Origin of the sequence: Devosia sp. RR2S18, from assembly GCF_030177755.1 — a bacterium.
Lineage (GTDB): Bacteria > Pseudomonadota > Alphaproteobacteria > Rhizobiales > Devosiaceae > Devosia > Devosia rhizosphaerae.
The window spans coordinates 391,316-503,125 of the sequence record NZ_CP126539.1; the positions used below are offsets into that span (position 1 = coordinate 391,316).

115 protein-coding genes, 2 tRNA genes and 1 pseudogene (2 of these 118 only partly in view) are annotated in these 111,810 nt (G+C 62.9%); 61 read left to right on the forward strand and 57 right to left on the reverse strand.

Annotation, left to right across the window (positions count from 1 at the left end):
• The 17 genes from QOV41_RS02000 to QOV41_RS02080 all read left to right on the forward strand — a co-directional run.
• Window positions 1-1,509, forward strand: partial view of a methyl-accepting chemotaxis protein gene (locus QOV41_RS02000; RefSeq protein WP_284579178.1) — the 3' portion only. Its footprint begins 6 nt before the window's first position; 1,509 of the gene's 1,515 nt are visible here — the last part of the coding sequence; the start codon falls outside the window, past its left edge; it ends in the stop codon at window positions 1,507-1,509.
• Between the two features lie 44 nt (window positions 1,510-1,553).
• On the forward strand, window positions 1,554-2,399 hold the full coding sequence (locus QOV41_RS02005; RefSeq protein WP_284579179.1) for a CheR family methyltransferase: 846 nt from the start codon (window positions 1,554-1,556) through the stop codon (window positions 2,397-2,399).
• Window positions 2,396-3,445: a protein-glutamate methylesterase/protein-glutamine glutaminase gene (locus tag QOV41_RS02010; protein WP_284579180.1), complete on the forward strand. Its 1,050-nt coding sequence runs from the start codon at window positions 2,396-2,398 to the stop codon at window positions 3,443-3,445. Before QOV41_RS02005 ends, QOV41_RS02010 begins: the two co-directional genes overlap by 4 nt.
• Window positions 3,446-3,560: 115 nt before the next feature.
• Entirely contained in the window at window positions 3,561-3,950 is a 390-nt protein-coding gene (locus tag QOV41_RS02015; RefSeq protein ID WP_284579181.1) for a response regulator, read from the forward strand.
• Window positions 3,951-4,192: 242 nt separating this feature from the next.
• Complete coding sequence (locus QOV41_RS02020) at window positions 4,193-6,721, forward strand: methyl-accepting chemotaxis protein (RefSeq protein WP_284579182.1); 2,529 nt, start codon at window positions 4,193-4,195, stop codon at window positions 6,719-6,721.
• A gap of 141 nt (window positions 6,722-6,862) precedes the next feature.
• Window positions 6,863-8,953, forward strand: a complete 2,091-nt coding sequence (locus QOV41_RS02025; RefSeq protein WP_284579184.1) for a methyl-accepting chemotaxis protein — start codon at window positions 6,863-6,865, stop codon at window positions 8,951-8,953.
• Window positions 8,954-9,108: 155 nt separating this feature from the next.
• The gene (locus tag QOV41_RS02030; RefSeq protein WP_284579185.1) at window positions 9,109-11,208 is read left to right on the forward strand and encodes a methyl-accepting chemotaxis protein; all 2,100 of its coding nucleotides are present in this window, start codon (window positions 9,109-9,111) and stop codon (window positions 11,206-11,208) included.
• 348 nt (window positions 11,209-11,556) lie between these two features.
• A complete protein-coding gene (locus tag QOV41_RS02035; protein ID WP_284579186.1) occupies window positions 11,557-13,599 on the forward strand; it encodes a methyl-accepting chemotaxis protein in 2,043 nt (680 codons plus the stop codon).
• A 148-nt stretch (window positions 13,600-13,747) separates the two neighbouring features.
• Window positions 13,748-16,201, forward strand: a complete 2,454-nt coding sequence (locus QOV41_RS02040; RefSeq protein WP_284579187.1) for a methyl-accepting chemotaxis protein — start codon at window positions 13,748-13,750, stop codon at window positions 16,199-16,201.
• Window positions 16,202-16,357: 156 nt separating this feature from the next.
• The gene (locus QOV41_RS02045) at window positions 16,358-18,007 is read left to right on the forward strand and encodes a globin-coupled sensor protein (RefSeq protein WP_284579188.1); all 1,650 of its coding nucleotides are present in this window, start codon (window positions 16,358-16,360) and stop codon (window positions 18,005-18,007) included.
• A gap of 91 nt (window positions 18,008-18,098) precedes the next feature.
• Window positions 18,099-18,392 (forward strand): hypothetical protein, encoded by a 294-nt coding sequence (locus QOV41_RS02050; protein WP_284579190.1) that lies wholly within the window; start codon window positions 18,099-18,101, stop codon window positions 18,390-18,392.
• Between the two features lies 1 nt (window position 18,393).
• Entirely contained in the window at window positions 18,394-18,753 is a 360-nt protein-coding gene (locus tag QOV41_RS02055) for a DUF1801 domain-containing protein (protein ID WP_284579191.1), read from the forward strand.
• Between the two features lie 40 nt (window positions 18,754-18,793).
• Window positions 18,794-19,156, forward strand: a complete 363-nt coding sequence (locus QOV41_RS02060; RefSeq protein ID WP_284579192.1) for a methylglyoxal synthase — start codon at window positions 18,794-18,796, stop codon at window positions 19,154-19,156.
• A 106-nt stretch (window positions 19,157-19,262) separates the two neighbouring features.
• A complete protein-coding gene (locus QOV41_RS02065; RefSeq protein WP_284579193.1) occupies window positions 19,263-20,045 on the forward strand; it encodes an ABC transporter ATP-binding protein in 783 nt (260 codons plus the stop codon).
• Window positions 20,045-20,749 carry an ABC transporter ATP-binding protein gene (locus QOV41_RS02070; protein WP_284579194.1) on the forward strand — a complete coding sequence of 235 codons (705 nt, stop codon included), beginning with the start codon at window positions 20,045-20,047 and terminating at the stop codon, window positions 20,747-20,749. Before QOV41_RS02065 ends, QOV41_RS02070 begins: the two co-directional genes overlap by 1 nt.
• Before the next feature lie 175 nt (window positions 20,750-20,924).
• A complete protein-coding gene (locus QOV41_RS02075) occupies window positions 20,925-21,929 on the forward strand; it encodes a branched-chain amino acid ABC transporter permease (RefSeq protein ID WP_284579195.1) in 1,005 nt (334 codons plus the stop codon).
• The gene (locus QOV41_RS02080) at window positions 21,926-23,254 is read left to right on the forward strand and encodes a branched-chain amino acid ABC transporter permease (RefSeq protein WP_284579196.1); all 1,329 of its coding nucleotides are present in this window, start codon (window positions 21,926-21,928) and stop codon (window positions 23,252-23,254) included. Before QOV41_RS02075 ends, QOV41_RS02080 begins: the two co-directional genes overlap by 4 nt.
• Window positions 23,255-23,271: 17 nt before the next feature.
• Here the strand turns inward: QOV41_RS02080 and QOV41_RS02085 are convergent, their stop codons facing one another.
• Both QOV41_RS02085 and QOV41_RS02090 read right to left on the reverse strand, forming a co-directional pair.
• Window positions 23,272-23,862, reverse strand: a complete 591-nt coding sequence (locus QOV41_RS02085; protein WP_284579197.1) for a class I SAM-dependent methyltransferase — start codon at window positions 23,860-23,862, stop codon at window positions 23,272-23,274.
• A 63-nt stretch (window positions 23,863-23,925) separates the two neighbouring features.
• Entirely contained in the window at window positions 23,926-25,137 is a 1,212-nt protein-coding gene (locus QOV41_RS02090) for an ABC transporter substrate-binding protein (protein ID WP_284579198.1), read from the reverse strand.
• A 224-nt stretch (window positions 25,138-25,361) separates the two neighbouring features.
• Here QOV41_RS02090 and QOV41_RS02095 point away from each other — a divergent pair, with 224 nt between their 5' ends.
• The 4 genes from QOV41_RS02095 to pyc all read left to right on the forward strand — a co-directional run bounded on the left by QOV41_RS02095 (window position 25,362) and on the right by pyc (window position 32,189).
• The gene (locus QOV41_RS02095) at window positions 25,362-26,408 is read left to right on the forward strand and encodes a glycine betaine ABC transporter substrate-binding protein (protein WP_284579199.1); all 1,047 of its coding nucleotides are present in this window, start codon (window positions 25,362-25,364) and stop codon (window positions 26,406-26,408) included.
• Between the two features lie 218 nt (window positions 26,409-26,626).
• Window positions 26,627-28,138 (forward strand): putative bifunctional diguanylate cyclase/phosphodiesterase, encoded by a 1,512-nt coding sequence (locus QOV41_RS02100; RefSeq protein WP_284579200.1) that lies wholly within the window; start codon window positions 26,627-26,629, stop codon window positions 28,136-28,138.
• 89 nt (window positions 28,139-28,227) lie between these two features.
• Window positions 28,228-28,644, forward strand: coding sequence for a protein tyrosine phosphatase family protein (locus tag QOV41_RS02105; RefSeq protein WP_284579201.1), 417 nt, complete (start codon window positions 28,228-28,230; stop codon window positions 28,642-28,644).
• A gap of 104 nt (window positions 28,645-28,748) precedes the next feature.
• A complete protein-coding gene (pyc, locus tag QOV41_RS02110) occupies window positions 28,749-32,189 on the forward strand; it encodes a pyruvate carboxylase (protein WP_284579202.1) in 3,441 nt (1,146 codons plus the stop codon).
• Window positions 32,190-32,242: 53 nt separating this feature from the next.
• Here the strand turns inward: pyc and QOV41_RS02115 are convergent, their stop codons facing one another.
• On the reverse strand, window positions 32,243-32,545 hold the full coding sequence (locus QOV41_RS02115) for a YkvA family protein (protein WP_284579203.1): 303 nt from the start codon (window positions 32,543-32,545) through the stop codon (window positions 32,243-32,245).
• A 131-nt stretch (window positions 32,546-32,676) separates the two neighbouring features.
• Here QOV41_RS02115 and ispG point away from each other — a divergent pair, with 131 nt between their 5' ends.
• Window positions 32,677-33,933 carry a flavodoxin-dependent (E)-4-hydroxy-3-methylbut-2-enyl-diphosphate synthase gene (ispG, locus tag QOV41_RS02120; protein ID WP_415926738.1) on the forward strand — a complete coding sequence of 419 codons (1,257 nt, stop codon included), beginning with the start codon at window positions 32,677-32,679 and terminating at the stop codon, window positions 33,931-33,933.
• A 117-nt stretch (window positions 33,934-34,050) separates the two neighbouring features.
• Here ispG and QOV41_RS02125 read toward each other — a convergent pair whose 3' ends face one another.
• A complete protein-coding gene (locus QOV41_RS02125; RefSeq protein ID WP_284579205.1) occupies window positions 34,051-34,536 on the reverse strand; it encodes a hypothetical protein in 486 nt (161 codons plus the stop codon).
• A gap of 53 nt (window positions 34,537-34,589) precedes the next feature.
• Here QOV41_RS02125 and QOV41_RS02130 point away from each other — a divergent pair, with 53 nt between their 5' ends.
• The gene (locus QOV41_RS02130) at window positions 34,590-35,405 is read left to right on the forward strand and encodes a DUF998 domain-containing protein (protein ID WP_284579206.1); all 816 of its coding nucleotides are present in this window, start codon (window positions 34,590-34,592) and stop codon (window positions 35,403-35,405) included.
• Between the two features lie 57 nt (window positions 35,406-35,462).
• On the opposite strand, the gene QOV41_RS02135 is transcribed toward QOV41_RS02130, so the two are convergent.
• The 4 genes from QOV41_RS02135 to QOV41_RS02150 all read right to left on the reverse strand — a co-directional run bounded on the left by QOV41_RS02135 (window position 35,463) and on the right by QOV41_RS02150 (window position 38,027).
• The gene (locus QOV41_RS02135; RefSeq protein WP_284579208.1) at window positions 35,463-35,906 is read right to left on the reverse strand and encodes a PACE efflux transporter; all 444 of its coding nucleotides are present in this window, start codon (window positions 35,904-35,906) and stop codon (window positions 35,463-35,465) included.
• Between the two features lie 84 nt (window positions 35,907-35,990).
• Complete coding sequence (locus QOV41_RS02140; RefSeq protein ID WP_284579209.1) at window positions 35,991-36,473, reverse strand: YbaK/EbsC family protein; 483 nt, start codon at window positions 36,471-36,473, stop codon at window positions 35,991-35,993.
• 8 nt (window positions 36,474-36,481) lie between these two features.
• Window positions 36,482-37,117 carry an MOSC domain-containing protein gene (locus QOV41_RS02145; protein WP_284579210.1) on the reverse strand — a complete coding sequence of 212 codons (636 nt, stop codon included), beginning with the start codon at window positions 37,115-37,117 and terminating at the stop codon, window positions 36,482-36,484.
• Between the two features lie 7 nt (window positions 37,118-37,124).
• Window positions 37,125-38,027 (reverse strand): polyprenyl synthetase family protein, encoded by a 903-nt coding sequence (locus QOV41_RS02150; protein WP_284579212.1) that lies wholly within the window; start codon window positions 38,025-38,027, stop codon window positions 37,125-37,127.
• 84 nt (window positions 38,028-38,111) lie between these two features.
• On the opposite strand from QOV41_RS02150, the gene QOV41_RS02155 reads away from it, so the two are divergent.
• The 3 genes from QOV41_RS02155 (at window position 38,112) to fumC (ending at window position 40,696) form a co-directional block, all read left to right on the forward strand.
• Entirely contained in the window at window positions 38,112-38,822 is a 711-nt protein-coding gene (locus tag QOV41_RS02155) for a biosynthetic peptidoglycan transglycosylase (protein WP_284579213.1), read from the forward strand.
• A gap of 176 nt (window positions 38,823-38,998) precedes the next feature.
• Window positions 38,999-39,178, forward strand: coding sequence for a 50S ribosomal protein L32 (gene rpmF / locus QOV41_RS02160; RefSeq protein WP_284579214.1), 180 nt, complete (start codon window positions 38,999-39,001; stop codon window positions 39,176-39,178).
• Between the two features lie 117 nt (window positions 39,179-39,295).
• Window positions 39,296-40,696, forward strand: a complete 1,401-nt coding sequence (gene fumC / locus QOV41_RS02165; protein WP_284579215.1) for a class II fumarate hydratase — start codon at window positions 39,296-39,298, stop codon at window positions 40,694-40,696.
• Window positions 40,697-40,740: 44 nt separating this feature from the next.
• Here the strand turns inward: fumC and QOV41_RS02170 are convergent, their stop codons facing one another.
• Together QOV41_RS02170 and gloB are read right to left on the reverse strand one after the other, a co-directional pair.
• Window positions 40,741-40,992: a hypothetical protein gene (locus tag QOV41_RS02170; protein ID WP_284579216.1), complete on the reverse strand. Its 252-nt coding sequence runs from the start codon at window positions 40,990-40,992 to the stop codon at window positions 40,741-40,743.
• A gap of 155 nt (window positions 40,993-41,147) precedes the next feature.
• Window positions 41,148-41,915: a hydroxyacylglutathione hydrolase gene (gloB, locus tag QOV41_RS02175; RefSeq protein ID WP_284579217.1), complete on the reverse strand. Its 768-nt coding sequence runs from the start codon at window positions 41,913-41,915 to the stop codon at window positions 41,148-41,150.
• Between the two features lie 106 nt (window positions 41,916-42,021).
• Here gloB and QOV41_RS02180 point away from each other — a divergent pair, with 106 nt between their 5' ends.
• From QOV41_RS02180 to QOV41_RS02190, 3 genes are all read left to right on the forward strand, one after another.
• Window positions 42,022-42,753, forward strand: coding sequence for a class I SAM-dependent methyltransferase (locus tag QOV41_RS02180; protein ID WP_284579219.1), 732 nt, complete (start codon window positions 42,022-42,024; stop codon window positions 42,751-42,753).
• Window positions 42,754-42,830: 77 nt separating this feature from the next.
• Complete coding sequence (gene hisC, locus QOV41_RS02185; RefSeq protein WP_284579220.1) at window positions 42,831-43,913, forward strand: histidinol-phosphate transaminase; 1,083 nt, start codon at window positions 42,831-42,833, stop codon at window positions 43,911-43,913.
• Complete coding sequence (locus tag QOV41_RS02190; protein WP_284579222.1) at window positions 43,910-44,866, forward strand: prephenate/arogenate dehydrogenase family protein; 957 nt, start codon at window positions 43,910-43,912, stop codon at window positions 44,864-44,866. The genes hisC and QOV41_RS02190 overlap by 4 nt, the downstream gene beginning before the upstream one ends.
• Here QOV41_RS02190 and QOV41_RS02195 read toward each other — a convergent pair.
• Entirely contained in the window at window positions 44,863-45,834 is a 972-nt protein-coding gene (locus tag QOV41_RS02195; RefSeq protein ID WP_284579223.1) for a DUF2125 domain-containing protein, read from the reverse strand. The two genes, QOV41_RS02190 and QOV41_RS02195, sit on opposite strands and share 4 nt — an antisense overlap.
• Before the next feature lie 140 nt (window positions 45,835-45,974).
• Between QOV41_RS02195 and QOV41_RS02200 the strand changes: the two genes are divergently transcribed.
• Window positions 45,975-46,529 carry a gamma-glutamylcyclotransferase gene (locus QOV41_RS02200; RefSeq protein WP_350150379.1) on the forward strand — a complete coding sequence of 185 codons (555 nt, stop codon included), beginning with the start codon at window positions 45,975-45,977 and terminating at the stop codon, window positions 46,527-46,529.
• Here the strand turns inward: QOV41_RS02200 and QOV41_RS02205 are convergent.
• The 4 genes from QOV41_RS02205 to ftsE form a co-directional block, all read right to left on the reverse strand.
• Complete coding sequence (locus QOV41_RS02205) at window positions 46,526-46,870, reverse strand: hypothetical protein (protein WP_284579226.1); 345 nt, start codon at window positions 46,868-46,870, stop codon at window positions 46,526-46,528. The genes QOV41_RS02200 and QOV41_RS02205 overlap by 4 nt on opposite strands.
• A 127-nt stretch (window positions 46,871-46,997) precedes the next feature.
• Entirely contained in the window at window positions 46,998-47,804 is an 807-nt protein-coding gene (locus QOV41_RS02210; RefSeq protein WP_284579227.1) for a lysophospholipid acyltransferase family protein, read from the reverse strand.
• Window positions 47,805-47,881: 77 nt separating this feature from the next.
• The gene (locus QOV41_RS02215; RefSeq protein ID WP_284579228.1) at window positions 47,882-48,811 is read right to left on the reverse strand and encodes a cell division protein FtsX; all 930 of its coding nucleotides are present in this window, start codon (window positions 48,809-48,811) and stop codon (window positions 47,882-47,884) included.
• A complete protein-coding gene (gene ftsE, locus QOV41_RS02220) occupies window positions 48,804-49,466 on the reverse strand; it encodes a cell division ATP-binding protein FtsE (RefSeq protein WP_284579229.1) in 663 nt (220 codons plus the stop codon). The genes QOV41_RS02215 and ftsE overlap by 8 nt, the downstream gene beginning before the upstream one ends.
• Window positions 49,467-49,667: 201 nt before the next feature.
• Between ftsE and QOV41_RS02225 the strand changes: the two genes are divergently transcribed.
• Together QOV41_RS02225 and QOV41_RS02230 are read left to right on the forward strand one after the other, a co-directional pair.
• Window positions 49,668-50,567 carry a zinc-ribbon domain-containing protein gene (locus QOV41_RS02225; RefSeq protein WP_284579231.1) on the forward strand — a complete coding sequence of 300 codons (900 nt, stop codon included), beginning with the start codon at window positions 49,668-49,670 and terminating at the stop codon, window positions 50,565-50,567.
• Entirely contained in the window at window positions 50,567-50,977 is a 411-nt protein-coding gene (locus QOV41_RS02230; protein ID WP_284579232.1) for a response regulator, read from the forward strand. The genes QOV41_RS02225 and QOV41_RS02230 overlap by 1 nt, the downstream gene beginning before the upstream one ends.
• Here QOV41_RS02230 and lysA read toward each other — a convergent pair.
• The 3 genes from lysA to argH form a co-directional block, all read right to left on the reverse strand.
• Window positions 50,974-52,233, reverse strand: a complete 1,260-nt coding sequence (lysA, locus tag QOV41_RS02235) for a diaminopimelate decarboxylase (protein WP_284579233.1) — start codon at window positions 52,231-52,233, stop codon at window positions 50,974-50,976. The genes QOV41_RS02230 and lysA overlap by 4 nt on opposite strands.
• A 94-nt stretch (window positions 52,234-52,327) precedes the next feature.
• Entirely contained in the window at window positions 52,328-53,047 is a 720-nt protein-coding gene (locus QOV41_RS02240; protein WP_284579234.1) for a gamma-glutamylcyclotransferase, read from the reverse strand.
• Window positions 53,048-53,093: 46 nt separating this feature from the next.
• Entirely contained in the window at window positions 53,094-54,542 is a 1,449-nt protein-coding gene (gene argH / locus QOV41_RS02245) for an argininosuccinate lyase (protein WP_284579235.1), read from the reverse strand.
• Window positions 54,543-54,563: 21 nt separating this feature from the next.
• Here argH and QOV41_RS02250 point away from each other — a divergent pair, with 21 nt between their 5' ends.
• Window positions 54,564-55,226, forward strand: coding sequence for a TlpA disulfide reductase family protein (locus QOV41_RS02250; RefSeq protein WP_284579236.1), 663 nt, complete (start codon window positions 54,564-54,566; stop codon window positions 55,224-55,226).
• On the opposite strand, the gene QOV41_RS02255 is transcribed toward QOV41_RS02250, so the two are convergent.
• The 5 genes from QOV41_RS02255 to QOV41_RS02275 all read right to left on the reverse strand — a co-directional run bounded on the left by QOV41_RS02255 (window position 55,223) and on the right by QOV41_RS02275 (window position 57,447).
• Complete coding sequence (locus QOV41_RS02255) at window positions 55,223-55,444, reverse strand: hypothetical protein (protein ID WP_284579237.1); 222 nt, start codon at window positions 55,442-55,444, stop codon at window positions 55,223-55,225. The genes QOV41_RS02250 and QOV41_RS02255 overlap by 4 nt on opposite strands.
• An 18-nt stretch (window positions 55,445-55,462) precedes the next feature.
• Window positions 55,463-55,645 (reverse strand): putative motility protein, encoded by a 183-nt coding sequence (locus QOV41_RS02260; RefSeq protein ID WP_284579238.1) that lies wholly within the window; start codon window positions 55,643-55,645, stop codon window positions 55,463-55,465.
• 77 nt (window positions 55,646-55,722) lie between these two features.
• Window positions 55,723-56,328 carry a cob(I)yrinic acid a,c-diamide adenosyltransferase gene (locus tag QOV41_RS02265; RefSeq protein ID WP_284579239.1) on the reverse strand — a complete coding sequence of 202 codons (606 nt, stop codon included), beginning with the start codon at window positions 56,326-56,328 and terminating at the stop codon, window positions 55,723-55,725.
• Window positions 56,329-56,331: 3 nt separating this feature from the next.
• Window positions 56,332-56,532, reverse strand: a complete 201-nt coding sequence (locus QOV41_RS02270) for a twin transmembrane helix small protein (protein WP_284579240.1) — start codon at window positions 56,530-56,532, stop codon at window positions 56,332-56,334.
• A gap of 15 nt (window positions 56,533-56,547) precedes the next feature.
• Window positions 56,548-57,447: a LysR family transcriptional regulator gene (locus QOV41_RS02275; protein ID WP_284579241.1), complete on the reverse strand. Its 900-nt coding sequence runs from the start codon at window positions 57,445-57,447 to the stop codon at window positions 56,548-56,550.
• An 87-nt stretch (window positions 57,448-57,534) separates the two neighbouring features.
• Here QOV41_RS02275 and QOV41_RS02280 point away from each other — a divergent pair, with 87 nt between their 5' ends.
• Complete coding sequence (locus QOV41_RS02280) at window positions 57,535-58,479, forward strand: NAD-dependent epimerase/dehydratase family protein (RefSeq protein ID WP_284579242.1); 945 nt, start codon at window positions 57,535-57,537, stop codon at window positions 58,477-58,479.
• Here QOV41_RS02280 and gluQRS read toward each other — a convergent pair.
• On the reverse strand, window positions 58,476-59,324 hold the full coding sequence (gluQRS, locus tag QOV41_RS02285; protein ID WP_284581424.1) for a tRNA glutamyl-Q(34) synthetase GluQRS: 849 nt from the start codon (window positions 59,322-59,324) through the stop codon (window positions 58,476-58,478). The genes QOV41_RS02280 and gluQRS overlap by 4 nt on opposite strands.
• On the opposite strand from gluQRS, the gene QOV41_RS02290 reads away from it, so the two are divergent.
• The 3 genes from QOV41_RS02290 to QOV41_RS02300 all read left to right on the forward strand — a co-directional run bounded on the left by QOV41_RS02290 (window position 59,314) and on the right by QOV41_RS02300 (window position 61,310).
• Entirely contained in the window at window positions 59,314-60,006 is a 693-nt protein-coding gene (locus QOV41_RS02290) for a DNA-3-methyladenine glycosylase family protein (RefSeq protein ID WP_284579243.1), read from the forward strand. The two genes, gluQRS and QOV41_RS02290, sit on opposite strands and share 11 nt — an antisense overlap.
• On the forward strand, window positions 60,003-60,662 hold the full coding sequence (locus tag QOV41_RS02295) for an alpha/beta hydrolase (protein ID WP_284579244.1): 660 nt from the start codon (window positions 60,003-60,005) through the stop codon (window positions 60,660-60,662). The genes QOV41_RS02290 and QOV41_RS02295 overlap by 4 nt, the downstream gene beginning before the upstream one ends.
• 90 nt (window positions 60,663-60,752) lie before the next feature.
• Window positions 60,753-61,310 (forward strand): HNH endonuclease, encoded by a 558-nt coding sequence (locus QOV41_RS02300; RefSeq protein ID WP_284579245.1) that lies wholly within the window; start codon window positions 60,753-60,755, stop codon window positions 61,308-61,310.
• A 9-nt stretch (window positions 61,311-61,319) separates the two neighbouring features.
• Here the strand turns inward: QOV41_RS02300 and QOV41_RS02305 are convergent, their stop codons facing one another.
• The 4 genes from QOV41_RS02305 to QOV41_RS02320 all read right to left on the reverse strand — a co-directional run bounded on the left by QOV41_RS02305 (window position 61,320) and on the right by QOV41_RS02320 (window position 63,979).
• A complete protein-coding gene (locus QOV41_RS02305) occupies window positions 61,320-61,832 on the reverse strand; it encodes a disulfide bond formation protein B (RefSeq protein WP_284579246.1) in 513 nt (170 codons plus the stop codon).
• Window positions 61,833-61,902: 70 nt separating this feature from the next.
• A complete protein-coding gene (locus QOV41_RS02310; RefSeq protein WP_284579247.1) occupies window positions 61,903-62,757 on the reverse strand; it encodes a DUF72 domain-containing protein in 855 nt (284 codons plus the stop codon).
• 12 nt (window positions 62,758-62,769) lie between these two features.
• Window positions 62,770-63,156 carry a hypothetical protein gene (locus tag QOV41_RS02315; RefSeq protein ID WP_284579248.1) on the reverse strand — a complete coding sequence of 129 codons (387 nt, stop codon included), beginning with the start codon at window positions 63,154-63,156 and terminating at the stop codon, window positions 62,770-62,772.
• 148 nt (window positions 63,157-63,304) lie between these two features.
• The gene (locus tag QOV41_RS02320) at window positions 63,305-63,979 is read right to left on the reverse strand and encodes an outer membrane protein (RefSeq protein WP_284579250.1); all 675 of its coding nucleotides are present in this window, start codon (window positions 63,977-63,979) and stop codon (window positions 63,305-63,307) included.
• Between the two features lie 263 nt (window positions 63,980-64,242).
• Between QOV41_RS02320 and QOV41_RS02325 the strand changes: the two genes are divergently transcribed.
• Complete coding sequence (locus QOV41_RS02325; RefSeq protein ID WP_284579251.1) at window positions 64,243-65,478, forward strand: PQQ-dependent sugar dehydrogenase; 1,236 nt, start codon at window positions 64,243-64,245, stop codon at window positions 65,476-65,478.
• A 56-nt stretch (window positions 65,479-65,534) separates the two neighbouring features.
• Here QOV41_RS02325 and QOV41_RS02330 read toward each other — a convergent pair.
• From QOV41_RS02330 to QOV41_RS02355, 5 genes and pseudogenes are all read right to left on the reverse strand, one after another.
• Window positions 65,535-65,618, reverse strand: a tRNA-Leu gene (locus QOV41_RS02330).
• Window positions 65,619-65,698: 80 nt separating this feature from the next.
• On the reverse strand, window positions 65,699-66,307 hold the full coding sequence (locus tag QOV41_RS02335) for a hypothetical protein (protein WP_284579253.1): 609 nt from the start codon (window positions 66,305-66,307) through the stop codon (window positions 65,699-65,701).
• A 63-nt stretch (window positions 66,308-66,370) separates the two neighbouring features.
• Window positions 66,371-67,161 (reverse strand): annotated as a pseudogene (gene aac(3), locus QOV41_RS19695) (aminoglycoside 3-N-acetyltransferase).
• Window positions 67,161-67,577 (reverse strand): winged helix-turn-helix transcriptional regulator, encoded by a 417-nt coding sequence (locus QOV41_RS02350; protein WP_284579255.1) that lies wholly within the window; start codon window positions 67,575-67,577, stop codon window positions 67,161-67,163. Before QOV41_RS02350 ends, aac(3) begins: the two are co-directional and overlap by 1 nt.
• Before the next feature lie 56 nt (window positions 67,578-67,633).
• Complete coding sequence (locus QOV41_RS02355; protein WP_284579256.1) at window positions 67,634-68,212, reverse strand: DJ-1/PfpI family protein; 579 nt, start codon at window positions 68,210-68,212, stop codon at window positions 67,634-67,636.
• A 157-nt stretch (window positions 68,213-68,369) separates the two neighbouring features.
• On the opposite strand from QOV41_RS02355, the gene QOV41_RS02360 reads away from it, so the two are divergent.
• Complete coding sequence (locus QOV41_RS02360) at window positions 68,370-69,518, forward strand: D-alanyl-D-alanine carboxypeptidase family protein (protein ID WP_284579257.1); 1,149 nt, start codon at window positions 68,370-68,372, stop codon at window positions 69,516-69,518.
• Here the strand turns inward: QOV41_RS02360 and QOV41_RS02365 are convergent.
• From QOV41_RS02365 to QOV41_RS02380, 4 genes are all read right to left on the reverse strand, one after another.
• On the reverse strand, window positions 69,515-69,748 hold the full coding sequence (locus QOV41_RS02365; protein WP_284579259.1) for a sulfurtransferase TusA family protein: 234 nt from the start codon (window positions 69,746-69,748) through the stop codon (window positions 69,515-69,517). The two genes, QOV41_RS02360 and QOV41_RS02365, sit on opposite strands and share 4 nt — an antisense overlap.
• The gene (locus QOV41_RS02370; protein ID WP_284579261.1) at window positions 69,738-70,217 is read right to left on the reverse strand and encodes a CAP domain-containing protein; all 480 of its coding nucleotides are present in this window, start codon (window positions 70,215-70,217) and stop codon (window positions 69,738-69,740) included. Before QOV41_RS02370 ends, QOV41_RS02365 begins: the two co-directional genes overlap by 11 nt.
• A 103-nt stretch (window positions 70,218-70,320) precedes the next feature.
• A tRNA-Arg gene (locus QOV41_RS02375) sits at window positions 70,321-70,397 on the reverse strand.
• A gap of 96 nt (window positions 70,398-70,493) precedes the next feature.
• Window positions 70,494-70,877, reverse strand: a complete 384-nt coding sequence (locus tag QOV41_RS02380; RefSeq protein ID WP_284579262.1) for a septal ring lytic transglycosylase RlpA family protein — start codon at window positions 70,875-70,877, stop codon at window positions 70,494-70,496.
• A 304-nt stretch (window positions 70,878-71,181) separates the two neighbouring features.
• On the opposite strand from QOV41_RS02380, the gene QOV41_RS02385 reads away from it, so the two are divergent.
• Window positions 71,182-71,991 (forward strand): thermonuclease family protein, encoded by an 810-nt coding sequence (locus QOV41_RS02385; protein WP_284579263.1) that lies wholly within the window; start codon window positions 71,182-71,184, stop codon window positions 71,989-71,991.
• Window positions 71,988-73,466 (forward strand): M48 family metalloprotease, encoded by a 1,479-nt coding sequence (locus QOV41_RS02390; RefSeq protein WP_284579264.1) that lies wholly within the window; start codon window positions 71,988-71,990, stop codon window positions 73,464-73,466. The genes QOV41_RS02385 and QOV41_RS02390 overlap by 4 nt, the downstream gene beginning before the upstream one ends.
• Here QOV41_RS02390 and QOV41_RS02395 read toward each other — a convergent pair whose 3' ends face one another.
• From QOV41_RS02395 to QOV41_RS02410, 4 genes are all read right to left on the reverse strand, one after another.
• Window positions 73,467-73,859, reverse strand: a complete 393-nt coding sequence (locus tag QOV41_RS02395) for a (deoxy)nucleoside triphosphate pyrophosphohydrolase (RefSeq protein ID WP_284581428.1) — start codon at window positions 73,857-73,859, stop codon at window positions 73,467-73,469.
• A gap of 11 nt (window positions 73,860-73,870) precedes the next feature.
• Entirely contained in the window at window positions 73,871-74,611 is a 741-nt protein-coding gene (locus QOV41_RS02400) for a GNAT family N-acetyltransferase (RefSeq protein ID WP_284579265.1), read from the reverse strand.
• Between the two features lies 1 nt (window position 74,612).
• Entirely contained in the window at window positions 74,613-75,848 is a 1,236-nt protein-coding gene (gene argJ, locus QOV41_RS02405) for a bifunctional glutamate N-acetyltransferase/amino-acid acetyltransferase ArgJ (RefSeq protein ID WP_284579266.1), read from the reverse strand.
• Between the two features lie 469 nt (window positions 75,849-76,317).
• Window positions 76,318-77,304 (reverse strand): peptidylprolyl isomerase, encoded by a 987-nt coding sequence (locus QOV41_RS02410; protein WP_284579267.1) that lies wholly within the window; start codon window positions 77,302-77,304, stop codon window positions 76,318-76,320.
• A 365-nt stretch (window positions 77,305-77,669) separates the two neighbouring features.
• On the opposite strand from QOV41_RS02410, the gene secA reads away from it, so the two are divergent.
• Window positions 77,670-80,426, forward strand: a complete 2,757-nt coding sequence (gene secA, locus QOV41_RS02415) for a preprotein translocase subunit SecA (RefSeq protein ID WP_284579268.1) — start codon at window positions 77,670-77,672, stop codon at window positions 80,424-80,426.
• Window positions 80,427-80,464: 38 nt separating this feature from the next.
• Here the strand turns inward: secA and QOV41_RS02420 are convergent, their stop codons facing one another.
• From QOV41_RS02420 to QOV41_RS19700, 5 genes are all read right to left on the reverse strand, one after another.
• Window positions 80,465-81,091 (reverse strand): hypothetical protein, encoded by a 627-nt coding sequence (locus QOV41_RS02420; RefSeq protein ID WP_284579269.1) that lies wholly within the window; start codon window positions 81,089-81,091, stop codon window positions 80,465-80,467.
• Window positions 81,092-81,142: 51 nt separating this feature from the next.
• Window positions 81,143-82,147 carry a L,D-transpeptidase family protein gene (locus QOV41_RS02425; RefSeq protein WP_284579271.1) on the reverse strand — a complete coding sequence of 335 codons (1,005 nt, stop codon included), beginning with the start codon at window positions 82,145-82,147 and terminating at the stop codon, window positions 81,143-81,145.
• A gap of 152 nt (window positions 82,148-82,299) precedes the next feature.
• The gene (locus tag QOV41_RS02430; RefSeq protein WP_284579272.1) at window positions 82,300-83,253 is read right to left on the reverse strand and encodes an acetyl-CoA carboxylase carboxyltransferase subunit alpha; all 954 of its coding nucleotides are present in this window, start codon (window positions 83,251-83,253) and stop codon (window positions 82,300-82,302) included.
• 174 nt (window positions 83,254-83,427) lie between these two features.
• The gene (locus QOV41_RS02435) at window positions 83,428-84,300 is read right to left on the reverse strand and encodes a site-specific tyrosine recombinase XerD (protein WP_284581430.1); all 873 of its coding nucleotides are present in this window, start codon (window positions 84,298-84,300) and stop codon (window positions 83,428-83,430) included.
• Window positions 84,301-84,326: 26 nt separating this feature from the next.
• On the reverse strand, window positions 84,327-84,593 hold the full coding sequence (locus tag QOV41_RS19700) for a hypothetical protein (RefSeq protein ID WP_350150393.1): 267 nt from the start codon (window positions 84,591-84,593) through the stop codon (window positions 84,327-84,329).
• A 136-nt stretch (window positions 84,594-84,729) separates the two neighbouring features.
• Here QOV41_RS19700 and QOV41_RS02445 point away from each other — a divergent pair, with 136 nt between their 5' ends.
• A complete protein-coding gene (locus QOV41_RS02445) occupies window positions 84,730-85,329 on the forward strand; it encodes a shikimate kinase (protein ID WP_284581431.1) in 600 nt (199 codons plus the stop codon).
• A 2-nt stretch (window positions 85,330-85,331) separates the two neighbouring features.
• Complete coding sequence (gene aroB, locus QOV41_RS02450; protein ID WP_284579274.1) at window positions 85,332-86,444, forward strand: 3-dehydroquinate synthase; 1,113 nt, start codon at window positions 85,332-85,334, stop codon at window positions 86,442-86,444.
• Window positions 86,445-86,507: 63 nt separating this feature from the next.
• On the opposite strand, the gene QOV41_RS02455 is transcribed toward aroB, so the two are convergent.
• Window positions 86,508-86,801 carry a BolA family protein gene (locus QOV41_RS02455; protein ID WP_284579276.1) on the reverse strand — a complete coding sequence of 98 codons (294 nt, stop codon included), beginning with the start codon at window positions 86,799-86,801 and terminating at the stop codon, window positions 86,508-86,510.
• Between the two features lie 43 nt (window positions 86,802-86,844).
• On the opposite strand from QOV41_RS02455, the gene QOV41_RS02460 reads away from it, so the two are divergent.
• From QOV41_RS02460 to QOV41_RS02475, 4 genes are all read left to right on the forward strand, one after another.
• Entirely contained in the window at window positions 86,845-87,474 is a 630-nt protein-coding gene (locus QOV41_RS02460; protein WP_284579277.1) for a J domain-containing protein, read from the forward strand.
• A 96-nt stretch (window positions 87,475-87,570) separates the two neighbouring features.
• Window positions 87,571-88,554, forward strand: coding sequence for a cobaltochelatase subunit CobS (gene cobS / locus QOV41_RS02465; RefSeq protein WP_284579278.1), 984 nt, complete (start codon window positions 87,571-87,573; stop codon window positions 88,552-88,554).
• A gap of 140 nt (window positions 88,555-88,694) precedes the next feature.
• The gene (cobT, locus tag QOV41_RS02470) at window positions 88,695-90,584 is read left to right on the forward strand and encodes a cobaltochelatase subunit CobT (protein WP_284579279.1); all 1,890 of its coding nucleotides are present in this window, start codon (window positions 88,695-88,697) and stop codon (window positions 90,582-90,584) included.
• Window positions 90,581-91,579 (forward strand): esterase-like activity of phytase family protein, encoded by a 999-nt coding sequence (locus QOV41_RS02475; RefSeq protein WP_284579280.1) that lies wholly within the window; start codon window positions 90,581-90,583, stop codon window positions 91,577-91,579. Before cobT ends, QOV41_RS02475 begins: the two co-directional genes overlap by 4 nt.
• Window positions 91,580-91,629: 50 nt before the next feature.
• Here the strand turns inward: QOV41_RS02475 and QOV41_RS02480 are convergent, their stop codons facing one another.
• Entirely contained in the window at window positions 91,630-92,265 is a 636-nt protein-coding gene (locus tag QOV41_RS02480; protein WP_284579281.1) for a queuosine precursor transporter, read from the reverse strand.
• Window positions 92,266-92,399: 134 nt separating this feature from the next.
• Entirely contained in the window at window positions 92,400-92,684 is a 285-nt protein-coding gene (gene rpmB / locus QOV41_RS02485; protein WP_284579282.1) for a 50S ribosomal protein L28, read from the reverse strand.
• A gap of 207 nt (window positions 92,685-92,891) precedes the next feature.
• On the opposite strand from rpmB, the gene QOV41_RS02490 reads away from it, so the two are divergent.
• Window positions 92,892-93,674 (forward strand): DUF3108 domain-containing protein, encoded by a 783-nt coding sequence (locus QOV41_RS02490; RefSeq protein WP_284579283.1) that lies wholly within the window; start codon window positions 92,892-92,894, stop codon window positions 93,672-93,674.
• Window positions 93,675-93,677: 3 nt separating this feature from the next.
• Here the strand turns inward: QOV41_RS02490 and QOV41_RS02495 are convergent, their stop codons facing one another.
• Both QOV41_RS02495 and QOV41_RS02500 read right to left on the reverse strand, forming a co-directional pair.
• Window positions 93,678-94,772, reverse strand: coding sequence for a flavodoxin family protein (locus tag QOV41_RS02495; protein WP_284579285.1), 1,095 nt, complete (start codon window positions 94,770-94,772; stop codon window positions 93,678-93,680).
• Between the two features lie 473 nt (window positions 94,773-95,245).
• Entirely contained in the window at window positions 95,246-95,524 is a 279-nt protein-coding gene (locus QOV41_RS02500) for a nuclear transport factor 2 family protein (RefSeq protein WP_284579287.1), read from the reverse strand.
• Window positions 95,525-96,012: 488 nt separating this feature from the next.
• Between QOV41_RS02500 and QOV41_RS02505 the strand changes: the two genes are divergently transcribed.
• From QOV41_RS02505 to QOV41_RS02520, 4 genes are all read left to right on the forward strand, one after another.
• On the forward strand, window positions 96,013-98,994 hold the full coding sequence (locus QOV41_RS02505) for a helicase-related protein (protein WP_284579288.1): 2,982 nt from the start codon (window positions 96,013-96,015) through the stop codon (window positions 98,992-98,994).
• Window positions 98,995-98,997: 3 nt separating this feature from the next.
• The gene (locus tag QOV41_RS02510) at window positions 98,998-99,414 is read left to right on the forward strand and encodes an RNA-binding S4 domain-containing protein (protein ID WP_284579289.1); all 417 of its coding nucleotides are present in this window, start codon (window positions 98,998-99,000) and stop codon (window positions 99,412-99,414) included.
• Between the two features lie 129 nt (window positions 99,415-99,543).
• Window positions 99,544-99,882 (forward strand): ferredoxin FdxA, encoded by a 339-nt coding sequence (gene fdxA / locus QOV41_RS02515; protein WP_284579290.1) that lies wholly within the window; start codon window positions 99,544-99,546, stop codon window positions 99,880-99,882.
• A 326-nt stretch (window positions 99,883-100,208) separates the two neighbouring features.
• Window positions 100,209-100,778, forward strand: a complete 570-nt coding sequence (locus QOV41_RS02520) for a CarD family transcriptional regulator (protein ID WP_284579291.1) — start codon at window positions 100,209-100,211, stop codon at window positions 100,776-100,778.
• Window positions 100,779-100,845: 67 nt separating this feature from the next.
• Here QOV41_RS02520 and QOV41_RS02525 read toward each other — a convergent pair whose 3' ends face one another.
• Both QOV41_RS02525 and QOV41_RS02530 read right to left on the reverse strand, forming a co-directional pair.
• Window positions 100,846-101,880: a MerR family transcriptional regulator gene (locus QOV41_RS02525; RefSeq protein WP_284579292.1), complete on the reverse strand. Its 1,035-nt coding sequence runs from the start codon at window positions 101,878-101,880 to the stop codon at window positions 100,846-100,848.
• 80 nt (window positions 101,881-101,960) lie between these two features.
• A complete protein-coding gene (locus QOV41_RS02530; RefSeq protein WP_284579294.1) occupies window positions 101,961-102,791 on the reverse strand; it encodes a class I SAM-dependent methyltransferase in 831 nt (276 codons plus the stop codon).
• 24 nt (window positions 102,792-102,815) lie between these two features.
• Here QOV41_RS02530 and QOV41_RS02535 point away from each other — a divergent pair, with 24 nt between their 5' ends.
• The 5 genes from QOV41_RS02535 (at window position 102,816) to QOV41_RS02555 (ending at window position 106,203) form a co-directional block, all read left to right on the forward strand.
• Complete coding sequence (locus QOV41_RS02535; protein WP_284579295.1) at window positions 102,816-103,631, forward strand: ComF family protein; 816 nt, start codon at window positions 102,816-102,818, stop codon at window positions 103,629-103,631.
• A gap of 35 nt (window positions 103,632-103,666) precedes the next feature.
• Window positions 103,667-103,921, forward strand: coding sequence for a glutaredoxin 3 (grxC, locus tag QOV41_RS02540; RefSeq protein WP_284579297.1), 255 nt, complete (start codon window positions 103,667-103,669; stop codon window positions 103,919-103,921).
• A gap of 26 nt (window positions 103,922-103,947) precedes the next feature.
• A complete protein-coding gene (locus tag QOV41_RS02545) occupies window positions 103,948-104,778 on the forward strand; it encodes a carbon-nitrogen hydrolase family protein (protein WP_284579299.1) in 831 nt (276 codons plus the stop codon).
• Between the two features lie 53 nt (window positions 104,779-104,831).
• Window positions 104,832-105,257 carry a DUF1178 family protein gene (locus QOV41_RS02550; RefSeq protein ID WP_284579300.1) on the forward strand — a complete coding sequence of 142 codons (426 nt, stop codon included), beginning with the start codon at window positions 104,832-104,834 and terminating at the stop codon, window positions 105,255-105,257.
• Window positions 105,258-105,333: 76 nt separating this feature from the next.
• A complete protein-coding gene (locus QOV41_RS02555; RefSeq protein ID WP_284579301.1) occupies window positions 105,334-106,203 on the forward strand; it encodes an aldo/keto reductase in 870 nt (289 codons plus the stop codon).
• A 176-nt stretch (window positions 106,204-106,379) separates the two neighbouring features.
• On the opposite strand, the gene QOV41_RS02560 is transcribed toward QOV41_RS02555, so the two are convergent.
• Window positions 106,380-107,174 (reverse strand): glycosyltransferase family 25 protein, encoded by a 795-nt coding sequence (locus QOV41_RS02560; protein ID WP_284579302.1) that lies wholly within the window; start codon window positions 107,172-107,174, stop codon window positions 106,380-106,382.
• A 3-nt stretch (window positions 107,175-107,177) separates the two neighbouring features.
• Window positions 107,178-109,022 (reverse strand): dihydroxy-acid dehydratase, encoded by a 1,845-nt coding sequence (gene ilvD, locus QOV41_RS02565; protein WP_284579303.1) that lies wholly within the window; start codon window positions 109,020-109,022, stop codon window positions 107,178-107,180.
• A 216-nt stretch (window positions 109,023-109,238) separates the two neighbouring features.
• Between ilvD and QOV41_RS02570 the strand changes: the two genes are divergently transcribed.
• Both QOV41_RS02570 and QOV41_RS02575 read left to right on the forward strand, forming a co-directional pair.
• Window positions 109,239-109,538, forward strand: coding sequence for a hypothetical protein (locus QOV41_RS02570; RefSeq protein ID WP_284579304.1), 300 nt, complete (start codon window positions 109,239-109,241; stop codon window positions 109,536-109,538).
• A 43-nt stretch (window positions 109,539-109,581) separates the two neighbouring features.
• Entirely contained in the window at window positions 109,582-109,953 is a 372-nt protein-coding gene (locus tag QOV41_RS02575) for a hypothetical protein (RefSeq protein ID WP_284579305.1), read from the forward strand.
• 6 nt (window positions 109,954-109,959) lie between these two features.
• Here the strand turns inward: QOV41_RS02575 and QOV41_RS02580 are convergent, their stop codons facing one another.
• Both QOV41_RS02580 and ubiG read right to left on the reverse strand, forming a co-directional pair.
• Window positions 109,960-110,403 carry a hypothetical protein gene (locus QOV41_RS02580; RefSeq protein ID WP_284579306.1) on the reverse strand — a complete coding sequence of 148 codons (444 nt, stop codon included), beginning with the start codon at window positions 110,401-110,403 and terminating at the stop codon, window positions 109,960-109,962.
• Between the two features lie 56 nt (window positions 110,404-110,459).
• Window positions 110,460-111,200, reverse strand: coding sequence for a bifunctional 2-polyprenyl-6-hydroxyphenol methylase/3-demethylubiquinol 3-O-methyltransferase UbiG (gene ubiG / locus QOV41_RS02585; protein WP_284579307.1), 741 nt, complete (start codon window positions 111,198-111,200; stop codon window positions 110,460-110,462).
• A gap of 222 nt (window positions 111,201-111,422) precedes the next feature.
• Between ubiG and QOV41_RS02590 the strand changes: the two genes are divergently transcribed.
• On the forward strand, window positions 111,423-111,810 hold the 5' portion of the coding sequence (locus QOV41_RS02590; protein ID WP_284579308.1) for an aspartate kinase. Its footprint extends 878 nt past the window's final position; only the first 388 of its 1,266 coding nucleotides appear in the window; its start codon is at window positions 111,423-111,425; the stop codon falls past the right edge of the window.

Sequence of the window (111,810 nt, forward strand, 5' to 3'; positions counted from 1 at the left end):
AATCTGCGATTCGCGTTGATCGCCTCTGCCTTTTGGCTCTGCGCCTGCGCACTGGTTGGGGGTTTGTTGCTCGTCCTAGGCGTGGGCCCGGCATGGTTGGCCGGAACAGGCAGTGCGCTAGCTCTGGCAGTGGCTGGCAGCATTGCGCTGGGTGGCCATTATGATCGCGAAGAGCACAAGACGCTCAGCGCTGTGGCGCAGGCGGCGGGCCTCAGCGATCATCCCGAGGACAGCCTCACGATAGCCGGTATCGTCGAGCGGCTCGGGCGCCGCCTGGAACGGGCACATCATTTCAAGGCTGCGATTGCCAACCTCAAGCAGCCCGTGGTGGTAGTGGCCGAAGACGGCACGCTGTTGGCGGTGAGCAAGGGCGTCAACCAGCTCGCCAAGGGTGCGGTCGAGGGGGAAACGCTCGATACGCTTATGGGCGACGGCTATCTCACAGGCGGTGGTGGTGCCGCCGAAGAAGGCATGGTCCTTGTCGGCCGCCGGCGATTTGAAGTGGTCAGGCGTTCGCTGCCGGGCGAGCGCTATGCTCTCGAACTGGTGCCCGCGGGCAGCTATATCGAGGATGATGAACTTGATGCGCTGGTGAGCGCCCTGGCTGCCGGGCAGACCGGCTTTCGGTTCGAGGACGCGGCCGCGGCGCAGAACGGTGCGCTGGCGGCGCTCAACAGCGGCCTTGAGCAACTCGATCGCGGCTTCCAGCAGCTCGAGCGGGTGATGCAGGGTGACGCCGAGATGCCCGACGCAATGGAAGGCCCGCTCGCCCATTTCGCCTTGCGCATGGAAGAATTCGCCCAGGATGTACAAGCGCAGATCGAGGACGAGCGCCAGTTGCGCGCCGAGGTCGAGCAGCGGCTGGCGCAAGTGGCGCAGCTGGTGAAAAGTCTCGAGAAGCGAGCATCGCAGGCGGGAACACTGTCGGACCAGCAGAATGGCGAGCTGACGGCCGCGCAGGAGGCCATAGCTGCTGGCCATAATGGCCTTGCTGCGGCGCGCCATCGAGGCCAGGAAGCGCAGAGGCTTGCCGGGGAGGCCGAACTCGCTGCGCGGCGTGCGAGCGCCGTGGCCGACGAGATCGACCACATGACAGTTGAAGTCGACAAGATGGTCGCGGCCATCGAAGATGTTTCGTTCCGCACCAATCTCTTGGCCCTCAATGCGGCAGTGGAAGCGGCGCGTGCGGGCGAAAAGGGCGCTGGCTTTGCTGTGGTCGCCGACGAAGTGCGCCAGCTCGCGCAGGTCACGAACCGTTCGGCCAAGGATATCCGCACGGTGGTAAGCCGCGGTCGCGCCCAGGCCGCTACCGGCGTCTCCGAAGCGCAGGCGCTGCAAAAAATGATCGCAGGGTTGGAAGAGCATTTACGCAATCTAAGCAATGAGACCGATACCATTGCCCTCAAGCTGGACGAAGGGGAGGAGGCGCTGCGCCGGCTCTCTGCCCATCCGGCGGCACAAAGTCAGTCGGCCAAGCTGCAAAGCATGCCGCGCCGGTTGAGTGCATAGGCGGCGGCCCAGAATGGGCCTGCCGAGGAACAGGGTAGGCCACAATGGACCAGGGAGAAATCTCCCTTAGCGAACGCGAGTTCTCAAGAATCAAGAACCGCGTTTATCGGGTTGCCGGAATATCGCTCAGCGATGCCAAGCGGACCCTCGTCATTTCGCGCTTGAGCAAGATTGTCCGGTCGCTGGGGCTTGCTAGCTTCGACGCCTATGTCGACTATCTCGAGCATGGCGGATCGGCAGCGGACGGGCAGGACTTCGTCAACGCGCTCACTACCAATCTCACGCGCTTTTACCGCGAAGACCACCATTTCGAGCATCTGCGTTCCTATGTGGGTGGGTTGATCGCCAGCAAGCCGCGCAGCACGCGGTTGCGCATCTGGTCAGCGGGTTGCTCGACGGGGCAGGAGCCATATACGATCGGGCTCGATCTGCTTGCGGCTTTTCCCGAGCTCAAGCGCTGGGACTTCAAGATCCTGGCGACCGACATCGACACCGCCGTGATCGCCAAGGCGGCGGGCGGGATCTACCCGGAAAACGAACTCAGCGGGCTCTCCGCCGAACGCGCCCGGCCATTCCAGCGGCTAGGTAACGGCACCATCAAGGTGCCCGAAGCGGTGCGTGAACTGGTCTCGTTCAAGCCCCTGAACCTGATCGGCCCCTGGCCCATGAAGGGGCCTTTCGACGCCATTTTCTGCCGCAACGTGGCGATCTATTTCGACAAGCCCACCCAGGGCGAGGTGTTCGGCCGCTTCAACGCGCTGCTGGCGCCCGAAGGGTTCCTCTATATCGGCCACTCCGAAAATCTCGGGTCTGGCGGGGACGGGTTCCGCCTCGTGGGCAAGACAATCTACCAATCCAAGCTCCAACTGAACAAACGAGAAGCCGCATGAGCATCAAGGTCCTGGTCGTCGACGATTCGGCGCTGATCCGCGAGGTGCTGACGCGCATGTTGAGCCGCGACGGCGACATTGAAGTGGTGGGCACGGCAACCGACCCGATCGACGCGCGCGAAAAGATCAAGGTGCTCAACCCCGACGTGGTGACCCTCGATATCGAAATGCCCAATATGAATGGGCTGCAGTTTCTCGAAAAGCTGATGCGGCTGCGGCCCACCCCGGTGGTAATGGTCTCGACCCTGACCACCAAGGGCGCCAGCGAAACGCTGCTGGCACTGGAACTGGGCGCAGTGGACTTTGTCGCCAAGCCCAGCGCTGAATTTGCCGGCGGCATCGAAGTCTTTGGTGCGGGGCTGCGCGACAAGATCCGTGCGGCGGCCCGCTCCGACGTGCGAGGGCGCGCCGCTGGCCGCGCGGAGCCGGCCAAGGTGCCCATCAAGACGGCTGCGGCACCTGAAGGATCGCTCATTGCGATTGGCGCCTCGACCGGTGGCGTTGAGGCGATCCGTGCCGTGCTCTCGCAATTGCCGGCGGATTGCCCGCCCGTGGTGATCGCCCAGCACATGCCGGCCGGCTTTACCGCCCGTTTCGCCGCCCGCCTCGATGAACTCTGTGCGCTCAAGGTAGTGGAGGCCGAGGACCGGCTGCCGCTCCTGCCCGGACATGCCTATGTGGCGCGCGGGGACTATCATTTGCGCGTCGAGCGTACCTCGGGGCAGCTCAAGGCGCGGCTAACCCAGGACGAGCTCGAATCAGGGCATCGGCCCAGCGTGGACGTGCTGTTCGGGTCGGTGGCACGCACGGTCGGCCCAATGGCGGTCGGTGCCATTCTCACCGGTATGGGCCGGGACGGTGCACGCGGCCTCAAGCAGATGCGCGACGCCGGCGCCTTTACCGTGGGGCAGAGCCAGGCCTCCGCCCTCGTCTATGGCATGCCCCGCGTGGCTTTCGAGGAGGGGGCCGTGGTGGAGCAGGCTCCGGTGGAAGCCATCGCCGGTCGCCTCGTCACCGCGCTGATGCGGCTCAGATCGGCCGCGTGAGGGCAGTCCCAGTGCAATGCCGAGCGGGCAATTGAGAGAATTGTAACGCTTGGGACCATACAATTTCAGGCACATACGGGGGAACTGACCCCGGCGCCAAGAAGGTAACTAGACCATGCCAAAAGCCAGCGCTGTCAGCGTCCTGATCGTCGACGACCAGCAGTCCATGCGGGGAATTTGTAAGTACATTCTCACGCAACTGGGCTTCAAGGACATCATCGAAGCCAAGAGCGGTCGCGATGCTCTGGGCAAGCTCGAAAAGAGCAATGTCGATCTCATCATCTCGGACTGGAACATGGAAGACATTGACGGGCTGACCCTGCTCAAGGTCATCCGAAAGCATCCGCGCACCCAGGCCATGCCGTTCATCATGGCGACCGGCCGCTCCGACAAGGAGCAGGTGAAGGAGGCGATCTCCTGCGGTGTCAACAACTACATCATCAAGCCGTTCGACGCCTCGACCATGAAGAAGCGCATCGAAGCGGTGATCGGCGCGCTGAGCTAGCTGCGCCTCGAAGAACTCGATGGAAAGGCCGCCCGCAGGGGCGGCCTTTTTCGTTTGGCGCCCAAAGATTGGGCAGCGCCGCGCCGTGCGTAAGGAGTGGTTAAGCGCCGCACGCTATCGTTTTGGCGGGACCGGCACTTGACCGGAGTGGAGGGATAGGCCGCCAACCCGCGCCTGGCGCTGGGTGGATCTTGCAGCGCAGGGCGCGCGAGCTGGCGGTCGCTAGAGGAGTTACGTGATCGATGGGGATCCTGCCGCAACTAAAGATTGCTCAAAAGCTGCCATTGGCGCTGGTGGGCTCGGCGCTGCTGGTCAGCGCGGGCGTGGGCATTGCGAGCTACATGATCGGGTCCGCTACGGTGGTCGACCTGTCGCAGCGGCAGATCGGCACCATTGCTTCGCACAGTGCCGAGACGCTTGAGGATTACTTCTCCGGCCTCTCCGATGCATTGCTCAATCTGGCCGCCGGCGATTTCGCGCAGACCGCCGTCCGCGACATGGCGCTCTCCTGGGACCAGTTCGGCGCCGAAGACCCGATCACCACTATTCGCACCGCCTATATCGACGAGAACCCCAATGAGGGTTGGTCGCGGATCGAACTGGTCGAGCCGACCGGGGCCAAGCGCAATTATTTTGACTTCACCCACATCAAGGTGCATCCGCAAATCCGCCAGCAGATGCAGACCGGTGGCTTCAGCGACCTCTACATCATCGATCTCAAAGGCAATGTCGTTTATTCGGCCGCCAAGCAGGACGACTTCGCCAGCAATGTCGCCGAAGGAGGCAACAACGCGGATTCAGCTCTCGGGGAATCCTATCGCACCGCCGCCGCAATGACCACGCGGGGCGAGATCGCCTTTACCGACTTCACCTCCTATGCGCCCTGGGGCGGGGCGGCGGCCAGTTTCATGGCCGTGCCGGTGTTCAATGCCCGCGACAAACTGCAAGGTGTGCTGGCGGTTTCCGTATCAAGCGACGCCATCAATGCGGTGCTCGCGAACAATGAGGGTCTGGGGGAAACCGGCGAAGCGTTTTTCGTTGGCTCGGATTATCTGATGCGCTCGGATTCGCCGTTCTCGGCCGAACCGGACCAGCTCGTAACCGAGTTCCGCAACCCGGTTGTCGAGGCCGCCTTGGCCGGGCAGGAGGCCTTTGGCACCACTTCGGACTATCGCGGCGTGGACATGCTCATAACCGCCGAGCCGGTATCGTTCGCCGGCACCAATTGGGCGGTGGTGACCGCGGTAGGCGCGGACGAGGCGTTCGCCCCGGTCGCCGAGATGCGCAACATGATGCTGGTCATAGGTGGCGCGCTGCTCGCGATTGCAGCGATCGCCGGCTATTTCTTCGCCCGCTCTGTCAGTCGCCCGATCAGCGGGCTTACCGGCACCATGCAGGCTCTGGCCGATGGTGATCTCGATGTCGATGTTGCCGGCCAGTCTCGGCAGGACGAGATCGGTGCCATGGCGCGCGCGGTCGAAGTCTTCCGCGAAAACGCTCTCAAGGTCACGGAGATGACCGAGGCGGAAGCCGCGCAGATCATCCGCACCCAGGCCGAACGCAGCGCCATGATGCAGGAACTGCAGCGCGCCTTCGGCCAAGTTGTCGATGCGGCGATCGCGGGTGACTTCCGGCAGCGCGTCGATGCCGAGTTCCCTGACGAAGAACTCAACGCTCTTGCCCGCTCGGTCAACAACCTCGTGGCGACCGTCGATCGGGGCGTCAGCGAAACCGGTACCGTCCTCGCCGCTCTGGCGGATACGGACCTGACCAAGCGCATGGAAGGCGAGTACGAGGGCGCTTTTGCCCGGCTCAAGGCCGACACCAATGCGGTGGCGGAAAAGCTCGCCGATATCGTCGGGCAGCTTAAGGACACCTCGCGGACCCTTAAGACCGCGACGGGAGAAATCCTCTCGGGCGCCAATGATCTCTCCGAGCGCACCACCAAGCAGGCGGCAACCATCGAGGAAACCTCGGCGGCGATGGAGCAACTGGCCTCGACCGTCCTGCAGAATGCCGAGCGGGCCCGCGAAGCCAGCGACGTTGCCTCGGGCGTGACCCGCACTGCCGAAGAAGGCGGGCAGGTGATGGATGAAGCTACCCAAGCCATGGAGCGGATCACCCAGTCGTCGGCCAAGATTTCCAACATCATCGGGCTGATTGACGACATCGCCTTCCAGACCAATCTCCTGGCGCTCAATGCCTCGGTCGAGGCAGCGCGCGCGGGTGATGCCGGCAAGGGCTTTGCCGTGGTGGCGGTGGAAGTCCGGCGCCTGGCCCAGTCGGCAGCGTCGGCCTCCTCGGACGTCAAGGCGCTGATCGAGCAATCGGCCAGCGAGGTCAAGGGCGGCTCCAAGCTGGTCTCGGATGCGGCCAGCAAGCTCAGCACCATGCTCGAGGCGGCGCGTACCTCCAATGAGCTGATGAAGGGTATTGCCCGCGACTCCAAGGAGCAGGCGTCCTCGATCGAGGAGGTCAACACCGCCGTTCGCACCATGGACGAGATGACCCAGCACAATGCGGCCCTGGTGGAAGAGATCAACGCCGCCATCGAGCAGACCGAGGCGCAAGCCACCGAACTCGACCGGATCGTCGATATCTTCGCCATCGACGAGGCAGCTCCTGTGCATGCGGCCGCACCACTGGCACCCAAGCCTGCCGCCCGCATCGCCACGGGCGCCAAGGCGCTGCAGGACAAGCTGCGCACCGCGACAAAGTCCTATCTCAGCCACGGCAATGCCGCGGTCGATACAGACTGGAGCGAGTTCTAGGACACTTTCTTCCTTTGACGACCGCAAGAGGCGCCCTAGTGGCGCCTCTTGCTTTTGAGCGGGAGAAACCAGCCATTAAGAGGTCATGCCTAAACTTCCATACAAGAGCGGCACAGGAGGGTGCTGCGGGGGAGTTTTTTCATGCGAAGAATTCGCAGCCTCTTTGGCAATTTCAGCATTACCGCGGCGATGAGCGCGCTGGTCTTTTCCAGCATCCTCATCACCATCCTCGCTTTTTCGGCGGGCGGGTATTTCAATTTGCGCCAACAGGCGCTCGGTCAAGCCGTTGCGCAGCAGCACGCGGACTTGCAGGTCGCCGGTACAATCCTCGAAAAACGGCTTAACGGGTCGGTGCTGACCTGGGCCGAGGACGGCTCCATCGGCGCCTTCCAAACCTATAACCTACCGTTCTTCCACGACACCAGTGCGGTCGACTCCGTATCGCGCATCACCGATGGTGCCGTCGCCATCTTCGGCTTCGACGCCGCCACATCCTCCTTTGCTGCCAAGTCGTCGAGCTTCGCGACGCCAGAGGGTGAGCGGGCCAAGGACTTCGTCCTCGATACCGCGTCACCCGAGCACCAGGCCCTTGCCGCAGGGCAACCCTATTTCGGTATCGTTGCGATGGAGGGCATGCGCCTGTTTGGGTCCTTCCAGCCTATTTTGAACCTGCAGAACGAGTTGATCGGCGCCTTCTTTGTCGGCAGCGATGCCGCAGCCGTCGATGCTGCAGCCAATGCGGCCATCCCTGGCATGGCGATGATGGGCGTGGTGCTGTTGGTGGTGATGGGCGCGCTTTGCGTCTTCGTAACACGACAGCTCACCAAGCCCATTCCGCGCATTGCGGCTGCCATGTCCTCTATCGCAGAGGGCCAGTACGATACCGAGGTGCCCTACACCGAGAACGGCAACGAGGTCGGCAACATGGCCCGCGCCGTCGAGGTGTTCCGCGAGAACGGGCTGCGCGTAAGCCAGATGACGGAAGCGGAAGCCGCGCGCATCGTGGCCGAGCAGGAAAGCCGGCAGCGCATGATGAGCGAACTCCAAAGCGCCTTTGGCCAGGTGGTCGACGCCGCGGCGGCGGGCGATTTTACCTCGCGGGTGGCGGTAGAGTTCCCCGATCCCGAGCTCAACAGCCTCGCTGGCGGCGTGAACAACCTCGTCGGGACCTTTGAACGCAGCATCACCGAGTTGGGTACCGTCCTCGCCGCTCTGGCGGATACGGACCTGACCAAGCGCATGGAAGGCGAGTACGAGGGCGCTTTTGCCCGGCTCAAGGCCGACACCAACGCAGTGGCGGAAAAGCTCACCGATATCGTCGGGCAGCTTAAGGACACCTCGCGGACCCTCAAGACGGCGACGGGCGAAATCCTCTCGGGCGCCAATGATCTCTCCGAGCGCACCACCAAGCAGGCGGCCACCATCGAAGAGACCTCGGCGGCGATGGAGCAGCTGGCCTCGACCGTCCTGCAGAATGCCGAGCGAGCCCGCGAAGCCAGCGATGTTGCCTCGGGCGTGACCCGCACTGCCGAAGAAGGCGGGCAGGTGATGGATGAAGCTACCCAAGCCATGGAGCGGATCACCCAGTCCTCGGCCAAGATCTCCAACATCATCGGGCTGATTGACGACATCGCCTTCCAGACCAACCTCCTGGCGCTCAATGCCTCGGTGGAAGCGGCGCGCGCGGGTGATGCCGGCAAGGGCTTTGCCGTGGTCGCGGTGGAAGTCCGGCGCCTGGCCCAGTCGGCAGCGTCGGCCTCCTCGGACGTCAAGGCGCTGATCGAGCAATCGGCCAGCGAGGTCAAGGGCGGCTCCAAGCTGGTCTCGGATGCGGCCAGCAAGCTCAGCACCATGCTCGAGGCGGCGCGTACCTCCAACGAGCTGATGAAGGGTATTGCCCGCGACTCCAAGGAGCAGGCGTCCTCGATCGAGGAGGTCAACACCGCCGTTCGCACAATGGACGAGATGACCCAGCACAATGCGGCCCTGGTGGAAGAGATCAACGCCGCCATCGAGCAGACCGAGGCGCAAGCCACCGAACTCGACCGGATCGTCGATATCTTCGCCATCGACGAGGCAGCTCCTGTGCATGCGGCCGCGCCACTGGCACCCAAGCCTGCCACCCGCATCGCCACGGGCGCCAAGGCGCTGCAGGACAAGCTGCGCACCGCGACTAAGTCCTATCTCAGCCACGGCAATGCCGCGGTCGATACAGATTGGAGCGAGTTCTAAGACGTACTTTCCAGGCGAGACGTGAGGCCCCTCGGCCGCTGTCGGGGGGCTTTCCCTTAGATACCCGAGCCCTGCAGCTTAAAGGTTCGCTAAGTCTAATCCGCTACTTCTTTGTGCAAGAGCGTGGTTGGGCACGCGCAGCAGAGGAATGGGGCATGTTCAAGCGAGTCGGCCAGGCGGCGGGCAACATCAAGATGACGACCAAGATCGCGGCTCTCGTGATTTCCGCTGTCATCTTGTCGGTGGCGGTGGTTGTGGCCACCATCTTCTTCACCTTCCTTGGGGCGACGCGCGATCAGGCCCTGGAGCAGCAGGCAGTCAACCTCAAGACCGCCGCCACAATCCTTCAGGGCTCCCTTGCCGCCGCCGAAGTGGCCTGGACCGAGGACGGCGACATTGACTCGATCAGCACCTGGGCGATGCCCCGCCGGTTCATCAACCATGACATGGTGGACTCCATCGCGCGCGTTACGGGACAAGCGGCAACCATTTTCGGCTGGGACGAGACGCTCCAGGACTTTGTGCGCATGTCGACCACCATTGTGGGCGAAGACGGCGAACGCATCCTGGATACAACCCTAGGGCAGGATAGCACCGCCTATGCGCCCCTTATGGCTGGCGAAACCTATCAGGGCGAGTCAGTGATCGTGGGCCGCCCGTACTACACTGCCTACGAGCCAATCCTCGACCAGGGCGGCAAGACGCTGGGCGTGCTTTTTGTGGGAACAGACAAGCAGCAGGCGGAAGCCGTTGTCTACCAGATCGTGCAATTGCTGCTGATGGTCGGTGCCGCCGTGGTCGCTGTCCTGGCGGTGCTCGGCTATTTTGCCTCGCGCCAGATGATGAAAGCTATTCCTAAGCTCGCGCAAACCATGCGTGTCGTGGCTGACGGCGACTACGAGGCCGAGGTGCCGTTCTCTGGCCGCGGCGACGAGATCGGGGACATGGCTCGGGCGGTCGAAGTGTTCCGCGCCAACGGCCTCAAGGTCAGCGAGATGACCGAGGAAGAACGCGCAGCCTCGATCCAGCGACGGGCCGAACGGACCGACATGATGGTGGCTCTGCAGGCCGCCTTCGGCGAGGTGGTGGATGCCGCGATTGCCGGGGACTTCTCCAAGCGCGTCCATGCCGAATTCCCCGACCAGGAGCTCAATGCCCTGGCCGGCAGCGTCAACTCGCTGGTGGAAACGGTGGATCGCGGCATCAACGAGACCGGCGAAGTGCTGGATGCGCTCGCCAATACCGACCTCACCAAGCGCATGCATGGCGACTATCAAGGAGCTTTCGCCAAGCTCAAGGAAGATACCAATCGGGTGGCCGACAAGCTGACCGACGTGGTGCGCCAGTTGCGCGATACGTCGCGGACGCTCAAGACGGCGACGGGGGAAATCCTCTCGGGGGCCAACGATCTATCCGAGCGGACCACCAAGCAGGCGGCGACCATCGAAGAGACCTCGGCCGCCATGGAACAGCTTGCCGGTACGGTGGCAGAAAACGCCCGCATGGCGGAATCGGCCAGCGGCAACGCGCAGACCGTCTCGCAGAAGGCGGCCCAGAGCGGGGAGACTATGAGCCAGGCCAATGTGGCCATGGAGCGGATCACCCAGTCCTCGGCCAAGATCTCCAACATCATCGGCATGATCGACGACATTGCCTTCCAGACCAATCTGCTGGCGCTCAACGCCTCGGTGGAAGCGGCGCGTGCCGGCGATGCTGGCAAAGGCTTTGCCGTGGTGGCGGTGGAAGTGCGCCGCCTGGCGCAGTCCGCCGCCTCGGCCTCCTCGGACGTCAAAGCACTGATCGAGCAGTCCGCCAACGAAGTGACCGGCGGCTCCAAGCTCGTGTCCAACGCTGCCGAGCAGCTTTCGGCGATGCTGAACGCCGTGGAAGAAAACGCTACGCTGATGGTGTCGATTGCCAAGGCGAGCCGCGAACAGGCCGCTGCCATCGACGAAGTAACGGTTGCGGTGCGCACGCTCGACGAGATGACCCAGCACAATGCGGCGCTGGTGGAAGAAACCAATGCTGCCATCGAGCAGACCGAAGGCCAGGCCAATGAACTCGACCGCGTAGTGGCCGTGTTCACCACCGGCGATGAGGCAGCGGCGGGTCGCACTTCAGCACCCGTCCGGGCTCAGCCCAATCGCGTTGCGGCCGGCGCCAAGGCACTGCAGGACAAGCTTGGTTCGCTGACCAAAAAAACCTACCTGAGCCATGGCAATGCCGCGGTGGATACCGACTGGAGCGAGTTCTAGCACGCGCTCGAAGCGGGGGTAATCGAGGGGCTTCCTCGCACTACATCAGGAACACGCATCAGGGGTGCCGTTGGGCACCCCTTTTTGTTTTGTGATCGCGCTGGATCGTCTCGGCGCGGAATTTTTACCGCAGATTAAGGACAAGCTGAGATCGTGCGGGCTGGAACAACGATACCAAGCTGAGCCCGAAACCCGCGCGGTGCAACCGCACCCGGGACCTGCCAATCCGTCATTCCAGACATAGTCTACCCAACGCAGTCGCTGACTGCGCGAGCCCTGCCGCTCGTGCGTTCGCCGCTGCCATCGCATCGTCTCGCCTCCCTGGAGAGGCTACCAAGGAGCCTTGCCGTGTTCAGCGCTTTCACTAGCAGTATCGCCCGTCGGCTTTACGCGCTGATTGTCATCTTCGCCATCGGGTTCGCCGGCGTGCTGGCCTACCAGCTCTATACGCTGCGCGAGAATCTGGATGCTTTCAAACGCACAGAATTGCAGAGCGTCGTACAGGGCGCAACCAGCATAGCCCAGACCTATTACGACCGTGCCCAGGCCGGCGAATTCAGCGAGGAAGAGGCCAAGACCCTGGCGCTCGAGACCCTGCGCGGCTTCCGCTATCAGGGCAGTGAATATGTGTTCGTCGACACGTTCGACATGGTCCTGCTGATGCATCCGACCAAGCCGGAGAAGCAGGGCAGCAACCGTGCCATCGAAGAGGATGGGCGGGGGAAACTCTTTATCAAAGAGATGGTGACCAACGCAAAGGCAAACGGATCGACCTTTGTCACCTACCTCTTCAAGTCACCCGACGGCGGCTCGTTCGACAAGATCAGCTATGCGCAGGCATTCGAGCCTTGGGGGTGGACCATCGCCTCGGGCGTTCTGATGACGCAGGTGGACGCGATTTTCACCGAAGCAGCCACCATCAGCGGCATCATTGCCTTCGGCGTGACGCTCCTGCTGCTGGTGATCGGAATATTCATCGCCCGCTCGATCAGCAAGCCACTGGCCAAGCTCAACAACGACATGGTGCGCATCGCCGGCTGCGATTTCGACGTCGTCCCCGCCGGCATGGATCGCCCCGATGAAATCGGGGACATGGCCCGGGCGGTCGAAGTGTTCCGCGCCAACGGCCTCAAGGTCAGTGAGATGACCGAGGAAGAACGCGCCGCCTCGATCCAGCGACGGGCCGAACGGACCGACATGATGGTGGCTCTGCAGGCCGCCTTCGGCGAGGTGGTGGATGCCGCGATTGCCGGGGACTTCTCCAAGCGCGTCCATGCCGAATTCCCCGACCAGGAGCTCAATGCCCTGGCCGGCAGCGTCAACTCGCTGGTGGAAACGGTGGATCGCGGCATCAACGAGACCGGCGAAGTGCTGGATGCGCTCGCCAATACCGACCTCACCAAGCGCATGCATGGCGACTATCAAGGAGCTTTCGCCAAGCTCAAGGAAGATACCAATCGGGTGGCCGACAAGCTGACCGACGTGGTGCGCCAGTTGCGCGATACGTCGCGGACGCTCAAGACGGCGACGGGGGAAATCCTCTCGGGGGCCAACGATCTATCCGAGCGGACCACCAAGCAGGCGGCGACCATCGAAGAGACCTCGGCCGCCATGGAACAGCTTGCCGGTACGGTGGCAGAAAACGCCCGCATGGCGGAATCGGCCAGCGGCAACGCGCAGACCGTCTCGCAGAAGGCGGCCCAGAGCGGGGAGACAATGAGCCAGGCCAATGTGGCTATGGAGCGGATCACTCAATCGTCGGCCAAGATCTCCAACATCATCGGCATGATCGACGACATTGCCTTCCAGACCAATCTGCTGGCGCTCAACGCCTCGGTGGAAGCGGCGCGCGCTGGCGATGCTGGCAAGGGCTTTGCCGTGGTGGCGGTGGAGGTGCGGCGCCTGGCGCAGTCAGCAGCGTCGGCCTCCTCGGACGTCAAAGCACTGATCGAGCAGTCCGCCAACGAAGTGACCGGCGGCTCCAAGCTCGTGTCCAACGCTGCCGAGCAGCTTTCGGCGATGCTGAACGCTGTGGAGGAAAACGCTACGCTGATGGTGTCGATTGCCAAGGCGAGCCGTGAACAGGCCGCTGCCATCGATGAAGTGACGGTCGCTGTGCGCACGCTCGACGAGATGACCCAGCACAATGCGGCGCTGGTGGAAGAAACCAATGCTGCCATCGAGCAGACCGAAGGCCAGGCCAATGAACTCGACCAAGTGGTGGCGATCTTCACCACCGGCGATGAATTGACAGGCATGCAGCAGGGCGTACGGTCCAGAATTGCTCCGGCCCAGCGAAAGCCTGCTGCAAAAGCACAAGTGAAGCAGGCCGCGAAAGCCTATCTCAGTGATGGCAATGCCGCTATCGCCGCAGACTGGGACGAGTTCTGAGCGCTGCTTCCGTGACATGCGCATGACAGAAGGGGAAGGGGTTCTTTAACTCCCTTCTCCTTACTGTCTTTGTAGATCATGACCGCGGAGGGAGGAGCTGCGGGCATGCCTTTTTTAGGCACAGGCCTCAACTCCGCGGATGTTCTCGATGCAAAAGCTGCGCCTCGCTTTCAAGCTCCCCGCTCTCATCACTGCCATCGCGCTGGCAACCGGCGTTAGCCTGGGACTTGCGGCCTTCGTCGCCGCGGACCGCATTGTGACCAGCCAGGCCGAGCAGCGGCTGGCCGCGGCGACACAAAATGCCCATACCGCGCTCGACGCGTACCTCAAGGAAGTGTCCGAAGATCTGACCGTCTTTGCTGGCAGGTCCGAGATTGCAGCGGCCATTGACCTCTTCTCGGGCGCCATGCGCTCGCTCAAGGATCGGGGCGACCCGACCGAGCAGTTGCAGGACGCTTATATCACGCAGAACCCCAATCCGCCGGGGGAGAAGCTGCTGCTGGATTCATCGGATAAGCTGCCGGTCTATGATCTGCATCACCGCGGTATTCACGCCGATTTCCGTGACCTGCTCGAGAAGCGCGGCTACTACGACATCTTCCTCTTCGATACCGACTTCAACAACGTGTACACCGTTTTCAAGGAGTCCGATTTCGCGACCAATTTCGCGGAGGGCGGCGGCCCCTGGGCCGACACGGATCTGGGTAAAGTGGTGCGGGCGGCAATGGAGGGGGAAGCCGGACAGTTCTTCCTGTCCGACTTTGCGCCCTATGGTCCCAGCAATGGTGCCCCCGCGAGCTTTATTGCTGCGCCGGTCATCGATCAGAATTTCCTGATCGGCGTCATTGCTTTCCAACTTCCGACCGGCCGCATTGGCGAGGTTCTTGACCGGACGCGGGGGCTTGGTGCCTCCGGCGAAGTTTATCTCGTTGGCCAGGACGGTCTTGTCCGGAACGATTCAGTCCTGACGGCAGAGAATGACGTCCTCAGCCTCTCCATTGCGGGCGATGCTGTGAGCTCTGCCTTGGCGGGAGCGCCTGCGCTGGGTGCCACCACGCACAAAGGGCAGGACTATGTGGTTGCCAGTGAGCCGCTGAGCTATGGCGGCGCGCAATGGGCTGTGGTGGCGCTCGAGAGTGCCGCCGAGATTGCCGCACCTGCTGCTGGCCTGCGCAACGCCATGCTGGTCATCGGTGGGGTCATGCTGGCGCTGGCCGCAGCTAGCAGCATTCTGATTGCTCGCACCATCACGCGCCCTGTGTCGCGCCTAACCCGCGCCATGGGTGTGATTGCTGGCGACGAACTCGACACCGAAGTGCCCGGCCTCGGCCGCGCTGACGAATTAGGCGAAATGGCCGACGCGGTGGAGGTATTCCGCCGCAATGGCCTCAAGATGCGAGACCTGCGTGCCGCCGAAGCCGATATGAGCGAAGAGCGTGCGGCTCACGTAGCGGTCATTCAGAACCTACAAGCCGATATCGGCCGAGTGGTTGCGGCAGCAATTGATGGCGATTTCCGCGACCGCGTCGGCACCGAGTTGGATGATCCGGAACTGCGGCGCCTAGCCGAGGACGTCAACGCGCTGCTGGCCAGCGTAGAAAAGGGGATCGGTGAAACGGGGACTGTGCTCGCAGCACTAGCCCGCTCCGATCTCAGTTTGCGCATGATCGGTGACTACAAGGGCGCCTTCGCCCGCCTGCAGCAGGATACAAATGGTGTTGCCGAGCAGCTCGGACAAGTCATTCGTCAGCTGCGCGAGACCTCGAGCGCGCTGAAGACGGCAACGGGTGAAATCCTCTCGGGCGCCAACGATCTTTCCGAGCGGACAACGCGACAGGCAGCGACGATCGAAGAAACCAGCGCCGCCATCGAGCAGCTCAACCAGACAGTGGTCGATAACGCCAAGCAGGCCGAGGAAGCCAGCCAGAAGGCCCGCACCGTTTCCACCGAAGCCGAGGCGAGCGGTGCGGTGATGCATGAAGCCACTGAGGCGATGGAGCGCATCACCCAGTCATCAGCCAAGATTTCCAACATCATCGGTCTCATCGACGACATTGCCTTCCAGACCAATCTCCTGGCTCTTAACGCCTCGGTTGAGGCGGCGCGGGCAGGCGATGCCGGCAAGGGCTTTGCCGTGGTAGCGGTCGAAGTGCGGCGCCTGGCGCAATCGGCCGCGTCGGCGTCTTCGGACGTCAAGGCGCTGATCGAGCAGTCCGCCAATGAGGTCAAGGGCGGCTCCAAGCTCGTTGCTGGTGCGGCAGAGCGGTTGGTGGCCGTGCAGGACGGCATTCGCGCCAACGCCGCCTTGCTGAACGCGATTGCCCAGGCCAGCCGCGAACAAGCTTCGGCCATCGACGAGGTGACGATCGCGGTACGCACCATGGACGAGATGACCCAACACAATGCGGCCCTCGTCGAAGAAACCAATGCGGCCATTGAGCAGACAGAGGCGCAGGCCAACGAGCTCGACCGGCTGATCGGCGGGTTCACCCTGGACACCAGCAGGATCACTGCAGCCGAACAGGGTAGCGAGACGGGGGCCCGCGGCATGCTCAACAGCCTCAAGGCTGCTGCCGGCCGGCATTTCGGCCGCGCGAGCTAAGCGCAAGGCTGAAGACAGGGACGGGGCGCCAGCAGGCTGTTGTCGGGCTGGCGCTTTACCGCGACTTAACCAAGCTTTGTCAGTATAAGTTCTGGACGCAGACTTAATCACTTAGCCCGGCCGGGATCCCTCCAGCCGCAGAGGTTCGTCGCATCCATGTCCTCCCAGCCTGCCCCTTCCGCTGCCCAAGACGCGCTGCAATCGCGCCTCGATTTCATCGGTCTAGACGAGGCTGCCCAGCGGCGCCTGTGTGCTGTAACCGGCCACATCCAACACTATATCGCGGCCGCGCTGGACAGTTTCTACGAGAAGGTCGCGGCGACGCCGGAGACCGCCCGCTTCTTCGATGGCAAGGGCCAGATGGACCGTGCCAAGTCCAAGCAAGTGGGCCATTGGACGGCCATTGCCAGTGGGCAGTTCAATAACCAGTACTTCGAGGCCAGCACGCGGGTCGGATTGCGCCACGCCCAGATCGGCTTGGAGCCGCGCTGGCATATCGGTGGCTATGGCCTCGTTGTAGAGACGCTTGTCCGTGGTCTCGTCCAGGAGATGATGGCAGAAGCGCTGGAGCCCCAGCACGGTCGGTTTGGGCGCAGCAAGAAGCCAAGCGCTGAGCATGTCTTGGCGCGTGCCGAGGTTATGGGCCAAACCCTGGCCGATGTTCTCAAATCGGTGCTGCTCGACGTCGATATCGCTGTCAGCGCCTACTTTGCCAAGCTGACCGAAGAGACCAGGGCGGCCGACGAGGCATCCCGCGCGCGCATCGACTATGCGGTGCGGCACACCGGAGAGGTGTTGACGCGGCTGGCGCAGGGGGATCTCACCGCGCGGGTGACGGCCGAGTTCTCACCTGAATTCGAGCAGATCAAGCAAGACACCAACGCGGTGGCCGACCGGCTGACCGATATCATTCAGCAACTGCAGCACACTTCGCACTCGCTCAAGACCGCCACGGGGGAAATTCTGGCGGGCGCCAATGATCTTTCGGAGCGAACCACACGTCAGGCGGCAACCATCGAACAGACCTCAGCTGCCGTCGAGCAGCTCAGCGGTGCCGTGCAGGAAAATGCCGGTCGAGCCGCGATCGCCAGCCGCAGGGCACAGGCGGTGTCGAGCAATGCCACCGAGGGCGGTGCGGTGATGGAACAAGCCAATGGCGCTATGGCAGCCATCGAGGCCAGCTCGGGCAAAATCTCCAACATCATCGGATTGATCGACGACATCGCCTTCCAAACAAATTTGCTGGCGCTCAATGCTTCGGTGGAGGCGGCTCGGGCTGGTGACGCTGGCAAGGGCTTCGCGGTGGTGGCGGTAGAGGTGCGACGTCTCGCTCAATCGGCGGCTGCTGCTTCCGCCGAGGTCAAGCAGTTGGTGGAAGCGAGCGCCGCCGAGGTCAAATCGGGCTCGCGTCTCGTCGGTCAAGCCTCGGGAAAACTACTCGACATCCTGAACGGTGCCCAGGAAAGCTCCGAGCTGATCGAATCCATTGCCATGGCCAATCAGGAGCAGTCCTCCTCCCTCGATGAACTCACCACGGCCATCAAGCAGATGGACGAGATGACCCAGCACAATGCGGCGCTGGTCGAAGAGACCAATGCCGCCATCGAGCAGACCGAAACGCAGGCTGCCGAACTCGATGGCATTATTGCGGTATTCCGCACCGGTGCGGAGCGGCAGCAGGGGAGGGGTCCGGTTCAATCCCGGGCCAAGGCGCCTCCTGCATTGCCAAAGTCTGCCCCTTCGCCCAAGCCCATTCTGCAAGCTGCGGGCAATGCCGCAATCGCGGCCGACTGGGACGAGTTCTAGGCGCCGAACGCAGCTACTGACAGCTCCTGTCAGCGCTGCGGAGGCAAGAGGTGGCGGCGCCAAGCGGGCGCTGACATCTTGAGGGACCATCATGCAGACCATTGAACTTGTTTCCTTTCGCCTCGTGGGCGCCCAGAGCCAGGACTTTGTCGCCGCCAATGCAGCGGTGAATAGCTGGCTCGCCGCGCAGCCGGGCTTTTTGCGCCGCGAGCTGGCTGAGGGCGAAGACGGGATTTGGCTGGACGTGGTGAGCTGGGAAACCGAGGCTACGGCCAAATCAGCGGCTGCCGCCATGGAACGCAAGATGGGCGACTTTGTCGCCATGGCGATGGTTGACCCGGCCAGCATCACCATGCGGCATGCCAGGCTCAAGCTGGCAGCCTGACATGGCGGGTTTCGAGGCGGATCTGGAGACGCTCCTTGCGCCGCTACCGGCGGAGATCGGCGGGCTAGCTCGCCGTCTCGTTTTCGCTGTTTCGGCCCATCCGGAGCTCAGCGGCAAGGTCAAGTTCGGCTGGCGTTCGGTTAATTTCCGCCATGCGGCGGCCGGGCATGTCTGTGCGGTTTTTCCCTATTCCGACCGCGTCTCGCTCTATTTCGAGCAGGGGCGCCTGCTTGAACAGGGGAGCGGTCTGCTTGAGGGTGATCTCAAAAAGGGTGCCTTCCTGCGCCTCCGGCCGGGCGACGCGATACCGGAGGATACCATTGGCATCCTCCTCGCCGAGGCCATTGCCCTTGGTTGCTGAAGCATGCTTCTAAGGCCCTCAAGGTTCTGGAGGAAAGGCAATGGCGCGCATCGGCTTGGTAGCCCATGACGAGAAAAAAGACGATCTTTGCCGCTGGGCGGCCGATCATCGCGACAAGCTCTCGACCCATGAACTGTGGGGCACCGGCACGACAGGCCGACGCATCACCGACGCGACAGGCCTGAGCGTGGGTCTGCTCAAGAGCGGGCCTTTGGGTGGAGATCAGCAGCTAGGCGCGATGATTGCCGAGGGGCGGCTGGACGTTCTCATCTTCTTTATCGACCCGATGTCGGCGCAGCCGCATGATGTCGATGTCAAGGCGCTGACCCGGCTGGCGACGCTCTATGATGTGCCGTTGGCCAACAACAAAGCTACCGCAGACGCCGTGCTCGCCTTTATTTGAGCGGCACCGCACGGTTGACCGCTCGGCCCTCTTATGTGCAGATGCCACAAAATGGCCCGGAATATGAACCGGGCCTGAAGGCTATTCAGGAACCGGGACGAAGTGGGTGCCCTCTGATCTGGTGATTGACGTTCGCAACGTCAGTAAACGCTTTGGCGGGCTAACGGCCGTCAACAATTGCTCGCTCTCGGTGCGGCGCGGTTCGGTGACCGGGCTGATCGGCCCCAATGGCGCCGGCAAGTCGACCCTGTTCAACATGGTGGCGGGCAATATCGTGCCCGACAGCGGTCAGGTCATCTTTGACGGCCAAGATGTCACGGGGATGAAGCCGTTCGAATTGTTCCGCATCGGCATGCTGCGCACCTTTCAGATTGCGCATGAGTTCTCGCAAATGACGGCGCTCGAAAACCTCATGATGGTGCCGGGCGACCAGCCGGGCGAATCGCTGAGCCACACCTGGTTCCGCCCAGGCCTTGTGCGCTCGCGCGAAACCGAGGTGCGCAAGAAGGCACTGGATGTCATCGACTTCCTCAAACTGGGTCATGTGCGCAACGAGCTCGCGGGCAACCTCTCGGGCGGCCAGAAGAAGCTGCTCGAGCTGGGCCGCACCATGATGGTGGATGCCAAGGTGGTGTTGCTCGATGAGGTCGCCGCCGGCGTCAACAAGACGCTGCTCAACGACCTTGCCGCCAATATTGAACGGATGAACCAGGAACTGGGCTACACCTTCTTCGTGATCGAACACGACATGGACCTGATCGGGCGCCTTTGCGACCCGGTTATCGTGATGGCGCAGGGCGAAAAGATCGCCGAAGGCCCCATGGCGCAGATCCGCGCCAACCCGCAAATCGTCGAAGCCTATTTCGGCACCCCGGTCGAGGTGGCGTAGTGGCCCTGATAGAACTGAAGCACGTCGTTGCCGGTTATGGCGGCGCGCCGATCCTCAATGGCGTCGATATGGCTATCGAGCAGTCCGACATCGGGGTGATCGTGGGGCCTAATGGCGCGGGTAAATCCACCACGCTCAAGGCGATCTTCGGACTCCTGACGGTGACCGGCGGCTCGATTGAGTTTGGTGGCGAGAACATCGCCAACTCCCTGCCGGACAAGCTCGTGCCCCGCGGGCTCTCTTTCGTACCGCAGGAAAAGAATGTCTTCACCTCGATGACCGTGGAAGAGAACCTCGAAATGGGGGCCTTCACCCGGACTGACGATTTCCGCAGCACCAGGGACTGGGTCTACCAGATGTTCCCCGTGCTTGCCGAGAAGCGCCGGCAGCCGGCAGGCGAGCTGTCGGGCGGGCAGCGGCAGATGGTCGCCATGGGTCGGGCACTGATGAGCCAGCCCAAGCTTTTGATGCTGGACGAGCCCTCGGCGGGCCTGTCGCCGCGCTATGTCATCGAGATTTTCGAGACCATCGTGCGCGTCAACAAGGAGGGTGTCGGCATCCTCATGGTGGAGCAGAATGCCCGGCAGGCGCTGGCGTTCGCTTCGAAGGGCTTCGTGCTCGCAGGCGGGCAAAACCGCTTCACCGGCACAGGACCTGAACTGATCGCCGATCCCGAAGTCGCCAAAAGTTTCCTGGGGGGGTGAGTATGTATTCAGCGCACTCCCCCTCATCCGCCCTTCAGGCACCTTCTCCCACGCGGGGAGAAGGCGATGTGGCGTCATCCCGTCCTTCTTTTTCTTCTCCCCTTGTGGGAAAAGTTGGCGCGCAGCGCCGGATGAGGGGCATCTCGCCACACCTGCACAATCTCCGGGTCGCCGCATGGACGAACTGATCTTCTTTATCAACCGCGTGCTGATATCGGGCACGGTGCTGGGTTCGATCTATGCCTTGGGCGCCATTGGCGTGACGCTGATCTTCGGCATTTTGCGCTTCGCCCATTTCGCCCATGGCGACATGATGACCATGGGCGCCTTTGTCGCCTTTGTGCTGTCAGCCATGCTGGCCGCCCTGGGTATTGTGACGCCTCTGCCGAGCGGCTTCGTCGTTCTGCCCGTCGCCATGGTGATTACGGCTATTCTCGCTCTGGGCATCGACCGGGGGTTTTATGCGCCACTGCGTCGTCGCGGTGCCAAGCCAGTGACACTGCTCATCGCCTCGATCGGCGTGACGCTGATGATCCAGGGCTTGCTGCGCCTGATCTTCGGATCGGGAACGCGCTCGTTCTTTGCCGCTGAGCCCAAGGACATTTTTCGCATCGATATGAGTTGGGTCGGTGGCTCACGGCCGATCTCGATCACCGAGCCGCAGCTGATCATGTTCGTGGTCACCGCCATGATCGTTGTGGCCCTGCATTTCTTCCTCACCCGCTCGCGGCTGGGCAAGGCCATGCGCGCAATGGCCGATAACGCCGATCTGGCCCAGGTGTCAGGCATCAATACGGCGCTGGTGGTACGGGTCACCTGGATCATCGCCGGTTCGCTCGCCTGCGTTGCGGGCACTATGCTGGCGCTCGACGTGGCATTGATGCCCGACCTCGCCTTCAACATCGTCCTGCCGATCTTTGCGGCGGCCATCGTGGGTGGCCTCGGCCATGCCTATGGCGCCATTGTTGGTGGTTTCTTGATCGCCTTTGCCGAGACCCTTGCGGTCTTTAACTGGACGGCGGTGCTGCGCCCGCTCAACAGCGTCCTGCCAGAAACCATGGCGCTGCCGGCCAACCTAGCGCTGGTGCCCACCGAATATAAGTTGACCGTGGCCTTTGTGATCCTGGTCATCACCCTGCTTGTCCGCCCCACCGGTATCTTCAAGGGAGCCTCGACATGACCGCCGCTGCCGTCAGCAATCGCCGGGGCTGGGACACGCCTTTGGCGCGGGGCCTCATGCTGTTTGCCGCCATGTTCGTCTTGGTCGTGATCACCGGTGTGGTGCAGGGCAGTGCCTCGATCCTGCTCATCCTCGTGCAGGCGACGGCGTTTGCCCTGGTCGCGCTGGGGCTTAATATACAGTGGGGTTATGGGGGGCTGTTCAACTTCGCCATCATGGGCTTCATGATGGTAGGCGGTGCTTCAACTGTGTTCCTGTCCTACCCCGTCAACATGGCGTTTTGGGAAAGCGACGGGCCGATGATGCTGGGGCGGGCGCTGGGTGCCTTCCTTATCGGTCTTGCTCTCGTCCTCCTGGCCCGCCGTGCCGATCGCATCGGGATCACTGGCAAGTGGAAGACCGCGCTTGTCGCTCTGGCGTGGTTCGTCGGCTACATCATCTACCGTACGCAAATCGATCCGGCTGCCGCCTATATCGAATCGACGGCCGGTTTCGTGGGCGGGCTGGGCCTCCATCCGGTTCTGGGTTGGGCCTTTGGTGGGCTGGTGGCGGCCGTGATCGCCTTTTTTGTCGGCAAGATCAGCCTGGGGCTGCGCACCGATTATCTAGCGATCGCCACCATCGGCATTTCTGAGATCATCCGTGCGCTGATCAAGAACATGGACTGGCTGACGCGCGGCACGATGACCGTCTCGCCCATGCCTTGGCCAACGCCGCTGCCGCAAGAGCTGCAGGCGATGGGTTTCTCGATCGCCGATAGTTTCGTCGGCGCTCGCATTTTCTTCCTTATCCTAGCGGTGGTGATCCTCGTGGTCGCCTTCTTCTTCGTGCAGCGTGCCTATGGCGGGCCATGGGGCCGCATGATGCGCGCCATTCGCGACAACCATGTTGCCGCCAGTTCGATGGGCAAGAACGTCACCGGCCGTCAGCTTGAACTCTTTATCTTCGGCTCGATTCTGATGGGTGTTGGTGGCGGGATCCTGGCGACCTTCACGCAGATTTTCGACCCATCGGGCTACCAGCCGATCAACCACACTTTCATGATCTGGGTGATGGTGATCGTGGGCGGCGCCGGTAACAATTGGGGCGTCGTGCTTGGCGCTTTCCTGATCTACATTGTCTGGGTCATCTCCGATCCGCTGGCGCAGCTGATCTTCCTCAATCTCTCGGTGCTGACCGAAAGCCTGGGCTGGGGTGCCATTCCCGAGATTGACTCGCGTGCCTTGCAGATGCGCGTCTTCGTGCTGGGCGTGGTGATTACCGTGGCGCTGCGCTATGCGCCCAAGGGGCTGATCCCCGAAGTGGTGAAGCGCGAGGGGCGATAAAGAAACGGCACCGCCCGTTAGTGTCGGGCGGTGACCCACAGCCACTGCGTAGGCTCACCGTCAAAGCCGCCACCAGCCACTTCCTCGAGCGTGAGCTCGGACCAGTCGGCGGCTGCCCGATAGTGAGCTAGCAGGCTCTCCCGGTCAGGATAGTTGTAGTACCGTCCAAAGCGGTCGCGACCCTCGCCATTTCCAGCCTTGAAGCTTGCGGTGAAGACACCGCCATGGCGCAGCGCACGGTGGATGCGGCGCAGATCGTCGGTGAGTTCGGCGGCGGGCGCGTGCAGCAGGCTGGCCGACGCCCAGACCCCGTCATACTCTTCCCGTGCAGAAAGCTCATCAAAACGCAGCAGGCGCACCGGTCGGCCGATGCGCCGTGTGGCCTCCGCTGCCAGTTCGGCGGAAGCATCGGTCGGGTCGACATCGATCCCGCGGGACAGCATAGCGGCGGCATCCCGCCCGCTGCCGGTGCCCAGTTCCAGCACCCGCGCTCTGGCGGGCAGACGATCCATGAAGGCGCGGAGGTGCGTGCCCGGCGTGTCGCTGCCGTGCTGGACATACTCGCCGGCTCGGGCTGCATAAAATGCGAGGGTTTCATCGTCAGCCATCAGCCGCTCCCAAGAAAAAGGCCCGGGATTGCTCCCGGGCCTTCATGCAATGCTATCGGACGATTACTGCCCGATCAGGCCCTTGTTGACCACTTCGCCGCCTTCGATGACGTAATAGTTGATGGCGCCGGCCACGTCGCCGACGTCATCGAACTCGATGGTGCCCGAAGCGCCTTCGTAGTCGATGTCAGTGCCAGCAGCGATCAGTTCCTTGGCCTTCTCCCATTCGCCGGGAAGAATAGTCTCGCCCGGAGCGTTGGCGACTTCACGCAGCGCAGCGGCAATGCCGTCGCGGTCGGCGGTGCCGGCCTTCTCGATGGCCAGGGCCAACAGGAACACAGCGTCGTAGGAGGTCGTGACATAGGTCCCGGTCGGGTCCTGGCCAGCGGCTTCGGTGATGGCCGCGAAAGCATCGAAGGCCGGACCTTCGGCAGGCGCTGCCTGGGTCAGGATCATGCCCTCGAGCGAACCGGCGTCGCGGTTGGCAACGAGTGCCTCGCCGGCCATGCCGTCACCGCCTACGAACTGGTCGAATGACCCTGCTTCGATAGCCTGGTTGAGGATGGCGCCACCGCCAGCGTTTTCGTAGCCATAGATGACCAGGGTGGTTGCACCCGAGGCTTCAATCTGGCCGATTTCGGGACGGTAGTCGGCCTTGCCGTCTTCATGGGCGACATTGGCGAGCACGGTGCCGCCGCCAGCGGTGAAGGCTTCCTCGAAGGCACCGGCGAGACCTGAACCATAGTCATTGTTGACATAGGTCATGCCGACTTCGGTGATGCCCTGGTCGAGCAGCAGGTTGGCTGCCTCAACGCCCTGGATCGAGTCCGGAACGACGTTGCGGTAGACGAGGTCGTTGTCCTCGAGCTCGGCCACGGCCGGAGCGGTCGAGGCCGGCGAGATCATCACCACATTGCCGGGGATAGCCGAGCTGTTGGCGCCGGCAATGGTTGCACCCGAGCAATAGGCGCCGAAGATTGCGGTGACCTGCTCGGAGTTGACCAGACGGTCAGCGGCCGGGCCAGCGGCGCCGCCGTCACAGGCGCTATCGGCGAGAACCGAGACCAGATCCTGCCCGTCGAGGACGCCGCCCTGCTCGTTGATGTTGGTGATGGCGAGGTTGCCAGCCTCCACCATGCCTGGTGCGAAACCAGCGATTGGGCCAGTTACGTCGGCCAGAAAGCCAATCTTGACTTCCTGAGCGATGGCAGGAGCTGCCACGGCAAGGGTCGAAGCGGCAACGGCCAGGGTAAGGGTCTTCTTGATATTGCGCATGCACATCCCTCTCTTGGGTTATCCCGTCGCGGCGGCGCCTTGCCTGGAGCCAGTCTCACGCGGAACAACGCGATAAAGCGGGCGCAACTCGCGCCCCGCTGAAAGGACTGTTGCACATTTCGGAGCGGGGAGTCACCGGGGTATAGCGGGCAAATCGGCGGCTCGCTCAGGTTGCTTAACGCGCAGGCATTTTGCATAGAACTAGCAAGCAAGGAGGGATGCCCATGGCAAGCGTGTCGGCATGGTTGCGGGGCCTGGCACTGGCGTGCCTGTTGGCCCAACCCGCACTGGCGCAGATCACCGTCCTCGACGAGGCGCAGGACGACGCTGCCGCCGAGGCCGCGGCTCCCCTGGCGGATGCGCCCGTTGCGACTGCCCCCTGCGGCACGCAGCCATTGACCATCGCGCGGATGGGCTGGCCTTCGGCGGAGCTTTTAGCCGAGATCCACACTCGTCTGGTGCTGCAGCAGTTCGGCTGCACGCTGCAGATCACGCCGGGCGATTTGACTGCGAGCGTCACCTCCATGGGTTCCACAGGTCAACCGGCGGTGATCCCTGAGATGTGGGCGACACGGGTGCCCGAGCTCTGGAATGCCGGCATCGAGGCGCAGATGCTGCGTCCGGCCGCGCCGACCTATGTCGAGCCCAGTTTCGAAGGCTGGTTCGTGCCCGATTTTGTGGCGGAAGCTCATCCTGAATTGACCACGGCCGCGGGGCTCTCCGAGATCCTGCCCACCCTCAACGAGGGGGAGCGGGTGCGCTTCATCTCGTGTCCCCCCGATTGGGCCTGCGCCATTATTAACCGCAACCTCATCGCCGCGCACGGTATCGCCGATCAGGTGGAGATCGTCGAGCCGGCGACCCGCTTTGAGATGGACACGCTGATCGCCCAAGCCATCAGCGGGCAGGATCCGGTGTTGTTCTACTATTGGCAGCCCAATGGGATCATCGCCCAGTTCGGTTTCGTGCCGCTGGACATGGGCCTTTATAGCGAAGAGGCGTTTGCGTGCCTGGCCGAGACCATCTGTGCGGGCCCCCAGCCAAGTGCCTTTCCCAGCGAAGTGGTGGTGGTCGCGGTTGCCGAATGGGTGTTCGCCGAACTGCCCAGCATTGCCGGCTATTTCGGACGAGCGGTACTGCCGCTCACCGAAATGAATGCGCTGTTGACGCAACTCACCGAACCCGGCGCCACGGCGGCTGCAGTCGCTGAACGCTTTGTAGCGGAACGGCAGGACCTATGGGGCGAGTGGGTCGGCCTGGTCGCGCCTTAGGGTCCTGTTAACCATGTGCGGCAAGATCGCTGGCGATCGGCGGAACTGTCATCTGGTCGTCACGGCGACTGGGTAGCCCTGACCGGATTGCCCGCGCTATCGCTCCTCTAAGTTGTTGCACTATAAGGCAATTTACTCAGCGTTCACGTTTGGAGTGCCACAAAGGTGCGACTGCGCGCCGATAATGGCGGGTCAGTCTGGCTTAACCTGGGTGCTCCATGCGTCGCGACCACATCCTTCGCCCCATTGTCCATGCCTATCGCGACGTCTCCTGGAGCGCGGCGGCTCTGGCCGTGCTAGGAGCTCTTGCACTGGCAGCACAGGCGCTTGGTCTGGCTCAGGAGCCTTCGGGCCAATTGGTGCCACTGCTTGGGATCGCCGCCTGCCTCTCCGCAGCGCTGCTGCTGGTGTTCGGACAGCGGCTGATGCGGGCGCGTATCGCTGGAGCTGCAAAGGCCTCGCGCGACGTGATGGCGCTGGCGCATCGGGACGCGTTAACCGGCGTGGCGACCCGCTCCTATTTCCTCGAAACGTTGCGGGCTGAAATCCATCACGGCTCGGACAAAGTAGCGGGCTATCTGCAGCTCGACCTCGACAATCTCAAGGTGCTCAATGATAGCGCCGGCCACGGAGCCGGGGACCGGGCGCTGGTGCAATTGGCCGATGCGATCCGCGAAGTCATGCCGGGGGCGCTGATCGGCAGGCTGGGGGGAGATGAATTCGGCATTGCCATTCTGGGCCTCGACAACCGGGCAGCGCTGATGCGCGTGGGCGAAGAATTGCTGCGCCGACTGGAGCGGCCCACGGGGATCGGCGGGCGCCGGGTGCGGCTCTCGGCCAGCATCGGCATCGCGCTCGCGCCTGTCGATGCCACCGACGTCGACGAACTTATCTCGCGCGCTGATCTGGCGCTCTACAAGGCCAAGAAGGCGGGCCGCAGGTGCGTGGTCTCGTTCGACCCCGATATGCTCGGGGATGAGCGGCACCGGCGCTTTGTCGAACGGGAACTGCGCGCGGCGCTGCTGCTCGACGAGATCGAGCTACACTACCAGCCGATCTTTGCCGCTGACATGACGATCAAGTCGCATGAAGCTCTGGTGCGTTGGCGCCATCAGGTGCGGGGCACCATATCGCCTGCTCATTTCATCGCCATTGCCGAAGAAAGCGATCTCATCGAGAAACTGGGGGAATGGGTGCTGCGACGCGCCTGCCTGGACCTGTCGCACCTGAGTGGCTCGGTCAGCGTCAATGTTTCTCCCGCGCAACTGCGTCATGCCGACTTTTCACAGCGGTTCGCTGCTATCATCCGGGAGACCGGCGCTGACCCGCACCGGATTATCATCGAGATCACCGAAACGGTGCCGCTCACGGCCCGCGGCGTGGAGCTCGTCAATCTCGACGCATTGCGGGCGTTTGGATTGCGCGTCGCCATTGACGACTTCGGGGCTGGCTATGCGAGCTTGCAATATCTGCGCGGCTTCTCTTTCGATATCATCAAGATCGACCGGACCTACGTGGCTAATCTGGGCACCAGCCGCATTGACGGCATGATCGTCGCTGCTATCTGCGACATCGCCCGTTCGCTGCCTGTAGAGGTGATCGCCGAAGGCATCGAAACGCAGGAACAGCTGGAGCTGCTGCGCAAGGCGGGATGCACTGGCTTCCAGGGTTTCCTTCTGGGCCGGCCGCAACCTCTGGAATCCAATCGCCTGTCCCAGACCGCCGCCTAAGGCCTTCTTTCGCTGTTACAGTTGCGCGCAAGGCAAGCGGGCCGCTATAACCCGTGCCGAAGGCCTCTGACGGCATGGGAGATAGGCAGTTGGAATTGAAGCGGATCAACGATCGCATCACCGTAGCTGGGCAGATCCAGCCTGAAGATGTTGCAGCGCTCAAAGCCGCCGGTTTCACCACCATCATCAACAACCGCCCCGAAGGGGAGTCCCCGGACCAGCCGACCGGCGCCGACATCGAAGCGGCAGCGCGAGCCGAGGGGATCGACTATCATGCCATTCCACTGGGCCGCGAGGGGGTGAACCCCGAAATGGTCGAGCAAACGCGCCAGGTGCTCGAAACCAGCCAAGGTCCGGTCTTCGCCTTTTGCCGCTCCGGCACGCGGTCAACCACGCTCTGGGCGCTGAGCCAGGCCGGTGAGCGCGATGCCGACGAGATCATCTCGGAAGCTGCCCAGGCCGGCTATGACATGCGCCATCTGGCGGCCCATCTCGGCCGCAACTGATCAAGTTTTTTGCGGACGGTGGGACACCCGTCCCGCCTGCTCCATAGCTCCGTGAGCCGGATCGCCTCGGCGGTCCCATGTCCCTCCTGCTCGGACCTGTATCGATGCCAATCAAGAAAATCCTTGTCGCCAACCGCAGCGAGATCGCCATCCGCGTGTTTCGCGCCGCCAATGAACTCAGTCTCAAGACCGTTGCGGCCTATGCCGAGGAAGACAAGCTGGCGCTTCATCGCTTCAAGGCGGACGAAGCCTATCTGATTGGCAAGGGCAAGGGGCCCGTCGAAGCCTATCTCCAGATCGACGAGTATATCCGCGTGGCGCGCATTGCGGGTGCCGACGCCATCCATCCCGGTTACGGCCTCCTGTCCGAGAGCCCCGAATTTGCCGACGCCTGCGAGGACGCAGGCATCATCTTCATCGGGCCGCGCGCACAGACCATGCGGGACCTGGGCAACAAGGTTGCTGCGCGCAACATGGCCATTGCCTCCAAGGTGCCAGTGGTGCCCGCCACCGATGCGCTGCCGGACGATATGGACCTGGTGCGCAAGATGGCCGCCGAGATCGGCTACCCCTTGATGCTCAAGGCGAGTTGGGGTGGCGGCGGGCGCGGCATGCGCCGCATCATGGACGAGAAGTCGCTGGTCCACGAGGTTTCCGAAGGCAAGCGCGAGGCCAAGGCCGCCTTTGGCAAGGACGAGATGTATCTCGAAAAGCTGATCGAGCGCGCCCGGCACGTCGAAGTGCAGTTGCTGGGCGACGATCACGGCAATCTCGTCCATCTCTTCGAGCGCGATTGCTCGGTGCAGCGGCGCAACCAGAAAGTGGTCGAGCGCGCCCCCGCGCCTTACCTGTCCGAAGACGTACGCAAGGAGCTGACCGATGCGGCCGTGCGCCTCGGCAAGGCCGCCAATTATCGTGGCGCCGGCACGGTCGAGTTCCTGCTCGATGCCGACACCAACAAATTCTACTTCATCGAGGTCAATCCGCGTATCCAGGTGGAGCACACCGTCACCGAGGAAGTGACCGGCATCGACATCGTCAAGGCGCAGATCCATGCGCTTGATGGCGCGGTGATCGGTACGCCCGAGTCTGGCGTGCCGCGCCAGGAAGATATCAAGCTCCACGGCGCGGCCATTCAGTGCCGCGTGACCACCGAAGATCCCGAGCAGAACTTCATTCCCGATTATGGTCGCATTACCGCCTATCGTGGCGCCACCGGCTTTGGCGTGCGGCTCGATGGCGGCACCGCCTATTCGGGTGCGGTCATCACCCGCTACTACGATCCGCTCCTTGAAAAGGTCACCTGCTGGGCGCCAACGGCCGAGGAGGCTATTGCGCGCATGCACCGCGCCTTGCGTGAATTCCGTATCCGCGGTGTCGCCACCAATCTGGCGTTTCTTGAAAACATCATCAATCATCCGGACTTCGTCGAGAACCGCTACACTACGCGGTTCATCGATACGACGCCCGAACTGTTCGACCTAAAGCCGCGCAAGGACCGCGCGACCAAGCTCCTCAGCTACATTGCCGACGTGACGGTGAACGGGCACCCCGAAGTCAGGGACCGGCCCCGGCCACCGGCCGATGCTGCCGCGCCGGTGGTGCCGGAATTTCCCCCTCTGGGCACCATTGAGGGCAGTCGGCAGACCCTGGAGCGCGAAGGCGCCGCCGGGCTCGCCAAGTGGATGAAGGCGCAAAAGCGCGTCCTTTTCACCGACACGACCATGCGTGATGCGCATCAGAGCCTGCTGGCCACCCGCATGCGCTCCTATGACATCACGCGCATTGCCAAGGCGTATTCGCGCGGCCTGCCGGATCTCTTCAGCCTTGAATGCTGGGGTGGCGCGACCTTCGACGTCGCCATGCGCTTTCTCAACGAGGACCCATGGGAGCGCCTCGCCCAGGTGCGGGAGGGCGCACCCAATATCCTGACGCAGATGCTGCTGCGGGGCTCCAATGGCGTAGGTTACACCAACTATCCCGACAACGTGGTCAAATTCTTCGTTCGCCAGGCAGCGCGGGGCGGCGTGGATATCTTCCGCGTGTTTGACTGCCTCAACTGGGTCGAGAACATGCGAGTCTCGCTCGATGCGGTAATCGAGGAAGGCAAGGTCGCCGAAGGCGTCATTTGCTATACCGGTGACCTGTTCGATGCCAGCCGCTCGAAATACGATTTGCGCTACTATGTCGGGCTAGCCAAGGAACTTGAGCGCGCCGGTGCGCATGTGCTGGGCATCAAGGATATGGCTGGTTTGTTGAAGCCGGCCGCCGCCCGCACGCTGATCTCCACGCTCAAGCAAGAGGTCGACCTGCCCATCCATCTCCACACCCATGACACCTCCGGCGCCTCGGCGGCGACGGTGCTCGCGGCAGTGGATGCCGGTGTCGATGGGGTGGATGCGGCCATGGATGCCCTTTCGGGCACGACGTCCCAGCCCACGTTGGGGTCGCTTGTGGCAGCTTTGGCCGATGGCGACCGCAATCCCGAGCTCGACCCCAATGCGATCCGGCAGATCTCGTTTTACTGGGAGGCCGTGCGCACGCAGTACCGGGCTTTCGAGAGCGATCTCAAAGGCGGTGCCTCGGAAGTCTACCTGCATGAAATGCCTGGCGGGCAGTTCACCAATCTCAAGGAACAGGCCCGATCGCTGGGGCTCGAAACGCGCTGGCACGAGGTCGCCCAGACCTATGCCGACGTCAACCAGATGTTCGGCGACATCGTCAAGGTGACGCCGAGCTCCAAGGTGGTGGGCGACATGGCGCTCGCCATGGTCTCGGCCGGGTTGACGCGCAAGGAGGTCGAAGACCCCAATCGCGACATCGCCTTCCCCGATTCCGTCGTTGGCTTCTTTGCCGGCGATCTGGGCCAGCCGCCCGGCGGCTTCCCCAAGGAACTGCAGAAGAAAGTGCTCAAGGGCAAGGAAGCGCTGACGGAGCGCCCCGGCTCCTATCTCAAGGATGTCGACCTCAAAGCCGAGCGCACCAAGGTGACCGAGGAAGTGGGGCACGAGGTGGACGATTATCGCCTCGCCTCCTACCTCATGTACCCCAAGGTCTATTCCGACTTCGAAAAGACCCAGGACCGCTACGGCCCGACCGAAGTGCTGCCCACGCCCGTTTACTTTTATGGCCTGAGCGAAGGCGAGGAACTGCTGGTCGATATCGAGAAAGGCAAGACGCTCGTCGTCAACTATCTCGGCCGCGCTGAAACCAATGAAAAAGGCGAGGTCCGTGTCTTTTTCGATCTTAATGGCCAGCCGCGTACCATCACCGTGCCCGATCGCCTCAAGGCTGGCGAAGTCAAAGCCCGCGCCAAGGCGGTGGCCGGCGACCCTAAGCAGGTGGGAGCCCCGATGCCGGGCGTCATCTCGACCCTCGCGGTCAAGGAAGGCCAGCAGGTGCAGGCGGGCGACGTGCTCTGCTCGATCGAGGCGATGAAGATGGAAACTGCCATCCATGCCGAGATCGACGGCGTTGTCGCTGAACTCCTTATCAAGCCGGGTGACCAGATCGACGCCAAGGACCTCCTGGTGCGGCTCGACTAACAAAAAGAAAGCCCGGCATCGCTGCCGGGCTTTCCGTTTCTGGTCAGATGCGCCTAGAGCCTGCGGGCGCGTCCGTCGATGGTCGAACCGCTCGGGCGTCTGGCACCCGCATAGGCGGGCACAGGCAGCCGGGAGACAATCCAGCTCACCATCAGGGGCACGAGGACAATATCATCGACCCAGCCGGCCAAGGGGATGAAATCCGGCACGATGTCGAATGGATTGACCAGGTAGAACGCAACGAACAGCGTCGCGGCCTTGAGATAAAGCGGGGTCTGGGGCGCCCAAAACGCCTTCCAGAGCTGAACGACTTCCTTGCGGAAAAGCACGAGGCGGGGGAGGAGCATCTTGATCATGCTTGATAAATGGTGCACCCGCGCGCCGGTTCAAGATGGCGCCATCACATAAGCGGCACCAGCCCTCCACGAGATCACGCAAGCGTCGCATTGCTCTTCTAGGCTTGGGAGCTTATCTCTCGACCAGAGCAATGCGAGGTGAATTCATGGCCGGTCCAGCCGCACGCAGGCAATCGGTGGGCGTTGATGTCGGTGGGGTGATGGTGGGCGGTGGCGCGCCCGTGGTCGTCCAGTCCATGACCAATACCGATACGGCCGATATCGATGCAACCGTCCGGCAGGTGATGCAGCTCTCCCGCGCTGGCTCGGAGATCGTGCGCATCACGGTCGACCGGGACGAGAGCGCCGCCGCCGTGCCGCACATTCGCGACCGCCTCCTTTCCATGGGCTATGACGTGCCGCTGGTGGGCGACTTCCACTATATCGGCCACAAGCTGCTCTCCGATCATCCGGCCTGCGCCGAAGCCTTGGCGAAATACCGGATCAATCCGGGCAATGTCGGTTTCAAGGCTAAGCGCGACACTCAATTCACCACGCTGATCGAACTCGCTCTACGCTACGACAAGCCGGTGCGTATCGGGGTCAATTGGGGCTCGCTCGACGAAGAGCTCCTTACCCGCCTCATGGACGAGAATGCCCGCTCCGCGGCGCCGATTTCGGCCGCTGCCGTGCAGCGCGAGGCGATCATCCAGTCCGCGCTGCTTTCCGCCCAGCGCGCCGAAGAAATTGGCCTGCCGCGCAACAAGATCCTGCTCTCCACCAAGGTGTCCGACGTCCAGCACCTGATCGCGGTTTACCAGGATCTGGCGGCCCGCTGCGACTATGCGCTCCATCTCGGCCTCACCGAGGCGGGCATGGGCTCCAAAGGCATCGTCGCGTCCTCGGCAGCCCTGGGCATCCTCCTCCAGCAGGGGATCGGCGACACCATCCGCATCTCGCTCACCCCCGAGCCGGGTGGTGATCGCACGCTCGAGGTCAAGGTCGCGCAGGAATTGCTGCAGACCATGGGCTTTCGCCAGTTCCTGCCGGTGGTTGCCGCATGTCCCGGCTGCGGTCGCACCACATCGACCACGTTTCAGACGCTAGCCAAGGACATCCAGGACCACCTCAGCTCCTCCATGCCCGAATGGCGCGAGCGCTATCCCGGCGTCGAGTCGCTGTCGGTGGCGGTGATGGGCTGCATCGTCAACGGCCCGGGCGAGAGCAAGCACGCCAATATCGGCATCTCGCTCCCCGGCACTGGCGAAACCCCGGCCGCCCCGGTCTTTGTCGATGGCGAGAAAGTCGCCACCCTGCGCGGCGCTGATGTCGCCGACCAGTTCAAGGTGATGGTCGCGGACTATATCGAGCGCAAGTTCGGCGCTGGTCGGCAAGACGCGGCGGAGTAAAGGCCGGCGCGCGGCCGCTCAGTCCAGCACAGTGCGGTAGTCAACCCCAGGTTCGGCCGGGATGAGCCTGGATGGTTGGATCGGCTGCCAGGCTGGAGCTGGCAGCCGGCGCAAGGGCTAAGCGCGGTCGTCTACATAGACCGTGACCGAGCCATCCTGTTTGGACCTGATCGCCACGACATCGTCATTGGCGAAGCCTTCGGCTTCCACTTTCGCGGCGATGGCGCTGTTGTCGGCCACCGCTGCGTGCACATCGGCCTTGGCCATGGCGTGAGCGGCAAGGGCGGTATCAAAGGCCGCCGCCTCATCTTCCGAACCGCCCTTGAGGGTGGAGAGCGGCACGATCGTTACCTGCGACTGCTCGGTGATGCCAGCGAGATCCACATCCTCCCAGCCGGTTACTGCGGCGATGGCGGCGCCATAGCTGTCATCCGCTGCGTCGGTCTCCGCACCGTCGTTGTCCTGGTTGACATCGAGTTCGGCGCGGGTGACGGCGCTGTCGTCAACGCCGCTTTCGGACACTTCTGTCGTCGTTTGTGCTAGCCCCGGGGCTGCTCCTGCGGCCATGGCCAATGCCGTGGAAATGGCAATAAGCTTTCGCATGATCGGTCTCCTCCGTTCTGTTGGAATGGCAGGGCAACGCGGGCTGGAAAGCGATGGTTGCCACGCCGCTATGCAGCGCTCGCATCGTGCTGTCCGTGACCGGCACGGGAGCTCGTTGGGACATGGCCTTTGCCGATTGCAACTGGACCATGGGCAGCTCGTTCTGCGTAGCCGGCATGAACTCACCGAAGCGCAAAAAAATGGCGAATCCCCATAGATATGACGAGGTCTCCTATGCCGGCTCCCTTTACGAGCAGGAACATCGGCGCTCGCGATTTCTCGAGGTGTGCGGCCTTGCTGGTGTCTTCGGTGTTGCCGCCGCGGTCATCACCGATCTGCTCGGTGCCTTGGTGGTCGATGGCTATAGCATGATCAGCCAAAGCATCAGTTCACTCGCTGTTGGAAGGTTCGCCTGGATTCAGGACAGTGGCCTCTATGCCATGGCTATTGGCACGATAGCCCTCGCAGTCGGCGTTGCCCGCTGGCGCTTGAAGGACAGCAAGGGACTCCTTGGCGCATTGGCCCTCCTGCTGATCGGTATCGACATCTTCGTGATTGGCTACTTCAATGAATATGCCGGGCAGCAGAACAGGGGCGCCGATATCCATATCAACGCCGTCTACGCGCTCGGCATTCTGTTTGCCCTCGCGACCTTTCTGCTTGGAGCGAGCCTGCGCCGGGTGAACCGGAGTTGGGCGGCTGCGAGCATGTTGCTGGGGGCACTCTGGATCGTGACGGTGCCGTTCTTCTTTTTTGTGCCTTCCAACTGGTTCGGCCTCTACGAGCGTGGTCTCGGGCTGATCCTGGTCTGTTGGATCGGAGCAATGGGGTGGCTGCTTTGGCGCGGGCGCCGGCGCGTGCCCATCTAGGTGGCCGGTCTGCGCCGGCACTCCACGACTGGAGGCACGTGGCCCCTCGTTACGCTCTCAGCCGCTCCCTCCCGCCCCATGCGCCTGCCACTCTGGCAGCGGGAACAGCCGGTCATAGGCCCAGTTGAAGACAAAGGCATAGACCACGTAGAACCCGGCCAGGGCGAGGTCGAGCAGCAGCGCGGCCCATAGGCTGATGCCGAGATACCAGGCGACCAGCGGCAGCATCAGCACCAGGAGCCCGCCTTCGAACAGAATAGCGTGGAGCACGCGCAGGGACGGCGTCTTGGCCGTGGTGCCACGCAGGCGCTGCATCAGCCGGTCGAAACCCCAGTTGTAGAGATAGTTCCACACCATCGCGACGCTGGCGCTGACGACAACAATGACGGCCGAGCTTTCCCCCGGCAGGTGGAAAAACAAGGCAGCCAGTGGCGTCGCGACGATGATGCCGGTGATCTCGAAGCTGATGGCGTGGCGCAGGCGGTCGGCTGGGGTTCGCACGGCAATTCCCACGGGCTCCGGGCCGCCCGCGCGCCTATCCCGGATAGGGGGCGGTCGTCCTCGCTTGCCGGCGATATAGGGCCCTTATTCCTGCTCGGCAAGCGCGGGCGGCTGGCAAGCATCGACCCATTTGTTGCCGCAGAGCTCAGCCAGCCGATCAAGCGTGAGGCGCACCGAGGAATGGGTATCCCCGCCCGCGGGAATGAGTTCGTCATAGATCTTGAGCGAGGTATCGAGATAGATCGGCAGGGGCGAGGGCAGGCCGAAGGGGCAGACCCCGCCCACCTTGTGGCTGGTCAATTGCTCGACCTCTTCGCCGCCCAGCATGCGCGGCCGACCACCCAGAGCCGCTTTGGACTTCTGGTTATCCAGCCGGGCATCGCCGCGCGTCACCAGGAGCAGCACCTCGCCATTGACCCGGATGCAGAGCGTCTTGGCGATCTGGCCGGGTTCCACGCCATGAACTTGCGCCGCCAACTGCACCGTGGCTGTGGAATCCTCGGTGATGATTACGGAGAGGTCGGGCGCACGGAGCGCCAGATCGGCTTGAACGGTCGAAAGGCTCATGGATGCTCTCAGGTCAGCTTAGCGAGGCGCTCCTCGTACTCGGTGCGCATCTTGTGGTGGATAGGCGCCTTGAGTGCGCGGCGGAGGAAATCGGCGTCGAGGTCCCGCACACCGTCCAGCGCCATCAGTTCGGCAACGGTGACATGCGCTCCGGCGAACGGGGTGTGCAGCACTGGTTCGCCGGCATGGATGGCGCCCGTCTCGATCACCCGGCAATAGGCGCCGGGGCGATTGGCCTGATGAAAGCGCTTGAGAAATTTGGGGTCGTCCATGCGTGCCGCGAAGGTGGCGCAGGGCGTGCGGTGGGAGGTAACCTCCAGCACGACTTCATCCATGGTGAACCGATCCCCCACAGAGACGATGCGGCCTTCAACGCCAGCAATGGTGAGGTTCTCGCCAAAGGTACCGGGCGCCAATTCCTGGTCCAGTTGCTCGCTCCACCAGCGGTAGTCGTCGGCGAAATAGAGGTAGATCGCCTGATCCTTGCCGCCATGATGCTTGCGATTGACGATGGCGTCGCCTTCGATCCCCAGTTTGGTGATGGTCACCTCGCCGTCGACGGGTTCCTTGTAGATGCCGGTGAGGGTGGACTTGCCGGGGATCGGGCGAGGTTCGCCCACATTGATGCTTTCGAGAATGGCCATGTTTATATCAGTTCTCGCGGGAGGCGAAGTAGCGGGCGGTGGCGCGCAGTCCATCGGCCTTGGGGCCAAAGGTGCGCAGGGCGGAAAGCGCCGCATTGACGGTTGCGGACAGCTCCGAACGCGCGCCCTCCAACCCCAGTTGCGCGACCAGGGTTTGTTTGCCCTGTGCTGCGTCCTTACCCGTTGCCTTGCCCATGGCCTCGGCGGTCGCCGTGACATCGAGAATATCGTCCGCCAGCTGAAAAGCACGGCCTGCAGCCTCAGCATAGGCTGTCAGTGCCGAGAGCGCCCGCGCGTCGGCCCCACCCAGCCGGGCGCCGATACGCACGCTGGCGCGGATCAGCGCCCCCGTCTTCATGGCCTGCATGGTGGCGATTTCTCCATTGGAAAAGCCGCCGCGCTCGCCTTCGATGTCGCGCATCTGCCCGCCGACCATGCCGCCCGCGCCCGAGCCGGCGACCAGCTCGGCGACCAGCGCAATGCGCACGGCGGGATCAGGATGGCATTGGGGATCGCTGAGGAGCCCGAAGGCATGGGTCAGCAGTCCATCCCCGGCGAGGATGGCAGTCGCGTCGTCGAACGCCTTGTGCACCGTTGGCCGACCCCGGCGCAGATCGTCATCGTCCATGGCCGGCAAATCGTCATGCACCAGGGAATAGCAATGCACCATTTCAACGGCGAGCCCGGCCGGCAATGCCGCTACCGCCGCCACGTTGAACACCGCTGCGGCCTGGCGCACCAGCAAGGGCCGCAAGCGCTTGCCACCCTCGAGGCTCCCGTGCCGCATGGCGGCGACCACCCGCTCGGCCGCGGGCCCGGGGCCAGAAAGCGCATCCGTGGTGAGCGCTCGGGCGAGGCCAGCTTCCACCTCTTTGGCGCAATCGGCGATGTCGGCGGCGAAATCGTACATGGGCGAAGTGCTAGCCGACCGCTGGCGCGGGAGCAAGCACCGCCCGGGGTGGATTTAGGCTCTCCCCGGCGCTAGAGCATCCCCATGGCACGACGAAAAAAGGGCATGTGGCGGATCCTGCGCCTGGGCGGCATGGCGCTGGCGCTCCTGGTTGCCATTCCATTGGTGCTGACGCCGGTTTACCTCATCATCGATCCGGTCTCGGTGCCCATGCTCCAGCGCTATGTCTCGGGCCAACCCGTCATACGCGCGTGGCGGGACATCGGCGACATCTCCGACCGGCTCAAGGCCTCGGTGATCCTCTCCGAAGACGGTCAGTTCTGCCAGCATCTGGGGGTGGACCTCGGCGCCCTGCGCGACGAGGTTGAAAAGGTGCTCGCGGGCGAGGACGCTCGCGGCGCGTCCACCATTACCATGCAGGTCGCCCGCAATCTCTTTCTCTGGAACGATCACAGCTACGTCCGCAAGGCACTCGAAATTCCGCTCGCCTTCTATATCGACCTGGTCATGCCCAAACAGCGGATCATGGAAATCTATCTCAACATCGCCGAGTGGGGGCCCGAAGGGCAGTTCGGGGTTGCTGCGGGTGCCGAACGAGCCTTCGGCATCGCGCCGCAGAATCTCGACTGGCGCACCGCGACCCTTCTTGTCACCGCTTTGCCCAATCCGCATCTGCGGCGACCGGGCGAGCCTTCTGCCGGCATGTTGCGCATCGCCGACATCGTCCAGAATCGCACCCAGCAATATGGAGAACGGGCCTCCTGCGTAGGGGAGGGTGGTCGGCTGTCGCTTTGACATGCCGCGTGCGGGTATCTCGGGCAATGTGCGCCTCAGGAGCGAGCGGCATGCCGTGCCGCAAAATGCACTAGCCAAGCGCCCCCACTTCCTCTATAGAGCCCTCCAATCCCAACAGAGATAAGTCTCTGGGCCGCTTTTGGCGGCGCAACGATATTGAATTCGGAGTACCGACCATGGCAGTGCCAAAACGAAAGACCTCGCCGATGAAGCGCGGCTTCCGCCGCTCGGCCGACGCGATTGCCGCACCGGCTTATGTCGAGGACAAGGACAGCGGCGAGCTTCGCCGTCCGCACCACGTCGACCTCAAGACCGGCATGTATCGCGGCCGGCAGATCCTCGACGTCAAGAAGTAATTCAGGCGAGCAGCGCTTATGCGCTCCTTGTGACATAGTGGCGGCCGATCCTTCCCAGGGTCGGCCGTTTTGCTTTTATTTGCCGCCAGCAAGAGCGGCCCAGATCGGAGACTTGCCATGACCACGCGCGTTGAATCGGACTCGATGGGCACCATCCAGGTGCCATCGGAGAAATATTACGGCGCGCAGACGGCCCGGAGTCTCGCCAATTTCGATATCGGCGGGGAGAAGATGCCCAAGGAGATCGTCAAGGCGTTCGGTATCCTGAAGAAGGCGGCGGCGATCACCAACACCCGGCTCGGCCTGCTCAACGAGGCCACGCGCGACCTTATTGTCGCTGCCGCCGACGAGGTCATCTCGGGCAAGCTCGACGACCACTTTCCGTTGGTTGTCTGGCAAACCGGCTCGGGCACCCAATCCAACATGAATGTCAACGAGGTGATCTCCAACCGCGGCATTGAAATGGCCGGCGGCACAATGGGCTCCAAGAAGCCCGTGCACCCCAATGACCACGTCAATATGAGCCAGTCGAGCAACGACACCTATCCGACGGCCATGCACATCGCCGCCGTCGAGGCGATTGAGAACTATCTCTTCCCGCGCGTGCAGGTGCTGCGCGACACGCTCGCTTCAAAATCGGAAGAGTTCATGGATGTGGTCAAGATCGGCCGCACGCACCTTCAAGACGCAACGCCGCTGACCTTGGGGCAGGAGATGAGCGGCTGGGTCGCCCAGATCGATCTTGCGGTCCGAGCAATCGAGGTCACGCTGCCGCAGTTGCAGGAACTGGCGTTGGGCGGCACGGCGGTCGGCACTGGGCTCAATGCCCACCCGGACTATGCCGCGACGGTTGCCGAGGAGATTTCCAAGCTTTCCGGCCACCAATTCGTCACCGCACCCAACAAATTCGCTGTGATGGCCGGGCATGATGCCTTCGTCGGTACCTCTGGCGCCCTCAAGCAACTCGCCGCCGCCTTCATGAAGATCGCCAATGACGTACGCTGGCTCTCTTCGGGCCCGCGCTCGGGCTTGGGTGAACTCACGATTCCCGAAAATGAGCCGGGCTCCTCCATCATGCCCGGCAAGGTCAACCCGACCCAGTCGGAAGCCATGACTATGGTTGCGGTGCAGGTGATGGGCAATGACGCTGCCATCGGCTTTGCTGCCAGCCAGGGCAATTTCGAGCTAAACGTCTTCAAGCCCGTTATCGCCTACAACTTCTTGCAGTCGGTGCGGCTCCTGGCGGACTCGGCGCGCTCGTTCAACGACAACTGCGCTATTGGCATCGAACCCGATCGCAAGCGCATTGGCGAGCATCTCAACAATTCGCTGATGCTGGTGACGGCGCTGAATCGCAAAATTGGCTATGACAACGCCGCCAAGATCGCCAAAACGGCGCACAAGAACGGCACAACCCTGCGCGAAGAAGCCATCAACCTCAAGCTTCTTTCGGGCGAGGAGTTCGACGCCGAGGTGAAGCCCGAGCAGATGGTCGGGCCGACTGCCGGCAAGAAATAGGGTGAGCACCTGGCGGTGAACTCATTCACCGCCGTTCGGCCTCTCTAGGTGACGATGCTGGTGCGGTAACCGGCCGGCATGCGACGAACAGCAATCCGAGATCCAGCGGAGTAGGCGCCGATAGCGCCTTCCGTGCTGCTGCGGCGTCGGGTGCGTTGCACCGGCATGTTGGCCCGCGAGGCCAAGAGCTGGCTGACGAAGGCGGACGTGGTCTCCGAGCGCTTGAGCGATGGCCTGGAGCGCGTCGCGTCCAGCGGCACAGGCAGTCGGGCAATCTTTGTGTCGTTTCCGGCCATGGTCAGCCTCACCTGTTTCACAGCGGGCCAACTGTCTCGGAATGAAACAAGCAAACTGGCCCGGTACCCCTTATGGGGCAAGCGTCGTGCCAGATGCTAACGTTCTGTTAACGAATTGGGATCCAACCCACAGCAGAATGCGGCTGAATGAGGGGCTAGAAGGCGTCTTTGGCCTTTCGCAAGGCGGCAAAAACTTCTGCTGGATCTGCTCCTTCCAGTCCCATACGGGCGGCTAGAACCGGGTCTTCGGCCCGCAAGAACGGATTGGCCGCCTTGTCTTCGTCGAGCACGAAGGGGATGGTTGGCTTGCCTGCCTCACGGAGGGCCGTAACGGTTGCCGCCCGCTTCTGCAGGATCGGATTGTTGGGGTCGATGCTAAGGGCGAAGCGGGCATTGCTCGCAGTATACTCATGGCCGCAATAGACCAAGGTGCTGTCGGGGAGGCCACGCAGGCGCTTGGCGCCTTCCCACATTGGTCCGGGCGTGCCTTCGAACATGCGCCCGATGCCGAGCGAGAACAGGGCGTCGCCACTGAATAGATGCCCATTTTCGCGGTCATGAAAGACAATATGCCCTAGCGTGTGACCGGGAGCGTCGATGATTTCCAAGCGAGTTTCGCCGAGCTCTACTGTGTCGCCGCCCCCCACCAGGACATCAAGGCCCTCGATCTTGGCGGCCTCGGCCCGCGGGCCAATCACGCGCGTTCCGAAGGCTTCCTTGAGTTCTGGGAGAGCCTCCACATGGTCCTGATGGTGGTGGGTAATAAAAATGTCGGTTAGTCGCCAACCCCGACGCTCAAGCGCAGCCAGAATGGGCGCGGCTTCTGGTGCATCGATGGCAGCCGTCCGGCCGGTGGCCTCGTCATGGGCGAGATAGCCGTAATTGTCGGTTCGGGCGGGAAAGATCTCGACGATCAGCGTCACGGGCGAATACCTCGGGGATGTTGGGGGTGGTCAGGCTAGGAGTTTGGCTCTGCTCGGGCAATCGAGCAAATGGACAACGTCGCATGAGTGCGGCAAGGTTGCAGCTATGGCCGTAGACGTGACCCGCCTCATCGCATTCTACAAATCGCCGCTGGGGCGGATTTCCCGTGCGTTGGTGCGCGAACAGGTTGTTGCCCTAGCGGGTGACCTAAAAGGCAAACGCGTGCTGGGGTTGGGGTTTGCGACTCCATTTCTTCGCTTTGCCCTTGAGCCGGCGGAGCGTGTCGTGGCGGCGATGCCAGCCCGCCAGGGAGCCTCGGCCTGGCCGCGCGAAGGTCCGTCGCACACCATCCTCTGCGATCCGCTCGAAATGCCGCTGCCGGATGCATCTATCGACCTCACCATTGCCGTGCATGCCCTTGAGCATATTGCGGACGCCGAGGAGTTGATGCGCGAGTTGTGGCGGATCACCTCGCCCAATTGCCATGTACTGCTGGTGGTCCCGCGCCGGCGAGGCATCTGGGCGCAGCGGGACAATACGCCCTTTGGCGCCGGAAACCCTTATTCGGGCGGGCAGCTCGAGAAATTGTTGCGGGACCACAGCTTTGTGCCCGAGGCTTGGCGTGATGCCCTGTTCTTTCCGCCCACCCACAGTCCGGTCGTGCTCAAGTCCACTCGCCTCTTCGAGCGAGCGGGGCGCGTGCTGGGACCGGCCATGAGCGGAGTAATTTGCGTGCGGGCGCGCAAGGAGGCTTTTCCCGCTGTACCCCGACGTAAACGCGAGGAACGATACGTCCGGGTACCGGACCTCCGACCCGCCGCTGCCCGTTCCGGGTAGGCGAGCCGCAAGCCCTTTGCCATCCATCGTCAGTTTGACTATGGTCCGCCCGGTTTCATCTCCCCTGTAAGCGTCCAATGGTCCTCCGCCCCACGCCGCAGCCCGGCATCCTCCATATCGCCCCTTACGTGCCCGGCAAGTCTGGCGCCACGGGAGCCATCAAGCTCTCGTCCAACGAGTCGCCGCTCGGAGCTAGTCCCAAGGCGATCGAAGCCTACCGCGCTGCTGCTGAGCATCTCGAGATTTATCCAGAGGGCTCCTCACGTATCCTGCGCGAGGCGCTGGGTGAGGTACACGGGGTAGACCCCGAGCGGATCGTCTGCGGCAACGGGTCGGACGACATTCTGCACCTCTTGGCGCAAACCTATCTGGGGGATGGCGATGATGCGGTGATGAGCCGCTATGGCTTTTCCATCTATCCAATAGTGACGCAGGCCGCCGGCGCCCGGATCCTCATGGCCGAGGAGACGGACTATACGGCTGATGTCGATGCCATCCTTGCCTCGGTGACCGAGCGCACCAAGATCATCTGGCTGGCCAACCCGAACAATCCCACCGGCACCTATCTCAGCATTGCTGAGGTGCGGCGCCTCCATGCCGGATTGCGCCCCGACATTCTCCTGGTAATCGACTGCGCCTATGCCGAATACGCCACGGCGGACGACTATTCGGTTGGGCTGGACCTCGTCGCGGAGGCCGAGAACGTCGTTATGGTGCGCACCTTCTCCAAGATGGGTTTGGCGGCCGTGCGCATCGGCTGGATGGTGGGTCCGGAGCACGTCGTGGACGCTCTCAACCGCATTCGCGGGCCGTTTAACGTCAACTTGCCGGCCCAATTGGCAGGGGCGGCGGCTACCCGCGACGTGGCGTTCACCGAAAAGCTCAAGACCTACAATGCCCAATGGCGGGATTGGCTAACGGCCGAGCTCAACTCCAACTACATGCAAGTGATGCCCAGCCAGGCCAATTTTGTGATGGTGCTGTTTCCCGATGCCCATCATGCCTCCGCCGCCTTCGCGGCGCTACTGGAGCGTGGCCTCGTCGTGCGCGAGATTGGCAATTCCTACGGGATCGCCAACGCGCTGCGCATCTCAATCGGACCTGAGCAGGCCATGCGTGGCGTCGGCGGTATTCTCAACGCACTGGCGGAAATCTCATGAGCGTCCGGTTTCGCAAGCTTGCCCTGATCGGCATCGGTCTTATCGGCTCGTCCATTGCCTTGGCCGCACGGCGGCAGGAACTGGCCGAAACAATCGCCATCTCCACGCGGAAGCCAGAGACCCTCGAAGAGGCGCGTGATCTCCATCTCGGCGACATCTACACACTCGACGCCGCTGAAGCGGTGCGCGGCGCAGACCTCGTCATTCTGTGCACACCAGTTGGCGCCTATGAGTCGATCGTCAAAGCCATCGCACCGGCGCTGGAGCCTGGGGCAATTCTCTCCGACGTTGGCTCGGTCAAGGCGCATGTTGTCGGGGTGGTCAGCCCTCACGTGCCACCGGGCGTGCATTTCATTGCCGGACACCCGATTGCCGGCACTGAGCATTCCGGGCCTTCGGCGGGCTTTCCTGAACTCTTTACCGGCCGCTGGTGCGTCTTGACGCCAGAGCCTGAGGTAGACCCTGACCAAACAGAGAGATTAGCCGCCTTTTGGCGGGCAATGGGGAGCATCGTCGAGGTGATGGATGCGACGCACCACGACATGGTGCTCGCCATTACCAGCCACATTCCGCACCTGATCGCCTACAACATCGTGGGGACCGTCGCCGATCTCGAGGCGGACACCAAGTCAGAGGTGATCAAGTTTTCGGCCTCCGGCTTCAGAGACTTTACGCGCATTGCGGCTTCCGATCCGGTAATGTGGCGCGACGTCTTTCTCACCAATCGCGATGCGGTGCTCGAGATGCTGGGCCGCTTCAATGAAGACCTGTCGGTGTTGCAGCGTGCCGTGCGCACGGGAGACGGTGCGGCGCTCGAAGCCATGTTTACCCGCACCCGCGCCATTCGCCGCTCGATCATCTCGGCTGGACAGGAAACGGCTGCGCCCGATTTCGGCCGGCCGCATGAAGCGCCGCTCGCCATTCCAGCAGCAGATCGCGGCGGGGAAGGCTAGAACAGGGGCGGAATGGTGGCTATCGGCACCAGACCCGACAATATCGTGCCGCTTTCAAAGTTGAGCTGGTTGGTGTAGCTGCCATCTGGTGCAGGAACGCCCAGCACCAAGGTACGCCAGGGCTCTTCAAGGAGTGGTCCGATGCGTTCGGCAACTCCGGTCGATTGGATGTCGATCTGCCCGTTTACCTGCCCGGCCTGGTCGAGGCGAAGGCCACCCGCGGCCGTGAGTTGTGCGTCGGCATCGCTGCCCCGCAGCGAGACGACACGCAATTCCCCGTCATTGGCCTGCCATGTGGGGAGAAGTGCGGGATCGCTCCAACTACGTACGTCATTGGGAACTGCCGTCAGTTCCAGCTCCAGTTCGGCATTGGTATCGGTCAGCGTCATGCCGGGGTAGCTAACGCCCTCGGTTCGGAGATAGCCGGCAAGCGCGGCCAGACCGCGCTCGGCATCGTGCTGTTCGGGAATGTCGAGCAGGTGCAGTTCGGCAAGCGGAGTCTGCGCTACGACGGTCTCGCCCACCAGCGTGTCAGACCAGACCAGATCGGTCGCTGCGACCGAAAGCCGGGCGATGCGCCAATCGGTTAGCCGGATACTGCCATCTAATGTGGTCCACGCCACCCGATTGCGCGTGCCGGTGAAGGCATCGGTGAAGTCCAGAGGTCCCTCGGCTGAGACCAGCATATGAGTTGGTGCATAAACGCGAACACTGGCGCGAATGAGCGGAAGGGCAACGGCGATGTCTCCACTCTGGATTAGCCCCTCTGTGCAATAGACATCGAAGCGAAATGGGAAACCGCGGATATCCAAATTGCCACAGGCAAGGCGTGGTGCTGTGACCCCGTCATTGCTCGCCTGAGCCTCGACATTGGAGCGGATCACTCCGGCTAAGACGAACCAAGCAGTCGTCCAAGCCAGAACGACGAAGAGGACGATGCCGCCCAAGATGATGATTCGCTTGCTCATAAGCCCCTTCTACCCCGGCCACGCTCGCTGACCCAAGCCCAGTTGTTTCCTTGTGGTCCAAGCAGTGCATGAGCCTTATCGCGGTGGCGCATTTGCATTGGCCGGCAAGCTCACCTAGGTTTTAGTTCTGGAACATGACGATGGTAGACCGCACCAGCACTGATACACATTGGGTCTTCGGTTACGGGTCGCTGATCTGGAACCCTGGCTTTCCCTATGTGTCCGCACAGCAGGGCTTGCTGCGTGGTGCGCATCGCAGCCTCTCAATTATCTCTCACCATCACCGGGGCACGCCGGAACGACCCGGCCTTGTCTTCGGGTTAACCCGCGGAGGCTCGTGCCGAGGCATGGTGTTTGAAGTGGCTGATGCGGATTGGCCCGAGGTGCGCCGCTACCTCGAAGCACGCGAGCAGGTGACGGCCCTCTATCGCGATGTCATGCGTCCTGTTCGGCTCGCCGACCGGCGACAGGTCTCCGCTTTAACCTTTCTAGTAGACGAGCGGCACGAGCAGTTTGCCGGGCGGCTCGAAGTTGGAGCGCAGTTGGAGATGGTGCGCCAAGGCGTGGGCATCTCTGGGCGCAATGTCGATTATGTGCTCAACACCGTCCGACATTTGGAGGAGTTGGGTATTCGCGACCATCAATTGATGGCTCTTGCCGAACTTCTCGCTCGAGGCGACACGGCCGCGGCCTAAGCGGCCTGCGCACCAGACACGGGTTCGGCACCTTCGAGATCCCAGATGGTGGAGAGCCGATCTGCCTCGGCCCCGCGGGAGGCGAGGCGAAACGCCCGGTCACCGCAGTCCAGAGCGAGCCGAAAGCGTGATCGGCTCATGGGATCGCTCACTAACTCGGCGGTAGAACCAACCCAGAGAACGTGGTTACCCTTGGTAATAAGGTAAAGGTCGGCGTCTTCCATGCCGAAGGCGTCGAGTTTCTCGGCCACCAGATCGTAGGACCTGCCCGACCGGCCGAGCCAGTGGGTTCCCCGGCCGAAGGCCTGCACAACCGCCTTGATGTTTTCCTTGCCGACCATTCACGCCATCCCAAAGCGTCGATCAAACTAGAACAAAGATAGAACGAATGAGCCGATGGGTCAAGCCCGAGATCAACTCGCTACAACATCTATGTTGGCTTTTGTCTTTCCAGTCAATATCTAGTACCTATGCCGCAGTGCTCCGGCTCCGGAGTTCCTCCAGTCGGCCCTGCAGTTCCGGTCCAACAGGTCGGGACAAACCCGACTCAGCCGCATCCAGAATCAGAGCATCGGATTCGGTCTCAATGGCTTTTTTGAGTCGCTCCATGAACATTTCGGCCGACAGTCCCGGCTCGATGGCCGGCAGGAACTTGGCCTCGGCGGTACCCGGCCAGATAATGGCGCTGTTACGACCCCAAAAAAGACCGGCATTTACCGCGACCGGGACCACGGGAACGCCCAGTTCGAGGTACATGCGGACGACCCCTTGCCGATAGGTCGGGGGCGCGAGCGGGGCTTTGCGCGTTCCTTCTGGGAAGATGACAATGCGGCAGCCGCGCTCGATCGCGGCCTTGGCCCGGCTCATCATCTCGGGGATGGCGTTAGCGCCGCGCCGACGGTCGATCTCGATGCAATCGAGGGAACGAGCCGCCGGACCGAAAAAGGGAAGGCGCATCAACTCCCTCTTGACGATATAGGCGGGCCTGCCGGTAAAGGGAAAAATGGCAAACACTTCCCAGTCGCTCTGGTGCTTGCTGGCAATGATGCAGCCGCCGGGCGGAATGTGTTCCTGGCCGGTGACCTTGGTGCGGAGGCCCGTCAGCCAGCGCAGATAGATGAGGTTGGAGCGGCACCAATAGACCGCCAAGGCCCAACTGAGCCGCGTGCGGCCGCTAATCATGGCGATGATCCCGATCAGGATGGCAACCACGGCAGTCTGGCCGATGAAGACCAGATAAAACAAAGCGGTGCGGACTGCCTGCAGTGCTGCCATCTATCTCTCCGTCGGCTGGACGCCGTTGAGGACCTCTTAGCGAGCAAAACCTGCCTTGGCGAGGCCGTTCCTGCCGCCTAGGAGGTCTGGCTGAGGAATTGACGCACAGCCATGCGGGAGGTGATCGCCGTGAGTGCGGCGATCACCGGAACAACCGCAGCAATGCCGATCATGCCGTCGATGCCGAGGGCAAAGCGGCCGAACAGAACGCCAACCTGGGCCCCGGCTTCATTGGACAGCATGTTGCCGGCAGCCGTTCCGATAAGGGCAAAGAACAGGAGTGCTGCCACGACGCCCAATAGTCCCCCTTGCAGGCCGATGGACAGAAAGCGCCCCTGGAATTCGCCGGCGATGAACTTGTTGGACGCCCCGATATAATGGAGGACGTCCACGATCTCACGGTTGGTGGCCATGGCGCCGCGCGTTGCGAAGATGATCGCCAAAACGGTGGCTGCGCCGATCAAGATCAACACCAGAAGACCCGATATCACGATCGTGCCTGCCATGGTGTTGAGCTGCTGCCGCCAAGCGGCATGGGTATCGAGACTGGCGCCGTTGACTGACTGGAGGTTGCGGGCGAGCCCCTCCACATCGGCCTCGGTGGGGTCCGCCAACTGCACCACGACCAGGCGGGGAATCTCGATGGCGGTAAGGTCAAGCCCCGATCCAAGCCATGGCTCGAGCAAGGCCTGGCTTTCCTCGATGGTGAGGGCGCGCGCCGAGGTGACACCCGGCGTCGACTGCGCCAGCGAAACAGCGGTGCGGAGATTGGTTTCCATCACCTCTCCATCAACCGGGCGGATCTGGATGGTGACTTCACGGCCAACATCGGCCGACCAGGCAATTGCCGATTTTTGCACCAGCACCACGCCGCCAAGCGTCACTGCCGAGAGGAAGCTCATGATGGTAATCATCAGCAGCAGCGTGCGGCCCGCGACACTTCTTTCCGGCACGATTGGAGCGGTACCACCACGGCGGGGCAGGTAGGCGAGGAGGCGTTCAATCATGGATCGTCAACTCGCCCTTGGTGAGCAGCATGCGCGGATAGTCGAACTTGTCGAGCAGCGGCAATTCGTGGGTCGCCAAGATGATCGTGGTCCCGAGCGTCCGGTTCAGTTCGGCGAACAGATGCACGAGGCGGCTGGAAAGTTCGGGGTCGACATTTCCGGTGGGCTCGTCGGCCAGAAGGACCTTGGGACGCGCGATCACCGCCCGCGCAATGGCCGCCCGCTGCTTTTCGCCGCCCGAAAGGAGCGAGGGGGGAGCGTCCATCCGCTCACCCAGACCTACCCATTCAAGCAGTTCGGTGACGTTGGGGCGGTATTCGCTCTCAGGCTGGCCAAGCACCCGCAGAGGCAGCGCGACGTTCTCGTAGGTGGTGAGATGGTCAAGGAGCCGGAATTCCTGGAAAACAATGCCGATATGCCGGCGCATCTGCAGGAGTCGGTCCTGGGTGAGGTCGCTCACGTCCTCACCGAACATGGTGACAGTGCCGCGGGAGGGCTTCAGGGCGAGGAGCAGCAGGCGCAAGAGGCTCGTCTTGCCGGCACCAGATGGGCCCGTCAGGAAGTGGAACGAGCCAGGTTCGATGGAAAAGGTCAGGTCCCGCAGGATTTCGGGTCCGTTGCCATAACGGAGGCCCACATCGGAAAACTCGATCAAGAAACGCTGGCTCCCTCTGGTCGGTTTTCAAACGAATCAGGCGCTGGTTCATCATAACAGCCCAAGCGGCAAGCCCCGGCATAGCGTGCAGGAAAGCGGCACAAATGTGGTGGAAAGCTCGCGCGCCGGATCGGTTTGAGGAGTTTTAACCCCTGTGGGCATAGGGTCTGGTCAGCAAAGCGTCCTTTACCCGTCTGGCCGATGATCATCACTTGTCCGCATTGCCAGACGAAATACCAGGTTGCCTACGAGGCAATCGGGGCGAAGGGGCGCAAGGTGCAATGCGCCAACTGCAACGAGGCATGGCGGCAGGCGCCTGTCGACGAGTTTGAAGAGCCTCCTGTGGCCGAGGTCACCGAGGATGCGCTCGACGAGGTGCTCGAAGCTGTGGCGGCGGCAGAAGCTCCCAAGCGCCAGCCAACGGCGCCGGAGAGTACGCCCAAGATCGATCCCGCACTGGAAAAAAAACAGCAAAGCGCATTTTTGCGCCGCCAACTTGCCCGTGCCGCGCGTCAACCCCTGGCCCGGACCCGGCGCGTGGCGCGGATAGGCGGGGCGCTGCTGCTCTCGGGCATGGTTGGGGTGTTCTTCTTCGGGCGCGTCGAGATGGTCGAGCGCTACCCCGACATGGCCGGCGTCTATGAAGCCATTGGCTTGAGCGTCAATGTGGTTGGTCTGGAATTCTCCGATGTCGCGAGCCTTCGCACGCTGCGTGACGGCAAGGATGTGCTGATGGTTTCGGCGCAAATTGTCGGCGTGGAGCGTCAGCCCTCACAGGTGCCGCCCGTCGTCGTCACGCTCTTGGATGACCAGGGGCACGGGGTTTATGAATGGAGTGTAACGCCGCAGGTGCGCGATCTCATGGCCGGAGAGCGGGCGACCTTCGACACCCAATTGACGCAGCCGCCTCCCCAGGCAGCGCATGTGCGCCTGAGCTTCACCAGCAGCATGGGGCAACCGGAAACGCCCAGCCTTGCACCGGCGCTGGGAAGCGCCGACGCGGTACACGAAGCAGCGCTGGCAGAACCTGACCTAATAGTTGAAACCACAGAGGAAGTGACCTCTGGAGACACCAACCATTCCAATTCGGAGCATCATTGATGGCCCGCATCCTCGTCGCTGAAGACGATCCATCCGTTCGCGCCTTCGTCGTCAGCGCCCTCACCATGAAGGGCCACGAGGTGCTCGCCGCCGAAGATGGTGGCCTGGCGGCGGAACTTGCAGAGGAAGAGCAGGGGCGCTTTGACCTCCTCCTGTCAGACATCAAGATGCCGATCATGGACGGGATCGCGCTGGCGCTGGAAGTGGCGTCCAAGTTCCCGCACATGACCATTCTGTTGATGACCGGCTTTGCCGATCAGCGGGAGCGGGCACATGGCCTCGACGCCCTGATCTATGACGTGATCACCAAGCCCTTCACCCTGGCCGATCTTTTGGCCAAGGTGGAGGATGCGCTGGCGGGTAAGCCAGTCGAAGTGGTCTCCCTCGCGCGCCGGGCGATGCAGGCCTAGAGCCAGTCGGGCACGCTGTCGAGTTCGATCAATTCGTCCAGCGATTTGCGCGCGCGAATGACGTGGTAGCGGTCCCCGTCCACCAGCACCTCAGGGATGAGCGCGCGGGAATTGTAGGTCGAGGCCATCACCGCCCCATATGCGCCGGCGCTCATGACAGCGAGGAGATCGCCTTCCTTGACGCCAGGTATGGTGCGGGCCTTAGCGAGATAGTCGCCCGTTTCGCAGACGGGGCCAACAATATCGGCCGTGATTGGCGCAAGATTGGAGTGGTTCACCGGCTGGATGTCGTGATGGGCCTCATAGAGAGTGGGCCGGATCAGATCGTTCATGGCGGCGTCCACGATAACGAAGTTGGTCGCGCCCTCCTTCACATATTCCACCTTCGTGACGAGGATGCCAGCATTGCCGACGAGCAGGCGGCCGGGTTCGATGACCAGCGAGCACCCAAGCTGCCCGACCTTGTCGCGCACCACCGCGGCATAGGCCTCCGGATGGGGCGGCGCTTCTTCGTCGAGGCTGTAGGGAATACCGAGCCCACCACCGACATCGACGTGCTCGATCGGATGTCCATCGGCCCGCAGGGTCGTGACCAACTCGGCCATAAGGCCGAAGGCATTGCCGAAGGGCTCAAGATCGGTGATCTGGCTGCCGATATGCATGTCGACGCCAACCGCCTCGACATTGGGGAGTTCGGCAATGCGGGCATAGACTTCGCGCGCCCGGGCATAGGGAATGCCGAACTTGTTCTCGGCCTTGCCCGTTGAAATCTTGGCATGGGTGCGCGCGTCGACGTCCGGGTTGATGCGGACCGACACGCGCGCGGTTAGGCCCATGTCGGCTGCGATCATGGAGAGGCGCTCGAGCTCTGGTTCGCTCTCGACGTTGAAGCACTTGATGCCGGCCCGAAGGCCCTCGCGCATTTCGGCGATAGTCTTGGCAACGCCCGAAAAGACGATCATCTCAGGCTTGAAACCCGCGGCCAAGGCGCGCTTCAGCTCGCCGCCCGACACCACATCAGCGCCGCAGCCTTCCCTCGCCATCAGGGTCAGCACTGCCTGGTTGGAGTTGGCCTTCATTGCGTAGGCCACGAGTGTGGGGATGCCCTCGAAGGCTTCTTTCACTACGCGAACGTGGCGGCGCAGAGTGGCGCTCGAGTAGACGTAGAACGGGGTTCCCACCACATCGGCCAGGTGATTGAGGTCGACGCCCTCGGCAAACAGAGTGGCGTCGCGGTGCTGAAAATGGTGGACCATATGTGCCCCAATTGTACCGCAGAACGGGGTAATCCTGTTGCGGAAACGTGGTGGCATTCCTCTACGGCAGGTGGTGCGAAAACGGAAGGCCCGGCTAGAGGCCGGTCTCGTATTCCGCCTCGATCCGCTGGGCGACCAGATCCTGCAAGCGCCAGAGGTGCGGGTCGTGGATCCCCGAGCCTTCGAGGTGCTGGACGGTGGCAAAGAGGTACTCGGCCATGGACCCGCGGGAGCCGACAGCGGTCGCCAGCACATCGGCGACCCGCTCCACCGGCAGGCCCGAAACATAGCGGCCGGAATTGCGGTCGATGCAGAAGGTTAGCGCCTTGATAGTGTGGTCGCCGCTCGTTGCATTGACCCAGCGCGGGGGGAAGGCGGAAGGGAGCCAGGCCATTTCGCGCTCCAGGAGCTTGACGAGGTTTTCCTGTTCCTGCCCGGGCGGGAGGCGGTAGAGAATGCCCTTGCAGGCGCCGCCGCGATCGAGGGCCAGCATTAAGCCGGGCTTTTCATCGCTGCCGCGAAAGCGGTTGTTCCAACCGAGGCAAAACTTGCGGTGCCAGCCGCGCACCAGCCCAGTGCGCATTTCAACAATGTCGCAGCAGGGCTTCCAGATCAGCGAACCATAGGCGAAGAACCAGATTTCGCCAGGCTCATCCAGTGCGCCGAGGAGCCGATCGATGGTGGCGAGATGGTCCTCGGGCGTTGCCTCCACCATCCCCTCTGGCGGCGGTGGTAGCGTTTCGGAGATGGTGGGCGGTTGCACATAGCCGACATGGCGCTCGGTGAGCCGCATCTGTCGGGTGGTTCTGCGCAAGTTTGGCTCCGCCTGATTGCTGTTGGCCAACGGTGTCGCGCGAGGCTTATTCTACCCCGCCGTCGCCATGGCCGCCGCGCTTCCTCTTGGTAAGCGAGCGAGGCTCGTGGGGTTCCCCGGTCAACTCGGATTTCCAGCGGGCCGCCTGCGCCAGCACATTGGCCGGCGCGGTGCCGCCATAGCTTTGCCGGGACGCGACCGAAGCCTCCACGGTCAGCACCTTGTGGATGCGGCTGTCGATCCGATCGTCGATCGATTTGAAGTCCTCGATAGTGAGGCCTTCGAGCCCGCAATTCTTTTGCTCGGCAAGAGCGACTATCTGCCCAGTGATGTGATGGGCATCGCGGAATGGGATGTTGATCTCGCGCACCAGCCAATCGGCAATGTCCGTTGCCGTCGAAAAGCCAGCCGCAGCGGAAGCCCGCATGCGCTCGCGATGCGGGACCATGTCGCCAACCATGCCAGTCATTGCCGCAAGGGAAAGAGAGAGGGCATCGAGGGCGTCGAAAGCAACTTCCTTGTCCTCCTGCATATCCTTGGAATAGGCGAGGGGCAGGCCCTTCATCACGACAAGGAGGCTGGTGAGCGCGCCCAGGATGCGACCAATTTTAGCGCGAACCAGTTCGGCGGCGTCGGGATTGCGCTTCTGCGGCATGATGGACGAGCCGGTAGTGAACTTGTCGCTCAGCCGGACAAAGCCGAACTGGGCAGATGACCAGATCACCATTTCTTCGGCGAAGCGGGACAGGTGCATGGCGCAGATCGAGGCCGCGGCGAGGGTCTCGAGAATGAAGTCCCGGTCCGATACGGCATCGAGCGAATTGGCAGTGGGACGGTCAAATCCAAGCTGTTCGGCCGTCATCTGCCGGTCGATCGGATAGGGCGTCCCAGCCAGGGCGGCAGAACCGAGCGGGCTTTCGTTGAGGCGCTTTCTGCCATCGAGCAGGCGACCGGCGTCGCGGCCCAGCATCTCCACGTAGGCCAGCAGATGATGACCAAACGTCACCGGTTGGGCGTTCTGCAGGTGGGTGAAGCCCGGCATGATGGTCTCGGCTTCTTGCTCGGCCCTGTTGACGAGCGAGAGCTGCAGGGTGCGGATCTGTGCGACCAGCGTGTCGATGCTGTCGCGCACGTAGAGCTTAAAATCGGTGGCGACCTGATCGTTACGCGACCGCGCCGTATGGAGGCGGCCGGCCGCGTCGCCGATCTTCTCGCGCAGCCGTGACTCCACGTTCATATGGATGTCCTCGAGCGCGCGCGAGAAGGTGAAGCTGCCGCCCTCGATTTCCTCCAGCACCTCGGCTAGACCAGCGATGATGCTGTCCCGATCCTGCTGCGTCAGAATGCCCGTCTCGGCGAGCATTGTCGCATGGGCGATCGATCCGGCAATATCCTGGCGGAAGAGGCGCTGGTCGAAGCCGATCGAGGCGTTGATTTCTTCCATGATGGCGTCCGGGCCGCTTGCGAACCGTCCGCCCCACATTTTGTTGCTCATCGACTTTCCCCGGAGACTTCTATGACCGACACGCATGCGCCCCGCCCCGGAGCCTCGCGCCAGTTCCGGCTGCTGATTGTCCTGGGGCTTATTGGAGTGGCGGTAGCTATAACGGCGTGGTTCTGGCTGGGCAATGCCGGGCAGGCCAATGAATGTCCGGTGCAGGCCGAGGACGGACAGGCGATCGATGCGGCGGCGACGGGCGAGCTGGCGGCGCTGATGGGCACGGGCGAGGGGCGGGGGTACTCGACGCTCGCCTTCAAGGACGTCGGTGGTACCGACATGACCATTGCCGATTTCAAGGGCAAGGCGCTGCTGGTCAATTTCTGGGCCAGCTGGTGTGTTCCCTGTCGCGAGGAGATGCCAGCGCTCGATGCGGTGGCTGCCAAGTACAACTCCGATCGCTTCATGGTGCTGCCCATCAATCTCGACATCGGCGAGAGTGGCCTCGAAAAGGCGCAGGACTTTCTCGACGAAGGACAGTTCGCTCATCTGCCGCTCTACGCTGACAACAGCTTTGCCGCGTTCGAACGCTTAAAGCAGCAGGCGGTGGCGGTCGGGCTGCCGGTCACCCTGGTCCTCGACGAAGACGGCTGCGAACTTGGGGTGCTGCAGGGGCCAGCCGAATGGCATACGCCCGATGGTGAGGCCGTGGTGGAGAAGCTGCTGGAACTCGGTGCCTAGATCAGGCGGTCGACCGCGGCGCCGCTATCCACCAAAGGCGGTTCCGCCTCCCCATTGGGGCTGAGCAGCGCCGCGTGGTGCTGCTGGTCGTTGGCTTCGGTCTGCAATCGCAGGCGTAGTTCTGCGACCTTGGCGAGGTGCGCCCCTGCAGGCGTACCACTTTCGTGGGCGATGCGGTTGATCATGACGGCTGGGGAGATGGCGACCGGGTTTCCCATGCGCTCCTTTCCGCCGCTCTAGGCCAGCTTGTCGAACTTGGTGCCCTGACCCGGAGGCGGCGCAGCAAGCGCCGTTTGCATCAGGGTTTCCAGAAGGTCGGTCTGCATCTCGTGAGCCTTCTTGAACACGGCAATGTTCACGGCGTTCTGCGTCGCCGTGTTCTTGGTCGCGACGATCTGCGTGGCGAGATCGGTGTTCACTGGGCGTCCAGACCTGTTGTTCTGTTGGTAAGGTTATGCCTTCGGAGTAAACAAAGTCTTGGTGCAGCCGTAGCAGTTTAGCTGGTGCTGCCATCCTTTTTGAGGTCACCGTAATTGCCCGGAACCCAGGTGACGTCCCCCTGCCCATTGCCGTTGGCAACGCGGGAGAGCACGAAGAGGAGGTCCGAGAGGCGATTGAGGTAGCGGATCGCCTCGGGGCTGGTGTCCGGCTCGGCGCTGGAGAGTTCAACCACCAGCCGCTCGGCGCGGCGGGTTACGGTGCGCGCCAAATGCAGCGCTGCCGAAAGCGGATTGCCCCCTGGCAGCACGAAGCTTTTGAGCGGCTCGAGTTCGGCATTGAAGCGGTCGATCTGCGCTTCAAGGAAAGCGGTCTGGACCGGTCGCACCCGCAGCGTGGGGAATTGTGCGTCGGTATCGTCTTCACCCGGTGTGGCCAGGTCGGAGCCGACATCGAAAAGATCGTTCTGTACGCGACCCAAGAGGGCTTCGATCTCGGGCAATTCAGCAGCCTGCAGGCGGGCCAGTCCGACGGTGGCATTGGCCTCGTCCACAGTGCCATAGGCTTCGATCCGCAGATTGTATTTGGGCCGACGCGGTCCCCGCACGAGGCCTGTCGTGCCGTCGTCGCCGGTCTTGGTATAAATGCGGTTGAGCTTGACCATCGCTTAGGCTCCTGCGCCACCAAAGAAGAAGAGGGCCGCCAAGAGCAGCGCCAGCGCCACGGCCTGCCCGATCACCCGCAGACGCATCAAGCGCTGGCTGGTGTTGCCAGGCCCGCCCTTGATCATGTTCCACAGGCCCAGGCCGAGCACAACGACAACAAAAAGCAGAACGGCGGCAATGGCGAGATTGAGAAGGGTTTCCATGAGATCCTGTCGCAGCTAGCGGTGTTCACCGCCTATATACGCGGCCAGCCCCTCGGCCAGTGCATCATAGATCGCACGAATTCTGTGGGAGGTGAACAGTTCCCGGTGTGTCGTAAGCCACACGGGCAGTGGCGGGATGGAGAGATCGAGGGGCAGGACCACCATGCCAAACGTCCCGTGCACCAATGCTTCTTGGGCAAAGCCGATGCCCAAGCTTGCCTTAAGCAACTCCCAGAGGTGCGGCTGATCGTCCGAGCGGAGGACGAAATTGTCGCGGGTGAGCGGAAAGCCGATGGCGCGTGAATGCTGCACGATGAGGTCGGATCGATCAAAGCCAATGAGATCGTGCTGGTAGAGATCCTCGATCTTTTGAGGCGCGCCGCGTCGGTCGAGATAATGTTGGTGGGCGCAGGCGATGATGGCCAGCTCGCCGAGCTTGCGCGTCACCAATTCCAGTTGCGTGGGCCGGAACATGCGAATGGCGATGTCGGCTTCCCGCAGCAGCAGGTTCTCGGCGGAGTCGGAGGGTACCAGTTCCAGCGCGATAGCGGGGTAGCGCTCGCGAATGGGTCCGAGCAGGCCCGGCAGCACATAGTTGGAAATGATGGCGCTGGCAGTGATCCGGACCGTGCCGCCATATTCGGCTTGAGCGCCTTCGGCCAGGATTGCGGCTTCTGCCAGCGCAGCCTGCGCTGTGCTCACCGGCTCGAACAAGCGCAGGGCGGCGCCGTTCGGCTTGAGGCCCGATAACGTGCGCTCAAAGAGCGTCAGCCCCAGATCGGCTTCGAGGGCTTCTATATGCCGGCCGACCGTTGGCTGGCTGATGCCCAGCTCGCGGGCGGCCGCTGACAGGGAGCCATAAGCGACGACCGCCGCGAAGCTGCGCCACAACGCCCAGTCCGGCTCTCTATTCATTTTTGAATGACCGCTCTATCGAGTTGGTAGATGTTGCCACGCAACTGAATACCGCATGCTGCCCATCATCAGCAATGGAGCACAGCAATGGGCAAAGGCAAGGTCACGGTTCTCGGCATCAATGGGCATATCGGCCATCATGCGGCATCTGCCTTTCATGCCGCAGGTTTTGCCGTCACTGGATTTGGCCGCAGCAATCGACAGCCGGTTCCCGCCATTGCCTTTCGGCAAGGCGATGCCGGCAGCCTCGATGATCTGCGGACAGCTGTTGACGATGCCGACATCGTCGTCAATGCACTCAATCTGCCTTATGACCAATGGGACAAGGGGCGGGCGGAGGCGCAACTGGCGCGTGTGATCGCCGCCATGGGGACGAGCGGCAAGACGCTGATCTTTCCCGGCAACATCTACAACTATGCGGCGACAGACCGCCGGATCTCGCCCGCGACCCCGCAGCGGCCCCAAACCCCACGCGGCGCGATCCGGGTGCGGCAGGAGGACATGCTGGAGAAAGCGGCGCGAGAATGTCGCTTCCAGATCATCGTCATTCGTGCGGGTGATTTCTTTGGGCCCGAGAGCACGGGTGACTGGTTCGACCAAGCCATCTTGCTCGAGGCGCGCAAGGGCAAGGTCAACTGCATGGGCGACCCCGATGTGGGCCATGCCTGGGCCTATCTGCCCGATCTCGCGCGATCCTTTGTTGCCGTGGCGGAGCAGCGGAGCGAATTGGGGTCCTTCGAGCGCTTCCACTTCGGCGGCCATTACGTAACGCATGGACAGCTGACTGCCGCCATCCAGGCTGCCGCGCCGGGCCCCCTCAAGGAAGCGGCGTTGCCCTGGATCATCCTTCACGCCATGGGCATCACCAATGGCGTGATGCGGGAGGTGGTCAAGATGCGCTACCTCTGGAACAATCCCATGCAATTGGTTGATCCGCGGCTCGATGCGTTGCTGGGTTTTGACTTCGGCACTTCGTTCGAAGAGGCAATCGCAGCGACAGTGCGGCCCTTCTTCGACAAGGCAGCGGCCTAGAAACCGAGCTCCCGCCGCACATCGTCGGGCGTCCACCCGGAGGCCCGCAAATCGGCGAGGCTCGGAGAGCCTTTGGACTTACTGAGCTTGCGACCTTCTCCATCGAGGATCAAGCGATGGAAGTGATAGCGGGGAGAGGGCAGGCCGAGCAGCATCTGGAGCAGCACGTGGATGTCGGTGGCGGCCTCCATGTCGCGGCCGCGCGTCACATGGGTGATGGCTTGGTCGGCATCGTCGACAACCACGCTCAGATGATAGCTCGTGGGCGTGCCTTTGCGCTGCAGCACCACATCGCCCCAGCGCTCGGGCCGGGCATAGCGGATCTGCGGGCGGTCGGTGATAAGCGGGCCCACGACGGTGAAGGTCAGCATGCCGGTGCGGGCGAGGGCCTCTTCTGTATTGAGCCGGAACTGCACCGGATCGCCCCGCCCGAGGCGGTCGATCTGCTCGGTTGTACTCAAATGCTTACAAGTGCCGGGGTAGAGGGGTGCCCCATCGGGGTCGGTCTGGGTCGCCTGGGCTGCGATCTCCGCCCGCGAGCAGAAGCAGGGATAAAGCAGATCCCGATTGCGCAGCCGGTCGCCGGCTTCAACATAGAGATCGAACCGCTTCGATTGCACCAGCACCGGCTCGGGCCAGTCGAGCCCCAGCCAGTGGAGGTCCTCCATGATGGCAGCGGTAAATTCGGGTTTACAGCGCTCGACATCGACGTCTTCGATCCGCAAAAGCGCGGTGCCGCCGAGTTGGCTGGCACAGCGCCAGGTGTGGAGCGCCGAATAGGCGTGGCCCAGATGGAGCCGGCCATTGGGACTGGGTGCAAAGCGGAGCAGCGGGTTGGGCGAGATCTTGGACACGGGCGAAGTCTATCGCAGACAAGCGGCGGCGTCACCACGGCTCGACAGCGCCGAACTGGTCCAGGCCCATATCGAATGCCTCGTCCTGCTGGATCCGCGTCTTGCCCGGGTGCGCGACATTGCCGGCGCGGTGCCGCCGCGGCTGACGCCGCCGGGCTTTCCCGGCATCGTCAAGGTGATCTGCGGGCAGCAGGTGTCGGTGGCGAGCGCCGCCGCCATTTGGGGGCGCTTCGAGCAATTACCAGGCGCCCTCGACCCGGGGACCTTCCTGAGCCTCAGCGAAGAGCAGGTGCGCGGCGCTGGCTTCTCCTCAGGCAAGTTCCGGACGGCACGGGCGCTTGCTGAAGCGATGGTGGACGGGCTCCTTGATTTCGAGCACGTCGAGAGCCTGCCGGCCGAGGAGGCCATCCGCGCGCTGACCGCGCACAAGGGGATTGGCCCCTGGACCGCCGAGGTCTACCTCATGTTCTGCGCCCAGCACCCTGATGTCTTCCCGGCGGGAGACCTGGCGCTCCTCAAGGCTGTGCAGCATGGGCTCGGCCTTGACGCTCGGCCCTCGATCAAAGACATGATCGGGATCGCCAGCGCCTGGGCGCCGCATCGATCGGCTGCGGCCCTCCTGTTCTGGCGCTATTTCGCCGTGCTCCGCGACCGGGAAGGAATATTGTTGTGACCAAGCTCTCTGGGCCGATGCTGCCGCCGAAAAATGGCGGTGAGCCCCAATATGTCGTGGTGCTGCTGCATGGCTACGGCTCGGACGGCTCGGACCTGATCGCGCTGGCGCCGCATCTGCAGACCGTCCTACCCGAAGCGCTGGTGGTGTCTCCTAATGCGCCCGAGCGGTGCCGCATGCTCGCTTCGGGATACCAGTGGTTCGACATCAGCTTCGAAGGGGATCGGCTCGCCAAGCGGCAGACGGGTGTCGTGAGCACGCGGCCGGTGCTGGTGGAGTTTCTCCAGGATCTCTGGGAACAGACGGGGCTCGCCCCCGGGCAGACCATTCTAGGCGGGTTCAGCCAGGGCGCCATGATGGCATTGCATGTGGGGCTGTCGCTCGAACAGCGCCTGATGGGCATCGTCGCCATTGCGGGCGCGTTCCTGCCACCGGAGAATTTCGGCACCGCTCCCTATGCCAAGCCGCCGGTGTGCCTCGTTCATGGCGACCGGGACGATGTGGTGGATCCCGAGCATTCGGCCGATGCCGAGGTGGCGCTGCGGCTCGCCGGCTGTGATGTGAGCTATCACGTCAGCCCTGGAGTGGCGCACGGCATCGCGCCCGATGGGCTGGAGTTCGCCACCGACTTCATCCGCCGGGTGGCAGGTAAATAAAGCTTTAAATGCCCGCTTCACAGGCCTGACACAAAGGGCCTAGTATAAGAGGGCTATGGACTTACTCGATTCCCGAACCGGGAGACTCAAGTGACGATCCACGTGTCGCCTGAGGCCTGTCCCGCACTGGTGCTGAACGCCGACTTTCGGCCGCTCAGTTACTACCCACTGTCGCTCTGGTCTTGGCAGGATGCCATCAAGGCGGTGTGCCTGGAGCGCGTGAACATTGTCTCGCTCTACGACACGGTCATTCACTCTCCCAGCTTCGAGATGCGGCTGCCCAGCGTGGTGTCGCTCAAGGACTATGTGAAGCCGGCCCGGCACCCCGCCTTCACCCGCTTCAACGTCTTCCTGCGCGACCGCTTTCAGTGCCAATATTGTGGCTCTCGGGAAGATCTCACCTTTGATCACGTGATCCCGCGCTCCAAAGGCGGCCTTACCACCTGGGAAAACGTTGTCGCAGCCTGCGCACCCTGCAACCTCAAAAAGGCGAACCGGCTGCCCAGCGAGATCAAGATGTTCCCGCATCAGGCGCCGTATCACCCGACAGTTCACGATCTGCACAACAATGGCCGGGCGTTCCCGCCCAACCATCTGCACCAGAGTTGGCTCGACTATCTCTACTGGGATATCGAACTCGAACCTTGATGGTGGTCCCTAGGCGCGCCGGTGGCGCGCCTGAGCCGAGATGGAAACGGCGAGAAGGGCAGTGATCCCCAGCGAGATCAGGGCGTTGTAGCCGGCGAGCGAAATACCCAAAAAGCGGAACTGCACGACGTCGCAGCCCACCACATGGGCGTCGTTGAGATTGCCCAAGGCACTGAAGTCGAGCCCTTCGCCGACGCCCGAGCAGGCAGTCGGTCCAGGCCACCAGCCCCATTCGACGCCTGAGTGATAGACGCCCATGTAGGTGCTCCACACAAATAGCGCCGTGACGATCGCCATGGCGATATACCAAACCGCAATTGGCAGGCGGTTCCAGAGCAACAGCACGCCCGCCAGAATGGGCAGACCCCAGTAATAGGGCTGCCGTTGCTCAAGGCACAGCTCGCAGGGCGTGAGCCCGCCCAGATGCTGGGAGCCGAGTGCACCAAGAATCGTCAGGAGCCCCAGGAGGAAGGCTGCCCCTGCAGCGATCTTGTCGAGCGGCCGGGAGGTGTAACGAGCCATGAAAAAGACTTTCGCTTGACGCTGTTATTAGTGGGATGAATATCGCGCCGCTTTGGCGATTTCGAGCCTGCTACAGGGAAGTGATGGTGGGTTCATCCGCAGGCAGGGTGACGCCCGCTGCCTGGCGCAGGGCGATGGCATTGGCGGGGGCGTGCAGCTTGTCTTCGTGCACGAAATAGGCAAACACATCGCGCCCTGCCGCGGCCCAGTCGGTGACGGTCTTGCCCCAATCGGTAATGTCTTCCGGTGTGTAGCCAGTGGCGTCGGGTCGCGGCGGCCCCTGCAACCGGCAATAGGCGAAATCGGCCGTCAGTTCCCGCCCCGGCTGCTCCAGGGTGTCGGATATCACCAGGGCAATGTTTCGTGCCGCCAATTGCGCCCGCAGCTCAGGGATGGCGAAGCTGGGATGTCGCATTTCGATGGCGTGCCGGATCTCCGCCACGCCAGAGAGATCAAGAAACGGCGCCGACTTCAGCCTTTCGTCACTTTGGCGGGCCAGCGCCAGGTAGGCGTCTGGATTTGTGGGCAGCAGGTCGACAAAGGCGGAGAAGGAAGCGGGGTCGTAGGCAAGATTTGGTGGCAGCTGCCAGATGAACGGCCCGAGCTTGGGCCCCATGGCGAGTGGCCCCGAAGCGAAGAAATTTGCCAGCTCAACAGTGCAGTTCTTGAGCCGCTTGATATGGGTGACCAGTTGCGGTCCCTTAACCGAGAAGACGAACCCATCCGGCGCCTCGCCTGCCCATTTAGCGAAGCTCTCCGGTTTCTGGTTGGCCCGGAAGGTGGCATTGATCTCAATGGTGCTCAGGTGGGAGCTCGCATAGGCGAGTTCCTTTTTCTGCACGAGCCCAGTGGGGAAGAACGTGCCGCGCCAGGGCTCATAGACCCAGCCCGCCGTGCCGGTGCGGATAGTTCCTTTGGTCGCCATCAGCTTGCCCGCTCAGAAGCCATAAAGGCCAGTCAGGCTGCGCATCTGCTCAGGCATGGCCTGTTGCAGCTGGCATTGATCCTCACCTTCGATCACCTGCACAACCTGGCCCATCAGCACGAGCATGAAGTCGTTCTCGGTCTTGCCCTCGGCAAAGTCCTGCTCGAACGCATCCATGGTCATTGTGCAGCGGCCTTCCGCCTCCTGATAGGTGCGGCCATCGCCGGTCGGTTCGAAGACGAGGCAAGAGCCGCCGTCGTCGCAGATTTCGATGTCTTCGGTCTGGGGCCATGCGGTGACGGTGAAGCCCAGATCGTCATTGCGGTACATCACGCTCATGGCGTTGGCACTGGCGGTGAGTGCGAGAACTGGGGCTAGGGCAAGTAGCGTCGGCTTCACGGAAGGGCTCCCTATTGCGGAACACGTGTATGGGAGCACGCCGCGTATTGTTTGGCTAGCGGAGCCATGAGAGCGCTTCGAAAAAAGAAAAAGGCGCCGGGCTTGGCCCCGCGCCTCCGATCATTTTCGCCAATCTTTTGCGGAACGATCAGAACTTGTAGTTCAGACCAGCGCGCACGACGCCGAAGCGCTGCGACGCATTGAGGTTGCCGCCGGGCAGACCCGAATAGGTCTGGGTGCCGAGGTCGACATAGAGATATTCGGCCTTGATGCTGACATTGTCGGTTGCCTGGGCTTCAAGGCCCGCGCCGACCGTCCAGCCGGTGTGGGTGTTTGACTGCGAGGTGACGACGTTCTGGTTGTCGGTGGTGCTGACCGAGCCACGGCCGGCGGCAAAGCCACCGGTTACATAAGGCATCACCTTGCCCAGGCCCACGCCAGCGCGACCGCGAATGGTGCCGAACACATCGGTGCCGGCCTTAAGGGTGGTGCCGCCACCCAGGTCATCGGAATAGCCGATGCCGCTCCATTGCAGATCCGCCTCGGCGCCGACCACGAATCCGCCCAGATCCATGTTGTAGCCCGCCTGGGCGCCGAACACGCCGCCGCCGGTGTTGTTGTCGATGCTAGCACCGGCCGTGGTTTCGCGGTTCACGTTGCCCCAACCATAGCCTGCATTGACGCCGGCATAGAAGCCGGACCAACCGGTGACAGGGGTGGGGGAATACATGGGGCTGGTGCCGCTGTTCCAGCCCAAATCCGCTGCAAGCGCGGAGCTGGTCAGCAGCAGGGAAGCAGAAAGCCAGATGCCAAGACGCTTCATGATGATCCTCGTCGAAGTCGGGGGAGCGATTGGTCCGCAAAATGCGACGGAAAAAATTAAGAGCTCGGAAAGGAATAGGGTTAACGCCATGCAATGCGGCATGGCTGGTGTTCACAATGTCGCGGTGGCGAGAACGGCTGGAGAGTTCCTCGCTGTTTGTTGAGGTGCGGCCCGCGGAACGCGCAGGGGCGGCGGGACTTCCTTTTCGAGCGGCCCGAAAAGGGTCGATGCTCGCTATCACCTAACATTACCGGAGTTGCCCCATGAGACGCGTTTCCGCCCTGCTTGCCGGCACCATGATCACCACGGCCCTGATTTCCGCACCCGCTCTTGCTCAAGACGGCGCAGGTCAGCCCGTGCAGACTGCCGAGCCCAACGTACCCAGCCAGGAGCCAGCGTTCGAAGCGCAGACGCGCGCGCCCCAGCCGGAAGAACTGGTCGAGGTTGACAAGGAGGTGGTCGCCGATAGCCTGCCGCAGCTCTGGGCCATGGAATTCCTGCCCGATGGCCGCATGCTGGTGACCGCCAAAGAGGGCGCGCTGCACATCATCGGCGAAGACGGTGAAGCTAGTGCCCCGATCGAGAATGTTCCGGAGGTCGCAAGCTCCGGCCAGGGTGGGCTGCTCGACGTGGCGCTGGCGCCCGACTTCGAGGAGTCGAACCGCATCTTCTTCTCCTTTGCCGAGCCACGCGAGGGCGGCACTGGCACCAGCGTAGCGCGTGCCGAGTTGGTGATGAACGAATCCGGCGGCGGCAGCCTCGAAAATGTCGAGGTCATCTTCCAGCAGATGCCGACCTACGATAACGACATGCACTATGGTTCGCGGCTGGCCTTTGGTCCCGAGGGTGCGCTCTACGTGACAGTGGGCGAGCGGTTCGACGAGGAGACCCGCGTCCAGGCGCAGGAGCTCTCCAGCGGCCTGGGCAAGGTCTTCCGCATCACCGAAGACGGGGAGCCGGTCGAGGGCAATCCCTTTATCGACCAGGAGGATGCCGTTCCCGAAATCTGGAGCTATGGCCATCGCAACGTGCAATCGGCGGCCATCGGTCCGGACGGCAATCTCTGGACAGTCGAGCACGGTCCACAAGGCGGGGATGAACTCAACCAGCCGCAAGCGGGCGAGAACTATGGCTGGCCCGTGATCAGCTATGGTCAGCAATATAGTGGCCAGCCGGTCGGCTCGGGCGAAACCGCGCAGGAAGGCATGGAGCAGCCGGTTTATTACTGGGATCCGGTGATCGCCCCATCCGGCATGGCATATTATGAGGGTGATGAATTCCCCACGCTCGACAATGCCTTCCTCATCGGCGGCCTCGTCGCCCAAGCCGTAGTGGTGGTCCACATGGAGGACGGTCGCGTGGCCTTTGAGGAATGGATCCCGATGGAAGCCCGGGTGCGCGATGTCGAGGTTGGTTCGGATGGCGCGATCTATGCGGTGACCGAGAACCGCGATGCCGGCACCTCCGAAATCGTGCGTCTCACCAACGCGGCGCAATAAACAAGCGAGGGCGGAGCCAACCGGCTTCGCCCTTGTCTGTTCTTCTCGGCAGGATTTGGTGCCCCCCGCCGGACTCGAACCGGCACGCCTCGCGGCGGAGGATTTTGAGTCCTCTGCGTCTACCATTCCGCCAGAGGGGCACGGCCATGGTCTCTAGCGCAGGTCGCGATGCGCCGCAACAAGAGAGCTTGTCGCCGGTTCATGTTTGGTTGTTTTTCGTTCAGAATGGGCCCGAAGCGCTGTTGCCGTAGCGGCCTGATCCTGGCCTGCCCGGATCGGATATGGACCATCCCTCCTGCTCGTAAAGCCTTCTGCGCTCGATCAGATCGGCCTGTCCCATGCGCCCGAAGATCGCCTCGACATCCTCGACCCGATCTTCTTCGGCACGCACCGAAACCACACTGCCGCCGCGCCGCACACCTTCGGCAAAAACGTGGGCATCCTCCTCACCAACGCCTGAACCGGTTAGCGAACCGATGAGGCCGCCAGTGGCACCGCCTAGTGCCGCCCCGGCTACTGCCCCGGCAGCAGTGGAAACCAGCCAGCCAGCTGCGATCACTGGTCCTAGCCCGGGAATGGCGAGGGCTCCAAGTCCTGCCAGCAAGCCACCGGTGCCACCCAAGACGGCTCCGATCCCCGCTCCGGCGCCAGCGCCTTCGGTCGCTGCATCCTCCACATCAGGTTGGGCGACGCTTGCGTCCCCGAGTTCATCATCCAAGGTGGACACAACCAAGGAGACGCTGCCGGACGGGAAGCCCGCCGCCTCCAGTTCGCGGACGGCGCTCGCGGCCTGCTCGTAGCTATCGAAGAGGGCTGTGATCGTTCTCATGAGAAGTCTCCAGTTGGAGTTGTCATGAGGGCAAACGGGAGATAGGGCCCACCGTTCCGAGCGTCAGTCCCGACGACGCAGGTGCTGCTCCATCCAGGACACCGCAAACTCCAGCATGGCTCGGGCGTCGACCAGCACCGTGGGGGCCGAGCCGACGATGCCCATGCGTCCCTGGCCACTATCGAGGAAGGTACTCACGATTGTCGCGAAATAATCGTCAGGAACTCCGACGGGCACCTCGGAGGTGTCGAACTCTTCGAACCACCGCCAACTGACTTCCCCGTCGACCAAAATCGGGCTTTCGTAGCGGCGGATGCGCTTGTGGGGAAAGTCTGCGACATGCTCGGCATGGTGGAGCAGTGTCATGGTTTCGCGCGGCGCCCCCACCAGCATCGTCTTGCCGCCGGCCGCCACGAGCTTGCCGAAGGGGGACTGCGGACCGTAGCCGTAGTCATAGGCGTGCTCAGCGGTGAACCAGTCGGCTTGCCGCCAAGCGCAGCACAGGAGGCCCCGGGATTGCCGCTACGGCGGGCACCGGGCGTGGTGCGTACCAGTTCGGGGAAGGCGCCGTTGTCGCGGATCGATCGGGAACGGAGGGGATCGAAAGGAGGGATGTGCTCGCGCAAGCGGGGGTTCAGCAGCACTTCGTCCTCGAACTGCCAGTCGCAATAGGCGAGCAGCGTGCCTTGCTGACCGACAACATCAAGGATGGCAGCGATCAAGCTGTCGGGTCCACCGAGGATTGGGCCGACTTTGCGCAAGGCCGTGTGCGTCAGCACGGCGTCGCCGCTCGAAAGCCCCAGATCTTGCAGGTGCTCTCGGAGTTCGGCGCGGGTCCAGAGGTCAGATGGCATCAGCCACCCACATAGGCAACCTTGCGCGGCTGCGCTGCCGCGGTTGCGTTCTCGCGGGCATCGTAGATTTCCCTTGCTTCCACGATGGCCGTGTGGTTTTCGGCCGACCAGTTCCACAGGCCCTGGATGGGACGTTGTAGTGTCTTGCCCAGCTCGGTAAGGCTATATTCCACACGGGGCGGTACTTCTGGATAGATCGTGCGGGTGACAAGGCCATCGCGCTCAAGGTTGCGCAGGGTCAAGGTCAGCATCCGTTGCGAGACCCCATTGATCATACGCTTGAGCTCATTGAAGCGGAGCGTGCCATTACGGCCGAGCATCCCGACAACCATCACGCTCCATTTGTCGCCGATCCGGTTGAGCACGTCGCTCATGGCATTGCAGTTGTCCGATCGCGATGTGTCCTGAAGTGACATCCTTGGTCCTTTGGAGATAACTCAGGCACAAACATAGTCTGAGTTCTCTTCTGTGCCTAGGCGGGTGATCTGACTTGATGCTCGGCGGCATGGAGCGCGAGATAGAAATCCAGCTCATCATTGCGCAGAGCCAAGCTCTCCATCACGGCGCCCATGAAGCTAACCGGGGCGGTGCCGGGTGCCGTGATAATCTTGCCCGAGGCGACCGCCAGAGGTTGGTCCTGGTAATGGGCAGCACCCAAATAGCCCGTCGGCTTGAGAGTGTCCGGGCTATTCGAGGTGTGCGGAATGGCATCGAGCAAGCCGGCCTTTGCCAGTGCCAGTGTCGCATCGCAAATGGCGGCAATCGTGACCCCAGCATCGCTTGCAGCATGGAGCAAAGCCGTGAGGTCGGGTGCTTCCGGGCTCGCCCAGATGGTGCCGCCATTGAGTATAAGTGCATTGATCTCTGCAGGCTCGATCGCCTCGACAGGAAGATCCGGAGTGACGAGAAGCCCGCCTGCCGAGCGTACAGGTTTGCCCTCCGGCGAGGCGAAGAGCGTGGTGATTCCATAGTACTGGCGCGCCGCTGCATTCAGCAAAGCGGTTTCCCAGTCCGCATAGCCTTCGGTCAGAATGGTGATGATGGTGGTCATTCGTTGCTCCTATGTAGGAGCAAGACGGTGCAACAAGCGGGCGACGAACGGTGTCAGGAGCTTCACATGGGCGTCAGCTGGGGGAGCCTTCCTTGAGGTCGGGGGAAGCGGCTGGTAAGAGGCCCCAGATCGCTTTGCTCCGGAGTTCTAACGTCTCGTGCTGTTTGCCCAACGTCTTGTGTCCGCTCTTGTCTGCGTGCTGCTGGTCATCGCTCCGGTTCGGGCCAATCCGACGCTGCTGGTGGATGCACAAACGCTGGACGTGCTCTATGCCGAGGATGCCGGCCAGCCCTGGCATCCAGCGTCCCTCACCAAGATGATGACGGCCTATGTGGCCTTCGAGGCAATTGCCAAGGGGACAGTCACGCTCGACACACCCGTGGTTTTGTCGCGCAACGCGATCAATCAGGCACCGTCCAAGTCGGGACTGCCGGTCGGCAGTGCCCTGACGCTCAAGGATGCGCTTTATCTGCTGTTAGTGAAGTCGGCGAACGACATTGCGGTTGGCATTGCCGAAACAATTGGAGGTAGCGAGGACGCCTTCGTTGCCGAGATGAACGAGGTGGCGCAGCGCATTGGGCTGACCGCTACTCACTTTGCCAATCCCCACGGTTTGCATGACCCCGCACAGGTGACCTCGGCGCGCGACCTCGCCATCCTGACCCTCTATATCCAGCAGAACTACCCGCAATACCTGCCCATCTTTGGCACCGATGCCGTTCGCCTCGACGATGTCCGCTTGGAATCGCAGAACGAGTTGCTGACCAAGTTTGCCGGCACCACCGGTATGAAGACCGGCTATGTCTGTGCTTCCGGGCTCAACATGGTTGCCACAGTGCAGCGGAACGGTCGCAATCTCATTGCGGTCGTCTTGGGAGGATCGTCGTCACGCGAGCGCAATGAGCGCGCTGCTGAGCTATTGTTGAAAGGTTTATCCGGGGCAGCCTCCCCCACGGGGCAGAATGTGCAGATGCTTGCGAACGCCCCGGGAGCAGCTCCGGTTGATATGCGCCCCAAGGTGTGTGGGGCGGAAGCAGCCGCTTACAAGGAAGCGCGAGAAGCCGCATTCCCAATGGGCCTGGAGGGGCAACCGAGCTATCTTAACGATGTGGTGGAGGGTTCGAGCTATGTCGCCACGAACCTGGGTCGCCTCGCCTTTGGCGTGTCCCTTCCTAGGCCGCGTCCGCCGCACATGCCCATCTATGCGCCACCGGAGGTGGAGATAGCTTTGGAAGGCGAGCTGCGAGGCGGAGTGGCTGGTGGGCCGGTCATCCCCTATCCACGCCCCAGGCCGGACAACCGCTAGGCTGATCCTGCAACGATGGTAAAGCGGAGACCAGCTTCGGTCTCCGCGAGTTCGCAGCCATGCGCGTGCTGCCGGCAATAGAGGGGAATGTCGATCCTCGCCATGGGATCGGTGGCGAGCACCGTAAGTACGCTACCGGCTGGCAGTTTCTGAATGCGCTTTTCGAGCTTGAGGACGGGCAGGGGACATTTGAGCCCCCTTGCGTCGATGACCTCAGGACTAATTGTCAAGCACGAGCACCCAATAGACGCCATAGCTGGAGGCCGGGTTGTAGGCGACGGCTATGCCCGCCTTGGTGGCGTTCGCACGCAGTCCCGCAGCATCGGCGGGGTTGTTCCGCCACCCAGAGAAGGTGTCGGCAAAATTGTCGTAGCCTGCCGAGAGCTTCATGCCCACCAACTCCTGCGGAGTTTTGGGAGGAATATCGGTCTGCGCGTATTGACTGGCCAGGGCCTGTGCAGTGCCATCGAGACCAGCATCGGCGGCAAGCGCCGGAAGTCCATTGGTGGCTCGGTAGGCGTTGATGATGCCGAGAGCCTGGGCGCGATCGAGGGTTGCGCCGGGCTGGTCCATACGCGCGGTCAGACCCGGGGCAAGCCCCATGACAGGAGCGGGGCCGCCCATGCTGCAGGCCGAAACAGCAGCCGCGGCCAGTAAAGCGGCGAGCGGTAGGAATGGACGAGCGAAGGTAAGGGGCATGGCTTTAAGTCCTGACAGATGAGTTGCCGTCGCGCCTAAGGGGCGCCCGTGGCTAAATCGTGATTTGAGGAAAACCTGTCAGAACATCCCTAACAGAGCGTGATGGTGATCCCGGCGGGATTCGAACCCACGACCCCAAGATTAGGAATCTTGTGCTCTATCCTGCTGAGCTACGGGACCACGGCGTTGGTGATAGCAAATGGAGGGGGGCAGGAAAACCCCAAAGAGCGGGAGGCAGCGCTGCGCAGCCACGGAGCGACTGCGCCAGCTACCAAGTTAGGCCAGGACCTCGACGGACACCGAGGCCGTACCGCTTGCAATCATGCCTATGGCGTTGGCCGCACCCTTAGAGAGGTCGATGATACGCTTGCCGGCGTAAGGACCGCGATCATTGATGCGAACCACGACGGACTTGCCGTTGTTCTTATTGGTGACGCGCACCTTGGTGCCAAACTTGAGCGTCTTGTGCGCTGCCGTCATGCCGTTCATGTCGTAGCGCTCGCCATTGGCAGTAAGCCGGCCATGGAAGCCGGGACCATACCAGGAGGCAACGCCAGCCAGCGCGGAGGTAGCCTTCACCTCATGTGCTGAAACGAGAGTGGGAGCAGAGAAGGACAGCGAAAGGGCGGCGGCGACGAGGAGCTTGGAGAAAGTCTGCATCTGTGGGGAACCAGAACCGTATTTGAGTGTTGATGTCGGTTGCGGTTTATAGCTGCGGATGTGGCAGCCATCCGGAGCGGAGACGGCGCTCAGGAGGTAATGTGCGGGCAGGCTGCCGCATTTGCCGGGTTTTTGGCCGTTCATAAGACAAGACTTTGACCGTCTAGTGCATTGCAGCAACAACCCGCGAGACAATCGCCAGTCCGTCCCGTTGGCATAGCTCCCCCGTTCAGAATTCATGCGCAGGTAATCCTTTCTTGCTGTATTCGGCGTTACGGTGAACGAAAGCTTGCCGAGGTCAGCCTTGCTCAGAACCAGCCTTGTCCAACTCGCGGCACTTGCTGCCTTGTCGAGCGTTGCCGCAGCGGCTGCGGCCTGTGAGCAGTTGCGCATGGAGCCGGGCGGAATTGTCGTTGAGGTCACCGATGGCGACACGGTGGTTCTGAACAACGGACGAGTGGTCCGCATGATTGGCACTCAAGCGCCCAAACTGCCGCTTGGACGAGATGGCTTCGACACCTGGCCGCTGGCGCCGGAAGCCAAACAGGCGCTGGAGGCGATGGTGCTCAACAAGTCGGTGCGGCTGGGCTATGGCGGCGAGAAGATCGATCGTTATGAGCGCCACCTTGCCCATGTCTTTGTTGACGGGGTGGATGGCGAGGTCTGGGCGCAGCAAGCGATGGTGGCGCAGGGTCTGGCGCGGGTTTATTCCTTTCCGGACAATCGCGCCTGTCTCGATCTCTTATTCGCAGCCGAGGGACGGGCGCGCCTAAGTAGGCTTGGCATCTGGAGCGATCCCTATTACAGCGTCCGTCAAGCGGGCGAGCCGCGTAAGCTGCTCGACAGGGCCGGACATTACGAGCTGGTCGAAGGGCGCATCTTGCTGGCCGACCGGAATAGCGGGCGGGTCTACCTCAATTTCGGCCGGTTCTGGAAAGAAGACTTCACTGCGGTGATCGAATCGCCGGCGCTTCGGATCTTCGAAGCCTCGGGTGTTGATCCAGTGGCCCTCGAAGGGGCGCTCGTGCGGATACGAGGGTGGGTGGACGACCGGGATGGTCCACGCATCGAGGTGACACATCCCGAGCAGATCGAGGTTCTCGCTACACCATGACGGTTCGTGGACGCATCGCCAAGGGGTTGCGCAATGGCATGCTGGCAGTGTCGCTGCTGGCACTCTCCGCCTGCACGACATTCACCAGCTCCAACATTGCAGTGAGCCGAACCGGCGACAATCCGGCCCCGACCGTGGTGCCGGAAGGTACCGATCCCGAAGATGTGGTGATCGGCCGGCGGGAGCATCCGCGCATTATTGCGGCTTATGGGGGGGTCTATTCCGACCGGCAGGCCGAGATCATGGTTGCCCGCATTGTGGGCCGCCTGCTCGCGGCGGCCAACCAGCCCAATGCGCAGTTCCAGGTGACAATTCTCGACAGCTCTGAAGTGAACGCCTTCGCGCTGCCCGGTGGGTATATCTATGTGACGCGCGGCATTCTTGCCCTGGCATCGGACACCAGCGAATTGGCGGCGGTGTTGGCGCACGAGATCGCCCACGTAACCCTGCGCCATGCCCGCGCCCGGACCGATCGCACGCGCACCACCGCGATTGTCGACCGGGTGATTACGGGCGTCTTTGGCGGTGACATCTCGACCGACGCCAGCGCTGACCGGACGCGCCAATCCATGGCGGCGTTCGGTCAGGCGCAGGAACTCGAGGCCGACCAGGAGGGGATCAAATTCGCCGGAAAAGCTGGCTACGACGCGCAGGCTGCTGCCCGGTTCCTTGGAGTGATGAGCCGGTTCGCCAGCTTCTCGGCCGGGACCGAGAGCGGCGATGAGGGGTTCCTGTCCTCGCATCCCTCCACACCAGCGCGTATTCAAAAGGCACTCGACACCGCCCGCACCATGTTCGGCCAGGCTGCCGGCGAAAGCGATCGTGACGGCTATCTCGAGGCGATTGCCGGACTGACCTTCGGGGACAGCCCCGCGCAAGGCACCATCGTCGGGCGGCAGTTCCTCCATCCGGGCTCCAAGTTCACCTTTACCGTGCCCCAGGGCTACGAGCTGCAAAATTCGCAGACTGCGGTGGTAGGGGTCGCCGGGGATGGCGAAGCGGTGCGTTTCGACAGCGCCGAAGTGCAGGTCAATGTTCCGTTGGCGGACTATCTGAAGTCCGGCTGGATTGCGGGCCTCAAGGCTGACAGCGTCACCTCCGGCATGATCAACGGGATGGAAGTGGCGAGCGGCCTTGCCCAGACCGACCAATGGTTCTTCCGCGTCTCGGTAGTGCGGCTCGATGGGCAGGTCTATCGCTTCATCTTTGCAGCCAAGTCCGACAGTCCTCGATTTGCACAAGGGGCGCAGGAGACACTGACGAGTTTCCGCCGCACCACGCCCAATGACCTCGCCGGTATCCGCCGGGCCGTCATTCGCATCGTCACGGCCAAGCCGGGGGATACTGCGGACGGTCTGGCGCGGCAGATGAGCGGCCTCAGCCGCGGCTCCGAGCTCTTCTACATCATCAATGACCTTTATCCCGGTGACCCGATCAGGCCAGGCGCCACATACAAGGTCGTGGTGCTGCAATAGCTAGAGCAGGTCGCACAAGGCGGCGATCAGCGGCTCGTCTGCCGGAGGCATCGGGTAGTCGCGTAGTTTCTGCGGCCGCACCCATTTGAGCGCCGAGTGCTCCCGGGCAACGGGGGTGCCCTGCCACTTGCGGCAGACATAGAGCGGCATCAGCAGGTGAAAGCCCTCATAGGCATGGCTGGCAAAGGTGAGCGGAGCCAGGCAAGCCGATTTCGTCGAGACGCCGAGCTCTTCCTCAAGTTCGCGGATCAGGGCGGCTTCGGGCGATTCATTGGGTTCAACCTTGCCGCCCGGAAACTCCCACAGTCCCGCCAGCGACTTGCCTTCAGGACGTTGTGCGATCAGCACGCGCCGGTCTGCATCGACCAGCGCACAGGCCACGACAAACAGCATCTTGAGTTCGGTCACCGACGTACCCTGTAGTGATAATCATAGCAGCGTTGGTAGCCCAGGCTATGGTAGAGCGCCTGCCCTGCCGCGTTGTCGGCCTGGACGTTGAGGGCCGCCATCACGGCGCCCTGCGCTTTGGCCCAGGTGAGACCGGTCCGCATCATGGCGGCACCAAGCCCCTGGCGGCGGCGCGTCGGGTCGGTGATAACATTGCCGGTGATGACGATGCCATCGGCGATGGCCATCAGACCCGACGCAACCGCAACGCCATCGCGTTCGATGACGATGCCTGCGGCCGGAACGGCCATCACAGCAAGTAGCGCTCGCATCTGCGCCATGACTTGGTCGGAGTGGCCTTGCAGCGCCTGCTGCGCCGCGAGGAAGGCTGGATCCGTCGTGGTGAAAGTCCGCCCTTCTGGATCAGGCTCCTGGGTGGCAAGGGGCATGGCGAAGAGGCAGCTGGGGTCGATCGTCGCCCAGCCGGTGCCGTCGAGTGCCGTGTTGAGTGCGGCGCTCGCGAGGGGTGTGGTCCGCACGACGGGAGGAAGCCCCCTGCGCTCGAACCACGCAGCAGCTGCGCTCAGGCGGGTTACCGCGTCCGCCTCGTCGGCGGGGTCGAAGCATTGGAGCGAGTTGGCGCGCTTGGTGTAGCCACCGGCGGCCCGCCGCACCCAGGAGCCATCCCACTCGACTTCGATTCCGGGCCAGCACAGGAGCCCCGCGCGCTCGATGCGCTCGACTTGCGACAGGTCCACGTCAGCTCCGGTAATCGCCATTGATGGTGATGTAGCCGTGGGTGAGATCGCAGGTATAGACGGTGGCTTTGCCGTCGCCGAGACCAAGTTGAACGGTCAGCTCCAGTTCCTGGCCTTTCATATAGGCGCTGGTGGCCGCTTCATCGTAGCTGGGAGCGCGTTCGCCGTCCTTGGCCAGCAGGAGATCGCCGAAGCGGATAGAGAGCTTGTCGCGGTCGGCAGGTTCGCCCGCCTTGCCCACGGCCATGACGACGCGGCCCCAATTGGCATCCTCGCCGGCAATGGCGGTCTTGACCAGCGGGGAATCCGCAATGGCCTTGGCGATGCGGAAGGCGCTTTCATCAGACACGGCGCCCTCGACGTGGACGGACACCTGCTTGGTGGCGCCTTCGCCGTCGCGCACGACCTGGATGGCAAGATCAAAAAGCACGTCGCGGAGCGCTTCGCCAAAGATCTCGGCGCGCGGGTCGTCTAGGCTATCCAGAGGCTCGACTTCCGCCTTGCCGGTGGCAAAGGCGAGAAGGGTATCGGAGGTCGAGGTGTCACTGTCGACACTGACGGCATTGAAGGTGGTCTGCACGTGGCGGGCGAGCAGCGCCTGCAGCACGGGCGCGGCGACTGGCATGTCGGTGACAACAAAGCTCAGCATGGTCGCCATGTCCGGCGCGATCATGCCGCTGCCCTTGGCGATGCCATTGATCCGCACCTCGGTGCCGTCGATGTCGAGCACGGCGCCGGCGAGCTTGGGGAAGGTATCGGTGGTCATGATCGCCTTGGCGGGCTCCGTCCAGGGCGTGTCGCTGAGGCGCGCCGCCATGGTATCGAGCACACCGGCGAACTTGCTGGCGTCGAGCGGTTCACCGATGACGCCGGTGGAGGCGAGGAAGATTTCCTCGGTGGCGCAGCCCAGCGCCTTGGCGGCGTAGTCAGCCGTCATCTGCACGCTCTGGCGCCCTTTGGTGCCGGTGAACGCGTTGGCATTGCCCGAATTGACGACGAGCCCCCGCGCCTTGCCGCCGGGCAAATTGGTGCGGCACCAGTCGACAGCGGCGGACGAGCATTTGGAGCGCGTCAACACGCCCGAAGCGGTGGTGCCCTCGTCGAAGGCCATCAGCAGGACGTCGGTGCGGTTCTTGTATTTGATGCCCGCTTCGGCCGTCGCGAAGCGCACGCCTGCAATTGGAGGAAGGTCCGGATAGAATTTGGGAGCAAGGGGCGAAACGGGGTGGGCAGCCATAACGAAAACCTCTTGGGCAAGTCGTGCTTGGGTGTGCCCGAAAGCTGGGAAGCGTGCAAGGCATGCCGAGGCGCCCGCGCGAGCGGTTTGCGGTGAGCGGCAATGGCGAGACCTCGGTCTCGAATGATTTGTAAGTAGTGAAACCAAGGTCTCGCCACTGCGCCAGGGCTTTTCGCAGGTCCATCACGCTGTGTCCCAAACACAGCTGCTGACAAGCCTGCGCAATGAAGGCGACCCTTCATTCCCGGCTGTCCCCGCGCTCATCACTCGTCATGATCGCGCTCTGGCGCAGGGATGGGTGAAGTATGGCAGAGCTTTAGGTCGCGGGGAGAAGATGGATAAGCGGGATTAGTGGTGCGGAGACCCCCCACCTGGCCTCCCCCTCGGTGGAGAAGGGACGGGCTCCACTCAGCTCGATGAGTGCGGAAAAGTGCTCTGGGGGCTTGCCGCCCCCGGAGCTGATTAGGTTTTATTGAGCTATGTCCGGTGCGGCGCCGGTGGCGTCGGCGGGCGCGGCTTCGGCGGCGGGCTCGGTCTGAGCGTCTACAGCTGCGGCCAGTTCGGGGTCAGGGATTTCGACCTGGGCCTCGGACATCAGGCGCTCGACGGTGTCGTCGAAGGTCTCCATCAGCAATTGCTGCTGCAACTGGGGGGCCACCTGTTCGAAAGCCGGGGCGCTGGACTGGCGGGTCTCTTCCAGGCGAATGATGTGCCAACCGAACTGTGACTGCACCGGATCGGAGACCTGGCCGGTTTCGCTCAATGCAAAAGCGGCTTCCTCGAAGGGTGCCACCATCATGCCGCGGCTGAAGAAGCCAAGATCGCCGCCATTGGCCGCACCGGGATCGATCGAATGCTCCTGGGCCAGGGCTGCGAAGTCGGCGCCGCCTTCGAGTTCGGCCTTGAGAGTCTGAGCCTGTTCTTCGGTCTCGACCAGAATGTGGCTGGCGCGGACTTCCTGCTCGGGCTCGAAGGCTGTGACGAACTCGTCATAGCGGGCGCGCACGGCTTCTTCGGTGATGTTGTTGGCAATCGCCTCGGCAAAATAGGCGCGCCGTAGGGCCCGTTCTTCAAGATATTGCAGGCGCTGCTGAAACAGCGGGGTATCGGCCATGCCGGCGGTGCGGCCTGCTTCGGCCATCACCTTCATGTCGATCAGTACGCGCAGGAGAAAGGGACGGCGCTGGTCTGGCGGCATCTGCTGGAGTTCGGCCGCGAGATCTTCGGCGGCAAAGGAAAGATCGGCTTCGGTGATCGGCTGACCATCGACGGTGGCCACCACTGTCTCAGGGGAGACCTGCTCGGCAGGAGCGGCGGGAGCAGCAGTCTCAGCCGTAGCGGGTGCATCAGCGGCGGGCGCTGCATCCTGCGCCAGGGCGGGCGCAACGGCGTTGGCAGCCATGATAAGGGCCAGCACACTCGCGGTTTGCGCCAGGCGCAGCGGGGAAAATGTCATGGATCAAACTCTCCTTGGCCGGTTTGGCTTGGCCGCCGGCATGTTGTTGACCGGCAGGTTGATGCCGCCTTGTGGTTCGACGCCTCCCCTCCCACGGCAACGGGGCCAAAATGTGCCACGCCAGCTTTCGTGAGCTGGCAGGCGGCCGAAATACCCGCTTTGTAGCGGCTTTCAGGCGAGGCCCAGTTGGTGTCGCCCATTTCGGCGACGTTGACAAGACAAGGGGGCGCTCTTACATCAGAACCGCCTTTCCGCGACCTGCGGAAATACCGAAATCCAAGGCTTTACGGCTTTCTCATCGCACCGAGCCGCCCCGTCTCCCTGACTGAGGGCCCGCCCCGATGAGCAGAAAAAGGATCTGACATATGGCACTTGCTGCGCTCGCCCGGCGGATCTTCGGTTCCCCGTCCGATCGGCACGTCAAGCGGTTCCAGGGCAAGGTCGACGAGATCAATGCGCTCGAGCCGCAATACGAAAAGCTGAGCGACGAGGAACTGCGCGGCAAGACCGCCGAGCTCAAGCAGCAGCTCGCCAATGGCGCAACGCTGGACGATCTCATCGTGCCAGCCTTTGCGACAGTCCGCGAAGCCTCCAAGCGCGTCTTGGGCATGCGCCATTTCGACGTGCAGCTGATCGGCGGCATGGTGCTCAACAACCGCTCCATTGCCGAGATGCGCACGGGTGAAGGCAAGACGCTGGTGGCAACGCTGGCGGTCTATCTCAATGCGCTGACCGGCGACGGCGTGCATGTGGTGACGGTGAACGACTATCTCGCCCGCCGCGACGCCGGCTGGATGGGCCAGATCTACAATTTCCTGGGCATGAGCTATGGCATCATCGTTCATGGCCTCAGCGATGCCGAGCGCAAGGCAGCCTACGCCGCCGACATCACCTATGGCACCAATAACGAGTTCGGCTTCGACTATCTCCGCGACAACATGAAGTACTCGCGCGCCCAAATGGCGCAGCGCGGCCATGCCTATGCGATCGTCGACGAGGTGGACTCGATCCTGGTGGACGAGGCCCGCACGCCGCTTATTATTTCGGGGCCGTCGGAAGACCGCAGTGAACTCTACGTCAAGATCGACACCTTGATGCCGATCATCGAAGAGGGCGACTTCGAAGTCGACGAGAAGCATCGGTCGGCGACCTTCACCGATCAGGGTATCGAAAAGCTCGAGGAGCGGCTGCGTGAAGAGGGGCTGCTCAAGGGCGAGTCACTCTATGACCTCGAAAACGTCGCGCTGGTGCACCATGCCAACTCGGCGCTGCGAGCGCACAAGCTCTTCCGCAAGGACAAGGACTACATCGTCCGCAACGACGAAGTGGTGATCATCGACGAGTTCTCCGGCCGCATGATGCCGGGCCGCCGCTATTCGGAAGGCCTACACCAGGCGCTCGAAGCCAAGGAACACGTCAAGATCCAGCCCGAAAACCAGACGCTGGCCTCGATCACCTTCCAGAACTATTTCCGCCTCTACAAGAAACTGGCCGGCATGACCGGTACGGCAGCGACCGAGGCCGAGGAGTTCGCGGACATCTACAAGCTCGATGTGGTCACTATTCCGACCAATCTGCCGATCCAGCGTATCGACGACGAGGACGCGATCTATCGCACGGCGGCCGAGAAGTTCGACGCCATCGCCGATATGATCAAGGCCTGCCAGGAGCGCGGGCAACCCGTGCTGGTGGGTACGACTTCGATCGAGAAGTCGGAAATGCTGGCCGAGCTGCTGCGTCAGAAGAATGTGGGGCAGATGAACGTGCTCAATGCCCGTCATCACGAGCAGGAAGCGTTCATCGTCGCCGATGCGGGCCTGCCCGGCGCCATCACTATCGCCACCAACATGGCGGGTCGCGGCACGGATATTCAGCTGGGCGGCAATCTCGAGATGCGCATCCAGAAAGAGGCCGAAGGTCTCGAAGGGGAAGCGCGCGACGCCAAGATCGCTGAGATCAAGGAACAGATCGCAGCCGACAAGGCCAAGGCGTTGGCTGCCGGCGGCCTTATGGTGATCGGCACCGAACGGCACGAATCCCGCCGTATCGACAACCAGCTGCGTGGCCGTTCCGGCCGCCAGGGTGACCCCGGCCACTCGGCATTCTTCCTCAGCCTTCAGGACGATTTGATGCGCATCTTCCCGGTGGACAGCATGGATTCCATGCTGGGCAAGCTGGGGCTGGAGCAGGGGGAGTCCATAACCCATCCTTGGGTGACCAAGGCCATCGAGCGGGCGCAGACCAAGGTCGAGGCGCGCAATTTCGACATCCGCAAGAACATCCTCAAATACGACGACGTGATGAACGATCAGCGCAAGGTGATCTTCGAGCAGCGTCTGGAGATGATGGATGCCGAGGACGTCAGCGACACGGTCCGTGACATGCGCCACGACGTGGTGGATGCCCTGGTCGCCAAGGCCATCCCGCCGCGCGCCTATCCGGAGCAGTGGGACACTGAATTCCTCGCGAGCGAAGCCAAGGCGAAGCTCAACATCGACATTCCTGCCAAGCAGTGGGCGGAAGAAGAAGGCATCGACGCCGAGATCGTCACCGAGCGGATGATCGCGGCGACAGACGAAAAATTCGACGCCAAGATCGAGAAGTATTCGCCCGAGGTGATGCGGCAGGTAGAAAAATCGGTGCTGCTCCAGTCAATCGACCAGCTCTGGCGCGAGCACCTAGTGACGCTCGATCATCTGTCCAAGGTCGTGGGCTGGCGCGGTATCGCCCAGCGCGATCCGCTCAACGAATATAAGCAGGAAGCCTATGAGCTCTTCCAAAGCTTGCTGACCAATCTACGCGAGGTGGTGACGCGGCAGCTCATGCATATCGAGTTGCGGGTGCAGCAGCCCGAGCCGGCGCCTCAGCCTAACCCTGCCCAGTTGCAGGAGACGCATATTGACCCAACGACCGGCCAGAACGACGCACAAAGCGATGTTTCGGGTACGGTCCCGACCGGCAATTTCGCAGCAGGCCCGTTTGCGGACGGCGATGACGATGCGGCCGACGCGGACACCACACTTCGCCCGATTGATCCCAAATTGCTTGAAGGGGTGTCGCGCAACGCGCCTTGCCCCTGCGGTTCAGGCAAGAAATTCAAGCACTGCCACGGTGCATTCTAGTTGAGGGAGGCCCGGTTCGTTCCGGGCCTTTTTTCTGGCTAGCAGGTGACGCGAAGTTCGGCGTAGTCGCTCATGCCCTCGGTTCCCGCCGAGAACAGGCCCACCATGCAGCCGGTGCCCGGTAGAGCGATGCTGGCGCCGGCCGCGATAACCGCGCCATTGCCCAAGGTGATGAACCCATTATCTACAGCGGCAACTTCGATCGTGGCTGGACTGCCGCAGATTGGGTAGGCGTCTCCTGCCGCAACAAGGAAGCGCGTGCCGGTGGGCATGCAGTCGCCAGTAGTTTCTACAGGGGTGGCGGCAGTCGGAGTGGGCGCAGTGATCGCGGCTGCGGGTGCATTGCGCCATTCCTCTTCAAGGATGGCGAGGCGATTGGCGAGATCGGATAATTCGGTGCTCGCCGTGCTGTTGCCGGCCTGCTGGTTGAAGAGTTCGAGACTGAGCTTGATCTGCGCGATGTCGGTCGACAGACGGCTGAGCTCGCGCTGCGTGTCAGCGTAGCTCCAGGCGGTGGCAGCCAAAGCAGCGACGCCCACCAGGCCGACGGTGATGCTGGCGATCTCGCTCCATGGGAGTGCCCGCCGCGCCAACGGCTGAACCGGAGGGGAGCTCGGCTGCCGCTCATCGCGGGAGACGCTTTTTACAGTCCACTGGTCTTCCAAAGCGATCGTCTCCGGTTGAGCCCACCGCCTCGCAGCCCATTGGGGCGGAACTTAGGACCGCGGGGGCGGAAGCTGCGGGGTGGGCGCTGGTTGTCCGGTATTTGCGGGGGCAATCTCGCTGTTCTGGCTGCCGCCGAAGAAATTGCCGATGCCGCCGAAGAAGCCGGACACAGCCTCGCCCCTGGCCTTGATGGCGGCGGCTTCATTGACGGCGCGTTGCTCGGCTGCGATGGCGGTCGAGAATTTCGTCTCGTCCGCCTGCTGCTTGGCGACAAGCGCTGCGTTCTGCACGGTTGGGGGGCACGGTCCCATGGCATCGAGCGGCCCGGTCGCGGCAGCGTTGAAGATGTAGCGGCGCTCGCACACATCCCAGATCGGCGGCGTCTTGGTGACCTCGAAATAGTCGTGGCCGTCCTTGATGTTCTTCCAGAACGCCAGATGCGTGTTGTTAGCCTGCGCGGCCAAATTGGGTCCGGTCATGCGGAACGGGAAGATCTGCAGCTGAAAACTAGGATTGCCGCCCTTGAAGGTTTCGCGCGCCAGGGCAAAGATCTCGGCGATGCCGGCATCGGTCATGGCGTAGCACCCGACGGAGCGACAATCGCCATGCACCATGAGATTGGAGCCGGTGCGACCATGGGCCCGGTCGAACTTGTTGGGAAAGCCGGTGTTGAACGCGAGATAGAAGTTGGACCGCGGGTTCATCAGGCCGGGCGTGATGGTGTAGAAGCCCTCGGGGCTCTGCCGGTCGCCTTCCTTGAACTTGGGGCCGAGATCGCCCGAATAGGCGCAAATCTCATAGGTCTTGAAGAGCCGGAATTCACCCGAACTGGTGCGCTTCCAGATCTCGAGCACTTCTTCCTGCTTGAAGATGCGCACCACCATGGCTTCTCCGGGGGAGGAGCCCATGGCTTTCAGCGCAGCGACAGTGCCGCTCGAGAGCGGCTGATTGTGCCGGTTGTCGCCTTTGATGAAGCCGCCACAAGCGGCGAGCCCGAAGGCAACCCAGACCAGGATCAGGGCCGAGCAGATTTTGCGAAGCAGGGTGGCGGTCACGTTCGGGCGGCCCAGGATGCAACAAGGAGGCGATGACCCGTGAGGGTCATCTGGTTACCGCAGCATGATAAATGCTGGTGAAGGATCCCTTACCACGCCGCCAAAAGGCGCGGAAGCGCCTCCCGTGTCACGCAGATGTGTGCCTATTGCGCCTAGAGGCTTGTGCCGATTGCCAGGAATTTTTCCCGACGATGCTCGCGCACTTCAAGGCGGCTACGGCCAGAGAAGTCACTTAGGAAGGTTTCGATGGCGCTCCGGGTGGAGGCGATCACGGTTTCGGCGTGGCGGTGGGCACCACCAGCAGGCTCGGGGATGATGCCGTCGATCACGCCAAAGCCAAGCAGGTCCTGGGCAGTGATCTTTTGAGCAGTTGCCATGTCCTGCGCCTTGGCGGCGTCGCGGAAGAGAATGGAAGCGCCCGCTTCAGGCGAGATGACGCTATAAACGGCGTTTTCGAGCATCAGCACGCGGTTGGCCGTGGCGATGGCGATAGCGCCGCCCGAACCGCCCTCGCCGATGATGATGGCAAGGTTGGGAACGCCAAGTTCAAGTGACTTTTCTGTGGAGCGGGCAATGGCTTCGGCCTGGCCGCGCTCTTCAGCGCCGATGCCAGGATAGGCGCCGGCGGTGTCGACAAAGGAAATGACCGGGAGATTGAACCGATCGGCCATTTCCATGATGCGGACGGCCTTGCGGTAGCCCTCCGGCTTGGCCATGCCGAAATTGTACTTGAGCCGTGTCTCAGTGGAATTGCCCTTTTCCTGGCCGAGAATAGCGACGGGTTGACCGTTGAAGCGGCCGAAGCCGGCCTGGACCGCGGGGTCCTCGGCAAATTTGCGATCGCCGGCAAGGGGCGCCCACTCGGTGATCAATGAGCGCACATAGTCAATGAAGTGCGGTCGCTGCGGATGGCGCGCGACCTGGGTTTTCTGCCATGGAGTCAAGCGCTTATAGATTTCGGACAGTGCCTCGTCGGCCCGGCTGGATAGTCGATTGACCTCCTCGTCGATGCTGACGGCCTGGTCGGTGGAGGCCAGGGACTTCAGTTCGACGATCTTGCCTTCGAGATCGGCTACCGGCTTTTCAAAATCGAGATAAGACTGCATGGACCTGCCCGTTATGGGTCTCGTTTAGGCGACCCGCAAACCGGCCGCTGCTCTTGCGCTTTAAGTTGGCCGGAAAGTGGCGGTGGTGCGACGCCGAGTCAAGGCTCCACCCGAACCGCGTCCTTGTTGGCCGATAATCCACAACGGACTGCGCAACCGAATGGCTGCATTGCGCTACACTTCGCTTAAAGGGTGATGCGTTTCGACGAGAGTGCGCAGCTTCTCGTCGAGCACGTGGGTGTAGATCTGCGTGGTAGAAATATCGGCGTGACCCAAGAGCATCTGCACCACGCGCAGGTCGGCGCCGCCGCCCAGCAGATGGCTGGCAAAGGCATGGCGCAGCACGTGCGGCGCAACGCGAGCCGAACTGATGCCGGCGCGTCCCGCGAGCCCCTTCAGATCGCGGGCGAAGACCTGACGGGAAAGATACCCCTCGGCGCCGCTGGCGGGGAAAAGAAAGGGGCCGGGTTCGAGCGTCGCCAGATAGGTGCGCACGGCATCGCGCGCCCGGTCATTGACCGGCACGACACGTTCCTTGTTCCCCTTGCCGGTCACGGTGATGTAGCTGGCGTCGCGCATGACGGCGGCGCGCTTGAGGCTTACCAGTTCGGATACGCGCATGCCGGTGGCGTAGAGCAATTCGAGCAGGACGTAGAGCCGCAGGGCGGCTGCCTGCTTGGCCGGGGTGTCGGCCGCATTGGCTTCCGCTTCGGCGGTCGCCAGCAGCCGGTCGACCTCGGCGATGGAGAGGACCTTGGGGAGGGCGCGGCGCGCCTTGGGACTGGCAATGATGCGCGTGGGATCGTCGCCCCGCAGATTATCGGCGCATAAAAAGCGGTGGAACTGGCGGATGGCGGAAAGCCGGCGGGCGCTCGAAGCGGCCGAGAGGCCGTCGCGCTTCAGCCGGTCAATATAGGCGTTGATGGTTTCGCGCTGCACATCGAGCAGGGTCTGCCCCTGACCGGCGACGAAACCGGCATAATCGGCAAGGTCGCGGCGATAGGCGGCAATGGTGTTTGCCGCCGCGCCGCGCTCGGCACTCATCATTTCAAGGAAAGTGCCGACCAGGTGGCTCACTCGGCGACGGGCTCCGGGACGGGCTCGACGAGGGGTTCTTCCACAGGTTCTTCGACCGGCTCGGCTGCGGGGGCGGCCTGCCCCGGGAGCGGGGTCGCGCCGGGCAGCGTGGGGGCGCCGCCGCCCAGCAATTCACGAGCAGGAATGCGAATCCGCGTCTCTTCGGGCGTCGGGTCGACAAAGCTGACGAGCGCAAGCATGCCCACATAGACAAGGCCGGCGAGGAAAAGCAGGGTGATCAACAGGCGGATTAATGTGGGCATGACAGTCGGTCACATCTCTTGGTTTTGGGCCAACATGGCCGGAAAAGGTTTCGATCTGGTAGGCATAGTGGTTTTCACAACGCCTGACTGCAAGTTCTTGACACGATTGTCCCGGGCCGCTTGATAGCCTTAGCACCTGGGAGCTCCTTTTTTGACTCGATCCAACGCCGCATCACGCCAGGCGCGCGCCGAAGCCCTTGCCGAGCGCCTGGCCGGCAAGCCTTTGGTGCTGGTGGGCATGATGGGCGCAGGCAAGACCACTGTGGGGCGACGGGTGGCCAATCGGCTCGGCCGGCATTTCTTCGACAGCGACGAGGAAATCGAAAAAGCCGCGCAGATGACCATCCCAGACATCTTCCAGCAGCGGGGCGAAGACGAATTCCGCGCCGGGGAAACCCGGGTGATCGCCCGCGTGCTGCGCGAACCAGGCATCGTGCTGGCCACCGGGGGCGGTGCCTTTGTCAACGCCACGACGCGCACGCTGGTGAAGCAGGAAGCTGTGTCGGTCTGGCTCAAAGCCGATCTCGACGTGCTGTTTGAGCGGGTGTCGCGCCGCTCCAACCGGCCGCTGCTCAAGACCGAGAACCCCAGGGCTACGCTCGAGAAGCTAATCGCGGACCGCTATCCGATCTATGCCGAGGCCGATGTGACCGTCGCCTCGCGCGATGTCCCGCAGGATGTCGTGGCCAACAACGTTATCGATGCGGTGCTGACCCACCTCAAAAGCCAGGACTGACCATGGCCGATATTGCCCACACCGTTCATGTTGCGCTTGGCGAGCGCGCCTATGACATCCTGATCGGCGATGCGCTGCTCGATGGGGCCGGCGGCATCCTCAAGGAGCGTTTTCCCGGCAGGCGCTTCGGCATCATCACGGACATGAACGTGGCCGATGCTCATCTGGCGCGATTGACCCGGTCGCTGGACGATGCGGGGCTCGAACATACCGAGATTGTCTTGCCGGCGGGCGAAAGCACCAAAAGCTGGGACTTGCTGGGCCAGGCGGTGGAAGGGCTGCTTGCCGCTCGCCTGGAACGCGGCGACCTGGTGCTGGCGCTGGGGGGCGGGGTGATCGGGGATCTCGCCGGCTTTGCCGCTTCGATCGTGCGGCGCGGCATGGATTTCGTGCAGATGCCGACGAGCCTCCTGGCCCAGGTGGACAGCTCAGTCGGCGGCAAGACCGGCATCAATTCGCCCCATGGCAAGAACCTCATTGGGGCCTTCCACCAGCCCAGGCTGGTGCTAGCGGACCTTTCGACCCTCGATACACTGCCCAAGCGGCAGTTTGCTGCCGGCTATGCCGAGGTGGTGAAATATGGCCTAATCGATGATCCGGAGTTCTTCTTCTGGCTCGAGGAGCAGCACGAAGAGATCTTTGCTGGCGGCCCGGCGCGGGGCGAAGCCATTGCCCGCTGCTGCGCGCACAAGGCACGCGTGGTGATCGAGGACGAAAAGGAGCTGGGGGTGCGGGCCCTGCTCAATCTGGGGCACACTTTCGGGCATGCGCTGGAAAAGGACACCGGCTATTCGGACCGTTTGCTGCATGGCGAGGGCGTGAGCATCGGCATGGTGCTCGCCCATGCGTTCTCCGCGCGACTGGGGCTGGCGCCGGGGCAGGACACCAGCCGGGTCGAAGCGCATCTCAAAAGGGCAGGGCTGCCCACGCGCCTAAGGGATATACCCGGCACGCTCGGGTCGACCGAGACGCTGATGGCGGCCATCGCGCAGGACAAGAAGGTGTCGCGCGGGGCGCTCACCTTCATCCTGACCCGCGGGATCGGCCAGGCCTTCATTGAGCGTGGCGTCGCGCCGCAGGCGGTGACCGAGTTTCTCAACGAGATGCGAGAGTAGGGCTCGCCCTTGGGCATCAAAGCTTGGGGAAGGTGTTGCCAGCCCGCCCTTTGCGCCCCATATTCAGCCCACCCGGCCGGGCAGTTCGTAAGGCCCGTCGGGGGGTAGCACTTCGATCGCCAGCGCGTGGACGCGGTCCTTGAGTTCGGCATCGAGCACGTCCATGACGGCCCGGTGTTGCGCCACGCGGCTGAGCCCGTCAAAATGACGGGTCGCGATTCTGACACGAAAATGGGTTTCGCCACCTTCCCGCCATCCGGCGTGGCCACGATGCTTGTTCGATTCATCGACAACATCGAGGAAAACGGGAGCGAATTTCTCGGTGAGCTTGGCGGCGATGGTGTCTTTCTGAGACATCAGCAGGCTCCTGTTTTGGGTTAACGGCACTTACTAGGCGAGAATGAAACAGCAATCCAAGCTCTTTGAGTCCATTCGCATCAAGCCGCGTCGGGAAGAAAAGCCCGTCCGCGTGGAGCAGATCTGCGACTGGGAAGGCTGCGAGGAGCCGGGCGAGTACAAGGCGCCCAAGGGCAATCGCGCCGAGGGTCAGTACCACCATTTCTGCCTCGAGCATGTTCGGCACTACAACACCGCCTTCAACTTCTTTGCCGGCATGGAGAAGGATGAATTGGAGGAAGCCCTCCACACCCCGCCCAAGCCCGAGGCGCGGCCGAGCTTTGCCAATGGGCAGGCCGGATTGCACACCTCCCGCACGGCGCGAACGGCGGGCGTGCGCCCGGGCGACAAATATGGCGATCCTTTCGGTGTCTTTGCACGCTATCGCCACCGCCAGAGCCAGCAACCTGCCGCCGAACGCGTGCGGCCGCTCCATGAACAGGACCGGCGGGCACTCGAGACGCTGGGAATTATCGGCCAGGCCAAGTCCGACGAGATCAAGCGGGCCTATAAGACTCTGGTGAAGCTCCACCATCCCGACGCCAATGGCGGCAACAAGGCCTCAGAAGAACGCCTGCGCGCCATCATCGCCGCCTATTCCCACCTCAAGAAAACCGGGTTCGTCGCCAAGTAGGCAGCCGTGCCGGTGGCTAGAGTCGCCGTCACAATGCTGCTATAAGCGCCCGTCTTTCTGCCCGTCCCGCCTCGATTTTCTCGCCGAGAGTATGCCATGACCGAGTTCTCCAACCTGCCCGACACCGAGTACAATGCACGGGAGCTGTTCGGCATCGACACCGATCTGGTGGTGAAGGGCTATAAGGAAGCCAATAGCCACGTACCGCCGATCGACCCGGATTATTTGTTCGACCGCAACACCACGCTGGCGATCCTGGCAGGCTTCGCCTTTAATCGCCGCGTCATGGTGCAGGGCTATCACGGCACCGGCAAATCCACCCATATCGAGCAGGTCGCCGCCCGGCTGAACTGGCCGCTGGTCCGCGTCAATCTCGATAGCCACGTGTCGCGTATCGATCTCGTGGGCAAGGACGCCATCGTGCTCAAGGATGGCAAGCAGGTCACCGAATTCCGCGACGGCATTCTGCCCTGGGCCGTGCAGAACAATGTCGCGATCGTCTTCGACGAATATGACGCTGGGCGTCCCGACGTGATGTTCGTGATCCAGCGCGTGCTGGAAGTTGCGGGACGGCTGACGCTGCTCGACCAGAACCGCGTCATCACGCCGCACCCTGCATTCCGCCTGTTCGCCACCACCAACACGATCGGCCTTGGTGACACGTCCGGGCTCTATCACGGCACCCAGCAGATCAACCAGGGCCAGATGGACCGCTGGAGCCTGGTGGTGACGCTCAACTACCTGCCGCACGACAAGGAAGTTGGCATCGTGCTGGCCAAGAACAAGTTCTATGGCGAGACCGAAAAGGGCAAGAAGCTCGTCGGCAATATGGTGCGGTTGGCCGATCTGACCCGCCAGGCCTTCATCAATGGCGATCTCTCCACGGTGATGTCGCCACGCTCGGTGATCACCTGGGCCGAGAATGCGCAGATCTTCGGTGGCGATGTGGGCTTTGCCTTCCGCCTGACCTTCCTCAACAAATGCGATGAGCTGGAACGTCCGGTTGTGGCCGAGTTCTACCAGCGCGTGTTCGGGGAAGATCTGCCGGAATCCTCGGCCAATCTGGCCGTGACGGCGTAGGGCAGTTTCGGGCTGCGTCATCCCTGCGCGAGCGGGGGCCTCCGTTTCCGGACCGCTTTTGCAAACAGAGGTTCCCGCGTTTTGCGGGAATGACGCCGAGATGGACGACTGCGTCGGCGTCCGCAGAATGGATTGATTTGATGGCACAACCTCCGCGCAGCAAAGCCAACAAGCCCGACCAGACCCTGGCCTTCAAATCTGCCATGGGAGCGACGGTGCGCGCCATCGGGGGCAAGGCGGATCTCGAAGTCAGCTTCACCTCGGACCGGCCGCTGCTGACCTCTGACAAGGCGCGGCTCGCCAATTTGCCGCGCCTGCCCACGCGGCGGGATATCGCCATTGCCCGCGGGCAGGGCGACGCCATGGCCATGCGGCTGGCCAGCCATGACCCCGACACGCATCGCAAGCGCTCGCCGATGGACCCCATGGCTCGGGCAGCGTTCGATGCCTTGGAGCAGGCGCGCGTCGAGGCGCTGGGCTGTGTGCGCATGCCGGGCATGGCGGGCAATATCGGAGAGATGCTGGAGGACCGGCTGTTCCGCGCCAATTTTGCCGAGGTGAGCGCCAAGGACGATGCACCCATTGCCGAAGCCTTGGGCTTGATGTTGCGCGAGAAGCTGGCCGGTGTACCGGTGCCTCCGTCGGGGCATGCGCTGGTGGAGCTGTGGCGCAACGAGATCGAGCAGAAGGGCGGCAAGTCGCTCGATAGCCTCCTTGATCTCTATGAAAACCAGGAGCAGTTCAGCCGCGCGGCCAAGGCGCTGCTGCGCGACCTCAACCTCGTGCCTGAGAGCGAGATGGACGATCCATCGAGCGCGGACGAGGAGAATGCCGAAAATCAAGAGCCCGAAGAGGGCGAGAACTCCGACCAGGCGCCTGAGCCGGGCGAGGGCGAGAACGACTCCCAGGACACCAGCGAAGACCAGCAGGCCGGCGAGAGCGAAGAGACGGGCGACGTCGAAGGCATCGAGTCCGATATGGCCGAGACCGACGACGATGCGGCGGCCGAAGCGGGGGAAGATGCCCCCATGCCGCCGCCCGCCAAGGATGGTGGCACGGAGCTCTCCAACCAGTTCAACTACAAGGTCTTCACTCAGAAATTCGATGAGATCGTCAAGGCGGCCGAGCTGTGCCCGCCCGACGAGCTCGACCAGTTGCGGGCGCTGCTCGATAAGCAGCTTGAGAGCCTTGCCGGGGCGGTGGCGCGACTGGCCAACAAGCTGCAGCGGCGGCTGATGGCCAAGCAGAACCGGAGCTGGCAGTTCGACCTCGAAGAGGGCCTGCTCGATACGGCGCGGCTGACGCGCGTCGTTACGGACCCGATGCAGGCGCTGAGCTTCAAGGTCGAGAACGATACCGATTTCCGCGACACCGTGGTGACGCTGCTGATCGACAATTCGGGCTCGATGCGCGGCCGGCCGATCACCATTGCGGCAATCTGCGGGGACATTCTGGCGCGCACGCTCGAGCGGTGCGGCGTCAAGGTGGAGATCCTGGGGTTCACCACAAGGGCCTGGAAGGGCGGCAAGTCGCGCGAGGCGTGGCTGGAGGCCAATCGTCCGGCCAATCCGGGGCGGGTCAACGACATCCGCCACATCATCTACAAGGCAGCCGACGAGCCCTGGCGGCATGCGCGGCGCAACCTTGGCCTGATGATGCGCGAGGGGCTGCTCAAGGAGAATATCGACGGCGAGGCGCTGGAATGGGCGCGCAAGCGGTTGATGGCGCGGCCGGAAGCCCGGCGCATCCTGATGGTGATCTCGGACGGCGCGCCGGTCGACGACTCCACCCAGTCGGTCAATGCGGGCAATTATCTCGAAGCCCATCTGCGGCAGGTGATCGAGGATATCGAGACACGCTCGCCCATCCAGCTGGTGGCCGTGGGCATCGGGCACGACGTGACGCGCTATTATCGGCGCGCGGTGACGCTGCTCGATGCCGAGGAACTGGCGGGAGCACTGACCGACGAGTTGGCAGCTTTGTTCGATGAAGAACTGCCGGCGCAAGTCCGGCGACGCGGGCGCCGATGAGGCGGGTTGCGGCAACGCTCGCGGTCTGGTTGCTGGCTGGGATAGCCCAGGCCCAGCCAGTGCCGGTGAGTGTGACTGCCGCGCCCATCGACACCTTCAAGGACGTGCCGGTCGGTGGGCAGGTAGATGGCCTCATCTGGCGGGGTGGGGTATCGCTCACCAGCCAGCAGGACACTTTTGGGGGTCTTTCCGGCCTCGCGGTCACGGGGCCGCACCAGCAGGTGGTGTTCGTTACCGATCGCGGCAGTTTCATCTCCGGCCAGCTGGCCTATGACGACCAAGCGCGCCTGTTCGGTTTCATCGGGGTGACGGCCGAGGCGCTGCAGAACTCACGCGGGGAGGTGCTGCCGCGCCAATATGCGCGGGACGCCGAGTCGGTCGACACCATCTACCGGAACGGCGAACCGATTGCGGTGCGAGTGGGATTCGAGCATTTGACTCGCGTGGCCGATTTCGCGCTGGTTGATGGGATCCCCGGTGGCGCGGCGCGCGAGGTGAGCATCCCCGATTGGCTCACCAATCTTCGCACCAATCAATCGCTGGAATCGCTGTGCATTGCGCCCCCGGCCTCACCCATAGCCGGATCGACGCTGCTGCTGACCGAAGATGCCCGTGACGAGGCGGGCAACCAGCGCGGCTGGTTCCTGGGGCAGAACGATGTGGGGCCGGTGAGCTATCGCAGCAGCAATCGCCTGGTGCCGACCGATTGCGCCTTCTTGCCCAATGGGGACCTGTTGGTGCTGGAACGTGGCGTGTCGCTCTTGACCTTTCTGATGGCGGTGCGGCGGGTTCCAGCGGCGGAGGTGCGGCCGGGCAATGTCATGGTAGGCGAAGTGCTGCTCGAGGCGCAGGGTGGCGACGTCGACAACATGGAAGCGCTTGCCGTGCACAGTGCGCCGGACGGGGAAACGCGCATCCTTGTCGGCTCGGACAACAATTTCAACGATTGGCAGCGGACATTGCTGCTGGAGTTCGCGCTGCCCACTACGCCTTAGGTCCTGATGGGGCGGCCGCCCTCGCGGGAGGGCGGCTCATTTGGGCGGGCTTACGCCGCCACCGGCATGCGGCGCAGCACCAGATCGCGAACGGTCTTGTAGGGGGCGAGCAGCAGGACCGCCAGGACCAGCTTGACCAAGAAGTCACCCAGAGCGAGGGATTGCCACAGCTCCACCTCCGGGCCGATGCCGAGCAGCGGCGCGGGGAAGGCCAGCGAGGAATCCTCCATGCCGAACAGGGCGTCGATACCGGCAAAGGCTGGCGCCATGGCCAGACCGAAGAAGATGACAGTGTCGAGTGCCGAACTCACCAGCGAGGAGAACATCGGCGGCTGCCACCAGGCGCCGTTGCGTAGGCGATGGAAGATCGAGATGTCGAGGAACTGGGCAACGAGAAACGCCGTGCCCGAAGCAATGGCGATGCGGGGCGTCGCGAGATAGATCGAGAGCACCACGGCCACGGCGAAGCCAGCGATCACCACAAGGCGGGCCTTGGCAGGGCCAAAGGCGCGATTGCTCAGATCGGTGACAAGGAAGGCGACGGGATAGGTGAAGGCGCCCCAGGTGAGGATGTCACCGAGATTGACACCGCCCAGCTGGGCGTCGACGGGGAACTGGACCAGGAAATTGGACGCGGCAACGACCGCGACCATGGCGGCGACAGCCACCAGGAAACGAGCAAGCATCAGAATGCACCTCTATCGATCCGCTGCCGGCATCAGACCGGGGCGGCTGAAGACGTTCTGCACCACCATGGTGCAAAACAAAAGCCGCGCGGACGAAAGATCCACGCGGCTAAACTTGTGGTGGGCCGGATCGCTTAGGACGCGAGAGCGGCGCGCACTTCCTTCTTGATGCCCAGGGCGAGCGGGGAGAGGTCCGCATCAGCCTGCTTGAGCAGGAAAGCGTCCAGGCCACCGCGGTGCTCGACGGTCCGCAGAGCCGCAGCGCACACGCGCAGCTTGACCGGGCGCTCGAGCGCCTCGGACAGGAGCGTCACGTTGAGCAGGTTGGGGAGGAACCGACGACGGGTACGGTTGAGGGCGTGGGAGACGTTGTTGCCAACCATCACACCCTTGCCGGTAAGTTCACAGCGACGTGCCATTGGAAGATATCCTATTTGTGTAAAGGTCCTGCGTGGCGGGGACTCCCGCAACGGGCCTCATTTGTTGTGAAATCTGGCGCGTCTTTAGAGAAAAGGGGCGTTGCCGTCAAGGCAAAGCGGGCTCAAGAGGGCGCGAGCGCCTTGCACAGCAGGAGTCTGGCAGGCAGGTTCGAGCTGTTGTTTGATTCGACGCCGAGGTCCGAGCCCTTGCCGAGTTTTCGTTTTGCCCCGCTGGCTGCCTTGGCGCTGCTGGTCTCCAACCCCGCCCTGGCGCAGGACGTCGATGCCCGTGCAAGCTATGTCTTGACGCTGGGTGGCATCAACATCGCCGCCATGAACGTCGACCTGACCGATGATGGCGCGCGCTATCGGCTGGACCTTCGGGCCAATGTCGCTGGACTGGGCTCGATGGTGGCGAGCGGGACGGCGACGGCGCGCTCGGAAGGGCGCTCCTCTGGCGCCGTGCTGAGCGCGGATGAGTTCGGATTGCAGACCGTTGCGAGCGGGGAAACCTTCTCGATCGATGCGTCCTTTGCCGGCGGCAATGTTGCTGCCTTCAAGGTTGAGCCGCCGATCCTCGACAATTATGACCGGGTGCCGCTCGAGCGCCGCCACCTGACAGGGGTGGGCGATTTTATGTCTGCTTTCGTGCTCAAGGGGAACGCGCTCGACCGCAGTCTTTGCCAGCGCAAGACCAGCATCTTCACCGGCGTCGAGCGCTTCAACATCTCGATGAGCTATGCCGGAGACGACCAGGCGACCTCGCCGCGGACCGGTTACCAGGGCCCCGTGGTGCTGTGCACGGTCGACTATGATCCGGTGGCCGGGCATTTCACCACCTCCGAAATCACCAATTATCTTGCCGATAGCGACCGCATCATCATCTGGTATGCGCCACTCGGCGCTACCGGCTATTTTATCCCCTATCGCGTGCTGCTGGGCACCAATATGGGCGATCTCTCCATGGTGCTGACGGGAATGCAGTACTAGCGGCTATTTCTGCCGCGGCGCCTCGAGGTCGTTGCCTGGAATTTCATGCCCGGCGCGCCGCGCTAAAAGGGCATCGCGCAGGGTGCGGGCGGCATTGCGTACCTCCTCCTGCATTGCGAGATCCTTGTCGAGCGAGACATGGTTGGTGGCGTAAGGCTCCCAATAGCCGATATAGCGGTCGAGTTCGGCCAGGGGTCCAGCGGGCGCCATTTCCATGAATTTGAGCCAATCGGAGATGGAGCGCTGCACGTCCTTGGCGCCTTCCACATCACCATGGACGATGACCGAGAAGAGGCGGCCCTTGAGTTGGCGCGGGTAATCCCAGCCATCAAGCTCGATCTGCTTGGCCAAGTCGGCGTGTTTGCCCTGAGTGCGGGTGGGATCGGGATTACCGCCATCGGCACAGACCAGGCGGTCCATCATCGCCTTGAGAGGCGCTGAGACCTGATACCAGTTGACCGGCGAGACGATCAGCACGCCGTCGGCCTTGATCCACATAGGGTAGATCTCGTTCATCCAGTCCTGGCTCTGGCCCAGTGAGTAATTGGGGTAGCAGGAGCAGGGCCAGTGGCAGAGCGGGGCTGCGGTCGAAAAGCAGGATTTGCAGGGGTGAATGTTGCGCCCATACTCGGAAATGGTGCGCGAGAGATCGAGGATTTCGGTCTGGAAGCCAGCCTCCAGCAGCACTTCCTCGGCCAGCTTCACCAGCCGGAATGACTTGCTCATCTCGCCGGGGCAGGTGTGTTCGCTGCGCGCCGAACCGTTGATCAGCAGGATACGATAGGGGCGGTCACCCGTTTCGTAGTCGCGTTGTGCACGTTCCACCGCAGCCTTGGCGGCGACCCAATCCTCGGCAAGGTCATAGTCGGGATCGGCGTATCCAGGACCGGCTTTGACGGTGCGCGGCGCCTTGCGCTGGTGGGCATAGGCATCCCAGGCCGCCTCGGTGATCCGCTCCAATTCTGCCCCAAGCGTATCGAAGTTGGGGTCAATGAACTGGCTGCGGAAGCGCGCCTTGAACTCAGTCTCGTCCAGCCGCGGGCTGGGCATGCCCTTGCGCGGTTCGGGGGCAGGGGCGGCTTGCTGTTCTTGCTGCATGTAAGTCTCCGTCCTCGGGGAATGGGCGACTTGCAGCGGCGGTTCCGTGTCTGTCCCAACCCAGGACGGTCAATGGGTTTTTCGTTAGCGGGTGCGGTGGAGCGCGGCCTTTTGCCGAACGTGAAGTGTTAACGTGCACTGCAGCCGCATCTCGCAGGTGTAAAGCCCTCGTCAGGGAAGTGCCGATTCTGCTGAGAGTTAGGAGTTTGGCAACGAAGCTGAACAGCTTGGTGGTCGCTAAGCTGTTCCATGAACGTGCTCTTGGTGGGGATGGCCGGTTCGCCCACCAGATGTGGTCTGGAACAAAGCCGGACTCAGACCATCCTCGCGATTCTCCCCCTGTTCGTTCCTGCTTTGGACCAAGACCGAACAGGGGTGACGCCAGCGCGACCGAAGCGTCCCGCTCTGGGACAGCTACAGCGTTTCGAGGCACGTGATCGTCCCGTCGGAAACGGTGAAGGCCTGCTCCAGGGTCAGCGGGCTTCCGGGAAAGTACCCGATACCTCAAGCGTCGCCACCGTGCGGCCGGGCTCGGACCGGATGCTGTGCACGCGATAACGAGGCTGGTAGGCCGCAGCGGTCTTCTGCACCCAATCGCTGATCGCCCCGATGCCCGCATAGGTGTGGCCCTCGTCGCGCACCGTCGCATCGGCAGCAAAGAAGGTCGTGAGCTTATTTGTTTCGCCGCGATTGGCGGCCTCGAAATAGTCGGCGACCGGTGCGGGTAGCTGGTCATGAGATTGCGTTGTCATGGCGGAAGCTCCTCTTGTGAGATGCCCCTTCTTGCCACGGGTGCGCTGACAGACCGCGTCAGCAGCTTTCCCGATCTGACCCGGTCAAAGGGTTTTTCGTTAATTTCGCACCAGGAAAGACCTGCCGGGCGGGAGGCCGAAGCTTAAAGGAAAGCAAGCTCGGCGAACGCATGGCCGTAACCGGTCGGTAGGACTTGCCGATTCTGGCGCCGAATTAACTGCTTTGCAACCAAGATGAACGGTGCTGACTGCCGCAAGGCGAACGGAGGAACGGGTGGCGTGCTCCTGGCGTTGCCCGGGTGCGGCTACATACAAGGACTAGTGCGTGAACAAACCCGGACTCACCAATTCCAGCCGATTCGGTTCTGTTTCGTTCCGCAGATGTTCTGCTTCTTAAGGTGAAGGCCTGGACTGGGCTTGATGATGTACCTCATTGGGACGCCGCCACCCCTCGCAGAAGCTGTTTCCATTCCCTACATTAGGCGCCGATGAGTTTCCCGCCCGCCCAGACGGTCAAGGCGATCCTTGGCCCCACCAATACCGGCAAGACCTATTTTGCCATCGAGCGCATGCTGGCCCATCCGTCGGGGATGATCGGCCTGCCGCTGCGCCTCCTCGCGCGTGAGGTCTATCAGCGCGTGGTCGAACGAGTAGGTGAACAGGCAGTTGCGCTCGTGACCGGGGAGGAGCGGATCGTTCCGGCCAAACCGCGCTTCTGGGTCTGCACAGTGGAAGCCATGCCTGTGGACATCCGCGTCGACTGCGTTGCCATCGACGAGATCCAGACGGCCATCGACTTTTCGCGCGGTCACGTCTTCACCGACCGCATCCTCAATGCGCGGGGTACGCACGAGACACTGCTCCTGGGCTCGGCGACCATGGCCCCGGTGATCCGCCGGTTGCTGCCGCATGTCGACATCATCGACCGGCCGCGGTTCTCCCAGCTCACCTATGCCGGCTCCAAGAAGATTTCGCGGCAACCGGCCCGCAGCGCCATTGTCGCCTTTTCGGCGCGGCAGGTCTACGCCATCGCCGAGTTGATCCGGCGCGAACGCGGCGGTGCGGCCGTGGTGATGGGGGCGCTCAGCCCCCGCACCCGCAACGCGCAGGTCGATCTCTACCAGAATGGCGACGTCGATTTCCTGGTCGCGACCGATGCCATCGGCATGGGCCTCAACCTTGACATCCATCATGTGGCCTTTGCCGACGACTCCAAATTCGATGGTCGGCTGAGCCGCGGCCTGACGCCAGCCGAGCTGGGCCAGATCGCTGGGCGGGCGGGTCGACATGCTCGCAACGGGACCTTCGGGGTGACCGGCGGCACGGAAGGGTTCGACGAGGAACTGGTAGTCCAGCTCGAAACGCACGACTTCGACCCGATAAAAGTGCTGCAATGGCGCAACAACAGACTGGATTTCTCATCCATCGGTGCCCTGCGCGACAGCCTCGACATGCCGCCCGAGCACAAGAGCCTGACCCGGGTGCCGGTCGCCACCGACCAGCTGGCGCTGGAGTTCGTCGCCCGTAACGAAGCCGGCCAGCTGGCACGAGGGCTCGATGGAGCGCGGCTGCTTTGGGAATGCTGCCAGATCCCGGATTACCAGGGAATTTCACCGGCCAATCACGGCGAAATCGTCACGCGCATTTACTCGGATTTAGTCAAGCGCCGGCATGTGAACGAGGATTGGATTGCCGAGCAGGTGCGCTTTTGCGACAGTATCGCGGGCGACATCGATACCTTGTCGAACCGGATCAAGCAGATTCGGACCTGGACCTTCGTCGCGAACCGTAAAAACTGGCTTGCAGACCCTTCACATTGGCGCGAAAAGACCCGAGACATTGAGGACCGGCTCAGCGACGCGCTGCATGAAAAACTGACTCAGCGCTTCGTTGACCGGCGCACTAGCGTCTTGCTGCGTCACCTGAAAGACAAACGTATGGCATCTCCCGAGATCAATGAGCGCGGCGAAGTGAGCCTGGAAGGGCATCTCATCGGCACGCTCGAAGGCTTCCGTTTCACGCTCGCCCGCAATGACGGGGATGCCGAAATCAAGGGACTGCGCTCCGCCGCCGATCAGGTGGTGGCGCCGGAAATCTCCAAGCGGGCCGATCGCCTGGCGGGCGCGCCCAATGAGGAGTTTGTGCTGGCCACCGATGGGCGGCTGCGCTGGAAGGGCGAAGTCATTGCCGAACTGCTCGAGGGAGATTCACTTTATCGCCCGCGCATCCTGATCCTGGCCGATGAAACGTTGACCGGGCCCGACCTGGAACGCGTGCAGGACCGGCTGAGCCTCTGGCTACGCCACCATATCAATACTGTGCTTGAAGGCGTGATGGCGCTCGAAGCGCCGGCTGATATCGAGGGTGCTGCCCGTGGCATCGCCTTCCAGCTCTTTGAGCATCTGGGGCTGTTGCCCCGGGGGCAGGTGGCGGACGAGGTGAAGAACCTCGACCAAGACGTGCGCGGCAAGATGCGCAAACTCGGCATCAAGTTCGGCGCTTACCACATCTATCTGCCGCTCAGCCTCAAGCCGGCGCCACGCGAATTGGCGCTGATCCTGTTTGCGCTCAAGCATGGCGGCGTGCGCCAGCCCGGCGTCACCGATATTCCCCATATCGTGCTGTCGGGGCGCACCAGCTTCGTCGTCGACCCGGAAGTCGATACTCGCCTCTATGAGGTTGCGGGCTTCAAAGTGGCCGGTAAGCGCGCCGTTCGCGTCGATATCCTTGAACGCCTGGCCGATATTATCCGGCCGCTGATCGCGGTGGATCCGACCCGCTACCAGGGCGAGCCCCCGGCGGGCGCAGCAGAAGGCAATGGCTTCCGCGTAACCGTGGAAATGACGAGCCTTTTGGGCTGTTCGGGCGAAGACTTCGCCTCGATCCTGGCTTCGCTGGGCTATCGCGTGAAGCGCACGCCCAAGGCAGCGCCGGTGGCGGCTGCCGCTGATGCCACCTCCGAAGCGCCAGCGCTTGAAGAGGTATTGAGCGAAAATCCAGCGACGACCGATGTTGCCGAGGAAGCGCCCTTGGAAGCGGTTGCCGCGGCGGAAGCGGCCCCGATCGCCTTTGAGGCCGACGTCCCAGCGACGACGATCGTCGAGGCTGCGCCCGAAGCAGCACCCGCCGCGCCGGCAGAGCCTGAATTCGACGAAATCTGGTATCCCGCCGGGCGGCGCCCCGACAATGCACGCCAGGCCAATCGCCGCCGCCCCGAGGGTGAGCCGGGCGAGACCCGGCAGCGCCAGCGTCCCGCTGCCAAGCGGCGGCCCGAAGGCGAAGTGCAGGATTTCACCAAGGCGCAGCATCTCAACGGGAATGGCAAGGGCAAGCCCAAGGCCGAGCGCCGCGACAAGCGTGACGAACGGCCGCGCTTCGAGAGGCCGCGTGAGGAGAGGAAAGAAAAGGCGTTCGATCCGGACAGCCCCTTCGCCAAACTTGCGGCGCTACGCGACCGCAAGGCCGAGTAGAGCTTGGCGGGGATTGCCCAGACGCCGCTGCGCAAGGAGCGGCTCGATAAGTTCCTGTTCTTCTCGCGCGCGCTCAAGTCGCGCACACTGGCGCAAAAGTTCATCGAAACGGGTGCCATCCGGGTCAATGCCGAGCGCACCGACCGCAGCGATCACAAGATCGGTGCCGGCGATGTGCTAACAATGACGCTACATGGTCGGGTGCTGATCTGGCGTATCCTTGATCCGGGCGTGCGCCGAGGTCCGGCCAGCGAAGCGGCGACGCTCTATGAAGACCTCTCGCCTGCGCCGCTGCCCAAAGAAGAGTTGAGCCCCTTTGAGCGGGCGACGGGCGAACGCCTGCCGGGCAGCGGGCGGCCGACCAAGAAGGAGCGGCGGGAGACCGATCGGCTCCTGGGGGAGTTCGACGACGAGCTTTAGGCGACCTTTGGGCAAGCATTTCCTGCTGGCCTTGCTTGAGGCAATTGCTTGCCTGCTCGGCGCCTTGCGATGAATGGCAAAAGGGTTTAGCACCGGACCCGTTGAGACCCCGCCCGGACTGCCGCCTAGATGACCTATATCGTCACCGACAACTGCATCGCCTGCAAGTACACCGACTGCGTGGAAGTGTGCCCCGTGGATTGTTTCTACGAGGGCGAGAACATGCTGGTGATCCATCCCGACGAGTGCATCGACTGCGGCGTGTGCGAACCGGAGTGCCCGGCCGAGGCGATCAAGCCGGACACCGAGAGCGGGCTCGACGAATGGCTGGCGCTCAACACCAAATATGCCTCGATCTGGCCCAACCTCACCGAGCGTCGTGAGCCGCTGCCCGAAGCCAAGGAACGCGACGGGGAAGAGGGTAAGCTCGCCAAATACTTCTCCGAGGCTCCCGGCGAAGGCGACTAGCCCGCGCGCCTGCCGTCACGACCGCGCGCCTGACGTCACGAACTTGTCATAGTCCCGTAGGGTCAGACAAGGCCGCTTTGGGCCGGTGATTCGTAGCTTTTGATTTTGCTGATTTTTTGTGCTATGGTCTTTCCCATATGCAGTTGAGCTCGTCACCAGCCCGTGCCTGATGGCACGATTTTTTTGACAACATCGTCCGATGCATGGCGCTCCGGGAAACGCGGACCTGGTGGCACCTGGAGTTTGACTGCCGTGTAGCAGAGTAGGTTGGACGGACCTTCCCGCCAGGAACCGTTCATCAGGGCGTCAACAAGGAGTTCCATTTAATGGTAGCCAAGAAGTCACAGCAGCGGCTTGGGTTCAAGACGGGCGAATATGTCGTCTATCCGGCGCATGGCGTCGGTGTGATCGTCTCGATCGAGGAACAAGAAGTTGCCGGCCTGACGCTCGAACTGTTCGTGATCAGCTTCGAGCAGGACAAGCTGACGCTGCGCGTCCCGGTCGCCAAGATCAAGTCCGTTGGTATGCGCAAGCTGGCCGAGGATGATCTGGTCACTCAGGCACTCACCACCGTAACCGGCCGGGCGCGCGTCAAGCGTACCATGTGGTCGCGTCGCGCCCAGGAATATGAAGCCAAGATCAATTCTGGCGATCTGATCGCCATTTCGGAAGTGGTGCGCGACCTCTACCGCTCCGAAGAGCAGCCCGAGCAGAGCTATTCGGAACGCCAGCTGTTCGAGCAGGCCATGGACCGCATGAGCCGCGAAATCGGTGCTGTCAACAAGCTGACGCTGACCGAAGCCGTGCAGCTGATCGAAAAGAACCTCGCCAAGAGCCCCAAGCGGACCAAGGCCGAGGCTGCCAATGAAGATGGCGACGAGGAAGCTGCCGCCTAAGAGTAGGCTGGTTTTTCTGATGTTCAAAGGCCGGCGGAAACGCCGGCCTTTTCTTTTTTCGAAATCATCAATGGGGTGCTGGTCCCACGACCCTGACGCCGGCCGTTCGCAGCCGGACCTCAGGGGTAGCCAGGCATGAGGCGACGGTCTCATAGCCTGGAGCACCCGAGCAGGGCAGGACAATTGTGGGTGGGCTGTGGTTCGGCGGGCAGAGAATGATGGTCTCGTTGGGACCCACTTCCTCAAGGTCCAGGATCAGCGAAGAGCGCGTCATCACAAAAAGTGGCCGCGCTGTGGTTGGCCGGCGCCGCAGATAGGCGGCAAGCGCGCTCTGGGTTTCCCGGCCAAGGTCCTGCTCCACCATGTCAATGACCAGGGGCGCGGAGCTTGCGGCCTCCAATTCCAGCAGCAGCGCTGTCAGTGCCGGTGAGGGGGCGGCACCCTCGTCGATGAGCCAGGTCTGCGCTGCGTTCACACGCAGCTGGAGCGATGGGTCGCTTTCAAGGCGCGCTTGCACCAGGCCGGGTGCGATTTCCAAGCGGTCGAGAGCGAGAAACTGCGCGCCTGGCATCGCCTCGGCGAGCTTTATCGCGAGCCGGGTCTTGCCGCTCCCCAGCGGGCCGATGATGTAGTTGACCGCCCTGATCTCTCGTAACTCGAAGCGCTCGCCGCCCCAGGGCCAGGGTAGCTCTATCGCCAGGCTGGCTGGCGGCGAAGGCGCTACGGCGTGCAGCAGTTCTCCGACGCGCGCCGTTCTGCCTTGTGCCAGCTCGGCCCGAATATGGCGCACAGCTGCGATGGCACCAGTGGTGCGGCGCACCTCCTCCTCTAGTCGCTCCTGGTGCAGGGCCAGCGCCTGCGCCAGATCGCTGCCATCTCCCGCCAGGAGGCGCTCGATAGCCGCAAGGCTGAGGCCAAGCGAACGGAGCGTCTTTATCTCTGCTATGCGCGCGACCTCATCTGGTCCGTAGGTGCGCCACCCGCTTGCGGTTCGCACGGGCGAGAGCAGGCCGCGTTGCTCATAAAGGCGCAGCGCCTTGGTTGAAACGCCGAACCTGGCGGCGACATCGGCAGGGCTGAGGAATTGGGCGGATGCGTGCACGACTCACCTCTCGAACTTGTGTCCGCCGCTCTTATCGGGCCGGCCCCAAGGGACGGGTCAAGATGCATTGAGCTGCAGGGTCAGCCGTTCCCCAGCACGTCGCGTAGGCTGATCTTGGCGCTGCCGGGCTTGAGGGGTTGTTGCTGGCTTTCGTGTGGCGCCCAGCCGGAGAGCCAGATGATGTCGAGCGTGGCGCGGACGCGGCCATCGGGATCGGCGTCCTGCGCCGCGTAGGCATTGGCGGCCGCCGCGAGCAGGGACGGCGTGGCGAGGCCGCGTGGCCGATCCATGAGCGGGTTGGCGGCGCCCAGTGTCTTGAGTTCTGCCATCAGGGCGAACGGGGTGGAGTAGCGCACGGCGTGGCTGTCGACATCGGCAACCGGGAGGGCAAGGCCGGCGCGCTGCAGCAAGGCGCCGGCATCGCGGACCTGGATCATGGGTGCAACACGGGGCGCCGCGCCACCCAAAATGAGGCTGTCGGCGGAAAGAAAGGCCTCGCGCAATTCGCTGAGCGTATTGCCGCCCAGAGTGGCCACTAGCAGAAGCCCATCGGGCGCGAGGCGGGCGCGCAAGCGGGCGAGATAGCCCGGGACGTCATTGACGGCCTGGAGGTGCAGCAGCGAGACGATGAGGTTGTAGTCGGTGGCCGCGATAGGCGGCAGGTCGTCGTTATGGCCGAAAGCGGCAAGCCGCTCGAAGGCGACAGTGCTGCTGGCAGTCTGCGCGGTTTCGGGTAGCAATTCGGGGTTGGGCCCGATGATCAGGGCCTTGGGAAAGTCGCGGATGAGGGTTGCGAGCCGCTCATGGAGATCGGCGAGCACGAGATCGGTGACGAAGTCGATTGCGGGCCCTCGCTTCGCCTGGCGGCGGGCAATCAGGACCGTGTCGAATATTTGCGGGGGTTGCGTCATGCTCTCTTGCGGCGGAATGCGGACGTGGCACTATCGATATCTATGGAGAGCGCCGAGGGGCTTGTCAAAAGCGAGGGGCTGCGCAGCCGGCTTGGGAATGGCCTGCGGCGGCTTTCCGGCTTGGCGCTGGACATGCTCTACCCACCGGTGTGTCTGGCCTGTCAGGCGCCTACCGGGGTGGCGGACACACTCTGTGCCGGCTGCTTCACCAAATTGCGTCCGATAACCGCTCCCTATTGCCCGCGGCTGGGCATTCCGTTTGAGGTGAGCCTGGGCGAAGGGGCATTGTCGGCCGAAGCGCTCGCCGATCCGCCGCCCTTCGGCCGGGCGCGGGCCGCCGTCGTCTACAACGAGGTGGCCCGCAGCCTTGTTGGGCAGCTGAAATATGGAGATCGGCCCGAGCTTGCCAGTTTTTGCGCCCGGCTGATGGTGGGGGCGGGCCATGAATTCTGGGACGGCGCGCCGCTCCTGGTTCCTGTTCCTCTTCACCCCCGCCGATTGCGGGCTCGGCGCTACAATCAGTCGGCCGAACTGGCCCGCGTCTTGGGGGCTCTCACAAAGCTGCCGGTCGATGCCGATCTGGTCCGCCGCAAGAAACATACCCGCCAACAGGTGGGGCTCAGCGGCGCGGGCCGCGAGCGGAACGTAGCCGGGGCATTTGCCGTTCACCCCGACGTGCTGACGCGCGCCAAGGGACGGCGGATCATCCTGATCGATGACGTCTATACCACCGGGGCCACCATCAAGGCGGTGACACGGACGCTGCTCCGGGCGGGCATCGAAGCCATCGATGTCGTGACCTTTGCCCGCGTTGTGATCGGCGCAGACGAGACCATATAAGAGGCAGTGCCTCCATTCTTTGAGGAAGTTTCCAGATGGCCCGGATTGAAATCTACACCACCCCCACCTGTCCCTACTGCCACGCCGCCAAGTCGCTGCTGAAGGAAAAGGGCGCTGACTACACCGAGATCACCGTGCTCGATCCCGATCTCCGCTCGGCCATGACCGAACGGGCCCATGGCCGCCGCACCGTGCCGCAGATCTTCATCGACGATAGCCATATCGGGGGCTATGACGACATCGCAGCACTCGACCGCCGGGGCGGGCTTGATCCGCTGTTGGCGCAATAGCCGCCGCCTTTTTCCGGAGTACCCGCTTGAAAATCGCCGCCATCCAAATGCAGTCGGGACTTGATCCCGAGGCCAACCTTGCCGCACTCGAGCCCATGCTGGCCGAAGCGGCGGCGGCTGGCGCGCATTATGTGCTGACACCGGAAGTTACCATGATCTTTCCGGAGAACCGCGAGCAGTTGCGGAGCGTGGCCGCGCCATTCGAGGGCCATCCGCAATTGCAGCGTGTCGCCGAATTGGCGCGGGAGCACGGCATGTTCGTGCATATCGGCTCGCTGGCGGTACCGCTCTCCGATGGCCGCTTTGCTAACCGTTCGGTGCTGTTTTCGCCTGAGGGGGAGATCGCTGCGACTTACGACAAGATCCACCTGTTCGACGCAACTATCGCCGGGCTCAATGCCTATCGGGAAAGCGCGACCTACAGGGCCGGCGAAGTGGCTGTGACGGCGCAGGTGGGCGAGGCGAAGCTCGGCTTTGCCATTTGCTACGACATGCGCTTCCCGAGGCTTTTCAACAGCCTTGCTAATGCCGGCGCGTCCCTCTTGGCGGTTCCGGCGGCGTTCACCGTGCCGACGGGGCAAGCGCATTGGCATGTGCTGCTGCGCGCCCGGGCGATCGAGACCGGCTCCTATGTGATTGCGGCAGCGCAGGGCGGGCAACATGCTAATGGCCGCGCGACCTACGGCCACTCGATCATCATTGATCCCTGGGGCCGGATCGTCGCCGAACTGGAGCATGACCGTCCCGGCGTTCTCCTCGCCGATATCGACCTCGCCCGAGTGACCGACGCACGCGAGCGTATTCCGGCCTTGGCCAATGCCCGCGACTTTGCCCCTCCTGCGGCATTGCAGGGCTAAGCCTTGCGCCTATATGGAGGCTCAGGAGTGGTATTCAAACCGAAGTTTAGTCAGTGATCCAGTATTCCCTGCGTTGTTCCCAAGGCCATAGCTATGACGCCTGGTTCAAGAATGCCCAGGCATTCGACGACCAGCAGGCGCGCGGCATTGTCGTTTGCGCCGTGTGTGGTGATGGTCAGGTCGAAAAGGCTTTGATGGCGCCGGCCGTGGCGCGAACCGATAATGCCAAAGTGGCGGTGAGCGCCGGGCACCCTGATCCCGCGCAACTGCGTCAATTGCTCAAGGCCTTCAAGCAAAAAGTCTTGAGCGAGGCGGAGAATGTCGGCGATCGCTTTGCCGAGGAAGCGCGCAAGATCCACTACGAGGAGGCCGAGGCGCGCGGCATCTACGGGCAGGCCAGCCGGGATGAAGTGGTGGCGCTGGCCGAGGAGGGGATCGAATTCCTGCCGCTTCCCGATCTGCCCGAGGAACACAACTAGGGCTCCGGCCTTATTCATCAGGGCGGCACTTCGGTGCCGCCCTTTTTTCCCGCCGGGCCATTTCAGGAGACATTTTATGCCAGAACTCGACGCAGCTCAGTCCGGCACCTTCGCCATTGGCGGAGACCTTGAGGTCAACCGCCTGGGCTTTGGGGCGATGCGCATTACCGGCAAGGGGATCTGGGGGCCGCCCGAGGATGCCGCAGAAGCCAAGCGCACGCTGCTTCGCCTTCCCGAGCTCAATGTAAATTTCGTCGACACTGCCGAGAGCTATGGTCCCTATATCAGCGAAGAGCTGATCGGGGAGGTGCTCGCGCCCTATGGACAGGGCACGATCATTGCCACCAAGAGCGGGCTGACGCGCACCGGTCCTGACCAGTGGCACCAGCTGGCGCGGCCGGAATTCCTGCGGCAAGGCGTGGTGACCAGCCTCCAGCGGCTCAAGCTCGAGCGGCTCGATCTCTGGCAGCTGCACCGGATCGAAAGCGGTACACCGCTCGAGGATCAGTTCGGCGTCATCGCCGACATGCAGAAGGAAGGGCTCATCCGCCATGTCGGGCTCTCCGAAGTCAGCGTTGCCGACATCGAGGAAGCGAGCCGCTACTTCAAGGTCGCGACAGTCCAGAACCACTACAACCTCACCAATCGCAAGAGCGAGACGGTGCTGGATTATTGCGAGAAGAACGGCATCGGGTTCATTCCGTGGTTTCCGCTGGCCGGCGGCGAACTGGCCAAGAGCGACAAGCAGTTTGCTGATATCGCTGAGAAGCACGATGCCTCCCCCAGTCAGATCGCGCTGGCTTGGGTGCTTAAGCGATCGCCGGTCATGCTGCCGATCCCAGGGACTGGGAAGGTGAAGCACCTGGAAGAGAACGTTGCCGCTGCCGGCATCGCATTGAGCGACGAAGACTTCCAGACGCTCGATGCCATCGGGCGCAAGGGCTAATCGGTATTTGAAGGGGAGTTAGGTCGGTCCGATGGGGAGGGTGGAATCCCCGCCATCGGACCTGACCAGAAGGCTAAGCCTTGGCAGGCCGCCTTTTGGCTGACGCGGCGTGTAGCATGCTCACATGAACATGCCCAGCCCTATCTCGGGCTCTTGAAGAGGTGTTTGCTGCCGGTTCAGTCGAGATAGGGGATGTCGACCTTGTGGGAGCGACCCAACCGCCGGTGCAGGCTGGAGGGCAGCGCGACCAGCAGTTCATTGTCGATGAAACTGGCGAGGCGCTTGGCGAAGGGTTGGCTGGGCGCAGCCCGCATCGCGGCGCGTACCGGCGCCATGTCGCTGCCCGCGCCCCATTCGTGCCCCGGCGTCCGGTCTTCCTGGATCGCAAGGGCCGGCACGAGTTGACGGCGCTTGACGCGGCCAAGAATGGAGCGATGGGGCCGGTAGATCACCCGGTCGATGACCTCCTCGAGGGCTTGGGGATTGTCCACCATCCGCTTGGCCGCCCGCGCCGAGATGATATAGGCGGCTGCACCCCAGGCCCAGCCATGCATGGTGTGAAACGCGAAGCCCCCGATGCCGCCCTGCGCTTGGGTGGAGATTTGCGCCGGCGCGGCAAAGGTCTCAAGTCGCAAGAGGTCAATGCCTTGGGGGTTAGCCTCAAACTGCTGGAGGAAGTCCGGCAGGCGGGGGGAGAGGACGATGTCGTCCTCCAGGATCAGCCCGAAGGGTTCGCCCGAGACGAGCAGGGCTCGGCAAGCGTCGAGGTGACTGACGCCGCAGCAGAACTCCTGCACCGAGAGACGCTCGTGCCGGCCGCCGGGCAGGTAGCGTTGCTTGAGCGTCTGGGGAAGATCGGCCGCCAGGATGGCTTCGATGCGCTCGCCAACTAGGCCGAGCCTCGCCAGTTGGGCTTCCATGGCGGCGCGCCGATCGGTGCGCCGCGCCAGATTGATGTACCAGGCGCGCAAGCGCTAGTCGTCCAGCCGACCCAGATCTCGCACCGCGCCACGGGCGGCCGAGGTGGCGAAGGCGGCATAGGCCTTGAGCGCGGTGGTGACATTGCGCTTGCGCGGCTTGGCGGGCTTCCAGCCGGCGGCGTCCTGCTCGCGGCGGCGCTCGGCCAGTTCATTATCCGAGACCAGGAGCGTGATCGAGCGGTTGGGGATATCGATCTCGATGGTGTCGCCCTCTCGCACAAGGCCGATGGTGCCGCCCTCAGCCGCCTCGGGCGAGACGTGGCCGATGGAAAGGCCCGAAGTGCCGCCCGAAAAACGCCCGTCGGTGAGTAGCGCACAGGCCTTGCCCAGGCCCTTCGACTTCAGATAGCTCGTGGGATAGAGCATTTCCTGCATGCCCGGGCCGCCGCGCGGTCCCTCGTAGCGGATGACGATAACGTCGCCGGCCTTGATCTCGTTGGAGAGGATGGCCTTGACCGTTGCATCCTGGGACTCGAACACCCGGGCGGGGCCGGTAAACTTGAGGATCGACTCGTCGACGCCCGCGGTCTTCACGATGCAGCCGTCGATGGCGATGTTGCCCTTGAGCACGGCGAGGCCGCCATCCTTGCTGAACGGATTGTCCGGCGAGCGGATCGCGCCATTGACCCGGTCGGTGTCGAGTTCGGCCCAGCGATTGGACTGCGAAAACGCCTGCGTGGTGCGCACGCCGCCGGGCGCGGCCATGAAGAAGTTGCGCACGCTCTCCGAATTGGTGCGGGAAATGTCCCACTTGTCGAGCGCATCGCCCATGGTGGCGGTGTGCACGGTGGGCTCGTTGCGGTTGATGAGGTTGGCGCGGTCGAGCTGGCCCAGGATGGAGAAGATGCCGCCGGCGCGATGGACGTCCTCCATGTGGACGTCGTTCTTGGCCGGCGCGACCTTGCACAGCACCGGCACCTTGCGGCTCAGCTGGTCGATATCGTCCATGGTAAAGTCGATGTCGCCCTCATGGGCGGCCGCGAGGATGTGGAGCACGGTGTTGGTCGAGCCGCCCATGGCGATGTCGAGCGCCATCGCATTCTCGAAGGCCGCCTTGGTGGCGATGGAGCGCGGCAGGACCTTTTCGTCCTCCTGCTCGTAATAGCGGCGGGCGAGATCGACAATCAGGTGACCCGCTTCCTGGAAAAGGCGCTTGCGATCCGAATGGGTCGCTAGCGTCGAGCCGTTGCCCGGCAGCGACAGCCCCAGTGCCTCGGTGAGGCAGTTCATGGAATTGGCCGTGAACATGCCCGAGCAGGAGCCGCATGTAGGGCATGCCGCTTCTTCCACCGCCTGCACTTCGGCATCTGTATATTGCTCGTCGGCGGCCATCACCATGGCGTCGACAAGGTCGAGCGCCTGCAGCTTGCCTTTGACCATGGCCTTGCCCGCTTCCATGGGGCCGCCGGACACAAAAACGACGGGGATGTTGATGCGCATGGCGGCCATCAGCATGCCGGGGGTGATTTTGTCGCAATTGGAGATGCAGACCATGGCGTCGGCGCAGTGTGCGTTGACCATATACTCCACGCTGTCGGCGATGATCTCGCGAGAGGGCAGTGAATAGAGCATGCCATCGTGGCCCATAGCGATGCCATCATCCACCGCAATGGTGTTGAATTCCTTGGCGACGCCGCCCGCCGCTTCGATCTCCCGCGCTACCAGCTGGCCGAGATCCTTGAGATGCACGTGGCCGGGCACGAACTGGGTGAAGCTGTTGACCACCGCGATGATGGGCTTGCCGAAATCACCGTCCTTCATGCCGGTGGCGCGCCAAAGGCCACGCGCGCCGGCCATGTTGCGGCCATGAGTGGTGGTGCGAGAGCGATAAACGGGCATCGGATGATCCTTCGGACAGGCGCATTGGTCAGAGGCGCGTAGGTGGACTCTTGTTTAGACCCATTCAAGGCAAGGATCAATTGAAATGCGTACCGTACCGTACGGTACTGGGTGACACTGGCGATGAAGATTTCGTGTGATGGGCGGGGCAAGCGGGCCAGCGCGTGCATCGTTTCGGCGGTTTTCCGCGTTGCTTCACTAAAAGGAGGCTCGGATATGAACACAGCCAATCTGCAGCTCGAAGGCCTGCTTCTGGCGATCGCGTCGATCAACCGCGCGCTGGTGGACAAGGGCATCCTCAGCCAGGACGAACTGGATCACGCGCTGGCTACCTGCGAGTCGAGCGCTACCGGCAGCGATCGCTCCACCGAGGATCTGTCCCCTTCCAATCGCGATGCCATTGCTTTTCCGCTGCGCTTTCTGCGGCTCGCCAATGGGCGGACTGGCCCGCTAGAGTTCGGCTCGCTGGCTAAGGAAGTGGGGCAGACCAAGGGGCGGTACAACGACCAGATCTAGCGATCACCAGGGCAAACGCATTCCACAGCATCAGGAGGAAGACATGCATTCAGTATTCAGCAGCATCCGCGAAGGCATGACGGTCGTTGACCGCGACGGCGACAAGATCGGCACGATCGAGACCTTCCGGGCCAGCGACGAGGATCCCTCGCGCCCCGGTCCGGAGACGGCCGGCCACAGTGCTGCCGCCGACGACCGGCAGGACTTCATCACCGCCACCCTGGCCGATATCTTCGCGCCCGACGACAATCTACCATCGGAAATGCAGGAGAAACTGCTGCGCGAAGGCTTCATCCGCCTTGATGCCGATGGGCTGTTCGCCAGCGACCGCTATATCGTGCCCGAGCAGGTGGAACGTGTGGAGAGCGACCAACTCGTGCTGGCCGTCCGCAAGAAGGACCTGCTCAAGGCGTAGGCCGCCTCAATTGGTGATGCGGATGATTGCCCACTCGGCGTCTTCGCAACCGTCGTCGCTGCAGATGAGGGTCATCCAGAGCGCGCCGTCGGCGAAGCCGACCCCCTCGCTCGTGACGATCAGATCGGCGAAATCCTGGCCACCAATGGCGGCCTGGGTTTCATCGGTCATGAGATAATCGAAGTTCTCGACCAGGTCTTCGGGTTCGAGAAGGTCATAGAGCTCGCCATTCGCGGCCACCTCCAGTGGGTATGCCGCCAGGCTAGCAAAGCTCTCGGGGTCTTCGAATAGAAAAGCGTCCTGCAGCTGCCCGAAGGCTTCGCCGAACTCCTCGGCCATGCCATGCAGCTCCTCGATCTGTTCGAAGACCGCTTCCTCGCTCTGGGCGAAGGTGGCGGTGGCAAGGAATGGCAGAATAGCAAGGCTGGCGAAGAAGGCTGTGACGCGCATGGCAGCTCCGGGGTTGCAGCTTTCCTTATAGCTGATGCGCGTGCGCACTGGCAGCGCTATTCGGGACCCGGCCGCTCGGACATGATCATATAGTTGACGCCCATGTCGCGCGAGCGCCGCCACTCATCGGCGAGGGGATGGTAGACCACACCAGTTTCGGCGGTTACCCGCAGGCCGTTGCGGACGAGGAGCGACCGGATCTCCTCGGGGGTCAGAAACTTCTTCCAGTCATGCGTCCCCTTGGGCAGCCAGCCGAGCACATATTCGGCACCCACGATGGCCAGGGCATAGGCGCGCGCCGTCCGGTTGAGCGTGGCGGTGAGCATGAGGCCGCCCGGCTTCACCAGATCGGCACAGCTCTTCATGTAGAGCGGCACGTTGTCGACATGCTCGACCACTTCCATGTTGAGCACCATGTCGAAGGTCTTGCCTTCAGCCGCGAGCGCCTCGCTGGTGGTGGCGCGGTAGTCGACGGCCACGCCTGACTTATCGGCATGCAGCGTGGCGATGGCGATGTTGCGCTCGGCCGCGTCAATGCCGGTTACGCTGGCACCCAGACGCGCCAGTGGTTCACAGAGCAGGCCCCCACCGCAGCCGACATCGAGAATGGTGATGCCTTCGAGCGGCCGCATGGCCGTGCCGTCAAGCTCGAAGTGCCGCAGCAGGTGTTCGCGGATATAGCCCAGCCGTACTGGGTTGAACTTGTGAATGGGCTTGAACTTGCCATTGGGGTTCCACCACTCTTCTGCCATCGCGGTAAACTTGGCGACTTCGGCTTGGTTGATCGTGGTGGTCATGGGCGGAACTCCTGTCGGTTGGCATATGACCTGCCATGGGCAACGCTGGCAAGGCTGGGACGGCTGGCAAGGCGCGGCTCGCCGCAGCCGTTCCTCACTGCAACGCACCAAGCTTTGCGAACGATCACCTGCGCATGCGAGTTGAAAGCGCCGTGCCTTTGTGGCATGTCCGCGCGCAACTAAAGCGTACCGCCGGGTTCGGCGGGGGACCCGGGGAATAAATTGGCCCGCATCGTCGTCAAGTTCGGAGGCACGTCTGTTGCCAATGTCGAACGCATTCGCCAGGCCGCCCGCCATGTGAAGCGGGAGGTCGAGGCCGGCCACGAGGTGGCCGTCGTTGTTTCCGCGATGTCGGGCAAGACCAATGAGCTGGTCGGCTGGGTCAATGAAGCCAGTGCCTTGCATGATGCGCGCGAATACGATGCCGTCGTGGCTTCGGGCGAGCAGGTGACGGCTGGCCTCATGGCCATCGTGCTGAGCGAAATGGGCATCCAGTCGCGCTCTTATGCAGGCTGGCAGGTGCCGATCAAAACCGACGACAGCCATGGCGCTGCCCGCATCACCGAGATCGACCCCACCGAGCTCGATAGCCGCATGAAGGCCGGCTGGG

Coding starts and splice junctions, on each gene's coding strand:
- QOV41_RS02520 (WP_284579291.1), top strand. CDS start 100,209: ATGGTAGCCAAGAAGTCACAGCAGCGGCTTGGGTTCAAGACGGGCGAA.
- QOV41_RS02395 (WP_284581428.1), bottom strand. CDS start 73,859: ATGCTGTTTGTCGTGGCCTGTGCGCTGGTCGATGCAGACCGGCGCGTG.
- QOV41_RS02355 (WP_284579256.1), bottom strand. CDS start 68,212: ATGACCACCATCATCACCATTCTGACCGAAGGCTATGCGGACTGGGAA.
- QOV41_RS02130 (WP_284579206.1), top strand. CDS start 34,590: ATGGTTGCCACGCCGCTATGCAGCGCTCGCATCGTGCTGTCCGTGACC.
- QOV41_RS02250 (WP_284579236.1), top strand. CDS start 54,564: ATGACCGACACGCATGCGCCCCGCCCCGGAGCCTCGCGCCAGTTCCGG.
- QOV41_RS02370 (WP_284579261.1), bottom strand. CDS start 70,217: ATGCCCCTTACCTTCGCTCGTCCATTCCTACCGCTCGCCGCTTTACTG.
- QOV41_RS02010 (WP_284579180.1), top strand. CDS start 2,396: ATGAGCATCAAGGTCCTGGTCGTCGACGATTCGGCGCTGATCCGCGAG.
- QOV41_RS02150 (WP_284579212.1), bottom strand. CDS start 38,027: ATGTACGATTTCGCCGCCGACATCGCCGATTGCGCCAAAGAGGTGGAA.
- QOV41_RS02500 (WP_284579287.1), bottom strand. CDS start 95,524: ATGACAACGCAATCTCATGACCAGCTACCCGCACCGGTCGCCGACTAT.
- QOV41_RS02075 (WP_284579195.1), top strand. CDS start 20,925: ATGGACGAACTGATCTTCTTTATCAACCGCGTGCTGATATCGGGCACG.
- ilvD (WP_284579303.1), bottom strand. CDS start 109,022: ATGCCCGTTTATCGCTCTCGCACCACCACTCATGGCCGCAACATGGCC.
- QOV41_RS02305 (WP_284579246.1), bottom strand. CDS start 61,832: ATGGCTCGTTACACCTCCCGGCCGCTCGACAAGATCGCTGCAGGGGCA.
- QOV41_RS02325 (WP_284579251.1), top strand. CDS start 64,243: ATGAGACGCGTTTCCGCCCTGCTTGCCGGCACCATGATCACCACGGCC.
- QOV41_RS02040 (WP_284579187.1), top strand. CDS start 13,748: ATGCAAAAGCTGCGCCTCGCTTTCAAGCTCCCCGCTCTCATCACTGCC.
- QOV41_RS02050 (WP_284579190.1), top strand. CDS start 18,099: ATGCAGACCATTGAACTTGTTTCCTTTCGCCTCGTGGGCGCCCAGAGC.
- QOV41_RS02390 (WP_284579264.1), top strand. CDS start 71,988: ATGACGGTTCGTGGACGCATCGCCAAGGGGTTGCGCAATGGCATGCTG.
- QOV41_RS02060 (WP_284579192.1), top strand. CDS start 18,794: ATGGCGCGCATCGGCTTGGTAGCCCATGACGAGAAAAAAGACGATCTT.
- argJ (WP_284579266.1), bottom strand. CDS start 75,848: ATGGCTGCCCACCCCGTTTCGCCCCTTGCTCCCAAATTCTATCCGGAC.
- QOV41_RS02080 (WP_284579196.1), top strand. CDS start 21,926: ATGACCGCCGCTGCCGTCAGCAATCGCCGGGGCTGGGACACGCCTTTG.
- QOV41_RS02170 (WP_284579216.1), bottom strand. CDS start 40,992: ATGGCCGGAAACGACACAAAGATTGCCCGACTGCCTGTGCCGCTGGAC.
- QOV41_RS02100 (WP_284579200.1), top strand. CDS start 26,627: ATGCGTCGCGACCACATCCTTCGCCCCATTGTCCATGCCTATCGCGAC.
- QOV41_RS02320 (WP_284579250.1), bottom strand. CDS start 63,979: ATGAAGCGTCTTGGCATCTGGCTTTCTGCTTCCCTGCTGCTGACCAGC.
- QOV41_RS02555 (WP_284579301.1), top strand. CDS start 105,334: ATGCCAGAACTCGACGCAGCTCAGTCCGGCACCTTCGCCATTGGCGGA.
- QOV41_RS02115 (WP_284579203.1), bottom strand. CDS start 32,545: ATGATCAAGATGCTCCTCCCCCGCCTCGTGCTTTTCCGCAAGGAAGTC.
- QOV41_RS02085 (WP_284579197.1), bottom strand. CDS start 23,862: ATGGCTGACGATGAAACCCTCGCATTTTATGCAGCCCGAGCCGGCGAG.
- fdxA (WP_284579290.1), top strand. CDS start 99,544: ATGACCTATATCGTCACCGACAACTGCATCGCCTGCAAGTACACCGAC.
- QOV41_RS02505 (WP_284579288.1), top strand. CDS start 96,013: ATGAGTTTCCCGCCCGCCCAGACGGTCAAGGCGATCCTTGGCCCCACC.
- QOV41_RS02475 (WP_284579280.1), top strand. CDS start 90,581: ATGAGGCGGGTTGCGGCAACGCTCGCGGTCTGGTTGCTGGCTGGGATA.
- QOV41_RS02460 (WP_284579277.1), top strand. CDS start 86,845: ATGAAACAGCAATCCAAGCTCTTTGAGTCCATTCGCATCAAGCCGCGT.
- QOV41_RS02530 (WP_284579294.1), bottom strand. CDS start 102,791: ATGACGCAACCCCCGCAAATATTCGACACGGTCCTGATTGCCCGCCGC.
- QOV41_RS02380 (WP_284579262.1), bottom strand. CDS start 70,877: ATGCAGACTTTCTCCAAGCTCCTCGTCGCCGCCGCCCTTTCGCTGTCC.
- rpmB (WP_284579282.1), bottom strand. CDS start 92,684: ATGGCACGTCGCTGTGAACTTACCGGCAAGGGTGTGATGGTTGGCAAC.
- QOV41_RS02020 (WP_284579182.1), top strand. CDS start 4,193: ATGGGGATCCTGCCGCAACTAAAGATTGCTCAAAAGCTGCCATTGGCG.
- QOV41_RS02125 (WP_284579205.1), bottom strand. CDS start 34,536: ATGCGAAAGCTTATTGCCATTTCCACGGCATTGGCCATGGCCGCAGGA.
- QOV41_RS02140 (WP_284579209.1), bottom strand. CDS start 36,473: ATGAGCCTTTCGACCGTTCAAGCCGATCTGGCGCTCCGTGCGCCCGAC.
- QOV41_RS02195 (WP_284579223.1), bottom strand. CDS start 45,834: ATGAGCAAGCGAATCATCATCTTGGGCGGCATCGTCCTCTTCGTCGTT.
- pyc (WP_284579202.1), top strand. CDS start 28,749: ATGCCAATCAAGAAAATCCTTGTCGCCAACCGCAGCGAGATCGCCATC.
- QOV41_RS02210 (WP_284579227.1), bottom strand. CDS start 47,804: ATGGCAGCACTGCAGGCAGTCCGCACCGCTTTGTTTTATCTGGTCTTC.
- argH (WP_284579235.1), bottom strand. CDS start 54,542: ATGAGCAACAAAATGTGGGGCGGACGGTTCGCAAGCGGCCCGGACGCC.
- QOV41_RS02045 (WP_284579188.1), top strand. CDS start 16,358: ATGTCCTCCCAGCCTGCCCCTTCCGCTGCCCAAGACGCGCTGCAATCG.
- ispG (WP_415926738.1), top strand. CDS start 32,677: ATGCGAGGTGAATTCATGGCCGGTCCAGCCGCACGCAGGCAATCGGTG.
- QOV41_RS02225 (WP_284579231.1), top strand. CDS start 49,668: ATGATCATCACTTGTCCGCATTGCCAGACGAAATACCAGGTTGCCTAC.
- QOV41_RS02335 (WP_284579253.1), bottom strand. CDS start 66,307: ATGAGAACGATCACAGCCCTCTTCGATAGCTACGAGCAGGCCGCGAGC.
- QOV41_RS02025 (WP_284579184.1), top strand. CDS start 6,863: ATGCGAAGAATTCGCAGCCTCTTTGGCAATTTCAGCATTACCGCGGCG.
- QOV41_RS02575 (WP_284579305.1), top strand. CDS start 109,582: ATGCATTCAGTATTCAGCAGCATCCGCGAAGGCATGACGGTCGTTGAC.
- QOV41_RS02215 (WP_284579228.1), bottom strand. CDS start 48,811: ATGATTGAACGCCTCCTCGCCTACCTGCCCCGCCGTGGTGGTACCGCT.
- QOV41_RS02580 (WP_284579306.1), bottom strand. CDS start 110,403: ATGCGCGTCACAGCCTTCTTCGCCAGCCTTGCTATTCTGCCATTCCTT.
- QOV41_RS02145 (WP_284579210.1), bottom strand. CDS start 37,117: ATGGCCATTCTCGAAAGCATCAATGTGGGCGAACCTCGCCCGATCCCC.
- QOV41_RS02280 (WP_284579242.1), top strand. CDS start 57,535: ATGGGCAAAGGCAAGGTCACGGTTCTCGGCATCAATGGGCATATCGGC.
- rpmF (WP_284579214.1), top strand. CDS start 38,999: ATGGCAGTGCCAAAACGAAAGACCTCGCCGATGAAGCGCGGCTTCCGC.
- QOV41_RS02435 (WP_284581430.1), bottom strand. CDS start 84,300: ATGATGAGTGCCGAGCGCGGCGCGGCGGCAAACACCATTGCCGCCTAT.
- lysA (WP_284579233.1), bottom strand. CDS start 52,233: ATGGTCCACCATTTTCAGCACCGCGACGCCACTCTGTTTGCCGAGGGC.
- QOV41_RS02015 (WP_284579181.1), top strand. CDS start 3,561: ATGCCAAAAGCCAGCGCTGTCAGCGTCCTGATCGTCGACGACCAGCAG.
- QOV41_RS02455 (WP_284579276.1), bottom strand. CDS start 86,801: ATGTCTCAGAAAGACACCATCGCCGCCAAGCTCACCGAGAAATTCGCT.
- QOV41_RS02190 (WP_284579222.1), top strand. CDS start 43,910: ATGAGCGTCCGGTTTCGCAAGCTTGCCCTGATCGGCATCGGTCTTATC.
- fumC (WP_284579215.1), top strand. CDS start 39,296: ATGACCACGCGCGTTGAATCGGACTCGATGGGCACCATCCAGGTGCCA.
- QOV41_RS02155 (WP_284579213.1), top strand. CDS start 38,112: ATGGCACGACGAAAAAAGGGCATGTGGCGGATCCTGCGCCTGGGCGGC.
- QOV41_RS02255 (WP_284579237.1), bottom strand. CDS start 55,444: ATGGGAAACCCGGTCGCCATCTCCCCAGCCGTCATGATCAACCGCATC.
- QOV41_RS02480 (WP_284579281.1), bottom strand. CDS start 92,265: ATGCTTGCTCGTTTCCTGGTGGCTGTCGCCGCCATGGTCGCGGTCGTT.
- QOV41_RS02055 (WP_284579191.1), top strand. CDS start 18,394: ATGGCGGGTTTCGAGGCGGATCTGGAGACGCTCCTTGCGCCGCTACCG.
- secA (WP_284579268.1), top strand. CDS start 77,670: ATGGCACTTGCTGCGCTCGCCCGGCGGATCTTCGGTTCCCCGTCCGAT.
- ubiG (WP_284579307.1), bottom strand. CDS start 111,200: ATGACCACCACGATCAACCAAGCCGAAGTCGCCAAGTTTACCGCGATG.
- QOV41_RS02430 (WP_284579272.1), bottom strand. CDS start 83,253: ATGCAGTCTTATCTCGATTTTGAAAAGCCGGTAGCCGATCTCGAAGGC.
- QOV41_RS02205 (WP_284579226.1), bottom strand. CDS start 46,870: ATGGTCGGCAAGGAAAACATCAAGGCGGTTGTGCAGGCCTTCGGCCGG.
- QOV41_RS02265 (WP_284579239.1), bottom strand. CDS start 56,328: ATGGTCAAGCTCAACCGCATTTATACCAAGACCGGCGACGACGGCACG.
- QOV41_RS02275 (WP_284579241.1), bottom strand. CDS start 57,447: ATGAATAGAGAGCCGGACTGGGCGTTGTGGCGCAGCTTCGCGGCGGTC.
- QOV41_RS02090 (WP_284579198.1), bottom strand. CDS start 25,137: ATGCGCAATATCAAGAAGACCCTTACCCTGGCCGTTGCCGCTTCGACC.
- QOV41_RS02030 (WP_284579185.1), top strand. CDS start 9,109: ATGTTCAAGCGAGTCGGCCAGGCGGCGGGCAACATCAAGATGACGACC.
- cobS (WP_284579278.1), top strand. CDS start 87,571: ATGACCGAGTTCTCCAACCTGCCCGACACCGAGTACAATGCACGGGAG.
- QOV41_RS02200 (WP_350150379.1), top strand. CDS start 45,975: ATGGTAGACCGCACCAGCACTGATACACATTGGGTCTTCGGTTACGGG.
- QOV41_RS02095 (WP_284579199.1), top strand. CDS start 25,362: ATGGCAAGCGTGTCGGCATGGTTGCGGGGCCTGGCACTGGCGTGCCTG.
- cobT (WP_284579279.1), top strand. CDS start 88,695: ATGGCACAACCTCCGCGCAGCAAAGCCAACAAGCCCGACCAGACCCTG.
- QOV41_RS02350 (WP_284579255.1), bottom strand. CDS start 67,577: ATGTCACTTCAGGACACATCGCGATCGGACAACTGCAATGCCATGAGC.
- QOV41_RS19700 (WP_350150393.1), bottom strand. CDS start 84,593: ATGCCCACATTAATCCGCCTGTTGATCACCCTGCTTTTCCTCGCCGGC.
- QOV41_RS02005 (WP_284579179.1), top strand. CDS start 1,554: ATGGACCAGGGAGAAATCTCCCTTAGCGAACGCGAGTTCTCAAGAATC.
- QOV41_RS02570 (WP_284579304.1), top strand. CDS start 109,239: ATGAACACAGCCAATCTGCAGCTCGAAGGCCTGCTTCTGGCGATCGCG.
- QOV41_RS02270 (WP_284579240.1), bottom strand. CDS start 56,532: ATGGAAACCCTTCTCAATCTCGCCATTGCCGCCGTTCTGCTTTTTGTT.
- QOV41_RS02310 (WP_284579247.1), bottom strand. CDS start 62,757: ATGGCGACCAAAGGAACTATCCGCACCGGCACGGCGGGCTGGGTCTAT.
- grxC (WP_284579297.1), top strand. CDS start 103,667: ATGGCCCGGATTGAAATCTACACCACCCCCACCTGTCCCTACTGCCAC.
- QOV41_RS02230 (WP_284579232.1), top strand. CDS start 50,567: ATGGCCCGCATCCTCGTCGCTGAAGACGATCCATCCGTTCGCGCCTTC.
- QOV41_RS02180 (WP_284579219.1), top strand. CDS start 42,022: ATGGCCGTAGACGTGACCCGCCTCATCGCATTCTACAAATCGCCGCTG.
- hisC (WP_284579220.1), top strand. CDS start 42,831: ATGGTCCTCCGCCCCACGCCGCAGCCCGGCATCCTCCATATCGCCCCT.
- QOV41_RS02495 (WP_284579285.1), bottom strand. CDS start 94,772: ATGCAGCAAGAACAGCAAGCCGCCCCTGCCCCCGAACCGCGCAAGGGC.
- aroB (WP_284579274.1), top strand. CDS start 85,332: ATGGCCGATATTGCCCACACCGTTCATGTTGCGCTTGGCGAGCGCGCC.
- QOV41_RS02410 (WP_284579267.1), bottom strand. CDS start 77,304: ATGACATTTTCCCCGCTGCGCCTGGCGCAAACCGCGAGTGTGCTGGCC.